105 protein-coding genes, 2 tRNA genes and 2 pseudogenes (2 of these 109 running past the window's edge) are annotated in these 113896 nt (G+C 65.4%); 53 read left to right on the top strand and 56 right to left on the bottom strand.

Going from position 1 to position 113896, the window contains the following annotated elements; genetic code table 11:
- From C7402_RS01010 to mnmC, 4 genes are all read right to left on the bottom strand, one after another.
- Positions 1-502, bottom strand: the 5' portion of a protein-coding gene (locus tag C7402_RS01010; protein WP_112169983.1) for a MarR family winged helix-turn-helix transcriptional regulator. 137 nt of this gene lie to the left of the window's left edge; only the first 502 of its 639 coding nucleotides appear in the window; its start codon is at positions 500-502; the stop codon falls past the left edge of the window.
- A 730-nt stretch (positions 503-1232) separates the two neighbouring features.
- The gene (locus C7402_RS01015; protein ID WP_116609362.1) at positions 1233-2348 is read right to left on the bottom strand and encodes a YbdK family carboxylate-amine ligase; all 1116 of its coding nucleotides are present in this window, start codon (positions 2346-2348) and stop codon (positions 1233-1235) included.
- A gap of 49 nt (positions 2349-2397) precedes the next feature.
- Positions 2398-3603, bottom strand: a complete 1206-nt coding sequence (locus C7402_RS01020; protein ID WP_112170282.1) for a cation:proton antiporter — start codon at positions 3601-3603, stop codon at positions 2398-2400.
- Between the two features lie 906 nt (positions 3604-4509).
- The gene (mnmC, locus tag C7402_RS01025; RefSeq protein WP_116609363.1) at positions 4510-6534 is read right to left on the bottom strand and encodes a bifunctional tRNA (5-methylaminomethyl-2-thiouridine)(34)-methyltransferase MnmC2/FAD-dependent 5-carboxymethylaminomethyl-2-thiouridine(34) oxidoreductase MnmC1; all 2025 of its coding nucleotides are present in this window, start codon (positions 6532-6534) and stop codon (positions 4510-4512) included.
- 484 nt (positions 6535-7018) lie between these two features.
- Here mnmC and C7402_RS01035 point away from each other — a divergent pair, with 484 nt between their 5' ends.
- Positions 7019-7297: an HU family DNA-binding protein gene (locus C7402_RS01035; protein WP_027815965.1), complete on the top strand. Its 279-nt coding sequence runs from the start codon at positions 7019-7021 to the stop codon at positions 7295-7297.
- A gap of 147 nt (positions 7298-7444) precedes the next feature.
- Here C7402_RS01035 and C7402_RS01040 read toward each other — a convergent pair whose 3' ends face one another.
- Together C7402_RS01040 and C7402_RS01045 are read right to left on the bottom strand one after the other, a co-directional pair.
- Positions 7445-8767 carry a GTP-binding protein gene (locus C7402_RS01040; protein ID WP_116609655.1) on the bottom strand — a complete coding sequence of 441 codons (1323 nt, stop codon included), beginning with the start codon at positions 8765-8767 and terminating at the stop codon, positions 7445-7447.
- A 147-nt stretch (positions 8768-8914) separates the two neighbouring features.
- Positions 8915-9361, bottom strand: coding sequence for a lytic transglycosylase domain-containing protein (locus C7402_RS01045; protein ID WP_112169987.1), 447 nt, complete (start codon positions 9359-9361; stop codon positions 8915-8917).
- Between the two features lie 568 nt (positions 9362-9929).
- On the opposite strand from C7402_RS01045, the gene gspD reads away from it, so the two are divergent.
- Genes gspD through gspF form a run of 3 tightly spaced genes read left to right on the top strand, consistent with a single transcriptional unit; the run spans position 9930 to position 15021 of the window.
- Positions 9930-12248 (top strand): type II secretion system secretin GspD, encoded by a 2319-nt coding sequence (gspD, locus tag C7402_RS01050; protein ID WP_116609365.1) that lies wholly within the window; start codon positions 9930-9932, stop codon positions 12246-12248.
- Complete coding sequence (gspE, locus tag C7402_RS01055) at positions 12245-13759, top strand: type II secretion system ATPase GspE (RefSeq protein WP_112169989.1); 1515 nt, start codon at positions 12245-12247, stop codon at positions 13757-13759. Before gspD ends, gspE begins: the two co-directional genes overlap by 4 nt.
- Positions 13760-13803: 44 nt before the next feature.
- Positions 13804-15021, top strand: a complete 1218-nt coding sequence (gene gspF / locus C7402_RS01060; protein ID WP_112169990.1) for a type II secretion system inner membrane protein GspF — start codon at positions 13804-13806, stop codon at positions 15019-15021.
- Between the two features lie 32 nt (positions 15022-15053).
- Here the strand turns inward: gspF and C7402_RS01065 are convergent, their stop codons facing one another.
- A complete protein-coding gene (locus tag C7402_RS01065) occupies positions 15054-15467 on the bottom strand; it encodes a type II secretion system protein N (RefSeq protein ID WP_116609366.1) in 414 nt (137 codons plus the stop codon).
- A gap of 213 nt (positions 15468-15680) precedes the next feature.
- Between C7402_RS01065 and gspG the strand changes: the two genes are divergently transcribed.
- From gspG to C7402_RS01105, 8 genes are read left to right on the top strand one after another with little or no spacing between them, the layout of a single operon-like run.
- Positions 15681-16145, top strand: coding sequence for a type II secretion system major pseudopilin GspG (gspG, locus tag C7402_RS01070; protein ID WP_112169992.1), 465 nt, complete (start codon positions 15681-15683; stop codon positions 16143-16145).
- 30 nt (positions 16146-16175) lie between these two features.
- Positions 16176-16694, top strand: a complete 519-nt coding sequence (locus C7402_RS01075; protein ID WP_116609367.1) for a GspH/FimT family pseudopilin — start codon at positions 16176-16178, stop codon at positions 16692-16694.
- 1 nt (position 16695) lies between these two features.
- On the top strand, positions 16696-17121 hold the full coding sequence (gene gspI / locus C7402_RS01080; protein ID WP_116609368.1) for a type II secretion system minor pseudopilin GspI: 426 nt from the start codon (positions 16696-16698) through the stop codon (positions 17119-17121).
- Positions 17099-17782, top strand: a complete 684-nt coding sequence (locus C7402_RS01085) for a PulJ/GspJ family protein (RefSeq protein ID WP_112169995.1) — start codon at positions 17099-17101, stop codon at positions 17780-17782. Before gspI ends, C7402_RS01085 begins: the two co-directional genes overlap by 23 nt.
- Before the next feature lie 2 nt (positions 17783-17784).
- The gene (gene gspK, locus C7402_RS01090; RefSeq protein WP_165841757.1) at positions 17785-18885 is read left to right on the top strand and encodes a type II secretion system minor pseudopilin GspK; all 1101 of its coding nucleotides are present in this window, start codon (positions 17785-17787) and stop codon (positions 18883-18885) included.
- 34 nt (positions 18886-18919) lie between these two features.
- The gene (gene gspL, locus C7402_RS01095; protein WP_116609369.1) at positions 18920-20305 is read left to right on the top strand and encodes a type II secretion system protein GspL; all 1386 of its coding nucleotides are present in this window, start codon (positions 18920-18922) and stop codon (positions 20303-20305) included.
- Complete coding sequence (locus C7402_RS01100; protein WP_116609370.1) at positions 20281-20820, top strand: type II secretion system protein M; 540 nt, start codon at positions 20281-20283, stop codon at positions 20818-20820. The genes gspL and C7402_RS01100 overlap by 25 nt, the downstream gene beginning before the upstream one ends.
- A 32-nt stretch (positions 20821-20852) precedes the next feature.
- Positions 20853-21632 carry a type II secretion system protein N gene (locus C7402_RS01105; RefSeq protein WP_112169998.1) on the top strand — a complete coding sequence of 260 codons (780 nt, stop codon included), beginning with the start codon at positions 20853-20855 and terminating at the stop codon, positions 21630-21632.
- A 27-nt stretch (positions 21633-21659) separates the two neighbouring features.
- Here the strand turns inward: C7402_RS01105 and C7402_RS01110 are convergent, their stop codons facing one another.
- Together C7402_RS01110 and C7402_RS01115 are read right to left on the bottom strand one after the other, a co-directional pair.
- Positions 21660-23186, bottom strand: a complete 1527-nt coding sequence (locus tag C7402_RS01110) for an efflux transporter outer membrane subunit (RefSeq protein WP_116609657.1) — start codon at positions 23184-23186, stop codon at positions 21660-21662.
- A 262-nt stretch (positions 23187-23448) separates the two neighbouring features.
- The gene (locus tag C7402_RS01115) at positions 23449-23763 is read right to left on the bottom strand and encodes a hypothetical protein (protein WP_133254401.1); all 315 of its coding nucleotides are present in this window, start codon (positions 23761-23763) and stop codon (positions 23449-23451) included.
- Positions 23764-23997: 234 nt separating this feature from the next.
- On the opposite strand from C7402_RS01115, the gene C7402_RS01120 reads away from it, so the two are divergent.
- The gene (locus C7402_RS01120; RefSeq protein ID WP_116609372.1) at positions 23998-24486 is read left to right on the top strand and encodes a MarR family winged helix-turn-helix transcriptional regulator; all 489 of its coding nucleotides are present in this window, start codon (positions 23998-24000) and stop codon (positions 24484-24486) included.
- 150 nt (positions 24487-24636) lie between these two features.
- Positions 24637-26193, top strand: coding sequence for a DHA2 family efflux MFS transporter permease subunit (locus tag C7402_RS01125; protein WP_112170001.1), 1557 nt, complete (start codon positions 24637-24639; stop codon positions 26191-26193).
- Between the two features lie 52 nt (positions 26194-26245).
- Here the strand turns inward: C7402_RS01125 and C7402_RS01130 are convergent, their stop codons facing one another.
- The 5 genes from C7402_RS01130 to ada form a co-directional block, all read right to left on the bottom strand.
- A complete protein-coding gene (locus C7402_RS01130) occupies positions 26246-26962 on the bottom strand; it encodes an OmpA family protein (protein WP_116609373.1) in 717 nt (238 codons plus the stop codon).
- Positions 26963-27154: 192 nt separating this feature from the next.
- Positions 27155-27637, bottom strand: a complete 483-nt coding sequence (locus C7402_RS01135; protein ID WP_116609374.1) for a hypothetical protein — start codon at positions 27635-27637, stop codon at positions 27155-27157.
- Between the two features lie 256 nt (positions 27638-27893).
- Positions 27894-29516 carry a glutamate--cysteine ligase gene (gene gshA / locus C7402_RS01140; protein ID WP_116609375.1) on the bottom strand — a complete coding sequence of 541 codons (1623 nt, stop codon included), beginning with the start codon at positions 29514-29516 and terminating at the stop codon, positions 27894-27896.
- 170 nt (positions 29517-29686) lie between these two features.
- Positions 29687-30703: a DNA-3-methyladenine glycosylase family protein gene (locus tag C7402_RS01145; protein ID WP_116609658.1), complete on the bottom strand. Its 1017-nt coding sequence runs from the start codon at positions 30701-30703 to the stop codon at positions 29687-29689.
- 5 nt (positions 30704-30708) lie between these two features.
- A complete protein-coding gene (gene ada, locus C7402_RS01150) occupies positions 30709-31896 on the bottom strand; it encodes a bifunctional DNA-binding transcriptional regulator/O6-methylguanine-DNA methyltransferase Ada (RefSeq protein WP_116609659.1) in 1188 nt (395 codons plus the stop codon).
- Positions 31897-32432: 536 nt separating this feature from the next.
- Between ada and C7402_RS01155 the strand changes: the two genes are divergently transcribed.
- Positions 32433-32843 (top strand): VOC family protein, encoded by a 411-nt coding sequence (locus C7402_RS01155; RefSeq protein ID WP_112170005.1) that lies wholly within the window; start codon positions 32433-32435, stop codon positions 32841-32843.
- A 32-nt stretch (positions 32844-32875) separates the two neighbouring features.
- On the opposite strand, the gene C7402_RS01160 is transcribed toward C7402_RS01155, so the two are convergent.
- Both C7402_RS01160 and sap1 read right to left on the bottom strand, forming a co-directional pair.
- Positions 32876-33430, bottom strand: coding sequence for a YaeQ family protein (locus C7402_RS01160; protein ID WP_112170006.1), 555 nt, complete (start codon positions 33428-33430; stop codon positions 32876-32878).
- Between the two features lie 319 nt (positions 33431-33749).
- Positions 33750-34091 carry a surface attachment protein Sap1 gene (sap1, locus tag C7402_RS01165; protein WP_112170007.1) on the bottom strand — a complete coding sequence of 114 codons (342 nt, stop codon included), beginning with the start codon at positions 34089-34091 and terminating at the stop codon, positions 33750-33752.
- 493 nt (positions 34092-34584) lie between these two features.
- On the opposite strand from sap1, the gene C7402_RS01170 reads away from it, so the two are divergent.
- The 3 genes from C7402_RS01170 to C7402_RS01180 all read left to right on the top strand — a co-directional run bounded on the left by C7402_RS01170 (position 34585) and on the right by C7402_RS01180 (position 36443).
- On the top strand, positions 34585-35211 hold the full coding sequence (locus tag C7402_RS01170) for a LysE family translocator (RefSeq protein ID WP_116609376.1): 627 nt from the start codon (positions 34585-34587) through the stop codon (positions 35209-35211).
- Between the two features lie 349 nt (positions 35212-35560).
- Entirely contained in the window at positions 35561-35725 is a 165-nt protein-coding gene (locus C7402_RS46700; RefSeq protein WP_165841758.1) for a hypothetical protein, read from the top strand.
- Positions 35726-36062: 337 nt separating this feature from the next.
- Positions 36063-36443 carry an ecotin precursor gene (locus C7402_RS01180; RefSeq protein ID WP_116609378.1) on the top strand — a complete coding sequence of 127 codons (381 nt, stop codon included), beginning with the start codon at positions 36063-36065 and terminating at the stop codon, positions 36441-36443.
- A 120-nt stretch (positions 36444-36563) separates the two neighbouring features.
- Here the strand turns inward: C7402_RS01180 and C7402_RS01185 are convergent, their stop codons facing one another.
- The 4 genes from C7402_RS01185 to C7402_RS01200 all read right to left on the bottom strand — a co-directional run bounded on the left by C7402_RS01185 (position 36564) and on the right by C7402_RS01200 (position 39275).
- Positions 36564-37589, bottom strand: coding sequence for a S1C family serine protease (locus C7402_RS01185; protein ID WP_165841759.1), 1026 nt, complete (start codon positions 37587-37589; stop codon positions 36564-36566).
- Between the two features lie 381 nt (positions 37590-37970).
- A complete protein-coding gene (locus tag C7402_RS01190; RefSeq protein ID WP_112170011.1) occupies positions 37971-38207 on the bottom strand; it encodes a hypothetical protein in 237 nt (78 codons plus the stop codon).
- A 143-nt stretch (positions 38208-38350) separates the two neighbouring features.
- Positions 38351-38539, bottom strand: coding sequence for a hypothetical protein (locus tag C7402_RS01195; RefSeq protein WP_112170289.1), 189 nt, complete (start codon positions 38537-38539; stop codon positions 38351-38353).
- Between the two features lie 424 nt (positions 38540-38963).
- The gene (locus tag C7402_RS01200; protein WP_116609380.1) at positions 38964-39275 is read right to left on the bottom strand and encodes a DUF4148 domain-containing protein; all 312 of its coding nucleotides are present in this window, start codon (positions 39273-39275) and stop codon (positions 38964-38966) included.
- Positions 39276-39618: 343 nt separating this feature from the next.
- Here C7402_RS01200 and C7402_RS01205 point away from each other — a divergent pair, with 343 nt between their 5' ends.
- Complete coding sequence (locus C7402_RS01205; protein WP_224044993.1) at positions 39619-40104, top strand: hypothetical protein; 486 nt, start codon at positions 39619-39621, stop codon at positions 40102-40104.
- Complete coding sequence (locus C7402_RS01210; RefSeq protein WP_244314713.1) at positions 40095-40847, top strand: hypothetical protein; 753 nt, start codon at positions 40095-40097, stop codon at positions 40845-40847. Before C7402_RS01205 ends, C7402_RS01210 begins: the two co-directional genes overlap by 10 nt.
- A 137-nt stretch (positions 40848-40984) precedes the next feature.
- On the opposite strand, the gene C7402_RS01215 is transcribed toward C7402_RS01210, so the two are convergent.
- Positions 40985-41302, bottom strand: a complete 318-nt coding sequence (locus tag C7402_RS01215) for a DUF4148 domain-containing protein (RefSeq protein WP_116609381.1) — start codon at positions 41300-41302, stop codon at positions 40985-40987.
- Positions 41303-41465: 163 nt separating this feature from the next.
- Here C7402_RS01215 and C7402_RS46140 point away from each other — a divergent pair, with 163 nt between their 5' ends.
- A complete protein-coding gene (locus C7402_RS46140; protein WP_133254402.1) occupies positions 41466-41801 on the top strand; it encodes a hypothetical protein in 336 nt (111 codons plus the stop codon).
- Between the two features lie 106 nt (positions 41802-41907).
- On the opposite strand, the gene C7402_RS01220 is transcribed toward C7402_RS46140, so the two are convergent.
- A complete protein-coding gene (locus C7402_RS01220) occupies positions 41908-42219 on the bottom strand; it encodes a DUF4148 domain-containing protein (RefSeq protein ID WP_116609382.1) in 312 nt (103 codons plus the stop codon).
- A gap of 207 nt (positions 42220-42426) precedes the next feature.
- Positions 42427-43827, bottom strand: a complete 1401-nt coding sequence (mnmE, locus tag C7402_RS01225; protein ID WP_116609383.1) for a tRNA uridine-5-carboxymethylaminomethyl(34) synthesis GTPase MnmE — start codon at positions 43825-43827, stop codon at positions 42427-42429.
- A 351-nt stretch (positions 43828-44178) separates the two neighbouring features.
- On the opposite strand from mnmE, the gene C7402_RS01230 reads away from it, so the two are divergent.
- Complete coding sequence (locus C7402_RS01230; protein WP_112170017.1) at positions 44179-44598, top strand: transcriptional regulator; 420 nt, start codon at positions 44179-44181, stop codon at positions 44596-44598.
- A 139-nt stretch (positions 44599-44737) separates the two neighbouring features.
- On the opposite strand, the gene yidC is transcribed toward C7402_RS01230, so the two are convergent.
- From yidC to rpmH, 4 genes and pseudogenes are all read right to left on the bottom strand, one after another.
- Positions 44738-46414 carry a membrane protein insertase YidC gene (gene yidC / locus C7402_RS01235; protein ID WP_112170018.1) on the bottom strand — a complete coding sequence of 559 codons (1677 nt, stop codon included), beginning with the start codon at positions 46412-46414 and terminating at the stop codon, positions 44738-44740.
- A 30-nt stretch (positions 46415-46444) separates the two neighbouring features.
- Positions 46445-46675 (bottom strand): membrane protein insertion efficiency factor YidD, encoded by a 231-nt coding sequence (yidD, locus tag C7402_RS01240; RefSeq protein WP_028211944.1) that lies wholly within the window; start codon positions 46673-46675, stop codon positions 46445-46447.
- 218 nt (positions 46676-46893) lie between these two features.
- Positions 46894-47313, bottom strand: a pseudogene (gene rnpA, locus C7402_RS01245) (ribonuclease P protein component); the annotation flags it as partial.
- A 91-nt stretch (positions 47314-47404) separates the two neighbouring features.
- Positions 47405-47539 (bottom strand): 50S ribosomal protein L34, encoded by a 135-nt coding sequence (gene rpmH / locus C7402_RS01250; RefSeq protein ID WP_026120950.1) that lies wholly within the window; start codon positions 47537-47539, stop codon positions 47405-47407.
- Between the two features lie 433 nt (positions 47540-47972).
- Between rpmH and dnaA the strand changes: the two genes are divergently transcribed.
- From dnaA to gyrB, 3 genes are all read left to right on the top strand, one after another.
- A complete protein-coding gene (gene dnaA / locus C7402_RS01255) occupies positions 47973-49556 on the top strand; it encodes a chromosomal replication initiator protein DnaA (RefSeq protein WP_224044988.1) in 1584 nt (527 codons plus the stop codon).
- Positions 49557-49842: 286 nt separating this feature from the next.
- Positions 49843-50946, top strand: coding sequence for a DNA polymerase III subunit beta (gene dnaN / locus C7402_RS01260; RefSeq protein ID WP_112170020.1), 1104 nt, complete (start codon positions 49843-49845; stop codon positions 50944-50946).
- Positions 50947-51059: 113 nt separating this feature from the next.
- Positions 51060-53531, top strand: a complete 2472-nt coding sequence (gyrB, locus tag C7402_RS01270; RefSeq protein ID WP_112170021.1) for a DNA topoisomerase (ATP-hydrolyzing) subunit B — start codon at positions 51060-51062, stop codon at positions 53529-53531.
- Positions 53532-53953: 422 nt separating this feature from the next.
- Here gyrB and C7402_RS01275 read toward each other — a convergent pair whose 3' ends face one another.
- From C7402_RS01275 to adh, 3 genes are all read right to left on the bottom strand, one after another.
- Positions 53954-54433 (bottom strand): AraC family transcriptional regulator, encoded by a 480-nt coding sequence (locus tag C7402_RS01275; protein WP_112170022.1) that lies wholly within the window; start codon positions 54431-54433, stop codon positions 53954-53956.
- Between the two features lie 106 nt (positions 54434-54539).
- On the bottom strand, positions 54540-54920 hold the full coding sequence (locus tag C7402_RS01280) for a DUF779 domain-containing protein (RefSeq protein ID WP_112170023.1): 381 nt from the start codon (positions 54918-54920) through the stop codon (positions 54540-54542).
- Between the two features lie 98 nt (positions 54921-55018).
- Positions 55019-56539, bottom strand: a complete 1521-nt coding sequence (adh, locus tag C7402_RS01285) for an aldehyde dehydrogenase (RefSeq protein ID WP_116609385.1) — start codon at positions 56537-56539, stop codon at positions 55019-55021.
- Between the two features lie 338 nt (positions 56540-56877).
- Here adh and C7402_RS01290 point away from each other — a divergent pair, with 338 nt between their 5' ends.
- Positions 56878-57072, top strand: a complete 195-nt coding sequence (locus C7402_RS01290; RefSeq protein ID WP_112170025.1) for a hypothetical protein — start codon at positions 56878-56880, stop codon at positions 57070-57072.
- Between the two features lie 34 nt (positions 57073-57106).
- Here C7402_RS01290 and C7402_RS01295 read toward each other — a convergent pair whose 3' ends face one another.
- Positions 57107-57427: a hypothetical protein gene (locus C7402_RS01295; protein ID WP_244314714.1), complete on the bottom strand. Its 321-nt coding sequence runs from the start codon at positions 57425-57427 to the stop codon at positions 57107-57109.
- Between the two features lie 371 nt (positions 57428-57798).
- On the opposite strand from C7402_RS01295, the gene C7402_RS01300 reads away from it, so the two are divergent.
- Entirely contained in the window at positions 57799-58056 is a 258-nt protein-coding gene (locus tag C7402_RS01300) for a hypothetical protein (protein ID WP_112170026.1), read from the top strand.
- A gap of 79 nt (positions 58057-58135) precedes the next feature.
- Here C7402_RS01300 and C7402_RS01305 read toward each other — a convergent pair.
- Positions 58136-58211, bottom strand: a tRNA-Lys gene (locus C7402_RS01305).
- Between the two features lie 264 nt (positions 58212-58475).
- Here C7402_RS01305 and C7402_RS01310 point away from each other — a divergent pair.
- On the top strand, positions 58476-58880 hold the full coding sequence (locus C7402_RS01310) for a PaaI family thioesterase (protein ID WP_112170078.1): 405 nt from the start codon (positions 58476-58478) through the stop codon (positions 58878-58880).
- A gap of 48 nt (positions 58881-58928) precedes the next feature.
- A complete protein-coding gene (locus tag C7402_RS01315; RefSeq protein WP_112170079.1) occupies positions 58929-59807 on the top strand; it encodes a patatin-like phospholipase family protein in 879 nt (292 codons plus the stop codon).
- Between the two features lie 63 nt (positions 59808-59870).
- Here the strand turns inward: C7402_RS01315 and C7402_RS01320 are convergent, their stop codons facing one another.
- Positions 59871-60884, bottom strand: coding sequence for a D-2-hydroxyacid dehydrogenase family protein (locus C7402_RS01320; RefSeq protein WP_112170080.1), 1014 nt, complete (start codon positions 60882-60884; stop codon positions 59871-59873).
- A 426-nt stretch (positions 60885-61310) separates the two neighbouring features.
- Between C7402_RS01320 and C7402_RS01325 the strand changes: the two genes are divergently transcribed.
- Together C7402_RS01325 and C7402_RS01330 are read left to right on the top strand one after the other, a co-directional pair.
- Positions 61311-63161 (top strand): phosphoenolpyruvate carboxykinase (GTP), encoded by a 1851-nt coding sequence (locus C7402_RS01325; RefSeq protein ID WP_116609386.1) that lies wholly within the window; start codon positions 61311-61313, stop codon positions 63159-63161.
- 314 nt (positions 63162-63475) lie between these two features.
- Positions 63476-64582 (top strand): LysR family transcriptional regulator, encoded by a 1107-nt coding sequence (locus C7402_RS01330; RefSeq protein WP_112170082.1) that lies wholly within the window; start codon positions 63476-63478, stop codon positions 64580-64582.
- A 122-nt stretch (positions 64583-64704) separates the two neighbouring features.
- On the opposite strand, the gene C7402_RS01335 is transcribed toward C7402_RS01330, so the two are convergent.
- From C7402_RS01335 to dprA, 3 genes and pseudogenes are all read right to left on the bottom strand, one after another.
- Positions 64705-67356, bottom strand: a complete 2652-nt coding sequence (locus tag C7402_RS01335; protein ID WP_116609387.1) for a DNA topoisomerase III — start codon at positions 67354-67356, stop codon at positions 64705-64707.
- A gap of 267 nt (positions 67357-67623) precedes the next feature.
- Positions 67624-68001 carry a thioredoxin family protein gene (locus tag C7402_RS01340; protein WP_112170084.1) on the bottom strand — a complete coding sequence of 126 codons (378 nt, stop codon included), beginning with the start codon at positions 67999-68001 and terminating at the stop codon, positions 67624-67626.
- Between the two features lie 96 nt (positions 68002-68097).
- Positions 68098-69326, bottom strand: a pseudogene (dprA, locus tag C7402_RS01345) (DNA-processing protein DprA).
- Between the two features lie 270 nt (positions 69327-69596).
- On the opposite strand from dprA, the gene def reads away from it, so the two are divergent.
- From def to htpX, 4 genes are all read left to right on the top strand, one after another.
- A complete protein-coding gene (def, locus tag C7402_RS01350) occupies positions 69597-70100 on the top strand; it encodes a peptide deformylase (protein WP_116609388.1) in 504 nt (167 codons plus the stop codon).
- Between the two features lie 106 nt (positions 70101-70206).
- Positions 70207-71199 carry a methionyl-tRNA formyltransferase gene (fmt, locus tag C7402_RS01355; protein ID WP_116609389.1) on the top strand — a complete coding sequence of 331 codons (993 nt, stop codon included), beginning with the start codon at positions 70207-70209 and terminating at the stop codon, positions 71197-71199.
- Between the two features lie 100 nt (positions 71200-71299).
- Positions 71300-71941 (top strand): LysE family translocator, encoded by a 642-nt coding sequence (locus C7402_RS01360; RefSeq protein WP_116609390.1) that lies wholly within the window; start codon positions 71300-71302, stop codon positions 71939-71941.
- A 130-nt stretch (positions 71942-72071) separates the two neighbouring features.
- Positions 72072-72923, top strand: coding sequence for a zinc metalloprotease HtpX (gene htpX / locus C7402_RS01365; protein WP_112170089.1), 852 nt, complete (start codon positions 72072-72074; stop codon positions 72921-72923).
- A 69-nt stretch (positions 72924-72992) separates the two neighbouring features.
- Here htpX and C7402_RS01370 read toward each other — a convergent pair whose 3' ends face one another.
- Positions 72993-74207: a hypothetical protein gene (locus C7402_RS01370; protein WP_116609391.1), complete on the bottom strand. Its 1215-nt coding sequence runs from the start codon at positions 74205-74207 to the stop codon at positions 72993-72995.
- Positions 74208-74388: 181 nt separating this feature from the next.
- On the opposite strand from C7402_RS01370, the gene rsmB reads away from it, so the two are divergent.
- From rsmB to C7402_RS01420, 10 genes are all read left to right on the top strand, one after another.
- Positions 74389-75924: a 16S rRNA (cytosine(967)-C(5))-methyltransferase RsmB gene (gene rsmB, locus C7402_RS01375; RefSeq protein WP_116609392.1), complete on the top strand. Its 1536-nt coding sequence runs from the start codon at positions 74389-74391 to the stop codon at positions 75922-75924.
- A complete protein-coding gene (locus C7402_RS01380; protein ID WP_112170092.1) occupies positions 75921-76514 on the top strand; it encodes a DUF4390 domain-containing protein in 594 nt (197 codons plus the stop codon). The genes rsmB and C7402_RS01380 overlap by 4 nt, the downstream gene beginning before the upstream one ends.
- Entirely contained in the window at positions 76504-78936 is a 2433-nt protein-coding gene (locus C7402_RS01385; protein ID WP_112170093.1) for a sensor histidine kinase, read from the top strand. The genes C7402_RS01380 and C7402_RS01385 overlap by 11 nt, the downstream gene beginning before the upstream one ends.
- Positions 78937-79641, top strand: coding sequence for a response regulator transcription factor EsaR (gene esaR, locus C7402_RS01390; protein ID WP_116609393.1), 705 nt, complete (start codon positions 78937-78939; stop codon positions 79639-79641).
- Positions 79642-79746: 105 nt separating this feature from the next.
- Positions 79747-79822, top strand: a tRNA-Phe gene (locus C7402_RS01395).
- 322 nt (positions 79823-80144) lie between these two features.
- Positions 80145-80876: a 7-cyano-7-deazaguanine synthase QueC gene (queC, locus tag C7402_RS01400; protein ID WP_112170095.1), complete on the top strand. Its 732-nt coding sequence runs from the start codon at positions 80145-80147 to the stop codon at positions 80874-80876.
- 78 nt (positions 80877-80954) lie between these two features.
- Positions 80955-81587 carry a 7-carboxy-7-deazaguanine synthase gene (queE, locus tag C7402_RS01405; RefSeq protein WP_116609394.1) on the top strand — a complete coding sequence of 211 codons (633 nt, stop codon included), beginning with the start codon at positions 80955-80957 and terminating at the stop codon, positions 81585-81587.
- A 31-nt stretch (positions 81588-81618) separates the two neighbouring features.
- A complete protein-coding gene (queD, locus tag C7402_RS01410) occupies positions 81619-82062 on the top strand; it encodes a 6-carboxytetrahydropterin synthase QueD (RefSeq protein WP_112170294.1) in 444 nt (147 codons plus the stop codon).
- Positions 82063-82281: 219 nt separating this feature from the next.
- Positions 82282-83064 (top strand): HpcH/HpaI aldolase family protein, encoded by a 783-nt coding sequence (locus C7402_RS01415; RefSeq protein WP_116609395.1) that lies wholly within the window; start codon positions 82282-82284, stop codon positions 83062-83064.
- A complete protein-coding gene (locus C7402_RS01420) occupies positions 83061-83810 on the top strand; it encodes a tetratricopeptide repeat protein (protein ID WP_116609396.1) in 750 nt (249 codons plus the stop codon). Before C7402_RS01415 ends, C7402_RS01420 begins: the two co-directional genes overlap by 4 nt.
- Positions 83811-83924: 114 nt before the next feature.
- Here the strand turns inward: C7402_RS01420 and rodA are convergent, their stop codons facing one another.
- The 5 genes from rodA to C7402_RS01445 all read right to left on the bottom strand — a co-directional run bounded on the left by rodA (position 83925) and on the right by C7402_RS01445 (position 90509).
- Positions 83925-85091, bottom strand: coding sequence for a rod shape-determining protein RodA (gene rodA / locus C7402_RS01425; protein ID WP_112170099.1), 1167 nt, complete (start codon positions 85089-85091; stop codon positions 83925-83927).
- Positions 85092-85100: 9 nt separating this feature from the next.
- A complete protein-coding gene (gene mrdA, locus C7402_RS01430; RefSeq protein ID WP_116609397.1) occupies positions 85101-87545 on the bottom strand; it encodes a penicillin-binding protein 2 in 2445 nt (814 codons plus the stop codon).
- Between the two features lie 101 nt (positions 87546-87646).
- On the bottom strand, positions 87647-88159 hold the full coding sequence (gene mreD, locus C7402_RS01435) for a rod shape-determining protein MreD (protein WP_112170101.1): 513 nt from the start codon (positions 88157-88159) through the stop codon (positions 87647-87649).
- The gene (mreC, locus tag C7402_RS01440) at positions 88159-89298 is read right to left on the bottom strand and encodes a rod shape-determining protein MreC (protein ID WP_116609398.1); all 1140 of its coding nucleotides are present in this window, start codon (positions 89296-89298) and stop codon (positions 88159-88161) included. The genes mreD and mreC overlap by 1 nt, the downstream gene beginning before the upstream one ends.
- A gap of 167 nt (positions 89299-89465) precedes the next feature.
- Positions 89466-90509 carry a rod shape-determining protein gene (locus C7402_RS01445; RefSeq protein ID WP_004189550.1) on the bottom strand — a complete coding sequence of 348 codons (1044 nt, stop codon included), beginning with the start codon at positions 90507-90509 and terminating at the stop codon, positions 89466-89468.
- 435 nt (positions 90510-90944) lie between these two features.
- Between C7402_RS01445 and gatC the strand changes: the two genes are divergently transcribed.
- The 5 genes from gatC (at position 90945) to C7402_RS01470 (ending at position 96252) form a co-directional block, all read left to right on the top strand.
- Complete coding sequence (gatC, locus tag C7402_RS01450; RefSeq protein ID WP_112170103.1) at positions 90945-91244, top strand: Asp-tRNA(Asn)/Glu-tRNA(Gln) amidotransferase subunit GatC; 300 nt, start codon at positions 90945-90947, stop codon at positions 91242-91244.
- 185 nt (positions 91245-91429) lie between these two features.
- Positions 91430-92926 carry an Asp-tRNA(Asn)/Glu-tRNA(Gln) amidotransferase subunit GatA gene (gene gatA, locus C7402_RS01455; RefSeq protein ID WP_116609399.1) on the top strand — a complete coding sequence of 499 codons (1497 nt, stop codon included), beginning with the start codon at positions 91430-91432 and terminating at the stop codon, positions 92924-92926.
- A 3-nt stretch (positions 92927-92929) separates the two neighbouring features.
- Positions 92930-94405, top strand: coding sequence for an Asp-tRNA(Asn)/Glu-tRNA(Gln) amidotransferase subunit GatB (gatB, locus tag C7402_RS01460; RefSeq protein ID WP_112170105.1), 1476 nt, complete (start codon positions 92930-92932; stop codon positions 94403-94405).
- A 151-nt stretch (positions 94406-94556) separates the two neighbouring features.
- On the top strand, positions 94557-95393 hold the full coding sequence (locus tag C7402_RS01465) for a PPK2 family polyphosphate kinase (protein WP_112170106.1): 837 nt from the start codon (positions 94557-94559) through the stop codon (positions 95391-95393).
- A gap of 79 nt (positions 95394-95472) precedes the next feature.
- Entirely contained in the window at positions 95473-96252 is a 780-nt protein-coding gene (locus C7402_RS01470) for an exodeoxyribonuclease III (protein ID WP_112170107.1), read from the top strand.
- A gap of 30 nt (positions 96253-96282) precedes the next feature.
- Here C7402_RS01470 and C7402_RS01475 read toward each other — a convergent pair whose 3' ends face one another.
- From C7402_RS01475 to argB, 8 genes are all read right to left on the bottom strand, one after another.
- Positions 96283-97395, bottom strand: a complete 1113-nt coding sequence (locus C7402_RS01475; protein WP_224045258.1) for a M48 family metallopeptidase — start codon at positions 97393-97395, stop codon at positions 96283-96285.
- Positions 97396-97412: 17 nt separating this feature from the next.
- Complete coding sequence (locus tag C7402_RS01480) at positions 97413-98819, bottom strand: AmpG family muropeptide MFS transporter (protein WP_116609400.1); 1407 nt, start codon at positions 98817-98819, stop codon at positions 97413-97415.
- Positions 98820-98900: 81 nt separating this feature from the next.
- Positions 98901-99509, bottom strand: a complete 609-nt coding sequence (gene metW / locus C7402_RS01485; RefSeq protein WP_112170109.1) for a methionine biosynthesis protein MetW — start codon at positions 99507-99509, stop codon at positions 98901-98903.
- Positions 99506-100651: a homoserine O-succinyltransferase MetX gene (metX, locus tag C7402_RS01490; protein WP_116609401.1), complete on the bottom strand. Its 1146-nt coding sequence runs from the start codon at positions 100649-100651 to the stop codon at positions 99506-99508. The genes metW and metX overlap by 4 nt, the downstream gene beginning before the upstream one ends.
- A gap of 311 nt (positions 100652-100962) precedes the next feature.
- Positions 100963-101544 (bottom strand): HdeD family acid-resistance protein, encoded by a 582-nt coding sequence (locus C7402_RS01495; protein WP_116609402.1) that lies wholly within the window; start codon positions 101542-101544, stop codon positions 100963-100965.
- A gap of 118 nt (positions 101545-101662) precedes the next feature.
- Complete coding sequence (gene slmA / locus C7402_RS01500; RefSeq protein WP_116609403.1) at positions 101663-102349, bottom strand: nucleoid occlusion factor SlmA; 687 nt, start codon at positions 102347-102349, stop codon at positions 101663-101665.
- A gap of 60 nt (positions 102350-102409) precedes the next feature.
- Positions 102410-103135 carry a pyrimidine 5'-nucleotidase gene (locus C7402_RS01505; RefSeq protein WP_116609404.1) on the bottom strand — a complete coding sequence of 242 codons (726 nt, stop codon included), beginning with the start codon at positions 103133-103135 and terminating at the stop codon, positions 102410-102412.
- 52 nt (positions 103136-103187) lie between these two features.
- Positions 103188-104087 (bottom strand): acetylglutamate kinase, encoded by a 900-nt coding sequence (gene argB, locus C7402_RS01510; protein ID WP_112170114.1) that lies wholly within the window; start codon positions 104085-104087, stop codon positions 103188-103190.
- Between the two features lie 332 nt (positions 104088-104419).
- Between argB and C7402_RS01515 the strand changes: the two genes are divergently transcribed.
- Complete coding sequence (locus tag C7402_RS01515) at positions 104420-104656, top strand: cysteine-rich CWC family protein (protein WP_112170115.1); 237 nt, start codon at positions 104420-104422, stop codon at positions 104654-104656.
- On the opposite strand, the gene C7402_RS01520 is transcribed toward C7402_RS01515, so the two are convergent.
- Positions 104646-106217, bottom strand: a complete 1572-nt coding sequence (locus C7402_RS01520) for a tetratricopeptide repeat protein (protein ID WP_308012645.1) — start codon at positions 106215-106217, stop codon at positions 104646-104648. The genes C7402_RS01515 and C7402_RS01520 overlap by 11 nt on opposite strands.
- A 210-nt stretch (positions 106218-106427) precedes the next feature.
- Between C7402_RS01520 and C7402_RS01525 the strand changes: the two genes are divergently transcribed.
- Together C7402_RS01525 and C7402_RS01530 are read left to right on the top strand one after the other, a co-directional pair.
- Positions 106428-107843, top strand: coding sequence for an ATP-binding protein (locus C7402_RS01525; protein WP_116609406.1), 1416 nt, complete (start codon positions 106428-106430; stop codon positions 107841-107843).
- A gap of 18 nt (positions 107844-107861) precedes the next feature.
- Positions 107862-108404 carry a response regulator transcription factor gene (locus C7402_RS01530; protein WP_112170118.1) on the top strand — a complete coding sequence of 181 codons (543 nt, stop codon included), beginning with the start codon at positions 107862-107864 and terminating at the stop codon, positions 108402-108404.
- 73 nt (positions 108405-108477) lie between these two features.
- Here C7402_RS01530 and hslU read toward each other — a convergent pair whose 3' ends face one another.
- The 5 genes from hslU to C7402_RS01555 all read right to left on the bottom strand — a co-directional run.
- Positions 108478-109827: an ATP-dependent protease ATPase subunit HslU gene (hslU, locus tag C7402_RS01535; RefSeq protein WP_112170119.1), complete on the bottom strand. Its 1350-nt coding sequence runs from the start codon at positions 109825-109827 to the stop codon at positions 108478-108480.
- 28 nt (positions 109828-109855) lie between these two features.
- On the bottom strand, positions 109856-110392 hold the full coding sequence (gene hslV, locus C7402_RS01540) for an ATP-dependent protease subunit HslV (RefSeq protein WP_112170120.1): 537 nt from the start codon (positions 110390-110392) through the stop codon (positions 109856-109858).
- A 386-nt stretch (positions 110393-110778) separates the two neighbouring features.
- The gene (dksA, locus tag C7402_RS01545) at positions 110779-111198 is read right to left on the bottom strand and encodes an RNA polymerase-binding protein DksA (RefSeq protein ID WP_112170121.1); all 420 of its coding nucleotides are present in this window, start codon (positions 111196-111198) and stop codon (positions 110779-110781) included.
- A 553-nt stretch (positions 111199-111751) separates the two neighbouring features.
- Positions 111752-112849 (bottom strand): CobW family GTP-binding protein, encoded by a 1098-nt coding sequence (locus C7402_RS01550; protein ID WP_208948883.1) that lies wholly within the window; start codon positions 112847-112849, stop codon positions 111752-111754.
- A 265-nt stretch (positions 112850-113114) separates the two neighbouring features.
- Positions 113115-113896, bottom strand: the 3' portion of a protein-coding gene (locus C7402_RS01555) for a class I SAM-dependent rRNA methyltransferase (protein WP_116609407.1). The gene runs 433 nt beyond the window's last position; only the last 782 of its 1215 coding nucleotides appear in the window; its start codon lies beyond the right edge, outside the window; its stop codon occupies positions 113115-113117.

A 113896-nucleotide genomic window follows, 5' to 3' on the forward strand; every position in this document is an offset into this window, starting at 1 on the left:
TCTTGCTCGGCTCGAAATGCGAGCAGGTCAGGCACATGCGGTGTTGCGGGCTGGTTTCCTGCGCTTCGAGCAGATAAACCGTCTTGAGCAACGTGCGATAGAGCGTGGACTGCTCTTCGGCCTTGAGCGTGCCGACCGCCTTCGAGAGGAAGTCCGGCCACTGCGACGCCTTCTTCGCCGCCGTGCGGCCGCGCGAGGTGAGACGCACCGCGAGTGCGCGGCCGTCGTCGAGCGCGCGACGCTTTTCGACGAGCCCCTTGGTTTCGAGCGTGCTCACCGCATCGCTGGTGGTCGCGGCCGTGAGGGCCGTTTCACGTGCGATCTCGCCGAGGCGCATCGGCCCCTTGCGCTGCATCAGCAGCACGAGAATTTCGCCCTGGGTAGGCGTGAGTCCTGCCCCTTCGGCCCAGTCCCACGCCTGGCTCCGCATTGCCGTGCTCAGTCGCAGCAGGCTATGGGTCACCCGCCCGGCTGCCTGCTCTCCGTATACGCCTTCGCTCATAGTCTTTCGCTGGTTATTGGCAGCTTGCGCTGCATCGTCAGCCGCCGTTCTGGCCGACGGCCTGTGGGAACGCTGGCGCCCGGTTTTCCCGAACGCCGCACCATCTCAAAAAATTCCTGCTTCGCGTACGCCATGGTACGCGTTGCACGGTCATGCTTCTTGCCGCGGGCGGCGAAAACATCCTTCAAGTCCCGACGCCCGAGCAGCAAACCGCCATTCTATGCGAGAGTAGCCAATCGCACAGCTAACTTATCCAACGTGAATTGTGGATAACCCGTTGATAAGCGCGCTACGATCATGTGCACAGGTTCTTGACAACGCGCAATCTTCACCCGGGATGTTTGCAGGTTATCGCGGATTTCTGTCGCAAACGCAACTGAAATCTGCCCGATTGCCGCGCGTCTTTCATTACGCAGTCCATTGAGTTTGCAGGGAATTCGAAGGTTACCCACAGGCGTGTGGCCTTTTCCGTCGTGAATATGGCGTATGTCGCGATCCAGGTCAAAATATAAGGATCCCCTGGTACCTCGAAACAAGCAAAAAAATATTTCTGCGCGCCTCGAAAAAAGTGCGCTCCGGGCCCCGCAAGGCCCGGTTTCAGCGCTTTTTTGGCGGCTGGAAGCAAGAAGGGCGGCCCGAGAGCCGCCCTTCTTTACGTGCCTGCACCACTCAGGGCCCTTGCGGCGCACCTTGCAAATTCGGTCAGTGGTCCTTTACGAGTGCCCCGCGCTTATGCGCGCCAGCGCAGGCACTGCTGCCGCACCGCCTCGTGCAGCGACTTCTCCTCGGCCACCACGCTGCGCAGCCAGGTGGCGTCGTTGGTCTGCGCGCGGGCGATCGTGCCGATTTCCGTGAGCGCGCGCGTCGAGCCGAGCGCCTCGCCGTGCGGCGCGATCCGCTCCAGCGTGTCGAGAATGTCTTCCGAAATCGTGCGGCGCTCGCCTGTCTGCGGATTCACGCAGGTGCCGGCGAGGCCGAAGCGGCACGCCTGGAAACGATTGAACGTGTAGACGAGATAGTCGTCTTCACGCGGCACGATCGGGCGATCGGTGAGCAGATGGCGCGCGAGCGTCTGGATGTAGCAGGCGATCGCGGCCGCACGCTCCACCGAAAGCGGCGTGTCCATCACGCGCACCTCGATCGTGCCGAAACCGGGCTTCGGGCGGATGTCCCAGTAGAAGTCTTTCATGCTGTTGACAACGCCCGTGTGCACCATCTTCGAGAAGTACTCCTTGAACTCCTCCCAGCTCAGCACGAAGGGCGCACGGCCCGAAAGCGGAAACGCGAACACCGAATTCAGGCGCGCCGAGTGAAAGCCGGTGTCCACGCCCTGCACATAGGGCGACGACGCCGAGAGCGCGATGAAATGCGGGATGAAGCGCGAAAGCGAGTGCAGCAGAAAGAGCGCGCTGTCGGGATCGGGACAGCCGATGTGCACGTGCTGGCCGAACACCGTGAACTGCTTGGCGAGGTAGCCGTAGAGCTCGGAAAGGTACTGAAAGCGCGGGGTATCCACGATACGCCGGTCGCTCCACTGCTGGAACGCGTGCGTGCCGCCCCCGCACAGGCCGACGTTGAGGCGATCGGCCGCGGCGACGAGCACGTCGCGAATCTTGCGCAGATCGGCCACGGCCTGCTCGTGCGTCGTGCAGATACCCGTGGAAAGCTCGATCATGCTTTCGGTGATTTCGGGCGTGATGTTACCCGGAATCTCCTGATCTTTGACGAGGCGCATGAGGTCGCTCCCCGCCTTGGTCAGATCGTAGTCATGCGTGTTGACGATCTGCATTTCGAGTTCGACGCCGAAGGTGAACGGCTTCGAATCGACAAACGCTTCCAGTGACATGGCATCCCCTTACAGGGCGGCGCGCGGCGATGCTCGCGCGCCGCGTAATTCATTGTTCGCCGCGCTCGCCGACGAGCGCCAGCGCGCGGTAGACGAGCCACGGCCCGAGGAGCTGAAGCACGACGATCGCGCAGAGCATGATCGCGCGCAGCCGCGGATCGAAGGTCGGATAAAGCTCGTAGGTGTCCTCGACAAGCAGCAGCGCCAGCGCCGACATTGGCGCGAGCGCAACCCCGAGCGCGACGCCCTGCTTCCAGTCGAGACCGCTCGGCTTCGCGAAGATCAGCACACCGACGAGTTTCGCCACGAGCCGTGCGACGATCAGCCCCGCCGCGGCCACGCCGCCCACGAGAATGTCGTGCCACTCGAAGGTCGTGAGCGTGAGCACGAAAAGGATCACGGTGAGCAGCCACCCCGCCGTGCCGAAGTGCTGCGGCCACAACTGCGGCCGCGCTTCGAGATTCTTCACGATGATGCCGGCGGCCAGCAGGCTCAGGATCGTCGAAAGCTTGAGCAGATGCGCAATGGCGATCGCGAGCAGCACGAGGCCGAAGAGCGCGACGAACGAGTGCTCGTCCTGCGGGCTCAGGCGCCGGTAAAAAAGCGTGCACGCGCGCGCCAGCACGAACGCGAGAATCAGCGAGCCGATCAGCAGGTAAAGCGGCTGAAGAATGGTCGCGAACACGTTTCCATAGATTTCCTGGTGCAGCCAGCTGGAAGCGAGCTTTTCCACAATCACGGCATACATGCTGTTGAGCGCCGTGAGCGTGAGCAGACGCTGCGTGACCTGCCCTTCCGCGCGCAACTCGGTCTTGAGCTGGATCACCATGGCGGGCGACGTGGCCATGGAAATCGCGGCCACGACGAGCGCGATCATCGCCGGCACCGAAAGGAACAGCAGCACCACGAGCACGAGCACGAAGGTGAGCGACGCCTCGGCAAGACTCGAGAGGATCAGCCAGGGATTGCGGCGGATCCAGCGCAGGTCGAGCCGGCTGCCGAGTTCGAACAGCAGCAGGCCGAGCGCGACATCGAGCAGCGGCCGCGCAGAGGTGCCGACATTGGCGTCGATCACGCCAAACCCGGCCGATCCGGCAATGAGGCCGATCACCCCATAGCCCGAAATCCGCGGCAAGCGCCACGCCCGATAGCAGAGCTCGCCGCACAAACCGGCGGCGAGGAGTGCGAGCCCGGCCCAGAAGATTCCGTCGAGCGGCAACGGCCAGGCGGGGAAAAACGAAAACGCCGACTTCATCGTGGTGGCTTCTCCCATTTTTCAGAGACAGTCCGGCTGTCCGACGTTGGATCGACAAACGACTGACACGCAGGCAAGCCGCGTGCCGCGCAAGGCGAGCGGCACCTCTAACCTCGGTTGGCGCAGCGTTCGCGCTCGCGCCGCGCTGGCGCGGTTCGATGTGGCCGGCCGGCGCGCCCGTGTGGCGAGCCGACGTGAACCTGCGCTAGCTGCTGCGACTGCGGGAAACCATTGCGCCGGCACATCGCGGTGCGGCGAACAGCCGGTACGGGCGCGTTCCGTTTGGTATGGCGGCGCCCGCGTTGGATGAACGAACGTTGCCGTCTTCCCTGAGCACTCAGATTCGGGATGAGGGGCAACCGTTCCTTGGACGCGTCGGCCATCTGATGTGGCATGTGACGCGGAAAGAACGGCGATTGTGCCATAGCTTTTTTGCAATTGTCCGCGCGGGTTCGAAAGCCGTCACGAAGACGGTAATTGCGTCCTCATTGTGCGCTTTTCGCGATGCGAGCGGAAAAAATGACCGCTTCGGCCGGAGCGCTTGCCTCGGGGTTTTCAAGCTTTAGCCTGGTGATGCTGGCCGACGGCGATAGCGTTAGCTTTGGGTTTACGGTTTACCGTATGTATACGTAGTAGAAGTTAACAAAGGAGACCTTTTTCTGTGGATAACTCCGGTTAACCGAAAAAGATCAGCCAGTTGGCGTCCGCACAACCGCATGCAAAGCATGTGCGGACCGCAGGCGCTTCGAAGAGTAACTTTTGGGCCTGGTTCGCGCCCCACTGAGTTACCCCGTTTACGTCCACACCGCGTCCACACTCGATTCGCTGTCAATTCGCGCGGTTATCCACAGATTCGCGGGGATAACCGGTTTCCGGCTTCTGTCTGACCTGATTCCCGCCCCACGCTCAAACATTGCGCTGGCGCAAAGCCCGTTGGAGGAAGCGAGCCGGATCGAGTTGATCGGCGAGTTCGCGCTCCATCGGCCACGGCTCGCCTTCGAGTTGCGACGCGATCAGCTCGGCACCGAGCCCTGCCCACACGAGCCCGCGCGAGCCGAACGCGTAGGCGCCGTAAAGCCCCGGCGCGCGCGGCAGGTCCTGCGGCCACGCCCCGGCGAGGCGCTGGGCGTCGCGGCGGGCGGCTTCCTCGTCGGCGAGCGGGCCGAGCATGGGCATGCGGTCGCTCGTCACGCAGCGAAACGCCACCCGGCCGGCGAAGTTGCCGGGTGCACCGCTTGTGCCGCTTGTGCCGCTTGTGCCGATTGCCCCGGCGAGCTCCGGCAGCATGTGCGCCACGCGTTCGAGATTCTCGATGTGGCCTGCGGCGCGCAGTTCGCCGCCCGCGTCGTCGACTTCGTAGGTGGCGCCAGCGAGCGTGACTCCGCCGTCGAGCGGCACCGCGTAGCCTTCACCGATCACGGGTACGCGCAGGTTCGCGAGCGGACTGGGATCGACGAGCGTGAGCTGGCCGCGCACGATGCGCGTGGGCGCATGGGCGAGCGCGGCGGCGCGCGAAGCGTCCTGGGCGTTCGCGAAGATCACGACGCCCGCCTGCGCCACGAGCCGCCCGGCTTCGTCGAATACCTGCCAATCGGAGTAATCGGCGTCATCGGCTTGGTTGCCCTGACCTGCGCGCGCGATGTGACCGATACGCACACCGAAACGTGATTCGACCTGCGCGCTGGGCAGCGCCGCGGCGAACGCGCATTGCGCACGGCACAACGAAGCCGGGTCGATCGCGCCGCCGTGCGGATAGAACCAGCCGCCCTGCGCGAGGGCGGCGCCGGCAAGCGCCTGAGCCTCCTCGCGAGTGACAGCAGTCACGAATTCGTTGGGATAGCCGAATGATTCGAGCGCGGCGGCGACGGCGCGCGATTCGTCGTCAGTGGCGAGATGGAGCAGCCCCGCGTGCGAGCGGGTGGGCGCATGGCCCGCGGCTTCGAGCGCTGCCCAGCGTCGCAGCGCATAAAGGAAGCCCGCGCGCGTGATGCGCGAGGCGCTGCTGTCGTCGCGCGAAATCAGCGGATGAAACACGCCGGCCGGATTGCCCGAGGCCTCGAGCGCGGGCGCGGCGTTGCGCTCGATGAGCGTCACGCGCCAGCCGCGCGCCGCGAGCCGCTCGACGAGCGCACAGCCCGCGAGCCCGGCTCCCACGACGATCGCGTGCCGTTCGCGCAGCGCGAGCGGCAGCGGCGGCTCGTAGCGGCGCACGCGCCAGCGCGGCGCGAAGCGTCCGACCAGCATCGCCCACTTGCCGCCGAAGCCCTCCACCTTCTGATATTCGAAGCCGCTTTGCTGCAATGCGCGCTTCACGTCGCCCGAGCTGCTCCACGTCGCGAAGGTGGCGCCCTCGCCCGCAATGCGCGCGAGCGCCTTGAAGATGGCGGGCGACCAGAGATCCGGGTTCTTCGCGGGCGCGAAGCCGTCGAGGTAGATCGCGTCGGCGCGCATCCACATTTTGGGAAATACCTCGAGCGCGTCGCCGAAAACGAGGGTGAGCGTCACTCGTCCGCCTTCGAATTCGAGCCGGTGCGTGCCCGGCACGAGCATGGGCCACGCGTCGATGAGTTCGCGGGCGAGCGGCGCTTCGGGTGTGTGCGCAACGACCGCGTCGAGCACGGTACGCAGATCGTTGGGCGCGAACGGGTGTTTTTCGACCGAGACGAAATGCAGGCGCTCGCAGCGCGCCGGGTCGTCGCGCCACGCGAGCCACGTGGCGAGAAAGTTCACGCCCATGCCGAAGCCGGTCTCGACCACGGTGAAGATCCGCCGGTCTTGCCAGCGCTGCGGCAGGCCGTTGCCGTGCAGGAAAACGGCTTGCGCCTGGGCGAGTGCGCCGGACGTGCTGTGATAAACGTCGCCATACATGGGCGAATACGGTGTGCCGTCTTCCCGGAAAGCGAGCGTGGCGGGTGTCAGGGTGGCGGTCATGAGGAACGCGAAGCCAGAGGTGAGGTGAAAGCGAGGAAGGAACGAAGCTGCAAGTCGCTGGAAAGCGGCTGAAAAAAGCACGCGACGCGGCCAGGCGAGATCGCCGCAAACGCTTGCCTGACCGGCGTTTGCGCTTATGCTGCGTTGGCGCGGCGCAACGCGCGGCTGTCGGAAATCGTCCTGGGCGGGGGGATTTGCAGGGGCGAACACCCCAAAAACATCTGCATGCCCAAAAAAACCCGCAAAACCGGCGCGAAATCTTCGAAACCCTTGTCGTTATTGGGTTTGCGCTGCGCTATCATAGCAAGCGCCGCCCAGGGAAGCGGCAGCACGGCCGTTGTGGCGAAGCACATATGCTTGCCGCCGCAACGCGAAATCGCCGGGGTGCTCCGGGTCCGTTGCTGCTCGACGGCGCGGCACGCGTCCGTATAATCGGCGCGTTCGCGCTGTTCGTGTCAACCTAAACACAGAAAGGAACTTCTCAATGAATAAACAGGAACTGATCGACGCCGTCGCAGCACAGACGGGCGCTAGCAAGGCACAAACCGGCGAGACGCTGGACACGCTCCTCGAAGTGGTCAAGAAGGCTGTGTCGAAGGGTGACGCAGTGCAACTGATCGGCTTCGGCAGCTTCGGTTCGGGCAAGCGCGCAGCCCGTACGGGCCGTAACCCGAAGACCGGCGAAACCATCAAGATTCCCGCAGCCAAGACCGTCAAGTTCACGGCTGGCAAGGCGTTCAAGGACGCCGTCAACAAGCGCTAAGGTATTACCGCTTTAAGTTGACACCCGCCCCTGGCGGGTTTTTTTTCGCCTGCACGGTTCAAACATCCGTGCCGCACACAAGCAAACGGCGCCGCATTGTGCGGCGCCGTTGTTCGTTGAGTGCGTCGTTCCGGCTATCTGGAACTATCACGGACGGTGGATGATTTCACCATGATCGTCGTGGTCATGATCGTGATCGTCGTCATCGAGCTCCCAGGACGGGAACGGGTCCGCGTAGCCCTGCCAGGCGTCGGGGCCCGCCGCGTATTCGGCGTCGGTGAGCAGGCATGCGTCGAACTTCGCTTGCCAAGCGTCTCGATCGAGTTCCACGCCGATCATCACCAGCTCCTGGCGCCGGTCGCCGACGCTGGCGTCGTCGAGCTCGCCCAGCCAGTCGGCGGCAATCTCCTTTTCAAGCTCGGCGTCTTGCGGCCACTCTTCGCGAGGCAGCGCGGCCCACCACGTACCCGCGGGGCCGTGACGGCACACGCCGCCCGCCTGCGAGAGCGTACCCGTGATGTCGTTGCGCGTGGCGAGCCAGAAAAAGCCCTTCGAGCGCAGCACGCCCTTCCATTCCTGATTCAGCAGCGCCCAGAAGCGCTCGGGATGAAACGGGCGGCGCGCGCGATACACAAAGTTGCCGATGCCGAACGCGTCGGCTTCGTGGCGATGCGTGTGGTTATGCGTCGGGTCGTCGCAATGCTCGTGATCGTGCTCGTGTTCGTGAAGCGAGGCGAGCCAGCCCGGCGCGCTCGACGCCGCGTCGAAATCGAAGCGGCCCGTGTTGATCACCTCGTCGAGCGCCACCGCGCCGAAGCGGCTCACCACCTGCACCGCGCGCGGATTGATGCGCGCGAGAATATGTTGCAGGTGCGCGAGTTCGTCCTCGCTCACGAGGTCCGCCTTGTTGAGCACGAGCACGTCGCAGAACTCCACCTGATCGACGAGCAACTCGACGATCGCGCGGTCGTCGTCCTCGCTCGCGGCCACGCCGCGCTGCGCGAGTTGATCGGCGCTCGCGTAGTCGCGCAGGAAGTTGAAGGCGTCGACCACGGTGACCATCGTGTCGAGGCGCGCGAACGCGTCGAGCGCGACGCCCTCGTCGCCGGCGAACGTGAAGGTCTCGGCGATCGGCATGGGCTCGGCAATACCCGTCGATTCGATCACGATGGCGTCGAAGCGCTGCCCGGCGCGCGCCGGGTCGGCGAGACGCTGGATTTCGGTGAGCAGGTCGTCGCGCAGTGTGCAGCAAATGCAGCCGTTCGACATCTCCACGAGGCGCTCCTCGACGTGCGAGAGCACCGAGGCGTCGCGCACGAGCGCGGCGTCGACGTTCACTGAGGCGAGGTCGTTGACGATCACGGCCACGCGCAGGCCCGCGCGGTTCGTGAGGATATGGTTGAGCAGCGTGGTCTTGCCCGCGCCCAGAAAGCCGGAGAGCACGGTGACGGGCAGTGGCGGCTGGTTCATCGCAGTGGGGTGCAGAAAGTGAAAACGGGTGGGATCGGCGCGCGCGAAGGCGCGGCGTAAGCCAGCATTTTGCACCATGCAGGCGTGCGGCGCAGGACAGGCCCGCGCGGCTTTCGGGGCGCGAGCGCGTCTTGCGCGCTCAGCGCGCTACTGCATGAGATGCCACTTGCGCAGGATGTCGGCGATCTGCTGTGCGTACTGGTCGCGCAGCGACGGCGTTTCGGAGTGGTACGCGCCCACGGCCGCCCACGTGTTGCCGTACTTGTTCATCTTCTGGCGCAGATGCCACGCGGCGATATAAACGTTTTTGCACGGCTCCATGAGCGTGCTCGACGAGATGCCGTACTGCGAGAGCACGGGCAGATGCACGGAGTTGATCTGCATGACGCCGTAGTCGGTCGAACCGTTCGCATTCCTGTGTACCGCGTCGGGGCGGTTGTGCGATTCCTGCCAGGCGATCGCGCGCAGGATGAGCGGGTTGACCTTCTGGTAGCGCGCGGCTTCGTCGAAACAATCCGCGCGGGCGAGCGTGCTGGCGCTTGCGAGCGCGAGCGTGACAGCGGCGGTAAGCGTTGCGGACCAGACGTTTTTCATCACAGCTCGCGCGAGGCGGACAATCGGTTAATCGAGGTCAGGCACCGGCGGTGACCGGGCGGCGTGCGGCTGCGAGCCAGCTCGCACTGCCTGAAGGATGGCGCAATCTCGCGCAAGCGGGCGGGAATTCCGGCGAACAATGCGGCAATTCCCACATATAGATAGGGGAAAAGTGCGTTGGCCATCGTTCGGGCCGCTCGTATGATACCGGTCGCGTATGACGCGTCAAGCTGGCCATCCGGACAAGACGATGCTCGCAGGCAACGCAAAATCGGCGTCGCGCTGCACGCATCCGGCACGAATGCTTACAAATAGCTTGTGAGCGAAGCGAGCCGCGGCTCAGGGATTAGAAGAATTCCCCGGTGGTTCCTTTTTTGTGACAATTTCGACACGAAAAGCTGCTACTGTTCCATCTTTTGTTGACCAACGGACGTCCGGGTAGAGGAGAACCGGCGCCGGAACCGGTCGAAAAAGCACAGGCGAAGCGGCCTTCTGGCCGTACGTCGAGTACGAATGGCCGCGCGCGTCTGCCGCCGGCTTCGATATGACATCCATGAGAAGAAATCGTATGGCTTTGCGCCGCGTCGCCACGGCGCTGCTCGTGAGCGGACTCATTACGGCGCAGCTCGCGCACGCAGCGGTCACGCTCAATTTCGTCAACGCCGACATCGACCAGGTGGCGAAGGCGATTGGCGCCGCTACCGGCAAAACGATCATCGTCGATCCGCGCGTGAAGGGGCAGCTCAATCTCGTCTCCGAAAACCCCGTACCCGAAGACCAGGCGCTCAAGACGCTGCAATCGGCGCTGCGCATGCAGGGTTTCGCGCTCGTGCAGGACCATGGCGTACTGAAAGTCGTGCCCGAGGCCGACGCCAAGCTCCAGGGCGTGCCCACCTACGTCGGCAACGCGCCCACCGCGCGCGGCGACCAGGTGGTGACCCAGGTGTTTACGCTCAAGCACGAATCGGCCAACAACCTGCTGCCGGTGCTGCGCCCGCTCATCTCGCCGAACAACACGATTGCCGCCTATCCGGGCAATAACACGCTCATCGTCACCGATTACGCGGACAACGTGCGCCGCATCGCCTCGATTATCGCGGGCGTGGACTCGGCCGTCGGTCAGCAGGTGCAGGTGGTGCCGCTGCGCAACGCCAACGCGCTCGACATCGCGCCGCAAATCTCGAAGATGCTCGATCCGGGCGCGATTGGCGCCTCGGACCCGTCGCTCAAGGTTTCGGTGGTCGCCGATCCGCGCACCAATTCGCTGATGCTGCGCGCCTCGAACTCGCAGCGCCTCGCGGCCGCGGCGCAGCTCGCGAAGCAGCTCGACGGCCCGACCAGCATGCCCGGCAACATGCACGTCGTGCGCCTGCGCAACGCCGACGCCACGCAGCTCGCCAAGACGCTGCGCGGGATGCTGGGCAAAGGCAGCAACGATTCGTCGTCCTCGTCGTCCGGCAACGCGAACGGTTTCAATCAGAGCGGCAACAGCAGCGGCAGCGGCACGTCGACGGGCACGTCCGGCACGCCGCCGTTGCCCAACTCGCTTGGCGGCAGCTCGTCGTCGGGCAGTTCGCTGTCGGGCGGTTCGTCGTCGGGCAGCAACAACGACGCGCCGTTCCTGGGCGGCGACAAGGACAAGGGCGACGACACCAGCGCGGGCGGCATGATCCAGGCCGACGCGCCCACCAACTCGCTCATCATCACGGCGCCCGATGCGGTGTACCGCAACCTGCGCGCCGTGATCGACCAGCTCGACGCGCGACGCGCGCAGGTCTATATCGAAGCGCTGATCGTCGAACTGAATTCGAATACGAACGCCAATCTCGGCATTCAGTGGCAGGTCGCGAACGGCAATGTGTACGCGGGCACCAATCTGTACACCGGCGGCGGCAACAGCATCATCAACGTGACGGCGGCAGCGGCGGCGGCGGCCAGTACCGGCGGCCTCGCAAGCGCGCTCTCGTCGCAGACCCTCCAGCAAGGCCTGAATGTCGGCTGGCTCCACAACATCTTCGGTGTGCAAGGGCTCGGCGCGCTGCTCCAGGCGCTCTCGCAAACGGCCGACGCCAACGTGCTCTCCACGCCGAACCTGATCACGCTCGACAATCAGGAAGCGAAGATCGTCGTGGGTACGAACGTGCCGATCCAGACGGGCTCGTATTCGAATCTCACGAGCAGCACGGCGAGCTCGGCGTTCAACACCTACGATCGCGTGGACGTCGGCTTGACGCTGCACATCAAGCCGCAGATCACCGACGGCGGCATCCTGAAGCTCCAGCTTTACACGGAAGATTCGGCCATCGTGAACGGCACGACCAACGTGTCGACCAATCCGGCCGGCCCCGACTTCACCAAGCGTTCGATCCAGTCGACCGTGCTGGCCGACAACGGCGAGATCATCGTGCTGGGCGGCCTGATGCAGGACAACTATCAGGTCAGCAACAGCAAGGTGCCGCTGCTGGGTGACATCCCGTGGCTCGGGCAGTTGTTCCGCTCGGAAAACAAGACCCGCCAGAAAACCAACCTGATGGTGTTCCTGCGGCCGGTGATCATCAACGACCGCGATACGGCGCAAGCGGTGACGTCGAACCGCTACGACTATATCCAGGGCGTGACGGGCGCTTACCGTTCCGACAACAACCTGATCAAGGACAAGGACGACCCGGTCGTGCCGCCGATGCCGCTCGGCCCGAGCCAGGGCGGTTCGCCGCTCAACCTGTTCGACCTCGACCAGATGCGGCGTCAGCAGGCGTTGGGCGTGGCGCCCGCCGCACCCGTTTCACCCACGAGCCCCGCGAACGCCACGCAGATGCAACCGGCCGATCCGGCGCAAACAACGCCGGTGCAGCAGCCGGCCACGAGCACGCAGAGGGTGCAGCCGTGAGCACGCCTCACGCGCCGGGCGTGCCTTCGCCCCCGGCGGCCGCGGACGACGCGCAGCGCGAGCCGCCCTCGCCGCTCGCCGCTCGCCTCGTGCCGTACGGCTTCGCGAAGAGCGGCCAGATTCTCGTCGCTCAGCAGCGCGCCGACGGCCTCGAAGTGTGGATCAGCGAGCGCACGTCGCAGGCCGCCATCGCCGAGGTCGCGCGCAACTTCGGCGCGTTCGCGCTCGTGCGCGTGCCCGCCGACGAACTCGCGCAGGCCATCAACCAGGCGTATGCGCGCCAGGACGGCAGCGCGGCGCAGGTGGTGGGCGAAGTGGAAGGCGAAGTCGATCTCTCGCGCCTCATGCAGGACATTCCCGAGGTGGAAGACCTGCTGGAGTCCGAAGACGACGCGCCGATCATCCGGATGATCAACGCGCTCCTCACGCAGGCCGCGCGCGAGCAGGCATCGGACATTCACATCGAGCCGTTCGAGAATGCCTCGGTGGTGCGCTTTCGCGTGGACGGCACGCTGCGCGACGTCGTGCGCCCGAAGAAGGCGCTGCACGGCGCGCTCATCTCGCGTATCAAGATCATGGCGCAGCTCGACATCGCCGAGAAACGCCTGCCGCAGGACGGCCGCATCACGCTGCGCGTGGGCGGGCGGCCAGTGGACGTGCGCGTTTCCACGCTGCCCACGGGCCACGGCGAGCGCGCGGTGCTGCGTCTGCTGGAAAAAGACGCGCAGCGCCTGAACCTCGAAGCGCTCGGCATGGCCGGCGACACGCTCGGCAAGTTCGACCAGTTGATCGCGAAGCCGCACGGCATCGTGCTCGTGACGGGCCCGACGGGCTCGGGCAAGACGACCACGCTCTATGCGTCGATGTCGCGGCTCGAAACGGCCACGACCAACATCATGACCGTGGAAGACCCGATCGAGTACGACCTCTCGGGCATCGGCCAGACCCAGGTGAACGAGCGCATCGGCATGACGTTCGCGCGCGCGCTGCGCTCGATCCTGCGTCAGGACCCGGACATCATCATGATCGGTGAAATCCGCGACCTCGAAACCGCGCAGATCGCCGTGCAGGCCTCGCTCACGGGCCACCTCGTGCTCGCGACGCTGCACACCAACGACGCCGCCTCGGCCGTGACGCGTCTGACCGACATGGGCGTCGAGCCGTATCTGCTCGCTTCGTCGCTGCTTGGCGTCCTCGCGCAGCGCCTCGTGCGCCAGCTCTGCCCCGTGTGCAAGGAAGAGCGCGTGGAAGACGACGGCAGGAAGCGCTGGCATCCGGTGGGGTGCGATCGTTGCGGGCATTCGGGCTACTCGGGGCGGCGCGGCGTGTACGAGCTGCTGCTCATCGACGAGCCGATTCGCGCGCTCATCCATCGCAACGCGGCCGACGCGGAAATCTTCGAAGCCGGTCGCGCGCAAGGCATGCGCACGCTGCGCGAAGACGGCGATCGATGGGTCGACGCGGGCCGGACATCGCTCGAAGAAGTGCTGCGCGTGACGGGTGGCGCATGATGCCTCACCCGACGGACTGCCAATAAGCGAGGGCGATCAGCAAGATGCCGGCATTTCGCTTCGAAGCCATCGACGCCACAGGCAAGGCGCAAAAAGGCGTGCTCGACGCCGACAGCGCACGCGGCGCGCGCGCGCAGTTGCGCGGCCAGGGTCTTACGCCGCTCGTGGTCGAACCGGCCGCGAGCCGCACGCGCGGCGCGCGAGCGCAGCGGCTCGCGCTCGGGCGCAAGCTCTCGCAGCGCGAGCAGGCCATTCTCACGCGCCAGCTCGCGAGCCTGCTGGTGGCGGGCCTGCCGCTCGGCGAAGCGCTCGCCGTGCTCACCGAGCAGGCCGAGCGCGACTACATCCGGGAACTGATGGCCGCGATTCGCGCCGAGGTGCTGGGCGGCCATTCGCTCGCGAGCGCGCTTGAGCAGCATCCGCGCGACTTCCCCGATATCTATCGCGCGCTCGTGGCGGCGGGCGAGCATACCGGCAAGCTCGGCATCGTGCTCTCGCGTCTGGCCGACTACATCGAGCAACGCAACGCGCTCAAGCAGAAGATCGTGCTCGCCTTCACGTACCCGACGATCGTCACGATCATCGCGTTCGGCATCGTCACGTTCCTGCTGAGCTATGTGGTGCCGCAGGTCGTGAACGTGTTCGCGAGCACCAAGCAGCAACTGCCGTTTCTCACCATCATGATGATGGCGCTCTCGGCGTTCGTGCGGCAATGGTGGTGGGCGGTGCTGATCGTCGTGGCCGTGCTCGTGTGGATCGTGCGCGCGACCTTGCGCCGGCCCGGGCCCCGTCTCGCGTTCGACCGCTGGATGCTGGGCGCCCCGCTCGCGGGCAAGCTCGTGCGCGGCTACAACACGGTGCGTTTCGCGAGCACGCTCGGCATTCTGAGCGCGGCGGGCGTGCCGATCCTGCGCGCGTTGCAGGCGGCGGGCGAAACGCTCTCGAACAAGGCAATGCGCACGAACATCGACGAAGCCATTGTGCGCGTGCGCGAAGGCACGTCGCTCTCTCGCGCGCTCGGCAATACGAAGACGTTTCCGCCCGTGCTCGTGCACCTGATCCGCTCGGGCGAGGCGACCGGCGACGTGACGACCATGCTCGACCGCGCGGCCGAAGGCGAAGCGCGCGAGCTCGAGCGCCGCACGATGTTCCTCACGAGCCTGCTGGAGCCGCTCCTGATCCTGGCGATGGGGGGCGTGGTGCTCGTGATCGTGCTAGCGGTGATGCTGCCGATCATCGAGTTGAACAACCTCGTGCAGTAAGGGATCCGAACGGCACGAGGCGATGCGCGAGTTCAGCGCATGTAGATGGTGGGACCGGCTGCGTTGGGCGGCAGGAAAATTTCGGAGTGCACGCCGTGGCGGTCGATGACGATCGAGCGGGGACGCACTTCCGCGAGCGTGGCGTTCTGGTCGACCGGGCCGCCCAGCGAAACGGCCTTGGGCGGCTCGCCGCCCACGCTCAGGATAGCCGCGGCGCCCCGCGAAAGCGCGAGGATGCCGAACAGGTGAATGTCCTGCACGGGGTTGCGTTCGAGCTTGCCGCCAAAGAGCGTGGCGGCCTGGTCGAGCGACACCGGCGCGTGGGCGGCGGCGGCCTGCACGGGTGCCCCGCGGCTCGTGGCGAGCGTGATCGCCCACCACGTGGCCGTGGCGCAGAACACCGCAAACGCGGCGAGGGAAAGAAGGCGGATTTGCAGTGGGTTCATGCGCTCATTGTACGAAGGTTTATGAAATTTTTGATGTGCGCGTTTGCGATGCCCGCAAGGCGTCGGAAAGGCGTCATCGTGTGACATTACAATGACCCGTCACGCGCGCGACGACCGGGCCGGAAGCATCGGGCAGGCCGCAACGCGGGCGCAACGAAAGCGCGGCGCACAGGCGTGCGCCGCAACCCAATCTAGCGAGGGAGGAAGTCACTCATGTCCATGTGGGCCAAACGCCGTGCCGAAATCGAAGGGATGCGCGCGCGCCGCCAACGCGGTTTCACGCTCATCGAAATCATGGTCGTGATCGCGATCCTCGGCATTCTCGCCGCGCTGATCGTGCCGAAGATCATGAGTCGTCCCGACGAAGCGCGTCGCGTCGCCGCGCGCCAGGACATCGGCACGATCATGCAGGCGATGAAGCTCTACCGCCTCGACAACGGCCGCTATCCGACCCAGGATCAGGGATTGCAGGCGCTTGTACAAAAGCCGACCACCGACCCCGTGCCGAACAACTGGAAAGACGGCGGCTATCTCGAACGCCTGCCGAACGACCCGTGGGGCAGTGCGTACCAGTACCTGAACCCCGGCGTACACGGCGAGATCGATGTGTTCAGCTACGGCGCCGACGGCAAACCGGGCGGCGAAGGCAACGACGCCGACGTGGGATCCTGGCAGTAATTCCTGGCCGTCATTCATCCGTCAGCATCCATGCCACCGCGCCGCCCTTCCCCTTGCCGGGACCGCCGATATGCACGCGTGAGCGCCCGCTCGCGCACGGCGGGCTTTACGCTGCTCGAAATGCTCGTGGTGTTGCTGATCGCGGGGATCCTCATTTCGCTGGCTTCGCTCACGCTCTCGCGCAATCCGCGCACCGATCTGAACGAGGAAGCGCAGCGTCTCGCGCTGCTGTTCGAGTCGGCGGGCGACGAGGCGCAGGTGCGTGCGCGACCCATTGCGTGGCAGCCGCTCGCGGGCGGGTATCGCTTCGATGTGCGAACCGAGGACGGCTGGCGCCCGCTGCGCGACGATCTGCTCGGCGCGCGTCATTGGGAAGGCGGTGTGACCGGCGTTGCGATCTCCTACCCCGGCGCCGATGACGACATGCATGCGAACCGGCTCGTGTTCGGCACCGAAGCGGTGGATGTGCCGGTGCAGGTGACGCTTTTCTCGGCGGCGGGCCGCGCGACGATTGTCGGCACCGGCACCGGCCGCTTCGAGGTGCGCTGAGATGCTCGCTTCGAAGCGCAGGGAAAAGCGCTCCGTGCGCACCATGGGCGCGCGCCGCGCGCGCGGCTTCACGATGATCGAAGTGCTCGTTGCGCTCGCAATCATCGCGATCGCGCTTGCCGCTTCGCTGCGCGCCGTGGGCAGTCTCGCCGCGAGCGAAGCGGATCTGCATGACCGCCTGCTTGCGGGATGGAGCGCCGACAACGCGCTTGCCCAGTTGCGTCTCGCGCATGCGTGGCCCGATGTCGGCGAGCAGCGGTTCGACTGCTCGCAGGGCAATCTGCATCTCACGTGCACGCAGCACGTCACGGCCACGCCCAATCCGGTTTTTCGCCGCGTGGAGGTGTCGGTCGCGACGCCAGGCCGCGCGGGCAATCTCGCGCAACTCGTCACGGTGCTCGCCAATGAGACGAACCGCTCGTTGTGACCGCGTGCGCGGCGCCTCATCGGCGGGTGGTTTCACGCTGATCGAGCTGCTCGTCGCGATCGCCATCATGGCCGTCGTGGCGTTGCTCTCGTGGCGCGGGCTCGACGCGATCGTGCGCGGGCGCGAGACCATCACGCGGTCGATGGCCGAAGAGCGCGTGTTCGCGCAGATGTTCGACCAGATGCGCTTCGACGCGCGCGCGGCCGCCTCCGACGACGAAGCGGGCGGGCTCGCCATTTCGCTCGACGGCGGCGCGCTCCAGATCGTGCGCGCATTCGCGGTGCCGCCTGGCGCGGCGCCGCGGCTCCAGGTGGTGCGTTATCGCGTGACGGGCGGCCAGGTGGTGCGCTATGCGTCGCCCCCACTCGCCAATCTCGGCGAACTGCGGCGCGCGCTGCGCGGCGGCGAAAGCGGCAACTGGAGCGCGCTGCCGATGATGGGCGGCGTGGACGTCATCAACGCGCGCCTCTACGTGCCGAAGACCGGCTGGACCTCGAACATGGGCGACGTGCGCTCGCAGGTGAACGGCAACAACGAAGGCCTCAAGGTGCCGCAGCTCGGCAACGCGCCGTTGCCGCGTGCGGTGACGGGCGTGCAGGTGAGCGTCGGCTCGCATTCGTTCGAGCGGCCCGTGACCCGCGTGTTCATGGTGGGGGAATAAGGGTGCGCGCGCAACGATCCTCCGGCAAGCGCTCGTCACGCACGCGGCGCGGCGCGGCCATCATCAGCGCGCTGCTCGTGGTGGCGCTTTCGGCGATTCTCGTCTCCGGCATGTTGTGGCGTCAGCAGGTGCAACTGCGCCGCATCGAGAACCAGCGTCTGCTGGCCCAGGCGCAATGGATCGCGCGCGCTTCGCTCGACTGGACGCGCCTCGTGCTGCGCTCCGAGGCGGATACGGCGGCGGGCATCACCTATCTCGGCGGCGCGTGGGGCGTGCCGCTCGCGAAAACGCGTCTGTCCGACTTTCTCGGCCAGATTGGCGAGGTGCGTGCCGAAGAAGGCGCGGACACCTGGCTCTCGGGCTCGATCGAAGACGCCCAGGCGCGTTTCAATCTGCGCGATCTCGTCGCGACGAGCGCGCCTGGCGCGTTGCAACTGAACCTCACGGAAATCGAGGCGTTCGCGCGCCTCTTGCAGATACTCGGCATCGATCAGCAGCTCGCGAAGAACACCGCCGTGTACCTGCGCTCGGGCCTCGCCTACTCGGCCACGCGCTTCCAGACGCAAACCACCACGACGAGCAGCAGCACGCAGCAGCTCGCGGGCGGCGGTTCGACCGGCGGCAGCAACTTCACCAACAACCCAGGCCTTGCCGACGCGGACAATAACAGCGCGGTCGCGCCGCTCATGATGACGAGCGTGGACGCGCTGCTCGACGTGCCCGGCTTCACGCCCGAAGCCGTCGCGCGGCTGCGCCCGTTCGTAACCGTGCTGCCGACCGTCACACCCGTGAACATGAACACGGCGAGCGCCGAGGTGATCGCCTCCGTCGTGACGGGCATGAGTCTTTCGAGCGCGCAGGCGCTCGTCGCCCACCGCCAGAACGTGTTTTTCCGCAATGTGGGCGACGTGCAGCTCGCGCTCGAAGCGGTGGGCGTGAAGCAGGTTTCCATCGATACGACGCAGCTGGACGTCAACACGAGCTATTTTCTGGTGCATGGGCGCGTGCAGCACGAGCGCGCCGAGGTGGACCGCACGACGCTCGTCTGGCGCGACCCGCTTACCCATACGACGCGCATCGTGCGCGTTCGCGACGAACCATGAACCCGTCCCCGATCCACATCAAAAAGAGGTGCGTTTGAGCACGCTGATCGTTCTCATGCCGCCCCGCGACCCGGCGGTTCACTCGCAGGAATGGCAGCTACCAGAATTGCCGTTCGTGCTGTTCGACAAGGCGGGCAACACGCAGCGCGCGGGCCGCGCGGCCCTCGGGCTGCTGCCGAAGGCTTCGGCCACGATCCTGCTGATCGCCGCGCGCGACCTGCTCACGCTCGCCGCCGTGGTGCCGCCGCTCAAGGGGCCGCGCCTGCGCCAGGCGCTGCCGAACGTGGTCGAGGATCATCTGATCCAGGACCCGCAGACCTGCCATCTGGCGCTCGATCCCCAGCGCCTGCCCGACGGACGCCAGGTCGTCGCGGCCATCGATCGCGGCTGGTTCCGCTTTCTCGTGGAAGGCTTCGCCGGCGCGGGGCATCGCAACCTGCGCGCGGTGCCGGTGGCGCGCTGTCTGCCTGTGGCGCAAGCACCGGAGCCCGCGGCGGCGGCCGAGCCGACCGAAACCGCCGGCGATGCCAACGCCACGCGCACTGCCGACGCCGCGGCGACGGACACGCCCGCGCTCGCGCCGGTGACGGCGTGCGTGCTCGGCCACGTCATCGCCACCGCGCCGGCTCTCCTGCCGGGCGGCGCACCGGAGCCGGCTGCCGCCACCTCCGAAAGCGCGCTCGAACTCGCGATCGTGCGCGGCGCGCTGGCCGACGGCTTCGCGGTGCCGGCCGCGAGCGTCGCCGCGACCGTCTCGGCGCTCGCCGGCGCGGCGGCGGTCTCGGGCTACGTGTTGACCAACCTGCCGGGCGAGCCGACCAGCGCAGCCGCGCGTGCGTCGCTGGCCGCCGTGCTGCCGGGCGCGCAAACGCTCACCTTCGAGGCGCTCGCGCGCCGCGCGCTGGCGTGCCGCTTCGATCTTTGCCAGTTCGAGTTCGCCTCGCAGCCGTGGCGGCTCGATCGCGCCACGCTGCGCCGCCTGCGGGTGCCGATCGCGCTCGTGTCGGCGTCGCTCGTGGTGGCCGTGGTGGGCGCGAACGTGCAGTGGCTCATGATGGCGCGCCAGCGCGACGCCATGAGCGCGCAGATGACCGAGCTGCTTCTCAACGCGTTCCCCAAGACCACCGTGGTGCTCGACCCCGCGGGCCAGATGTCGCGCCAGCTCCAGCAGTTGCGCCTGGCGGCGGGCGAGCCTTCGCCCGACGACTTCCTCGCGCTTTCCGACGGCCTTGCGCGCTCGCTCGGCCCGGTGCCCGCCAACGGCATCGCGGCGCTCGACTATCACGACCGCCGTCTGGAAGTCACCTTCAAACCCGGCGTCAATGTCGACCCCGATCTCGCCAAACGCCTCGCGGGCAACGGCCTCGCGGGCACGGCGGACGCCAGCACGGGCAAATGGACCATCAGGAGCGCATCGTGAAGACAACGACAACGAGCGGCGCATTGGCCGAGGCCTGGACGACCTTCTGGGAAGCGCGCACGCCGCGCGAAAAGACACTCCTCACCTGGGGCGGCGCGGTGCTGGCCGTGGCGATCGGCTGGTCGGTGCTTTGGCAGCCGGCCGCCGACGGCCGTGCGCATCTGCGTGAAAGCTTGCCCGGCATGCAGCGCGAGCTTGCGCAGATGACGGCACAGGCCGACGAGGCGCGCGCGCTTGCGGGGGCGGCGGCGAGCGTGGCGCCGGGCGGCCAGGCGCTCAAGGATGCGCTCACGGCGTCGCTTGCCGATCACGCGCTCGGGGGCGCGCAGGTGCAGCTGATCGGCACGACGGTGCAGGTGCAGATGAAGAACGCGTCGTTTCCGGCGTGGACCGCATGGCTCGACGACGTGCGCAAGCAATTCAAGGTGCAGGTGGTCGAGGCGCACTTCACCGCGCTGAAGGCCGATGGCCAGGTCGACCTGACGGCCTCGCTGCAACCGGCGAACGCGCACTGAGATGCGCTGAAACACGCCGCGAGGAATAACGCATGACTTACTGGATGCGGCGCGTGCGCGCCGCGTTGCCCTGGCTGCTGGTGGGCCTGCTATCGAGCGGCTTCGTGCTGCTCGCCCGCCTGCCCGCGGCCTGGATTGCGCCGCAGTTCGCGCGCGCGACCCAAGGCCACGTGAATCTCGTCGATCCGGAGGGTTCGCTCTGGCATGGCTCCGCCACGCTGATGCTTTCCGCCGGGCGCGACGCCAGCGGCGCGACGCTGCTGCCGGGGCGCATTGTCTGGCGCACGGCGTTCTGGCCGCTTTTCATCGCGCGCGTGCGCATGGAACTGCTCCAGACCGAAGCGATGCCCGACGCGGTGACGCTCGACGCGACACTGCGCGGCGCGAACGTGAGCGCGGGCGCCATCGCGGTGCCGGCTTCGCTGCTCGCGGGCCTGGGCGCGCCTTTCAACACGCTCGATCTGGACGGCAAGGTCAAGCTCGCGTGGAGCCCGTGGCGCACCTTCGGCGCCGACGCGTTCGGCCGCCTGAGCGTCTCGCTCACGGACATGAGTTCGCGCGTGTCGCTCGTGAAGCCGCTCGGTTCGTATCAGGTGGTGCTTCAGGCGCAGGGCGCCTCGTCGACGCTCGATCTCTCGACGCTCAAGGGACCGCTGCTGCTCGACGGTCACGGCACGTTCTCGCGCGCGTCGGCGTCGTTTCAGGGCACGGCGAGCGCGACGCCCGAGCAGCGTGACAACCTGGCCGGCCTCCTCAACCTGCTGGGCCGGCCGGTTTCGCCGGGAACCGTCGCGCTGACGTTCATGCACTAGGCGCGCGCGCCCTTTTGCGTTTTTGCGTCACTGCGGCTGTGGTTTGGCCTGTGAATCAGCCTGTGAGTCGGCCACGGTCGGCGCGGAACCGGCAAGCGTCGCCGACGCGGGTTCGGGGGCGGCCACGTCGCCGGTTTCGCGGTCCATCTGCGTGGCGTCCCAGCCGCCGCCCAGCGCCTTCACGAGTCCCACCGACGACACCATCCGCTGCCCGCCGATGCTCACGAGCTTTTGCTGCGCCGTAAACGCCGTGGCCTGCGCGGAGAGCACGTTCTGGAAATCGGTTGTGCCAGCCTTGTACTCGTTCGTCACGATCGCGAGCGCATGCTGCGCCGAGTCCACCGCCTGCTGCTGCACGACGACTTCCTGGCCGAGGATGCGCTGCGAAGCGAGGTTGTCCTCGACGTCCTGGAACGCGGCCAGCACGGTTTGCCGGTAAGTGGCCACCTGCTGGTCGTAGGCGGCGCGCGCGGCCTCGGTCTGCGCCTTGCGCAGTCCGGCGTCGAAGATCGTGCCGGCAAGCGAGGGCCCGAGCGTCCAGAAGCGCGAAGGCATTTGCAGAAGCTGCGACATCACCGAACTTTCGAAGCCGCCGCTCGCGGAAAGCGTGAGCGTCGGGAAGAACGCCGCGATGGCGACGCCGATCTGCTCGTTGGCGGCCGCGGCCTTGCGCTCCGCCGAGGCGATGTCGGGCCGTCGCTCGAGCAGCGCCGAAGGCATCGCGAGCGGCACCGTGGGCGGCGTGGCGGTGAGCGGCGTTGGCGGAATCGAGAACGTGGAGGCGGGCTGGCCGACCAGCACGGCGATCGCGTGCTCGTCCTGGGCGCGCGCCACGCCGTTGTCGATGGCCGAGGCCTGGGCCGATTGCAGTTGCGTTTGCGCCTGGATCACGTCGGCGCGGCCCGCCACGCCCTGCGCGTACTGGTTCTGTGTGAGCTGAAGCGACTTCTGGTAGGCGAGCACCGTGTCGTCGAGCAGCTTCTGTTGTGCGTCGAGCGAGCGCAGCGTGAAGTAGGTCTGCGCGAGTGTGGCCTGGGCCGACAGACGCGCGTTCGCGAGATCGGCTGCGGCGCCCTGCTGCCCCGCTTCCTGCGAGCTCACCGTGCGGCTCACCTTGCCCCACAGGTCGGGTTCCCAGGTCGCGTCGAGACCCAGGTTGACGTTGTTCGTGATCCCGCCGCTCGAGAGTCCGCCGCTCGAGTTGGACACGCGCGTGGGCGTGTGCGAGCGCGTGCCCGAGAACGACCCGCTGATCACGGGGAAATACGCCGCGCGGGCCTCGCCCACGAGCGCGCGCGCCTGCCGGTAGGCGGCGGCGTACTGGGCGACGGTCTGGTTGTTCGCGTTGAGCTGGTCCATCAACGCGTTGAGCGGCGCATCGTCGTAAATGCGCCACCACTCGCCCCGGTCGGCGGTATCGGCAGGTTGCGCGACCTTCCAGCCCTCGGGCGCTTCCTTGTAGGAAGCCGGCACAGCGGCGGCGGGACGGTGATAGTCAGGGCCGACGGCGCAGCCGGCCAGCTGGAACGTGAGCGCGGTGGCGGTGCACAGCATGGCGAGCGAGGGCGCGCGGCGCGCCACGGGCCCGGCGGCGACGCCGGGGCTGACGAAACGGCAAGGCATGCAAGGATTCCTGTCGATGCGACCGGCGCCGGGTTCGGCGGCCGGCCGGGCGGCGCGCTGCCGCGCCGTCAGGCCCGGCGCGCACGGGTTTGTCGCGTTGCGGCAATGGTAGCGCACGCGTTACGCACTGCGCGGAATCCGCAAGCTTACGCGTTGGAAGGCTGGGTGAGTGTTACGGCGCGGGACGCGCAGGTTACGCGTCGTTACGACGGCGCTTTTGCGCGCGGCATGCGAGCTGGCCGCCGCCGCACGCAGGCGCCAACGTTGCGGCCGCCGCCGCGGCGGGTGCGACGGCACCCGTGGCCGACGCCGATGCCTGGCGCGCGCGGCGCCGCCGCACCAACTCCATGGCGACCACGGCGAGCGAGCCGCCCGGCAACGCAAACATGGCCGCATACAACGCGAGCTTGCGCCAGCGCGACGACGCGCCGGCCTTCGCGAAGGCGAGACGGGCGGTGCCGGTGACGGAGCGGCCAAGGCCGCCAAGCGCGTTGATGAAGTAAAGCATGGTGCGAGCGTGAAATGAGAGTGAAAGCTGAAGCATATAAGTGCTTGCCAGTCATAATATTGACTATGCAATCAAATCACAACATACTTTGCACCGCATCAACCGATCTGTTGTTTTTTCGCGCCGATCGTCGCAGTCTCCGTGTTCGCCGACCGTCGATTGATTTATCTGCCTGAGCAGCGAAACAAGCCGCTATAATTCGCCCGTTTTCGAGATGCAAGATAGCGAACTGTCATGAGCGACGACCTTTTCGTACCGGCCAAGGTTGGCGTCGAGCCGAGTCTCGGCTATTTCCTTTCGACCGCGCGCAACGTGCTGGCCGGCCGGATGGACCGCGCGGTCGCGCCGCTCGGGCTCACATCGTCGCAAATCGGCGTGATCCTGCTGCTGTGGTACGAGCGCGCCCGCACGCCCAATGAGATGTCGCGGGTGCTGTCGTACGACACGGGTTCCATGACGCGCATGCTCGATCGCCTGGAGAAGAAAGGCTTTCTCGTGCGTCAGCGCAGCCAGTCGGACCGACGTGTGGTGGAACTCGCGCTCACCGACCAGGGCCGCGACGCAGCGCAGCAATTGCCCGATCTGATCGCGGCGGTGATGACCGAGCAGTTGCGCGGTTTCGCGCCCGAGGAAGTCACGACGCTCGTGCATTTGTTGCAGCGCTTCATCGCAAACGATGGCTTGAACACGCCTCTTTGCGGGCCGGTGGAAGACGGCGGCTAAAAAACATCGCGCAACGCGGCGGCGCAGCACGGGCCGCACTTCGGATAAATCACTGTCTGGGCAGAAAATGCACGGACACGAAATGGCAGGCCGGTGCACGCAGGCGCTTTCTTGCAGCGGCAACGGACTGCCCGAACAAGGAAACGGAATATGAACGCTTCCACCACGGTGCCCGCGCGGGCCGAACCCGCGCCGTTTTCCGGCGCGACACTGGCGCTCCTCACCGTCGGGCTCGCCCTCGGCACCTTCATGGAGGTGCTCGATACCTCGATCGCGAACGTGGCCGTGCCGACCATCTCGGGCAACCTGGGCGTGGCCAACAGCGAAGGCACGTGGGTCATCTCGTCATACTCGGTCGCCTCCGCGATTGCCGTGCCGCTCACCGGCTGGCTGGCGCGCCGGGTGGGCGAAGTGCGCCTCTTCACCCTGTCGGTGCTGCTCTTCACGGTGGCTTCGGCCTTGTGCGGGTTCGCCACGAACTTCGAGACGCTCATCGCGTTCCGCCTCGTGCAGGGCCTCGTGTCCGGGCCGATGGTGCCGCTCTCGCAGACCATCCTCATGCGCTCCTATCCCCCTGCCAAACGCGGCCTCGCGCTCGGGCTGTGGGCGATGACCGTGATCGTCGCGCCGATTTTCGGGCCGGTCATGGGCGGCTGGATCACCGACAACTACACATGGCCGTGGATCTTCTACATCAACGTGCCGATCGGTCTCTTCTCGGGCGTCTGCGCATATCTGCTTTTGCGCGGGCGCGAAACGAAAACGACGAAGCAGCGCATCGACGCCGTGGGCCTCGCGCTGCTCGTGATCGGGGTGTCGTGCCTGCAAATGGTGCTCGACCTCGGCAAGGACCGTGACTGGTTCAATTCGAAGTTCATCGTCACGCTCGCCATCGTCGCGGTGGTGGCGCTCGCGTTCATGCTCGCGTGGGAGGCCACGGAGAAAGACCCTGTAGTCGACCTTTCGCTCTTTCGCGATCGCAATTTCGCACTCGGCGCGATGATCATCTCGTTCGGCTTCATGGCCTTCTTCGGCTCGGTGGTGATTTTCCCGCTCTGGCTGCAAACGGTGATGGGCTACACGGCCGGGCTCGCGGGTCTCGCCACCGCGCCCGTGGGTTTGCTTGCGCTCGTGCTCTCGCCGCTCATCGGCCGCAACATGCACAGGCTCGATTTGCGCATGGTCGCGAGCTTCGCTTTCGTGGTGTTCGCGCTCGTCTCGCTCTGGAACTCCACGTTCACGCTCGACGTGCCGTTCGACCACGTGATCCTGCCGCGACTCGTGCAGGGCATAGGCGTGGCCTGCTTCTTCGTGCCGATGACCACCATTACGCTGTCGAGCATTTCCGACGAGCGTCTTGCGAGCGCCTCGGGCCTTTCGAACTTTTTGCGCACGCTGTCAGGCGCAATTGGCACCGCCGCGAGCACGACGTTCTGGGAAGACGCGGCGATCTATCACCATGCCGTGCTTTCGGAGTCGGTCAGCCCGTATTCGCAGAACACGATTGCCTACCAGGACGCGCTCAAGAACCTGGGGTATGCGGGCCAGAGCCTGACCGCGAAGCTCAACGATGTCGTGACGACACAGGGCTACATGATGGCCACCAACGACTTCTTCCGCATTTCCTGCGCGATGTTCGTGGTGCTGGCCGTGCTGGTGTGGGTGACCAAGCCGAAAAAAGGCGCGGGACCGGCAATGGGTCATTGACGGTCCCGCGAAAGACCTTGCGCGCGGGGGGCGCGCAAGGTCGGGTGCAGCGTTACTGGCGTTGCGTGATGCCGCTCGTTTCGATCTCGACGCGGCGGTTTTTCGCGCGGCCTTCAGGCGTGGTGTTCGGCGCGACCGGATTCGAGAAGCCGTAGCCGTTCACTTCGTACTGGCCGGCGTGCAGGCCGTGCGACTGGAGGTAGCTGCGCACGGTCTGGGCGCGGCGCAGCGAGAGGCGGTCGTTGTACGCCTTCGAACCGACCGAGTCGGTGTAGCCGCTGATCGCGACCGTGCCGATGTTCACGCCGTCGCTTTCCTGAATGAACTTGTCGAGCGTCTGCTTGCCGCCCGGCAGGAGATCGGCCTTGTCGAACGCGAAGTTGGCGTCCGCGTTCAGCGTGATCGTGCGCGGCTGAACGGCGGCCGGCGGCGGAGGCGGCGGCTGGACGACAGGCGCGGGGGCCGGTGCCTGCGGCGTCTGGCAGATGAACGTGATTTCACGCGGGTCGTCTTTGGGCGTGAACCCGGAAGCGGCGCGATCCACCGACGAGACGCGCAGCGGCGTCTTGTCGCCGCAAACCTCGTTGACCTTGGCCATACAGGTCTTGGAGCTTTCGAATACGCCGAGACACTGCACGCGGTACGCCTGTGTGCCATTCGCGAGCGTGACGACGTCGAGGTTGTAGGTGGGGCCCGAGGCGGTGGTGCAGCCGGCGGCCACGACGATTGCAGCGGCCATGGCACTGGCGGACAGGAGTCGCAGTTTCATTGTCGATTCGAGTTGTTGGTGACGGGGTGACGGCCCGCAACACGCCGGCCGTAGCGAGGCCACAATACGGGCACCCCGTTCCCTCCCTCAATCAGACAATGCCTAAATCGGCAATCGACATGATTCGAAATCCGTAATGTCAGCCGCTGGCGTTGGCCGCGAACCACGCACGGCCAACGTGTCCGGCACCGATCAATGCGCGCTGGAAGCGGGCTCGGCGACGGCCGCGCCGCTCACCCCGGCCGTGTCGCCACCCGAGCCGGTGGTGGTGTCGTCGGGCAGCGGCGCGTCGACGCCGGTGCGCACGAACTGCTTGAACGCCGCGCCCGCCGACCACGGGTTGGGCTTGCAGCCGAGCGAGCTGTCGCAGTGCGCCGCGAAGCCGATGGTGGCCGTGCCGTCGCTGTTGGCGGCCTTCGTGATTTCATAGGCGAGCAGGCGTCTGCCGCCGCCCGGGCCCGACGTCTGGATCAGCGTGTCGGTCACGGTCTGCACTTCGTACTTCGAATGACTGCGCACCCAGTCCTCGGCACGTTTCCACCAGAGATCGCATTCGGTCTTGTTCGAGCAGGTGAGCGGCGCGGTCGCGATCTGCATGACGTCGGGGTTGACCTGGCCGTGCGAGGCGCAGGCCGCAGCCGTCGCGCACAGCAGGATCGCAAGAATTCGTTTCATCGCGTGGGTTCCTCCCAGAGTGAGCCGCCTCACGCGGCCCGTGCGTTTTTTTTGATGTTCACAGCGTCGTTCGCCCGGTGAGGTTGGCGCTGGCCCACGGCTGCGAGCCCGTTGCTGCCAGCCCATTCGCGCGCCCGGCAACGTGGCGCCTGCTACCCTGTTGGACCGCATTTGCGCACGGGTGTTGCGAGCAAATGCGGTGCCTGGGGCAAACGAGGTGGAGAAGGACGCGCGCGCCGCCGCGGCGGCGCCTCGCTCAAACGCTGAAGCGATTGAGCGTGTAGGCGCGGTAGGCGGCGACGAAAGCGTCGAACGAGCCGACTTCGTTGCGTTCGAGTTGCGCCTGTTCGTCGAGCGAGTCGCGAGCGAGCGCTTCGAATTGCGCCGTGGTCGCGGCGTCGAGCGGGTGCGCGAGGAATTGCGCCGCGTGACGCTCGCTTTGCGCGAGTGCGAATTGAAGGAAGGACTGCTTCGCATCGCGCATCGTTTGCAGCACGCGCGCCGAAGGCGTGAGCGAGGGGTCGTCAAGCTTCGCGCGCTGCGCCGCGAACGAGCGCATGTGCTCGTCGCCGCCGCGCGCCGCGTCGAGCGTGGCTGCCGCGCGTCCGATCTTTTCGAACAACTCTTCGGCCCAGTCGCGCAGCGGCACGTCCTGGCCGTCGCGCGCGAGCGTGAGGCCGGGACGGCGCCCTTCTTTGGTCACCAGGCCGAAGTTCGCATTCGATTCGGCGTAGGCGTCTTCGGGTAGGAAGGGGCTTTCGTCGAGCGCGCAGGCCAGCAGGTAGGCGTCGAGAAAACGTGCGGTTTCGAGCGAGATGCCGATGGGCTCGAACGGGTCGATGTCCATGCAGCGCACTTCGACGTACTGCACGCCGCGTGCCGCGAGCGCATGCAAGGGCCGCTCGCCCGGATGCGTCACGCGCTTGGGGCGGATCGTCGAATAGAACTCGTTTTCGATCTGCAACACGTTCGTGTTGATCTGCACCCACTCGCCGTCGCGATGCGTGCCGATTGCCTCGTAGGGCGGATAGGGCTGGCTCACGGCCTGCGCGAGCGCGTCGAGATAGCCGGCCAGCGTGTCGTAGTCGGCGCGCAACGCGGACTGCCCCGTCGTGTTCGAGTAGCCGAGGTCGCTCATGCGCAGGCTCGTGGCATACGGCAGATATAGCGTGTCGGCGTCGAAGGCTTCGAGCTTGTGTTCGTGGCCGCGCAGGAAGCGCGCATCGAGCGCGGGCGACGCACCGAACAGGTACATCAGCAGCCAGTTCGTGCGGCGGAAATTGCGGATCAGCGCGAGGTAGCGCTCCGACTGGTAGTCGGTGAGCGTGGCCGTGGACTGATGATGCGCGTGCAGCACGCGCCACACGTCTTCGCTAAGCGAATAGTTGTAGTGGATGCCCGCGATGCACTGCATCGTGCGCCCGTAACGCAGCGCGAGGCCCATGCGGTACACGTACTTCAGCCGCCCGATGTTCGAGCTGCCGTAGCGTGCGATGGGAATATCGTCGTCGGCCGCCGGAAGCAGGCCCGGCATCGACTCGTTCCAGAGCAGTTCGCCGTCGCGTGCGAGCACGGCATAGACGTAGCGATGCAGTTCGTCGAGCTTTTCGAGCGTGATGGACGCGTCCTGCTCGGCGGGCGTGATGATCTCGATCAACGCTTCCGAATAGTCGGTCGTGAGCGACGGATGCGTGAGCGCCGAGCCGAGCGCCGGCGCATGCGGCGTCATGGCGAGACGGCCGTCGCGCGTCACGCGCAGGCTTTCTTTTTCGATGCCGCGCAGACCGCGCGTGAGCGCGTCGCGATGTGGCCCGTCGCCCAGCACGGAAAGGCGCTGTGCGAGAACGTCGTTCGTGCGTGTAGAGGTCGTGTCTGACATTGAGGCAAGTCGGGCTCGGGCCGGCGGTGCGGTGCTGCGCGCGCTCGCCGGCCGGGATTCTTTTCGGTAGCGGGCACTTTAACATCTCGCCGGAAGACCTGCTTGGGGCTACCTCGGGCGGGGTTTCGCCCTGCTCGCGCGCGGCTTTGCCGGGTTCGCCGCGCCCGGCCTCAGCCGCCGCGCGCCGCGCCCGCGCGGTCGGCGATTTCGTTCCACAAGTGCATGGCCGCGTACGCGCGCCAGGGGCGCCAGGCGTCGGTGCGCGTGCGCTGTTGCGTCGCGCGTACGAGTGCGGGATCGCGCGACGCGATGGCCTGCATGAGCACGAGATCGGTGGCGGGCCACGCGTTCGCGTCGCGCCACGCACGCATCGCGACGTATTCGACGGTCCACGGGCCGATGCCCGGCAACGCGAGCAGCGCGGCGCGCATGGCGTCGAGGTCTTCGATGTTCCCGGCCGCCGGCTCGACGGCCTCGATTCGTCTGCTTTGACGTGTGGCGGGCGGGCGCGTCGCGTCGTAGCCGCGTTCGATCACCACCGCGCCGCTCGCCACGGCTTGCGCGAAGCCCTGCAATGCCGCCACGCGCTTGCCAGGCATGCCGATGCCCGCGAGATCGGCGGCGGCGAGCGCGGCGGGCTTCGGAAAGCGCCACGCGGTACGCGCGTGCGGATGCCCTTCGATCGGTTCGCCCACGCGCTCGACGAGCCGCCCGACGATCGTGGTCGCCGCTTTCACGCTGACCTGCTGGCCGACGATCGCACGCACCACCAGCTCGAACCCCGACCATGCGCCAGGCACGCGTAGCCCCGGCGCCGCGGCGACGAGCGGCGCCAGCCACGGATCGGTGCGCAGATGCGCGGCGATCGTGGCGGGATCGGCGTGCAGGTCGAACATGCGCGAGAGCGGCGCGGCGAGTGCGGCGGCGTGCGCGCTGACGGCGCCGTCGATCTGCACGACGAGACAATGCTTGCGGGCGTGGCGGCGCACGGCGAGCGTGCCGCTCGCGCCGTTGAAGTCGATGGCGCGCAGCCATGCGCCGTCTTCCACGGCCTCGACGCCCGGCGTCGCGCGGCCGCCGAAGAAGCGCAGCACGCGCGGCCAGTCGTAGGGCGCGCGGAACGGCAGTTCGAGCGTGGCGCTCTGTGTTGGCGGTTGTTCGGGTTGCTGTCGGGTTTGCGGGGCGATGGCGCTCAAGCGGCGGTCTCCGGCGTGTTGGCGCGGTTCGGCGTGGTTCGGGCGGGCTTGCCTGGCTGCGTGACGCTGACGCTGGCGTTGGCGTTGGGCGCGGCGTCCGCGCGGATCTCGCCCGCGCGCGACTCGGCGTCGATCAACGCCGCCTTGCGCTCCAGCCCCCAGCGATAACCGGCGAGTGAGCCGCCCTTTTGCACGACGCGATGGCACGGAATCGCCAGCGCCACAGGGTTCGACGCGCAGGCGCTCGCGACGGCGCGCACCGCGCGCGGCGCACCGAGCGTCTCGGCAATCTGCGAATAACTACGCGTTTCGCCGTAGGGAATGCGCTGGAGCGCGTCCCAGACGCGCTGCTGGAACGCCGTGGGGGCGATGTCTAGCGGCAGGTCGAAACGCTCGCGGCGGCCGTGCAGATAGGCGTCGATCTGCGCGACGAACGGCGCGACGGCGGCCTGATCCTCGACGCAGTTCGCGTTTGCGAAATCCGTGGCGAGCGCGGCGGTAAGCGCTTGGGCGTCGTCGCCGAACGCGATCCGGCAGATGCCCTTGCCCGTGGCCGCGATCAGCACGAAGCCGAGCGGCGTGGGCGCGGCGGCATAGCGGATCGTCAGGCCCGCGCCCTTGCGGCGATACGTGGAAGGCGCCATGCCGAGTTCGCCCGGCACGCTGTGATAGAGCCGCGACGACGAGCCGAAGCCCGCGTCGGCGCTGGCGCGGGTGACGTCGGCGCCCTCGCCCAGCGCGTCGCGCAGCACGGCGCCGCGCCGCGCCGCCTGGTACTGGCGCGGCGAGACGCCCAGCATGCGTTTGAAGAGGCGTTGCAGGTGAAACGGGCTCAGATGCACCGCGTCGCCCAGTTGCGCGAGCGTGAGGTGCTGCTGCGGGTCGGCGTCGAGGGCCGCGCAGGCGCGGCGCACGATCTCCAGTTCGCGCGGCAAGCCGCCGGGGCGGCAGCGCTTGCAATCGCGGTAGCCCGCGGCGCGCGCGGCGTCCGGGTCGGCGAAAAATTCGACGTTCTCGCGGCGCGGCAGCCTCGACGCGCAGGACGGACGGCAGAACACGCCGGTCGTGCGCACGGCGTAGAAAAACGCGCCGTCGGCACGGGCGTCGCGTGCGGTGACGGCCTGCCAGCGCGCGGCATCGGTCGACCATTCGCTCCGCGGCGCGGCGGGCTGGGTGGATTGCATCGCGGGTTTCATCGGATCTTTCACCTGGGCTTTCAGATTCTGGACGGCGCTCATCTCACGACTCCTTGAGGTGCCTCTCTGCATGCCCTCACTGTACCGTCGCGCATCGACTGCGGCGCGCCGGATCTTGCGCTGTCATTGCCGCCGATTCCGCTGCCATCTGACGCTTTATCCAGCCCTTTTAGGGCCTGCGGTGAATCCCTGGTGGCGCGTTGCGCATTCCCGTGCGACAAAATAACGAAATTGCGGGTTTTCCCTTAAAAAGTTGTTGCGTCGCGTCAGGCGGCTGTGTATAGTGGTTCCTGTCTCCTCCATGTCTCCTCCTGATATGGATTAAGCCCGCTCACAGCAGCGGGCTTTTTTTCGTCCAGCGTTTGCGCTGCGCCCGACCTCTCCCGGTTTATCCGGCTATTCTCCGCCGGTTCCCTCCGTTTTGCCGTCCAAGCCCGCCCGAATGCCGTGCGTATGCGCGCGCGCCGCGCAGGCGCACGTCCATAGGTTCATCATGGAATGCCTTGCATGTCCTGGAGGACGCCATGCGGATCCAGATTCGCGAGATCGATCACGTCGTGATCCGGGCGGCCGATCCGGCCGCGATGAGGCGCTTTTATTGCGAGGTGCTCGGCTGTGAGCCCGAGCGCGAGCAAGGCGACCTCGGGCTCGTGCAGTTGCGCGCCGGGCGCTCGCTCATCGACCTGGTCACGATTGGCGGCCCGCTGGATCGCGGCGCGGGCGCACCGCCCGCCGGCGCCGACGGCAACATGGACCACCTTTGCCTGCGCGTCGAACCATTCGACGCCGAGGCGCTCACCGCGCATCTCACGCAACATGGCGCGCGGCCCGGCAATGCCGTCGAGCGTTATGGAGCCGAGGGTTTGGGGCCGTCGCTGTATCTGTTCGACCCGGAGGGCAACATGCTGGAGCTCAAGGGGCCGCCGCGCGCGTGAAGGTCCGCGCGCACGGCGCGTCCAGACGACGCCTAGACGTTTTCAGGCGCCTTGAACACGCTCCACTCGACCGCGACGGGCTCGGCGCTCGTATTGCCGATCCATGCTGCGCCGTCCTGCACCGTGCATTGCAGGCGCATGGTGCGTTCGGCCAGCGCGCCGAGCGATGCGGCGACGCCCTCGCCCAGCGACCACACGGTGACGTTGCGCAGGCGCTCGACCTTGCTGCGCACCCCTTGCCACCAGATATCGGACGTGCGGCCGCCGTAAGCGATCACGATGACTTCGTTGGCGCGGCCACTTGCCTTGGCGATGCGGCGTTCGTCGGGCTGGCCGACCTCGATCCACGTTTCGATCGCGCCCGTGTAGTCCTTGCACCAGAGGTCCGGTTCATCCGTATCGGACAGGCCCTTGCAGAATTCGAGCCGCTCGCTCGCGAACAGCGCGAAGGCGGCGATGCGGACCATCATGCGGTCGTCGGTTTCGGACGGATGGCGCGCGATCGTGAGCGCATGGTCGGCGTAATAGTGCCGGTCCATGTCCGCGATTTGCAGTTCTACTTTATAGATGGTCGATTTGAGTGCCATGCCGAATTCCGGGCGCGCGAAAGCCGCACATGATAGCGAAGTTTGGAGCAAACCACGTGCCGTACAACGCACGGGCCGCGCGCACGGCGAACCTGCGCGTGCGGCGCAATGCGGATAGTCTGACGCGAAAATGACGGTGGTTTGACAGCGGCGCGCGGCGCTTTACTTCACGTCGCGGCTGTGCGGGCAGCCATGCGAAGGGCCCGGCGCTCGCGCGTCGGGCCATTTTGCGAGGGGCGTATCGGGGGCGATGAGGGCGTTCCGGGCAGGCTCGCACGCGTGCATGCGCGCGTAATCCTTTGGCACACCCGCCGTGGCGTTATTGCTTGATAAAGCGGTCGTTGGTCCAGAGACCCTGCTGGTCGGTGTTGGCCGCGTTGACGAATTCGACGTCATGGCCGACCACCTGAACGACGCGGAACGACTGGTTATCCGGTGTGGAAAGGCACTGGAATCCCGTGAAGTACTCCTGCATCTGCTGGTGCTCGCCAGCCTGCTCGTGCTGCGCGACCGCGTCGAGCTTGTCCTTCGAGAGGCAGCCATAGGAGCCGGGCTTGAACTGCACGGTTTGCTGCGGCTTGACGCTCGCATCCTGAGCTTGCGCGGCAACGGCGCAAGCCAGGCTTGCCGCCACGAGGACCATACCGGACAGCATTTTCATTTTTGCCTCCTGCGGGTTTTGACTCAGGTTAGCTATGTATTTAACTCTCACGTTTCACCCGCGTTTTTAAACATAGAAAACGGCGCAAAGACTGCAAGCCCGACTTGTGTGCGATCGCAACAGCAAGGAATTCACGTCGCGTAGCCGGGGACGCCGCAATGCCGCGAGAAGCGGCGCCATTGCAAGTTTTGGAGCAGTCCGAAACGTCGATTAAAAGACCTGACGCCTTGTACTACAAGGCGCTCACGGTTATAGCCGGAATAGGGCCGTTCGGCTTGCGATAATGGAATCGATTTAATGGACGCCAAATGGGCAAATGACGCACCGCACCTAAAGTCGCTGACGGCGCGATCCAAACCCGGCGCATTAATGTGCTGAACGCAGAATAAAAACAATGCCAGGCGCGTTGGCGCGTGCCATAGCCGGCGCCGCCCGACGCGCTTGCACACCGTCTGAGTTCGTGGATAAATCGGGCTTCCCAAAGGAGACCTCCATGACTCTCGCTCACTGGCTGCCGTTCGCGATCGCGTCGGCGATTCTCGTTGCCATTCCCGGACCCACCGTGCTGCTCGTCGTTTCGTACGCGCTGGGTCACGGCCGCCGCTATGCGCTGGCCACCACGGCCGGTGTCGCGCTCGGCGATTTCACGGCCATGACGGCTTCCATGCTCGGCCTGGGCGTGATCCTCGCAGCCTCCGCCACGTTGTTCTCGGTGCTCAAATGGGTGGGCGCGGCGTATCTGATCTACCTCGGTCTGAAACTCTGGCGCGCCCCCATTAGCGAAGGCAATGAACCCGACACGTCCGAAACGCGCACCGGCCGCATCTTCGCGCATGCCTTCGCGGTGACGGCCCTCAACCCGAAGAGCATCATTTTCTTCGTCGCCTTCGTGCCGCAGTTCATCGATCCGCACATGGCCATCGCGCCGCAGATTGTCGTATTCGAAGCCACCTTCCTCGTGCTCGCGTCGCTCAATGCGTTCGGCTATGCGCTGCTCGCGGCCGCGGCGCGCAAAGCCGTGCGCAGCCCGCGCGTGCAGCGCGCGGTCAATCGCACCGGCGGCACGCTGCTGATCGGCGCCGGCCTCTTCGCCGCCGCGTGGCGAAAGTCGGCGACATGAGCCGCGCATCACCCGGTTGTCGGTCGCTTTGGCGCGGGCAACCGTCCCGTCCGCGCGTTTCTCCACAAGCCCCGAAGTTTTCCCGCGGTTTTCCAGGCCTTATCCAGACCATCACCCCTACTTATTCAGGGGTTATTCACATCGATCGCCGGTGGTCCGTGCCGCGGCCTCCCGGCGCCCGCCGTTCGCCTCTACAAGCAGGGTTGCGCGAGCGGGCACATGTATTGCGTCATCCCGGTTGTGATGGTTGGCGAACATTGTTTTGGCGCTTCTGAGCACGCCCAATGTGCAAACTGTCGCGTCGCGGCTACAATGCAACTGCAAGCCGCTTGACAACCAGGAGGTTATCGTGATCGAACACGTAATACTGGGCGCGTTTCTGGTCATCCCCCTCGTCATTGTCGTATTCCTGTTTTCCGACGAGATTCTCGAGGAACACCGACAGCGCGTACAAGCGGGGGACGGACATCACATGGACTGGCGGCATCCGCTGCGCAGCATCCTGCATCACTGAGCCGGACCGCACCTCGCGCGACTAAACGCACCGAAATGGCAGGGAGGCACTCGCGATGTCGAGTTCTCCTGGAAGCCGTACTTCGTGCCGCTGCTCGTGCTGATGGTGCTAGCCATCGCGCTCACGCCTCTTTGTCCGTCTGCCGGGCGGCGCAACAGCACGCCGCGCACACCGGAGGACGACACTCAGAACGGCACGCACGCACACTGACGGGACTCCCGGCAGAGCGTGCGCACCCGCACCGCGCGTAATTCGTCGTTACCACTTGCAGCACCTGTATCCGCCGATCAGGCTGACAATCCGTCGCATGTTTTCAAAGGTTCTCAGGGAGAACGAAATGCGAAAGATGGCAGCCGTTTTAGTGCTGGCGGGCTGTGCAGTTGCGGCCGGCCCCGCGAGCGCGCACGACCACGGCGGCGACGTGGTGGGTGCGCTGGTTGGCGGCGCGCTGATCGGCGCAGCCGTAGGCGCCGTGCTGAACAGTGGCCCGGCAGTGGCGTACCCGGCATACCCGGCGCAACCGGCCTATGTGGAGCAGCCGGCGCCGGTCTACGCCGCAGCCCCGCCGGGAGCGTGCTACGACCAGTATTCGGGCCGCTATGTGGCTTGCGCGCCGGCTCAACCCGCGCCGCCTCCGCCGCCACAATACGATGACGGTTACGCGCAGCCCGGCTACGGGCAAGCGCCCGTCTATGCCCAGCCCGGCAGCGGCTGGTAAATCATGCAAAGGCACCATGCAAATGCGCGCCGTATCCGACACGGTGCGAATCGGTGCGAATCGGTGCAACACGGTGCGACACGGCCGGCGCGCCCGCAGCGCCGACCGCGCTTCGTTCGCCTAGCTCGTCTGCTCGACGGGCGTCACGTGCAGGTTAAGGCGTTGCGTCAAGCGGACCACGCCGATCTCCACTTCCCGATCAATGCGCGAAGCGTCGAGCAGGCGTTGTAGCGCGTCGATGCCGTCCACCGGCGCGCCGTCGATCGTGACGACCGTGTCGTCCACGCGCAGCCCGCCGAGCGCCGCGGGGCTGCCCTTGACGATCTCCATCACCCGCACGCCGGTCGGCGCACTCAGGTCGAAATAGCGCTGCACCTTGCGCGCGATCGGCACCGTGGTGCCGGCAATGCCGATGTAGGCGCGCCGCACGCGCCCATGCGCGAAAAGCTGCGTGATGACCCATTTCGCGGTGTCGATGGCCGTGGCGAAGCAGATAGCCTGGGCGCCCGGAATGATCGCCGTGTTCACGCCGATCACCTGACCGGCGGAATTGACGAGCGGCCCGCCCGAATTGCCGGGGTTGAGCGCCGCGTCGGTCTGGATCACGTCGTAGATCAGGCGCCCCGACTCCGAGCGCAACGAACGGCCGAGCGCCGACACCACGCCTGTCGTCACCGTTTGCGCGAGCCCGAGCGGGCTGCCCACCGCAATCGCGACCTGCCCGACACGCAGCCCTGCCGAGTCGCCGAGTTGCGCGTGCGGCAATGCTTCGGAAGCGCCGATACGCAGCACGGCGAGGTCCGTGCTCGGGTCGTCGCCGACGAGGTCGGCCGCGTAGGTCGCGCCGTCAGCGAGCGTTACGCGTAGCTTGCTCGCGCCATGCACCACGTGGCTGTTCGTCAGCAAATAGCCGTCGGGCGTGAACAGGAAGCCCGAGCCGCTGCCGCCGCGCGCAGCGGCCTGGCCCGATGCGCGGCGCTCGACCGCGATGTAAGCCACGGCTGGCTGGACGCGCTCGAGCGCGCCGATCACGGTGCGTGAATAGGCGTCGAGGAGCGCGTCGTCGTCGATGCCGGGACGCTGGCCCGCGCCGTCGGATGGGACGCCGCGAGCCAGATCGTCAATGAAGGAAGGTCTTCTGCCCACGATCTGAATCTCCGAGAAAAGTGGGCTGTACATGCAGGGGCCGCAAGACGTTTTCAAGAGCGCGAGCCGGCGTGCCTCAAACGTTAACGATAGTCAAATCAGGGCACTAGTCGTTGCCGCGTGCGAGGCGTGCCGCGAGAATGATGTGGCGGCGACATCCCCTCGCGCCGCGCTGGAAGACGCAGTACAAGCTCTTGACCGCGGCCCCTGTCGCGGTCTTTTTTTGTCAGGTGGGCTGGGCCGCCCTGGCCGGCGCATCGAACATCCAGAAAGAAAGAAGCCCGCATGCGCGGGCGAATCCATGCTCGGGTGACATGGCGAGGTTAGCGGGTGAGATTCACGGTGCGAGGCGCCGGTGAATCGAATTCGTGAATCCGCAGGTCAGGCGGCGAGCGGCTCGGGCGTGTTCACGTCGACAGTGCGCTTGATCGCTTCGAGTTCGACCATGAGCGCGTCGATCGTCCTGAACTGGGCCGGCGTGATCTGGCCAAGATCGAGCAGCGCGGCAAGCCGCTTGTACCAGTAGTCGAATGAGAAAACGGCGGGTCTCGTGCCAGCCGATAATGAGGGCGCCATGGCGCGCGTAATGTGCGCGATTTCGTCGTCGATGAATTTCATGGTTGCCCCGTGCGATGGTCCAGCGTCTTTGCGAACCGTTTGCCGCCACTTTAGTGCGACGGCAGCGCCTGCGCAGCTATCACATCGGATAGGTCTTCAGACGAGTCTCGCGCAAGCCTTTCAATCAGCTTGTTACGGTCCCCTTAATGTCGCCAGCCGTGACCGTAATAGCCACCCACGCCAACCCCGATATCCACCGCAGGGGCGGCATAGTAGCCCGGCGCGTAGCCGTAGGCTGGCGCCGGTGCGTAGGCATAGGGCGGGGCCACGATGCAACCCGTGAGGCCCGCCGACAAGGCAACCATGGCAATCGCGCAGAACAGTGTTTTCATCGTCATTCTCCTGATGCGCTCGATTGTCGATGAGCGATGCGATGGAGAGGGTTTGGAATCGCAACGATGTGTGTCCGCAAATTACAGCGGCGACTGGCGGCCGTGGGGCAGCCGTGGATGTAGCGCCGGGTCGGCAATGAGCGGCGAGGGCGAAGCCGCGTTGGATATGTCGCGCGATCGAGAGCTGAAAATTGAATCGCACTACGAACTAAATGGCGATGCAGTTAGCTCGTAGTGCGAGGATGGACGCGTGGATAAGCATTGTTTTCGTGGGCGGCGCCACACGCGCTGGCGATCGCCGGAAAAAGCGCCCGGGCCGGGAGGCCCGGGCGAAGCCATCGGATTAACGACGGCGGAGGTATTCGATCAGGTGTGCAAAGCGCTTGTGTACGTTCGAGGCAAGCGCTTTTGCCGTGCTGCTGTGTTACGGATGGTTATACATCGCGTTCCAGTCGGCCTTGGCGACAGCGGGGCGGCCGGCATCCGAGCTGCCTGCGGCCACGCCGCCGTAGCCGCTCGTGGCACCGTTGGCGGCTGCCACCTTTGCTTCGGCAGCGAGGAGGTCGTCGGGGTAGTGCGGGTCAGCCCCTGCGCCCGGACGCCAGCCCGCCTTTTCGAGCTGCACGAGCTCGGCGCGCACCTGGGCGCGGGTCACGGGCGCATTCGATTGCGCGAACGATGCCATCGGTACGACGAGTGCAACGGCAACGGCTACGGTTTGGATCAGGGACTTCATGGCAACTACCTCCTTTGGTTTTTGATTCGGTGCGACAACTTGTCTGCATCCGATGAGTGAAAGTCTAGGAGGACCGTCGTCGCGGGTTAACCCCTATGCTTCGGAAGCATTGTTCCAGGCGGTGGAAGAATGGGGTGGGGTGAGGTGGGGGTGATGTGCGGCATGGAGAGGCTTCGCGCAGACCAACACGCCACATCTCCGGGCAAATTGCGCGCATTTGTCCGCCATCGCATATGCCATTAATCAAAGGACTACCAGATACACGCAGTCGTAATCAGGGAGGGCGCTTTTGTTGGATGGGGTGCGTGCTAGCGTATCGCACTCCATCGCCCGAGGACTGACAGTGAAAAGTCGCGACCTTGCCGGCCACAAGACCGCCTTGAAGCGCTTGCCGCATATGCCCTCGTTCAAGCAACTGAAGCGAGGGAAGCTGCCGAGGCCGTTCCACAAAATCGGTGGTCCACGCTATTTCGCGACGGGCCTGATTCCTGTTTCGCATTCCCATTCGGTCCTATTCATTTGGGGCGACGGCGAAATTCTCACAGACACGAAGTTTTACGGGTATCTGCTGTGCGGACTGCCTAACGGTTCCTGGTCCCCACTACTTGAGTTCCATTGGCATCCAAGCCACAAAGGTATCCACATCAAAGTGCCCTGCAATACCAATCTGGATTACACCAATCGGTTACTCCCCGGTGCTCCTGAGTTGGCATTAAAATCCACTCGCACGTTCGATCCGCGGATTCCCAGTGACCGAAGTCACTTGATCACGGTATTCTGCAAGGCGACCGGCATCACGCTCGGGCGAGCTGACGACTTATGGAACTGACATCCACCCTGAAACGGGCCATCTGTGGTCTATTTGAGGTGCACGCCGACGAGAAGGGCGTGCAGCGGGTAATCACGCCTCTCGAATACCCTGGCAGCGGGGATCGCATTGTCATCCGGGTTCGGCCCACCCAGGCAGGCTACAAGATTGACGACAACGGCGAGGCCGCGCTCTACGCGAGTATGGCTGGCGGTGATGTCGAATCGGACGTCGTGGCACGCTGGGTAGAGGAGACGCTCGCCTATTCGCCCACTACGTTCTCGGATGACGAGGTTATCTCTGCCACCACTCCTGACGAACGACTAACGGCACCCTATATTTTCCGCGTCGCCGAGGCGGCGCAGCATCTATTTTCCGTCGCAACGGCTCGAGGTCCCAAAAAGACCAGTGATTTCCGTGAGCGCCTGGCAGCCGTGATCGAGAAAACCGCCACGACTTTGGGTGTTGCATTCCGGTCGGACGTGGAGTTACCGATCGCGGGAGGTATGAAGGCTGACTACATCCTCGATCACCAGGTGCCTCTGTTGGTCATCGCGGCGACGAATGCAACCCGCCTGCTCGAGGCAGAAGTCATTCACGTCCAATATCGCCTGGAAAAGAAGCCGGGATTTGTTCTGGCCATCGCGGAGAGTCAAACGTCGGTCGGCAAGGCCCAGTTCGAGCGCGCGAATTACTACACGGGCAAAACGGTCACCTTCAGCGAATCCAATCTACCGAAACTCATCGAGCACCAACTGCACTAACCATCGCCTGGCCGACGGCGAAGGTACGCGCGTTATCACAGCGCAAAACGCAGCGCGCCCCTTTCGGAGCGCGCCTGGTCACCGCAATTCAAACCGGTCTCGCAGCGGCTTAAGCGCTGCGCTCGACGACGGCCTGCTTAATGGTGGTTGTACACGGGAGCCGAGTACGACGAAACCCGACTGTCGCGCGCTTGCCCGGCATCCGACGAGCCGCTCACAACACCACCGTAACCGCTCGTTGCCACTTGCTGTGCAGCGACCTTCGCTTCGGCGGCCTGGATCGCATCCGGGTAGTGCGCCTGGTCACCATCGCCAACGTGATAACCGGCCTTCTCGAGCTGAACGAGTTCCGCGCGGACCTGGGCGCGGGTTACCGGGCCGTTCGACTGTGCGAACGAAGCAACCGGCACAACAAGGGCGACAGCAACGGCAACGGCCTGGATCAGGGACTTCATGATTACTACCTCCATCGACTTTTGTTAGCGGTGCGACAACTTGTCTGCATCCGATGAATGAAAGTCTAGGAGTGTTGCGCTGAAGGGTTAACCCCTATGAATCGAAGGCATTGTTCCAGCCCGCAGCAGAATGCAGGCATCGGCAAAGCAGGGGAAAGCCGGCTTGGTACTGACATTGGTGCTGGCCTGCAAAGCCGGGAGAAACCGGTGCGATACAAAACTCGGGGACGCACCGAAAGCCACGCCGCAAGCAGAATGGACTGTCGTGAATGGCGCCACAGAAGCGCGCCCACCACTTGATGCGCGACACCAGAGCGGCGCAGCGGCGATAGACAGCGTGTTTAACGAGATGGGTGCGATAGACGATCAAGGGCAAAAGCCTTGGATCGATCTCATCGAAAAAGCGCCCAGGCCGTCAGGCCCGAGCGAAGCCATCGGATGGCCGACGGCGGAGGTATTCGGAATGGAACTGGCCCGCTCGCGGATATTGCCGCGCTAGCGAGCCGGTTCTTTAAATGGGAGCGCGCTACGGTACTGCGCGCTCAGACTGCGATGCTCAGATCAGGTACTTCGGGCATCCTGCCCATGTATCCGAAATCAGTGCATCAGGGATGGCTGTACATCGCGTTCCAGTCGGCCTTCGACACTGCCGGGCGACCCGCTTCCGACGAACCGCTCACAACACCACCGTAACCGTTCGTTGCCACTTGCTGTGCAGCGACCTTCGCTTCGGCGGCCTGGATCGCATCCGGGTAGTGCGCCTGGTCGCCGTCGCCAACGTGATAACCAGCCTTTTCGAGCTGAACGAGTTCCGCGCGGACCTGGGCGCGGGTCACCGGGCCGTTCGACTGTGCGAACGAAGCAACCGGCACAACAAGGGCAACAGCAACGGCAACGGCCTGGATCAGGGACTTCATGATTACTACCTCCATCGACTTTTGTTAGCGGTGCGACAACTTGTCTGCATCCGATGAGTGAAAGTCTAGGAGTGTTGCGCTCAAGGGTTAACCCCTATGAATCGAAGGCATTGTTCCAGCCCGCAGCAGAATGCAGGGATCGACTCGGCGCGTGGAGGCCTGCTTGATACGGCATTCGCGGTGGCCAGCGAAGCTGGGAGAAACCGGTTACTTCCCAATACAAAACCGGCTAAAAATCACGCCCAGGAGATCATCGGACGTGAATTCGCCCGTAATCGCGTTGAGCGATTCCTGTGCGAGCCGCAGTTCCTCGGCGAACAAATCGAGCAGTTGGGAGTTTTGGTCCGCATGCGCCGCCGCCTGCTCGAGATGCTCACGCGCCGCCCGCAACGCAATCAGATGCCGCTCGCGCGCGAGATACACGCTCTGCGCGTCCGCCTGCCAGCCCGCAATGCGCAACAGCTCCGCGCGCAGCAGCCCGATGCCTTCGCCTCTTTTCGCGGAAAGGCGCACCTCGCAAACTTCGCTGCCGTCCACAGCGGCGCGCCGGGTCACGTCGGACGCCACGCCGGTAAGGTCCGTTTTGTTGAGCACGCGCACGACCGGCACGCCCGCGGGGAATCGAGCGGCGATCGTCTCGTCTTCGGCGTTCATGCCCGTGCGCGCATCGAGCAGATGCAGCACCACGTCGGCTCGGCCGATTTCGCTCCACGTGCGCTCGATGCCGATCTTCTCGACTTCGTCCTCGGTGTCGCGCAGGCCTGCGGTGTCGATCACATGCAGCGGAATGCCTTCGACCTGGATCGTCTGGGAGATCTTGTCGCGCGTCGTGCCGGCCACGGGCGTGACGATCGCGAGCTCGGCGCCCGCAAGCGCGTTCAGCAGCGACGACTTGCCCACGTTCGGCTGCCCGGCGAGCACCACCGCAAGCCCTTCGCGCAGCAACGCGCCCTGGCGCGCCTCGGAGAGCACGTGGTCGAGCTGCGCGCGGATGCGCGCGAGCTTGCCGCGCGCGTCGGCGGCTTCGAGAAAGTCGATCTCCTCTTCGGGGAAGTCGAGCGTCGCCTCCACAAGCATGCGCAGCGTGACGACGTCGTCCACGAGCGCGTGGATGTCGCGCGAGAACGCCCCGTCGAGCGAGCGTCCGGCCGAGCGCGCGGCGGCCTCGGTGCTCGCTTCGATCAGGTCCGCCACGGCCTCGGCCTGGGCGAGGTCGAGCTTGTCGTTGAGGAACGCGCGCCGCGTGAACTCGCCCGGTTCTGCAAGTCGCAGCCCAAACTCGCGGCCCGCCTCGATGCAGCGCTGCAAGACGAGCTGGAGCACGATCGGGCCGCCGTGGCCCTGTAGTTCGAGCACGTGCTCGCCGGTGTAGGAATGCGGAGCCGGGAAGGATAGCGCGATGCCACGGTCGAGCACCGTGCCGGCGCCGTCCAGGAAGGGCACGTAGCTCGCGTGGCGCGCGGCCAGCTTCTGTCCGGTGAGGGCCTGCATCAGGGCTTCGGTCGCCGCGGCGCCCGCGCGGCCCGCCGAGACGCGCACAACGCCAATTCCGCCGCGTCCGGGCGCAGTGGCAATGGCGACGATGGGATCGGAATCGGTGGCGAGCATGGCAGGAGTGGACCGTAGAGCAGGGCTGGAATCGGCGCGGACGGCGACAGGCAGAGCGGTCGCGGAACGCGAGGCATTGTAACGCGGCGTGCAGATCGTTCCCCGGTGGCAAGTCGCTTTGAGAGCTGTCGCGTTTTATCTTGATTTAGATAAGATTGATCTTATTTATTTCTGCCAAATCAAGGAAAAAGCCGGTGTGCAATTCGGCCAATCGTCGGCTGCGCAAGGAATCAATGGAGACACGATCGAAATCATAAGACGATTACTGGCGAGCAATTTATCGCTTTTGCGCGCTAAATATAGCCTAACTGGTTGTCTTCTTCGTCGATTTCGGGCTGCACAATCTGGCCCATGCCCACACCCGAAGAAAAAGCCGCCTTTGCCGAACGTCTTAAGTTCGCGATGAAGCGCGCACCCGAAAAATTGCGTGGCAGCACCGACCTGGCCAACCGGTTCAACCTGCGGCATCACGGCGAGCATCCGGTGTCGCCGCAAACCGCGCACAAATGGCTGAGCGGCCGCACCATCCCCACGCACGACAAACTGGAGACACTGGCGAAATGGTTCGACGTCGATCTGCACTGGCTGCATTACGGGCCGCCGGGTAACGCCGTTTCAGCAGTGCCGAGACCGCGCAAGCCGGACGAAAAATATCCGCTCTCCGAAGAAGCGCTGGAACTGGCCTCGAAAATCGAATCGCTCAGCGCTCACCACCGTTACCTCGTGCAGGAACTGATCGCCCAATTCTACGGTGACGCCGACAAGAACTGACCCGCGAGCGCGACCACCGCGCTTTGCGCCGTCAAGAAAATAGCGGCCCAGTAAAACAAAAAGCCGTCCGGCGTGAACCGGACGGCTTTTTTTCGAGCCTCGAGCAAGCGGCGAGAGTTACTCCGCGCCGCTTCTACACTCAAGCTTCCTTCTTCTTGCCTTTGCCCATCATGCGCGTGATGTAGTACTGCTGCGCGATGGAGAGCACGTTGTTCACGACGTAGTACAGCACGAGACCCGCCGGGAAGAAGAAGAACATGACCGAGAACGCGATCGGCATGAACATCATCATCTTGGCCTGGACGGGGTCCGGCGGCGTCGGGTTCAGCTTGGTCTGCACGAACATCGACACGGCCATCAGCACCGGCAGGATGAAGAACGGATCCTGCTGCGAAAGGTCGTGAATCCAGAGAATCCACGGCGCGCCGCGCATTTCCACCGACGAGAGCAACACCCAGTACAGCGAGATGAACACCGGAATCTGGATCACCACCGGCAGACAGCCGCCGAACGGATTCACCTTCTCGGTCTTGTAGAGCTCCATGAGCGCCGCGTTCATCTTCTGCGGGTCGCTCTTGAAGCGCTCGCGCAGCGCCTGCATGCGCGGCGTGATTTCCTTCATGCGCGCCATCGACTTGTAGCTGGCGGCGGAGAGCGGGAAGAACACGGCCTTGATGAGCAGCGTGAGCAGCACGATCGCCCAGCCCCAGTTGCCCACATAACCGTGGATCTTCTCGAGCAGCCAGAAGAGCGGCTTGGCGATGATCGTCACCCAGCCATAGTCCTTCACGAGCTCCAGACCCGGCGCGACGCCTTCGAGCATGCGCTCCTCTTCCGGACCGGCGAAGAGGCGTGCCTGCACGTTGTCCGTCGCACCCGGAGCGATCGTGCCGAGCGGCTGCTTCACGCCCACGCGGTAGAGCGAGTTGTCGAACTTCTCGACATAGATGCTGCGCTTGGCGCCCTGCTGCGGAATCCACGCGGTCGCGAAGTAGTGCTGCACCATCGCGATCCAGCCGTTGTCGGCCTGGCTCACGAAGTCGGCCTTGTTCTTGTCGATGTCGCTGAACGTGATCTTCTGGAAGTGATGCTCGTTCGAGTACACCGCCGGGCCGATGAAGGTGTGCGAGAAGCGCGGCGTTTCGACCGGCTCGCTGTCACGCACGATTTCCATGTAGAGCGTGGGCGAGACGGGCGCGCCGCTCACGTTCTGCACCTTCCAGTCCACGCCGATCACGTAGCTGCCGCGCGTGAACGTGTAGGTCTTGGTGACCTTCACGCCGCCCTTCTCGGGCGACTGGAGCGCGACCTGGAACGAGTTGGCGTCGCCGGTCAGCTCGCGCGGACCGTCGACGGCCGTGAACACGTCGTTGTGATTCGGGAAGTCGCCGCCGAGCAGGCCCGTGCGCGCGAGATACGTGTGGTCGTTCGTGTGGTCGAACAGCGTGATGTACTGCTCGGGGCCCTTGCCGTCGGCGCTTTCCTTCACGAGCGAGAGCTTCACGAGCGTGCCGCCGCGCGTGTCGATCACGCCGTCGTAGACGTCGGTGCGGAAATGCACGAGCTGTGCCGCGACGGCGGCGGGCTGGGCCGTGTTCGTCGGCGCCTGACCGGCGGCGGCGTTAGCCGTCGGCAAGTCGGACGCGCCATTGGCGGCGCTGGCGGGCGCGGCGCCGCCCGCGGCGGTTTGCGTCTGCGTTTGCGTCGCGCTCGGGAAGAACATCGACTGACGTCCGTGGTCGCGCTGCCAGTTGTCGTACAGCATGACCGCTGACATGAAGAAGATGACCCATAGGACGGTGCGTTTGATATCCATGCGTTGTCTCAGTGTCGATGGAATGGCGCGTCAGCGCTTTTTCGGAGATGCAGGCGGGACGAGATCGACGCCGCCCGCCGAAAACGGATGGCAGCGGCACAGCCGCCGCGCGGCGAGGTAAGTCCCACGCGCGGCGCCATGATACTGGATTGCCTCGCGTGCGTAATCCGAACAGGAAGGATAAAAACGGCACCGGTTGCCGAGGAGGGGACTCACGGCAAGCTTGTAGAAACGCAGCAGTGCGATCAGTACCGTTTGCATGGCGTTGCGGCCCGACTGCGCCGCGCTCGATGACGAAGCACGCGCCGCTCGCGCGGCGCGCACATCGGAAATACCGGACTCGCGCGCCCCGCTCATGACGTGCGGGGTGTGCCTGTATCGGACATGCCCTGGTCCGGCGGCAAATCCTTACCGGCCTGGTCACGCGCCGGATCTGCATCTGGTGCCGCGGTTTGCGTCGCGCAAGGGGTGCGCGCGGATGTCGCAGGCGCCGCAGGCGAAGCGCCTGCGCGCCGCGTGACTTCGCGCGCGGCCTTTTCGAGCAACGTCTCGATCTCGCCGCGGCACAAGGCCTTGAGCCCCGGCGACGACGCGGCCGGCCGCGCCTTGCGGTCGAATTTCGTGTGCAGGCGCAGCAGCAGGTCGAAACCTTCGAACTGCGCGCGACGCACGCGAAACGCCTCGCGGGCGATCCGGCGCACGAGATTGCGCGTGACTGCGCGCGGCGCGAACTTCTTGCCGATCACGAGCCCGAGCCGCGCCTCGTTACCCGTGGGCCGGCCGTACACAACGAAGTGCTCGGTGCGGCGCCAAGGGCGCAAACGAAAAACGGATGAGAACTCATCCGTTTTCAGTAGCCTTGCGGCTTTCGGAAAAGCGGCTTGCGTTCGCGACGGCATGACGCCCCGATCAGTTACCGGGGTCGTCCTGTTCGCCGTGCTCGCGAGCGGGCCGCTACCCGTGATTTCGCTGATAGCGATGCTGCCCGACTTAGACGGCGAGGCGCTTGCGACCCTTCGCACGGCGTGCGTTGATCACTTTGCGGCCACCGGCGGTCTTCATGCGCACGCGGAAACCATGGGTACGCTTGCGACGGGTAACGGAAGGTTGGAAAGTACGTTTCATGTTGCTCTCACTGTTGAGTTTTGACCGCGGCGAGCATCGCGGAAAAAGGCAATGGCCGGTGGTACTAGGGATTGGTTTTCGAGGAACCCGCTATTTAAGCCGCTTTTTCGTTGGCCGTCAATAGGTTAGGGCATCGAACCGCACGCGACGGCTATGCGGCGGCCATATTGACGGGGCTGCGGGGCCGGCGGCGACCGAACGTCCGTGCGTTGATCCGTCCCTGTGGATAACTTCCTGGTCAGGGGATTTCGGCGTTAGAATCTCGGCTATCCCAAGAATCCTGCATGCCGCTCCGGCCCGCCTGCTTGCCGCAAAACCCTTGCCGCGCGGGCTTCCGGAGCATTTGCCGTCGCTCCGCCAGGGCCTCGTTGCATTGGTGCGACAAGAGCGGAGCGACCGCAATGTATGCAAACAAAACGACCACAGCAACTCGATGAACGAATTCTGGCAACACTGTTCCGCACTACTGGAGCGTGAGCTAACGCCCCAGCAGTACGTGACGTGGATTAAACCGTTGGCCCCGGTTGCCTTCGATGCTGCGGCGAACACGCTGCAGATAGCCGCTCCCAACCGCTTCAAGCTCGACTGGGTCAAAAGCCAGTTTTCGGGCCGGATCACCGACATGGCGCGCGACTTCTGGCAGACGCCTGTCGACGTGCAGTTCGTCCTCGACCCGAAGGCGGGCATGCGCGCGCCTCACGTCGCGGCACCCGCTGCGCCGCGCGCGCCGCTTTCGCCCGCGCGTGTCGACGCCGCGCAGGTTAGCGCGGCCATGAGCGCCAGCGCGCCCCAATCGGCCGCGATGGGCGGCACGGGCCTCGCGGGCATGGTGCAGGCCGCTTCGGCCGCCGCCGCGCACGCGGGCGCCGATGACGCCGCAGATCTCGACCTGCCGAGCCTCGACGCCAACGAAGCCGCCGCCGGCCGCCGCACGTGGCGCCCCGGTCAGGGCGCGGCTGCGGCCGCCTCGAGCGCCGAGCCGGATCCGACCTACGAGCGCTCGAAGCTCAACCCAGTGCTCACGTTCGACAACTTCGTGACCGGCAAGGCGAACCAGCTCGCGCGCGCGGCTGCCATCCAGGTGGCGGACAACCCCGGCATTTCATACAACCCGCTGTTCCTGTACGGCGGCGTGGGCCTCGGCAAGACCCACTTGATCCACGCGATCGGCAACCAGCTTCTGCTCGACAAGCCGGGCGCGCGCATTCGCTACATCCACGCGGAGCAGTACGTGTCCGACGTGGTGAAGGCGTACCAGCGCAAGGCGTTCGACGACTTCAAGCGCTACTACCACTCGCTCGACCTGCTGTTGATCGACGATATTCAGTTCTTCTCGGGCAAGTCGCGCACGCAGGAAGAGTTCTTCTACGCGTTCGAGGCGCTGGTCGCCAACAAGGCGCAGGTGATCATCACGAGCGATACGTATCCGAAGGAAATCTCGGGTATCGACGACCGCCTGATCTCGCGCTTCGACTCGGGCCTGACGGTCGCGATCGAGCCGCCCGAGCTGGAAATGCGCGTGGCGATTCTGATGCGCAAGGCGCAATCGGAAGGCGTGAGCCTGAACGAGGACGTGGCGTTCTTCGTCGCGAAGCACCTGCGCTCGAACGTGCGCGAACTCGAAGGCGCGCTGCGCAAGATCCTCGCGTACTCGAAGTTCCACGGCCGCGAGATCTCGATCGAGCTGACCAAGGAAGCGCTCAAGGACCTGCTGACGGTGCAGAACCGCCAGATTTCGGTCGAAAACATCCAGAAAACGGTGGCCGACTTCTACAGCATCAAGGTCGCCGACATGTATTCGAAGAAGCGTCCGGCCAACATCGCGCGCCCGCGCCAGATCGCCATGTATCTGGCCAAGGAGCTCACGCAGAAGAGCCTGCCGGAAATCGGCGAGCTGTTCGGCGGCCGCGACCACACCACGGTGCTGCACGCCGTGCGCAAGATCGCCGACGAACGCACCAAGGACGCCCAGCTCAACCACGAGCTGCACGTGCTGGAGCAGACGCTGAAGGGTTAATCGCAGGTCCGTAGCACCCACGCAGCAGGCAAAAGGCGGGGCCGGAGGTCGCAGCCGGGCAGGTACCCCCTGTTTATTTCGCGGATCGCCCCCAATTTAGGGAAGTGGTCCGTTTTCAGGCACAATATGGGTTTAACCGCCCGGCGGTCCGGGGCGGTCACCACGCCGCGGCCTGTGCTGCATCAACCGCCTGAGCGGCGCCAGGGCCGCGTGACTTACGTGGAGTCACGTCGGCAGTATCGGCGCCGGGCGGGCGCGCAGACCGTCACATCAACGAAGGAACTCTATGCAACTGGTCAAGACCGAACGCGATAACCTGCTGAGGCCGCTGCAAACGGTGAGCGGCATTGTCGAACGCCGCCACACGTTGCCGATCCTCGCCAATCTGCTGATCACCAAAACCGGTTCCGACGTCTCGTTCCTGTCGACCGACCTCGAGTTGCAGATCACCACGACCGCCGATTTCGGCGTTGGCAACGACCAGGTCGCCACGACGGTCGCGGCGCGCAAGCTGCTCGACATCCTGCGCGCGATGCCCGACGGCCAGGTCACGCTCACGCTCGCCGACAAGCGCCTCACGGTGCAGTCGGGCAAAAGCCGTTTTGCCTTGCAAACGCTCGCCGCGGACGAGTTCCCCACGGTGGCGCAGGCCAAGGACTTCGGTGCGAACCTCGCGGTGCCGCAAAAGACGTTCCGCCAGTTGCTCGGCATGGTGTATTTCGCCATGGCGCAGCAGGACATCCGCTACTACCTGAACGGCATGCTGCTCGTCGTGGACGGCGACCAGCTCATGGCGGTCGCGACCGACGGCCACCGCCTCGCGTTCTCGTCGATGAAGATCGAAGGCTCGTTCGCGCGCCAGGAAGTCATCATCCCGCGCAAGACCATTCTCGAACTCCAGCGCCTGCTCGAAGACATCGACGACACGCTGAAGATCGACATCGGCTCGACCCAGGTGAAGTTCACGTTCGGCCAGGTCGAACTGGTTTCGAAGCTCGTGGAAGGCAAGTTCCCCGACTTCCAGCGCGTGATTCCGAAGGCGCACAAGAACACCTTCCAGATCGGCCGCGAAGAACTGCAACGGTCGCTGCAACGCGCGGCGATTCTCACGTCCGACAAGTTCAAGGGCGTGCGCTGCATCATCGAGCCGGGCCAGCTCAAGATCATGTCGACCAACGCCGACCAGGAAGAGGCGCAGGAAGAGCTGGAAATCGCCTACCAGGGCGACACCATCGACATCGGGTTCAACGTCACGTATCTGCTCGACGTACTCGCGAACCTGAAGGTCGACACGCTGGAAGTGAGCCTCGGCGACGCCAGCTCCAGCGCGCTCATCACGATTCCCGAGAACGAGGAATTCAAGTACGTGGTGATGCCAATGCGCATCTAAAAAGCGCGACAGAAGAAGAACACCAGGGGGCGCTGCGCCCCTTTGGCGTTTTTATGGCTTTTCGAAAAAGTCTCGAGCAGTAACACAGGCAGTACGCAGAACCGGAAAAATCCATGACTGATACGAACAACTCGCAACCCGACAACAGCTACGGCGCCTCGTCGATCCAGATCCTCGAAGGTCTGGAGGCGGTGCGCAAGCGCCCCGGGATGTACATCGGCGACACGTCGGACGGCACCGGTCTGCACCATCTCGTCTTCGAAGTGCTGGACAACTCGATCGACGAAGCCCTCGCCGGCTACTGTAACGACATCCACGTGGTGATCCACGCGGACAACTCCATCTCGATCACCGACAACGGCCGCGGCATTCCCACGGACGTGAAGATGGACGACAAGCACGATCCGAAGCGCAGCGCCGCTGAAATCGTGATGACCGAGCTGCATGCGGGCGGCAAGTTCGACCAGAACAGCTACAAGGTCTCGGGCGGCCTGCACGGCGTGGGCGTCTCGTGCGTGAACGCACTGTCGAGCTTCCTGCGCCTGACCGTGCGCCGCAACGGCAAGAAGCACTTCATGGAATTCCACCGTGGCGTGCCGCAGAACCGCATTCTCGAAGAGCGCGACGGCCACGCCGTCTCGCCGATGCAAGTGCTCGGCGACACCGAAAATCGCGGCACCGAAGTGCACTTCATGGCCGACGAAACGATCTTCGGCAGCGTGGAGTATCACTACGACATCCTCGCCAAGCGGATTCGGGAGCTCTCGTTCCTGAACAACGGCGTGCGCATTCGCCTGACCGACCAGCGCACGGGCAAGGAAGACGATTTCGCGTTCGCGGGCGGTGTGAAGGGCTTTGTCGAGTACATCAACAAGGCCAAGACCGTCCTGCACCCGAACATCTTCTACATCCAGGGCGAGAAGGACGGCGTGGGCGTGGAAGTGGCGATGCAGTGGAACGACAGCTACAACGAAAGCGTGCTGTGCTTCACAAACAACATCCCGCAGCGCGACGGCGGCTCGCACTTGACGGGTCTGCGCGCGGCCATGACGCGCGTGATCAACAAGTACATCGCCGATAACGAAATCGCCAAGAAAGCCAAGGTCGAGACCTCGGGCGACGACATGCGCGAAGGCCTGTCGTGCGTGCTGTCGGTGAAGGTGCCGGAGCCGAAGTTCAGCTCGCAGACGAAGGACAAGCTGGTTTCTTCGGAAGTGCGTGCGCCCGTCGAAGACGTCGTGGCGAAGGCGCTCGAAGAATTCCTGCTGGAAACGCCGAACGACGCGAAGACCATTTGCGGCAAGATCGTCGACGCTGCGCGTGCGCGCGACGCCGCGCGCAAGGCACGCGAAATGACGCGCCGCAAGGGCGTGCTCGACGGCGTGGGCCTGCCGGGCAAGCTCGCGGACTGCCAGGAAAAGGATCCGGCGAAGTCGGAAGTCTATATCGTCGAGGGCGACTCGGCAGGCGGCTCGGCCAAGCAAGGCCGCGACCGTAAGTTCCAGGCCATCCTGCCGCTGCGCGGCAAGGTGCTGAACGTCGAAAAGGCGCGCTACGACAAGCTGCTGTCTTCCGAGCAGATCGTCACGCTGATCACCGCACTGGGCTGCGGCATCGGCAAGGACGACTACAACCTGGAAAAGCTGCGCTATCACCGCATCATCATCATGACCGACGCGGACGTGGACGGCGCGCACATCCGCACGCTGCTGCTCACGTTCTTCTATCGCCAGATGCCGGAGCTGATCGAGCGCGGCTACGTGTATATCGCGCAGCCGCCGCTCTACAAGCTCAAGGCGGGCAAAGACGAGCGCTACCTGAAGGACGACGCCGATCTGAACGCACACATGCTGCGTCTCGCGCTGAACGGCTCGGAACTGGTGCCGACCGAAGGCGCGACACCGATCTCGGGCGACGCGCTCGGCGAACTCGCGCGTTCGTACCAGCTCGCGCGCGGCGTGGTGGACCGTTTGAGCCGCCTGTACGATGTGCGTGCGCTCGAAGCGATCATGGACGGCGTGGCACTCGATCTGTCGAGCGAGGAGTCGACCGAAGCTTCGGCGCGTGCGCTCGAAGCGCAACTGCGCGACGATCCGCTGAAGCCTGAAGTGACCGTGGTGCCGATGTACGACGCGGTGCGCGAACAGCGTTCGCTGCGCGTGGAACGCCGCCATCACGGCAACGTGAAGGTGTCGGTCATCGACGAGGAGTTCCAGCTCACCGCCGACTATCAGCAGCTCGTGAACACGGCCAATACGTTCAAGGGCTTGATCGGCAAGAACGCGATCATCAAGCGTGGCGAGCGCAGCATGGCCGTGAACGACTTCAAGAGCGCGATGAAGTGGCTGATTGCGGACGCCGAGCGCAACGTGTCGAAACAGCGCTACAAGGGCCTCGGCGAGATGAACCCTGGGCAGCTCTGGGAAACGACGATGGATCCGGCTGTGCGCCGTTTGCTGCGCGTGCAGATCGAAGATGCGATCGCCGCCGATGGCATCTTCACGACGCTCATGGGTGACGATGTCGAGCCGCGTCGCGCGTTTATCGAGAGCAATGCGTTGCGCGCGGGGAATATTGACGTTTGATCGCAACGCGCGAGCCTACTCGCCAGCAAAAAAGCGCCCTTCGGGGCGCTTTTTTTTCGCCCTGAACGCAGCGCAGCCGCGCGCCACACACTATCCACAGCCCCCAGCGGATAACCCTCGGAAAACCCGTGGAAATCACTGTGCACGAATCGGGGATAACTTGCGTCACCCGGAAAATGTGGAAAAGTTGCCAGCAGCTGCCTGGCGTTGTCCCGTTAACGCCCGCAAGGTTATGAATTTTCCACAGCTTTGTTTACTCAACGGTTTTCCCCGGTTATCCACAGATTACCCAGGGGCTTGTTAACTATTACTACGTTTACGTATACATAAATTAAAGAAACCTAAGAAACCGCTCACCGGAAACAGCGACACCGCCGGAAAACCTCTCAGGCGGCATCGTGCAAACCGGCGAATCGCGCAAATCAAGCCAGCGGGATATAGAGCTCGGTCTTCAAATCCTCCGGCGCCGCTTCATCCGGCGTATTCAGATACACCTCGAACGAGGGCGCCGAAAAGTCCGGCTTGCGCCCGAGCTTCTGCAATCCCTCGTTGTAGAACCACATCCACGCCTGTTGCAGCCCCTGGTACGGCCCTACGTGCAGGACCATCGCGTGCTCGCCGCCGCGTAGCTGAAACTTCTCCACGGGTGAAACGATCTCCACGTCGGTCTCGTGCGCAAGACGCAGCGCCGCCTTCGACCTGAGCTTCGATTCTTCGACCGTATTGGGATCGTCGTAATAGATGCCGACCATCTTCGCGCCCGAGGTGCGCACGTTGCGCTCGCTGAGCCACTGCGCGAGCGTATAGAACGCGTCGCCGATCTTCATGTATGGGCCCACGTGGCTAACAGCGAGCAGGTCCATTGGCTCGAGGGTGAGGAGCTTCGCTTCGCGGTTCGGCATGATGATCTCTCCAGGTGCGCTGGCCGCGCGAATGCGCGGCTACATGCGGTCCAAGATAGCACCGCGCCTTGAGAGACGTACTTCGTGTGTGTCAGCGTGCCGGGCGCTACGAACTCACCCGCGTCACGGGATGCGCCTCGAGCCACGCGTTTTCCGCATCGTCGTACAGCCGCGAACGCGTGAGAAAGCGCAGTCCCGTGGGCCTTTCCAGCGAAAACATGCCACCGTTGCCCGGCACGGCGTCGATGATGAGCTGGGTATGCTGCCAGTACTCAAATTGCGCCCCCGTCATATAGAACGGCACGCCGCCAATCTCGCCCAACTGGACGTCGGCGTTGCCGACCATGAACTCGCCGGCGGGAAAGCACATCGGTGCGCTGCCGTCGCAGCAGCCGCCCGACTGGTGAAAGAGCAGGGAGCCGTGCTCGCGTGCGAGTTGCTCGATCAGCGCGAGCGCGGCCGGTGTGGCGGTTACGCGGTCGACCATGTCAGATCGCTCCTCTGAAGATGCCAAAAAGGGTGGCGTCGCACGCCATGGCGGCCGTCTCGCCGCCGCATCGCGCGACGCCAAAGCACCAGGAGCGGTCAGAAGAACCCGAGCGGCTGCTCGCTATAGCTCACGAGCAGGTTTTTCGTTTGCTGGTAGTGGTCGAGCATCATCTTGTGGTTCTCGCGCCCGATGCCCGACTGCTTGTAGCCGCCGAACGCCGCGTGCGCCGGATAGGCGTGATAGCAGTTGGTCCACACGCGGCCCGCCTGGATCGCGCGGCCGAAACGGTAGGCACGCGTGCCGTCGCGCGTCCAGACGCCCGCACCGAGGCCGTAGAGCGTGTCGTTGGCGATCTCCAGCGCTTCCTCTTCGGTCTTGAAGGTCGTGACCGAAACCACGGGCCCGAAAATCTCTTCCTGGAAGATACGCATCTTGTTGTGGCCGCGGAAAACCGTGGGCTTCACGTAGTAACCGTCACCCAGCTCGCCACCCAGCGTGTTGCGCTCGCCGCCAATCAGGCATTGCGCGCCTTCCTGCTTGCCGAGGTCGATGTACGAGAGGATCTTTTCCAGTTGTTCCTGCGAGGCCTGCGCGCCGATCATCGTTTTCGTGTCGAGCGGGTGCCCTTGATGGATCGCCGCGACGCGCTTGAGCGCGCGCTCCATGAAACGGTCGTAGATCTTCTCGTCGATGAGCACGCGCGAGGGGCACGTGCACACTTCGCCCTGGTTGAGCGCGAACATCGCGAAGCCTTCGAGCGCTTTGTCGAAGTAGCTGTCGTCGTGGTCGAGCACGTCGGCGAAGAAGATGTTCGGGCTTTTGCCGCCCAGTTCCAGCGTCACCGGAATGATGTTCTGGCTCGCGTACTGCATGATGAGGCGGCCCGTCGTGGTCTCACCCGTGAAGGCGATCTTGGCGATGCGCTTGTTCGAGGCGAGCGGCTTGCCCGCTTCGAGGCCGAAGCCGTTCACCACGTTGAGCACGCCCGGCGGCAGCAGGTCCTGGATCACCTCGGCGAGCACGAGGAACGAGGCGGGTGTTTGCTCGGCGGGCTTGAGCACCACGCAGTTGCCGGCGGCGAGCGCGGGCGCGAGCTTCCAGGCGGCCATGAGAATCGGGAAGTTCCACGGAATGATCTGGCCGACCACGCCGAGCGGCTCATGGAAGTGATAGGCGACCGTGTCGTGATCGATCTCGGAGATGCCGCCTTCCTGCGCGCGCACGCAGCCGGCGAAGTAGCGGAAGTGATCGGCGGCGAGCGGAATGTCGGCGGCGAGCGTTTCGCGCAGCGGCTTGCCGTTGTCGATGGTTTCGGCCACCGCGAGCTTGTGCAGGTTCTGCTCGATCCGGTCGGCAATGCGGTTCAGGATGTTGGCCCGCTCGGTGGGCGAGGTCTTGCCCCATGCGGCCTTGGCCTTGTGCGCGGCGTCGAGCGCGAGTTCGATGTCGGCTTCGCGCGAGCGCGGAATGGACGTGAACGCATGGCCCGTGATGGGCGAGATATCGTCGAAATACTCGCCGCCCAGCGGCGCCACCCACTCGCCGCCGATGAAGTTGCCATACTGCTTCTTGTACGGGAATTCAGTGGTCAGAAATTGCATGTCCGCGTGATTCATCTCCGTGCTCCTCTGTGTTCTCGATCTCGATATGGATGGGCGCGCCGTGTGGCGTGGCCGCGCTACCGGGGCACGCTAACGCGAGAAACATGCCAGCGCGGCGGCGTGACGGCGTGTGGACCCGTGGCGGCGCGTTGGCGAGCGATCACCCCGCGTATGCCCGCCATGAGCGCAGTGGGTGGAGCGCGACGACTGCGTCAGGCCGGAGCAAAGGAAGCGGTTCGACTGCTCAAGAAGTGAACAGCTTGTGAGGGCGATTCGCGCTATGAACGGAGATTTGCGGCGCGCAGGCCGCACATGAGGTAGGCTTTGCACCCGTAACAGTCAGGAGAGTCTGCATGTCGAGTACATTTGTTTGCCGCAACCAGTCGTGCGGCACCCCGTGGGAACAGAGCGAAGTGGTCATCAAGAACGAAGGGCAGGGGCCCTTGTTCCGATGCCCGCTTTGCGGCGCCCGCAATTATCTGGAGCAGTTCCAGGACGACGATGGCAACGTCGTCTATGAGCAGGTGGACGGCAAGCCGTTCCTTTGAGCGCCGGCGGATAGACGATCAAAGGATTAACGGATCAGAGGAGCTGGGTCGCGAGCGTGACGCCGAAGAAAAAGCCGCCGACCACGCCGAGCGCGCGGCCCACGAGCAATTGGTTCAGATCCTCCTCCAGCATCAGGGGATCGCGACGCTCGCGCAGCACGGTCTTGAACAACAAGGGGCGGATCAGCAGCGCGCACGCCGCAATCAGCACCGGCACCGCGAGCCGGACCGCCAGGCCCACTTGCTTCTCGGGCGGGATATCCAGCCAGACCAGCAGCAGGACCAGAATCGCCGTAACGAGCGCACCGACGATCGCGCCCGCCACCAGCCGGTCGACGGGATGACCGTGCATCATGATTCACCTCTTCAGGGCAGTAGTTGACCTGACTATGATCAACATCCAGTCGGAAAAACCCTATAGGAAGAGTCTGAAAAGCGCGCCAGGCGATTCGGAGTCAAATCATTCGGATGCCGTAATGTCGGGCGGCGTCCAGCAGGTGCAGTCGTGAAAGAGGCGAGCAGGTAGCGCAAACCCACAACCGGCCGACGCACGGCGTGGGCGAGCACCGCGGCGCGAGCGGCGCTTGCGGTTGCGCGACCATCGGCTCGGTCCCCGACTAGTCCGACTATTGGTTACCTATCCATACGGGTAGGCTGGCGTTCCCCACGCGGCGTTCTACAGTACTTCATACGATAAGAAACACGGCGGGACCAACGGGGTAAGCCATGACATTCGTCGAACAGGAAATCGCGCATATCGCGCGCGTGATGCCGCCTTCGCTGGCCGGCGATTTCGAGGTGCCGGTGATGGGCGTCGCGTACTGGCGCAAGCGCCTGCATACGCTCCTCAAGCAAAACCACCTGACTCACGTTCAGCTTTCGACTGTCGACACGCTGCTGCGCCAGCTCGACGGTTTCGAGGCGCTCGGCCGCTGGCTGCCGCGCCCGAAGCAGGCTTCGCGTCACACGCGGCGTACGAAATAACGTCGGCGGGCCGCTCAGGAAAGCGGCGAGAAATGCAAAAAGCCCGATCGCAAGGATCGGGCTTTTTGACTGAATTGGCTGGTGGGGCGTGAGTGACTCGAACACTCGACCTACGGATTAAGAGTCCGCTGCTCTACCAACTGAGCTAACGCCCCCAACAGAAGAAAGATTATGCAGGACTTTTTGGGACTTGGCAAGCCCTTTCTGCAAATTTCCTGAAAAAGGTTGGACAGCGCCCGCGAAGCCGTTCTGCACGGGCGTTCGCGTATTCACCGCGGGGCCTTACTGTCCCGGTATCATGTCGCCACTCCTGGCGTCACACCAGGTCTCAAGTCAGGCTTCAAGCCAGTTACTGCGCGCCGCCCTCCCGCCGAAGTCGGCCGGAATCGTCGCACAGCACGGACTCTCAAAGGCAAACGATGGACGACAAGGCAATCGACGCGCTGCTCGAGCGCGTGCTGGCCCCGTGGGTGCGTGCACTCGCGATGAAACCGGTCGAGGTGACGGACGACAGCGCCACCTTGCGCCTGCCGTTTTCCGGCGAGTTGCGCCATTCGGGCGGCGTGATCTGCGGCCAGGTCTTCATGGCGGCGGCCGACACGGCCATGATCGTCGCGATTTCCGCGGCGCTCGGCGGCTTCAAGCCCATGACGACCGTTGCGCTCAACACCAACTTCATGCGCGCGGTGCGCAAGGGCGACGTGCTTGTCACGGCGCGCGTGCTGCGCATGGGCCGCAATCTGGTGTTCGGTGAAATAGAACTCTACGACGAAGACGGCCGGATGGCGGTTCACGCGACCTCGACTTACGCGCTGCTCGATTAAGCTTGGCGCTTCCGGCCGTTTCCGGTCGCATCGAAGGACGCACAAGGCATGTTCGATCAGGTGGTTTTCGCGGGCGGCGGCAATCGCTGCTGGTGGCAGGCGGGGTTCTGGGACATCGTCCAGCCCGAGCTGCGCATTCGCCCGCGCGTCATTACCGGCATCTCGGCGGGCGCAGCCACGGCGTGCATGCTCTACACGCGCGACGCCGACTGGGTCATGCGCTACTACGAGCAAGCGCTGCGCCACAACAAGCGCAACGCCTACTGGGGCAACCTGCTGCGCGGCGAGTCGGTGTTTCCGCACTACCGCATCTACCGGCAGGCGCTGCTCGACATCTACGGCGAGCCGTTCACGCGCCTCCAGGACGCGCCTGAGATCCGCATCGGCGTGTCGCATGTGCCGCGTTGGCTCGGCGCGCGCAGCGCCGTGGCAGCGGGTCTCATCGCGTACAACATCGAAAAACATATCCGCAAGACGCTGCACCCCACACTCGGGCGCAAGCTCGGGTTTCATCCGGAGTTCGTGACGGCGCAGGAATGCGCGAGCGTGGAGGATCTGGCCGACCTGATCCTGCAATCGTCATGCACGCCGCCGTTTACGCCCGTGTTGCGCCGCGACGGCCGCCCCGTACTCGACGGCGGGATGGTGGACAACGTGCCGGTCGGCGCGCTCGACGAGACGCCCGGCCGCGTGCTGGTGATGGTGACGCGGCTCTATCCGCGCCCGCAGATGTTCGTGGTGCGCCATCAGGCGGCCGGGGGCGTGCAGCAGCGCCTCTACGTGCAGCCTTCGGCCAAGGTGCCGATCTCGAGCTGGGATTACACGAGCCCGCAGCAGATGCAGCACGCCTACAACCTCGGCCGCGTGGACGGCGAGCGTTTTCTCGCGCGTTTGCCCGAGGTCATGGAAGCGGCCGCGCACGCTTGAGCGCGCGGCCGGATTGGGCATGAGAAACAGGAAAGGGCGGCGAGCGCCCTGTGCCTCCGGCGCTTAGCGGCGGCGGCCGCCCTGGAGGGCTTCGGGGTTCGCGACGCTCGCGTGGTCGCCCGCATCGAAGGCGAGGATGTTGCGGAACGCCGCGCCGAAATAAAGCTCGTAGCTCTCGCGCTCCACATAACCGATGTGCGGCGTGCAGATCACGTTTTCCATGCGCAGCAGGCTATAGCCTTGCAGGATCGGCTCGCTCTCGTAGACGTCGATCGCCACCATGCCCGGCCGGTTGTGCGCGAGCGCGCCGAGCAGCGCGTTCTCTTCCAGCAGTTCCGCGCGGCTCGTGTTCACGAGCAGCGACGTGGGCTTCATGCGCAGCAGGTCTTCCTGCTTCACGATCCCTCGCGTGTCGTCGTGCAGGCGCAGATGCAGCGAAAGCACATCGCTTTCCTCGAACAGCGCCTCGCGGCTCGCGGCGGCTTCGTAGCCGTCGGCGCGCGCTGCTTCGAGCGAATGCTCGCGGCCCCACACCAGCACGCGCATGCCGAACGCCTTGCCGTAGCCGGCCACGAGGCGGCCGATCTTCCCATAGCCCCAGATGCCGAGCGTCTGCCCGCGCATCACCTGACCCAGACCGAAGTTGGGCGGCATTGCCGAAGTCTTGAGACCCGACTGCTGCCACGCGCCCTGCTTGAGGTTGGCGACGTACTGCGGAATGCGGCGCTGGGCGGCCATGATGAGCGCCCACGTGAGTTCGGCCGGTGCGACCGGCGAGCCCGTGCCTTCGAGCACGGCAATGCCGCGCTCCGTGCAGGCGGGAATGTCGATATGCGGACCGGCCTTGCCGGTCTGGCTGATCATGCGCAGATGCGGGAGCTTGTCGAGCAGTTGCGAGTTGATGCGCGTGCGTTCGCGGATCAGCACGAGCGCGTCGACTTCGGCGAGGCGGCTGGCGAGCTGGCCCAAACCTCGCACGGTGTTGTTGAAAACCTTGACCTCGTGGTCGGCGAGCAGTTGAAAGCAGTCGAGCTTGCGGACGGCGTCCTGGTAGTCGTCAAGGATGGCAATTTTCATGGCAGCGGGTTGTTTTGCGTGTTTTGCGTCGCGCCCTGTGTAGCGCGACTTCGATGTTCATCTGGTGGTTATCCCACTATGCAGCGCCGGGAAGACTGGTATGAATAAGGGGAGCCTTCACGTGGCGCGCCGTGTGCAGCAGCAGGCATTGCATTTGCGCATGAGCACGGTTACGCACGCAGGTTATACGACGCGGCCGTCGGCCGCGAATTTGCAACTTTTAACAGCTTGTCGGGTTGCGATGCAAGCCGCTTTACAGACGGTTTCGAACCCCAGCTCAAAGGGCCTTGACGACCTGCCAACTGCGCGGACCGATTTTCAGGTTGATCTGCCATCAACTTTTGGTTCGCAGGAGTTGCGCCTCTCGCGTGCAGCGTCTAAAAGGGCCGCTTCCCTTTTTACAGCCCTAAAATCGGAGACAGCTCGATGAACCATCCCGACTACCAAGCCCAGGCCGCCGCTCAGGTGCCCGCCTGGGTCCGGAACCGGAAACTGATCGCCTGGGTGCAAAAGATCGCAGCGCACACGCAGCCCGATCGCATTGTCTGGTGCGACGGCTCCCAGGAAGAATACGACCGACTGTGTGCGCAAATGGTCGAAGCCGGCACGATGCGCCGCCTCAATCCGCAAAAACGCCCCAATTCGTATCTCGCGTGCTCCGACCCTTCGGACGTCGCACGCGTGGAAGACCGCACCTTCATTTGCTCGCCGCGCAAGGAAGACGTTGGCCCGACCAACAACTGGATCGCGCCCGCAGAAATGCGCGCGACGCTGGACGGTCTCTTTGCCGGCTCGATGCGCGGCCGCACGATGTACGTCGTGCCGTTCTCGATGGGGCCGCTCGGCTCACCCATCGCGCATATCGGCGTGGAACTGTCGGACAGCCCGTACGTGGTCGTGAACATGCGCATCATGACGCGCATGGGCCGCGCCGTGTACGACGTGCTGGGCGAGGACGGTCCCTTCGTGCCTTGCGTGCACACCGTCGGCGCGCCGCTGGCGGCGGGCGAGAAAGACGTGCCGTGGCCCTGCAACAAGACGAAGTACATCGTCCACTTCCCGGAAACGCGCGAGATCTGGAGCTATGGCTCGGGCTACGGCGGCAATGCGCTGCTCGGCAAGAAGTGCTTCGCGCTGCGCATCGCTTCGACCATGGGGCGCGACGAAGGCTGGCTCGCCGAGCACATGCTGATTCTCGGCGTGCGCTCGCCCGAAGGCCGCAAGTACCACGTCGCGGCGGCGTTCCCGTCGGCATGCGGCAAGACCAACTTCGCCATGCTGATTCCGCCCAAGGCGATGAACGGCTGGGAAATCACCACGATCGGCGACGATATTGCGTGGATCAAGCCAGGCGCGGACGGCCGCCTCTACGCGATCAACCCCGAGGCGGGCTATTTCGGCGTGGCGCCGGGCACGGGTGAAAAGACCAACTTCAACGCCATGGCGACGCTCAAGGAGAACGTGATCTTCACGAACGTCGCGCTCACCGATGACGGCGACGTCTGGTGGGAAGGCATGACCGACGAGGCGCCCGCGCACCTGATCGACTGGATGGGCGACGACTGGACGCCCGCCATCGGCAAGGAGACGGGCCGCAAGGCCGCGCATCCGAACGCGCGTTTCACGGCCCCGGCTTCGCAATGCCCGTCGATCGATCCCGAATGGGAGAACCCGAAGGGCGTGGCCATCGACGCCTTCATTTTCGGCGGCCGCCGCTCGACCACGGTGCCGCTCGTGACCGAGGCGCGCGACTGGACCGAAGGCGTCTACATGGCCGCCACCATGGGCTCGGAAACCACGGCCGCGGCGGCGGGGCAGCAGGGCGTGGTGCGCCGCGACCCGTTCGCCATGCTGCCGTTCTGCGGCTACAACATGGCCGCCTATTTCGGCCACTGGCTGGCAACGGGCGAGCGCCTCGCAAAACTCGGCTCGACGCTGCCGCGCATTTTCTGTGTGAACTGGTTCCGCAAGGGGCCGGATGGCAAGTTCGTGTGGCCGGGCTTCGGCGAGAACATGCGCGTGCTCGAATGGATGGTGCGCCGCATCGAGGGCCAGGCCACAGGCGAGGAGCATGCGTTCGGCGTGTCGCCGCGCTACGGCGACCTCGACTGGAGCGGCCTGAACTTCACGCAGGCGCAGTTCGAGCAGGTGATTTCCGTGGACGCCGACGACTGGCGCGCCGAACTCGCGCTGCACGCCGAACTGTTCGACAAGCTCGCGCACGGTTTGCCGCAGGTGCTCAAGGACGCGCGCGAGAGGCTGGAAGCGCGTCTGTGATTGCATGATGTGAGCGCTTGCTAACTGGATGGCCGCCTTCTGGCGGCCATTTTTATTCCCGGGGTCGAATGAATTGATGCGGTGCGGAGCGCCGTCTGTTCGACGTTTGTCGGGAAATTTCGCTGCAATGCGCAAAATTGTTTCGATCGAGGAAACAATTGACCATCCGTTAGTGCATTTTGGGGCGCAGTCGAAGAATTCGTAAAGAAATTAGGGGCTTCGGAGGCAACTTCTGCACGATTTCTGCTGTCGTAGGAGAATTCGCGGTTTCCACCGCTGATTTTCAGCGGGTAGTAACAGGCAGGAGTTGTCTCATGGATCATTTGCAGTCGATGCGAGTTTTCGTCAAAGTCGCCGACCTCGGCAGTTTCGCCCGGGCCGCTTCCGCGATGGATATCTCGAATGCGGTTGCGACGCGGCATGTCGCCGACCTCGAAGGTCGGCTCGGTACGCGTTTGCTCAATCGCACGACCCGCAGTCTCTCCCTGACCGAATCGGGTCAGGTCTATCTCGAGCGCGCCCGCCAGATTCTCGATGAGCTCGAAGATGTCGAGCAGATGGTCGTCGCGCGCAACCACGAACCGGTAGGCACGCTGCGCATCGTCGCGCCGGTGGTGTTCGGCCTCCACAATCTTGCTCCGGTGCTGCAAACGTACACGCAGCGCTATCCCCAGGTGATCCCCGATGTCACGCTGGTCGACCGCCAGGTCGATCTCGTGGAAGAGGGCTTCGATCTGGGCGTCGTGACCGCGCGCCAGATGCGCAGCGCGAGCATCGTCACGCGCCGCCTGACCACCGGTTGCATGACCGTGTGCGCGACGCCGGCGTACCTCGAAAAGCACGGCACACCCACGCGCCCCGAGCAGTTGATGGAGCACCCGAGCCTCTCGCTGCCCTCCGAGTACTGGGGCGACGAGCGCGTCTTCACGGGGCCGGACGGTGAAGTTCGCGTGCGTCCGACCAATGTGATCGTGGCGAACAACACCGAGATGCTGCGCCAGTTCGCGCTGCTCGGCATGGGCATCGCGATCCTGCCGAGCTATCTGATCGGGCGCGACATGACGCGCGGGCGCCTCGTGCGCCTGCTTGGCGACTATCGTCTGCCGCAGGTGGAGATCAACGTCGCGTACCCGAGCCGCCGCCACTTGCCGGCCAAGGTGCGTACGTTCATCGATCACCTCGTCGAGCACTTCAGCCAGACACCCAACAGCCAGCTCGGCGAGCAGTGGGTCAAGGACGGCCTCGCGCTGCCGGCGGCCGCGCCGGGTCGCAACGGTGCGGCGAACGAGGGCTACGACGGCGCGCAGGCTTCTGCGAGCCTGCATGACGGCGAGCGCAACGGCATGGACGCCGAGCGTGCGCCCAAAGCCGCGCGCGCTTCGGCGGCGCGGACGCGAACTTCGGCGATCTCACCGCTTTAAGTCGGGAAACGCGCCCGAATTAGCCAATAATTAGCCAATAAAAAAGGCGCAGCTTCGTGAGGAGCTGCGCCTTTTTGCTTGCCAGCGTCAGCCCAGCCGATGACGGCTGGCGCAGGACTGCCTTATGAGCCCGTCTTGCGTGCCGCCGTCTTGCGTGCAGCGGTTTTGCGCGCCGGTGCGGCCTTCGCCGCCGCCGTCTTGCGGGCGGGCTTCGTGGTTTCTTCCGATTCGGCCGAGTCGTTCGCCGCTTCACCCGAGGCTTCGGCCGTCGCAGCCGCCTTTTTCCCTGCCGTCTTGGCCGCCGTCTTCGCGCTCGGCTCCTTCTTCTCGAACTCGAAGCCGATCTTGCCGTCCGGCTGCTTGACGAGGAATGCCTTGAAGTTGCGACCCGTACGCGACGACTTGAAGTTGGTCAGCAGATCGGTGCGGCCTTCGGCCAGCAGCTTCGCCATTTGGTCACGCGTGATCTCCTGCTGGAGGATCACCTTGCCCGAGCGGAAGTCGCAGGTCTTCGGATTCGCAACCGAGTGCTCGCACACATAGCTCATGCCGTGCTCGAACACGCGGCCCTTGCACTTCGGACACGCGCCCACGGCCTCTTGCTGCGAGAAGTCGGGCGCTTCGCCATCTTCGGCGCCCTGGTCCTGGCCGAAATCGAACTCGAGCTTGTAGTTCTTGATTTCGTCGTCGAACGAGAGCTTGAGGATGGCCGAGAACGGCCGGCCCATCTTGCTGCGGAAGCCCGAGAGCGGGCCGATCGTCTTGTTCTGAAGCAGTTCTTCGACTTCGGGAATTTCGAACTGGCGACCACCCGGAATCTTCGAGATCGAGAACTCGCACTTCGTGCACGCGAAGCGGCGGTAGTTTTCCTTCACCTGGCCGCCGCAATTCGGACACGGCGTGGTCAGCGTCGCGTAGTCGCCGGGGATGGTGTCCGAATCGTATTCCTTCGCGCGCTTCACGATGGTCTGCGTCATGCGGGCGATTTCCTGCATGAACGCGTCGCGCGGTAGCTTGCCTCGCTCCATCTGCGAAAGCTTGTACTCCCACTCGCCGGTAAGCTCCGGCGCGGTGAGTTCTTCCACGCCGAGGCCCCGCAACAGCGTCATGAGCTGGAACGCCTTGGCCGTGGGAATCAGCTCGCGGCCTTCGCGCACGAGATACTTTTCGCCGAGCAGACCTTCGATGATCGCCGCGCGCGTGGCCGGCGTGCCGAGGCCCTTGGCGGCCATGGCCTCGCGCAGCTCCTCGTCGTCCACCAGCTTGCCCGCGCCTTCCATGGCCGAGAGCAGCGTGGCTTCGTTGTAGCGCGCAGGCGGCTTGGTCACGAGTTGATGCGCTGCGATCTTGTCGGTCTTGACCTTCTCGTCCTTTTGCACCGGCACGAGGTTGGCGTCGTCGCCGCCCGTCTCGCGGCCGTAGACCTGGAGCCAGCCCGGCTCGATCAGCACCTTGCCTTCGGTCTTGAAGTGATGGCCCGCGACTTCGGTGATCCGCGTGGTGACGCGATATTCCGCCGCCGGGAAGAACACGGCGAGGAAGCGCTTCACGACGAGGTCGTAGAGCTTCTGCTCAGGCTCGGAAAGCGACTTCGGCGCCTGCAACGTGGGGATGATGGCGAAGTGGTCGCTGATCTTCGAGTTGTCGAAAATGCGCTTGTTGGGCTTCACCCAGCCCTTGTCGAGCACCTGCTTGGCGTGCGGCAGGTAGTTGTTGCTCTCCTTGAGCATCTCGAGCGTCTCTTTCACGGTGCCCATGTAATCCTCGGGCAGCGCGCGCGAATCGGTACGCGGGTAGGTGAGCACCTTGTGCTTTTCGTACAGCGCCTGGGCCAGGCCCAGCGTGTTCTTGGCCGAAAAGCCGAAGCGGCCGTTGGCTTCGCGTTGCAGGCTCGTCAGGTCGAAGAGCGCGGGCGAGAGCTGCGTGGACGGCTTCGATTCCTCGGTGACCGTGCCTTCGCGGCCATGGCACGCGGCCACGATCGTTTCGGCGGCCGGCAGGCTCCAGAGGCGCGAGTCGCGCTTTTCCGGATCGAACTCGTCCTTCTTGAATTTCGGGTCGTACCAGCGGCCTTCGTAGAAGCCCTTCGCGCAGACGAACTCCGCGCGCACTTCCCAGTAGTCGCGCGGGATGAAACGGCGAATTTTCTCTTCACGTTCGACGACGATCGAGAGCGTTGGCGTCTGAACACGGCCGACGGTCGTGAGGAAGAAGCCGCCACCCTTGCTGTTGAACGCGGTCATCGCACGCGTGCCGTTGATGCCCACGAGCCAGTCGGCTTCGGAGCGGCAGCGGGCGGCGTCGGCGAGCGGGAGCATGTCGTCGTCGCTGCGCAGGTTCGCGAAGCCGTCGCGGATCGCCTGCGGTGTCATCGACTGGAGCCACAGGCGCTGGACCGGCTGCTTCGCCTTCGCGTGCTGCGCGATCAGGCGGAAGATCAGCTCGCCCTCGCGCCCCGCGTCGCAGGCGTTGATGAGTCGCGTGACGTCCTTGCGCTTGAGCAGCTTCGTGAGCACCTTGAGCCGCGACTCGCTCTTGGCGATCGGGTTCAGGTCGAAGTGCGGCGGGATCACGGGCAGATGGGCGAAGCTCCATTTGCCTCGCTTGACCTCGTATTCCTCGGGCGCGGCGATTTCCAGCAGATGGCCGACCGCCGACGAGAGCACGTAGTCGTCGCTCTCGTAGTATTCGTCATGCTTGGTAAAACCGCCCAGAGCGCGCGCGATGTCGTTCGCGACGGATGGCTTCTCGGCGATGATCAGAGCTTTGGACATGACTGGTTGCTAGTGGGTGAATCCGGTTGGCGCCCCGGGCCGATGCCTACTGAATGGGCGCTTGGGCTCGATGCCCGGCTTGGCCGCCCCGCTTTGGGGGCCTTTCTCGACCGCTTTATAGCACATGGCGCGCCGGCGTCGATTTTTGTGTTCGCTTACGGCGGCATTCGCGCAACGCCCAAGGCGCCCAATCATAAGGGTGCGCCAGACGGTGCGGCAAGCGGTGCGTCTGATCGGGGTCAGATGTTGATTGACCCCGGACGGGCCTCAGGCCGCGGTCAGCGCGGGTCGCAGCTTCGGCGCATCGGCCACGCCTGGCAGCGCCGTGAGGTCCGAGAGCATCCGTTCGACCACGGCGCCGTGCGGCAGGACCGTGCCGAAGAAGCGCGTGGCGTGCCCGTCCTCGATCAGGATGGTCGGGAAGTTTTCCACGTCGAGGTCGTCGAAGCGGTCGGCGTGCGTTTCGATGTCGATATAAGCGAAGCAGATCTCGGGGTGTGCTTCGGCAATACGGTCGAAGGTGGCCCGATAGTCGCGACAGGTGCCGCACCACTGCGCGCACAGGCACGCCACGAACAGCGTGTCGTGGTCGCTGACGCGCTCTGCGATCAGGTCGGCGTCGGTGTCGAGGTCAAGCGCGGGCATGGTCGTTCCTTGCGTTCTCTTCTATATAGTGCGGGGCGTTTGGCGCGAATGTATCACGGCGGCGCACCGGCGGTGGCCCTCGCACCGGGCGCCGCGCTAAGCGCGCGTGGCCCGGACGAACCAGCCGCCGGGCAGCACGTCGAGACGGCCAGCCAGTTCGAGTTGCAGCAGCGTGCCTTGCAGCACCGCTTCGGCCATGTCGGTGCGCTGCGCGGGATTTCAAGCGTGGCCGGTGCGTGGCCGAGCGCTTCGAGCAGGCGCCGTGCGTCCTCGCCGAGGCTGGCGGGCAGTGCGGGTTCGAACGTCAGCGGTTGCGTCGTCAGCGGTTGCGTCGTATCCGTTGGCCGCTGCACGCCATCGAACGGCACCGAGACTTTCGGGCCGCGTGTGCCTCGCCGCGTAGCGCGCGCCTGGCCGCCAGGCGCTTGCCCGACGTTCAGCGCTTCGAGCACCTCTTCTGGCGATTCGACCAATTGCGCGCCCTGCTTGATGAGCCCATGGCAGCCGCGCGTGAGCGGCGCGTGGATCGAGCCGGGCAGCGCAAAAACGTCGCGCCCCATTTCGTTGGCGAGGCGCGCCGTGATGAGCGAGCCGGAGCGTTGCGCGGCCTCCACGACGACCACGCCCTCCACGAGCGCGGCGATCACGCGGTTGCGCTGCGGAAAGTTGGCAGACCGCGCGGGCGTGCCGAGCGGCCATTCGGAGACGAGCGTGCCAAGCGCGGCGATCTGCGTGGCGAGCGCGTGGTGCGCGGGCGGATAGACGAGGTCCGCGCCCGTGCCGATGACCGCGACGGTGCCGCCGCGTTCGTCGAGCGCGCCGCGATGCGCGGCGCCGTCCACGCCGAGCGCCAGTCCCGAGACGACCGTGAGACCCGACGCGGCGAGCGTGCGTGCGAAGCGGGCGGCGTCTTCGAGGGCCTGCGGCGTGGCGTTGCGGCTGCCCACCACGGCCACCGCCCGCGCATGGAGCAGATCGAGCCGGCCCTTCACGTAGAGCAGCGGCGGCGGGTCGGGCATGGCGAGCAGGCGCGGCGGATAGGCCGGGTCGGCCAATGTGACTAGCGCGTTGCCGCTCGCCGCGCACCATGCCTGCAAAGCTTCGAGCCGCTGTGCGAAGTCCGCGCCCGGCTCGGCCAGCGCGGCGTGGGCGGCTTGCGCGCCCGCCACGGCGGCGAGCGAGGCGAAGGGCTGCGCCAGCACGTTTTGCGGCAGGCCGAACGCGCCTAGCAGGGCGCGCAGCGCGGCGGGCTTGAGACCACGCGCGAGCGCGAGCCGCAGCCAGGCGGCCTGCTCCTCGGGCGTGAGCGGTAAGGTCGTGTGCATCGCGTTCTCCGGCGGCGGGCGTATTGCCGCACGTCGTGATAAAATTTTCACCATCCGAAATACACCGTCGCGCCTTCACATGGCGTTGCGCACGCCCGATGCTCAGCGTGCTCGCGCGGACACCCGCGCGTCCAACGTTGAATTGCGGCCCGTTCGTCCGTATCTGTCCGCATATCCTCCGTGTCCGGCACGGGGCTCGCAAGCTGGCCGAACGGCCAGTGAGCGCATCGCCGCGAAGCACCCGGCGCCTAACGAGAAACCCGTCAAATCATGGCTCTACTGAATATTCTTCATTACCCGGACAAGCGCCTGCACAAGGTCGCGAAGCCGGTCGAGGTGCTCAACGACCGTATCCGCAGGCTCGTCGCCGACATGGCCGAAACCATGTACGCCGCGCCCGGCGTCGGCCTCGCCGCGACCCAGGTCGACGTGCACGAGCGCGTGGTGGTGATCGACGTTTCCGACGCGCACGACGAACTGCGCGTGTTCATCAACCCGGAAATCATCTGGTCGAGCGCCGAGCGCGAAGTGCACGAAGAAGGCTGCCTCTCCGTGCCCGGCATCTACGACGAAGTCGAGCGCGCGGAAAAGGTGCGCGTGCGCGCGCTCAACGAGAAGGGCGAGACCTACGAAGTGGACTGTGAAGGGCTGCTCGCGGTGTGCATCCAGCACGAAATGGATCACCTGATGGGCAAGGTGTTCGTCGAGTACCTGTCGTCGCTCAAGCAAACGCGTATCCGCAGCAAGATGAAGAAGCTCGAACGCGCGATGTAAGCGCGATACAGGCACGATTTGCGCGCGTTCTTTCTCGCTGTTTCGCCTTCGTTTTGTTGCGCCGCGCCGTTTTTCCCTTCGTCAACCCGCCACGCACCGAGCGCTCATGAGCCATAGTCTTCGCGTCATCTTCGCCGGCACGCCGGAATTCGCTGCTGCGGCGCTTGCCGCGATTCACGAGGCGGGCTTTACCGTGCCGCTCGTGCTGACCCAGCCTGACCGTCCGGCGGGCCGCGGCATGAAACTTCAGGCGAGCCCGGTCAAACGCTATGCGCAGGAGCACGGCATGGCCGTGGCCCAGCCGCCCTCGCTGCGCCGCACCGGCAAGTATCCGGAAGAAGCGGCCGCCGCGCTGGACCTGTTGCGCGCCACGCCGCACGACGTGATGGTGGTCGCCGCATACGGCCTCCTTCTGCCGCAGGAAGTGCTCGACATTCCGCCGCGCGGCTGCATCAACATTCACGCTTCGATCCTGCCGCGCTGGCGCGGCGCCGCGCCCATTCACCGCGCGATCGAAGCGGGCGACGCCGAAACCGGCATCACGCTCATGCAGATGGACGTGGGCCTCGACACCGGGCCGATGATCTCCGAAGTGCGCACCGCCATTGCGCCGGGCGACACCACGGCGACGCTGCATGACCGCCTCGCGCAACTCGGCGCGAAGCTGATCGTGGACGGGCTCGTCGCGCTCGAACGCGACGGCGCGCTGCCCGCCACCCCGCAGCCCTCGGAGGGCACGACCTACGCCGAAAAAATCGGCAAGCACGAGGCCGCGCTCGACTGGCGGCGCCCGGCTGTGGCGCTCGCGCGCCAGATTCGCGCGTTCGACCCGTTCCCGGGCGGCGCGGCCACGCTGGACGGCGCGCAGCTCAAGCTGTGGGCGGCCGAGCCGGTCGAGCGTTCAACGGTGGCGGCGCAGCCCGGTGAGATTCTCGAAGTGAGCGCGGCGGGCGTGGTAGTGGCCTGTGGCGAGGGGGCGCTGCGCCTCACGCAACTGCAAAAGCCGGGCGGCAAGCGCCTGCCCGCGCGTGAATTCCTGGCGGGCATGCCGCTGGCGGCGGGCCAGCGCTTCCAGTTGCCCGAGGCCTCCGCAGCCTGACCCCGCGCGCCGCGACGGGCGGCACGCCGTGCCGCGACCGGCGCGTTAGAATCAAAGGCGCGTCAGCGCCGTTCGCAATTTGAGCAATCTTGAGGTTGGCATGCTCGGCATCACCCATTTCGGTTTCTTCCTCGTGGCTGTCTTTCTCCTGAACGTGACGCCGGGCCCCGATACCGCCTACATCGTCGGGCGCAGCGTCGCGCAGGGCCGCGGCGCGGGCCTCGTTTCCGCGCTCGGCATCTCGGCGGGCTGCTGCGTGCACTCGCTCGCCTGCGCGTTCGGCCTGACGGCGCTGCTCGCGGCGTCCGCCACGGCGTTCACGGTCATCAAGATCGTCGGCGCGATCTATCTCGTGTATCTCGGCGTGCGCCTCGTCCTCACGAAGCAGGAAGCCAGCCTGGCCACGGGCGAAGCGCCGGCCGCCGGTGCGGCGCGCCCGCTGCGTCAGCTCTTCCTCTCGGGTTTCTGGACCAACGTGCTCAACCCGAAGGTCGTGCTGTTCTTCGTTTCGTTCTTTCCGCAGTTCGTGAGCACCGAAAGCGCGCACAAGGCGCTCGCGTTCCTCACGCTCGGCGCCGTGTTCGTGGTGATGAGCATGATGTGGAACAGTCTTGTCGCATGGGTGGCGGGCAGCGTCACGCGCCGCTTCGCAGGCAAACCGGGCGTGAAGAAGTGGCTCGACCGGACGGTCGGCTCGGCGTTCGTCGGCCTCGGGCTGAGGCTGGCCGCCGCCTCGCGCTGAGATTGAATTTTTCGCACCCGCCCATATCTAACAGATCGCTTACAATGCGCTCGCCCGCGTGTGGCTGACCGGCTGGCGGCGGGCGTTCAACGATCGATTTGATCCCCTCGTGGGTGAAGGAGCAGAGCACATGTTCAACTGGGTCAAGACCGCGATGTTGATGGCCGCGATTACGGCCCTTTTCATCGCGATTGGCGGGCTGATCGGCGGGCATCGCGGCATGATGCTGGCGCTGTTCTTCGCGCTCGCCATGAACTTCTTCTCGTACTGGTATTCGGACAAGATGGTCCTGCGCATGTACAACGCGCAGGAAGTCGACGAAACGACGGCGCCGCAGTTCTACCGCATGGTGCGCGATCTGGCCACGCGCGCGGGCCTGCCCATGCCGCGCGTCTACCTCATCAACGAGGACGCGCCCAACGCCTTCGCCACGGGCCGCAACCCCGAGCACGCGGCGGTCGCGGCGACCACGGGCATCCTGCGGGTGCTGTCCGAGCGCGAGATGCGCGGGGTGATGGCGCACGAACTCGCGCACGTGAAGCACCGTGACATCCTCATCTCGACGATTTCGGCGACCATGGCCGGCGCGATCTCGGCGCTCGCCAATTTCGCGATGATCTTCGGCGGCCGCGACGAGAACGGCCGTCCGGCCAACCCGATCGCGAGCATTGCCGTGGCGCTGCTCGCTCCGATCGCGGGCGCGCTGATCCAGATGGCGATTTCGCGTGCGCGCGAGTTCGAGGCCGACCGCGGCGGCGCGGAGATTTCGGGCGACCCGCAGGCACTCGCTTCGGCGCTCGACAAGATCCATCGCTACGCACAGGGCATTCCGTTCCAGACCGCGGAGGCGCATCCGGCCACGGCGCAGATGATGATCATGAATCCGCTCTCGGGCGGCGGTATCGCGAACCTGTTCAGCACGCACCCGGCCACGGAAGAGCGCATCCGCCGCTTGATGGAAATGGCCGCCGGCCGCCGCTAGGGCTGCGCACGGCATTGCACGAAAAACGCCTCTTCGGAGGCGTTTTTTTATGCGCGACCGTCCGCCCGGTTAGCCGGTGGCGTGGGCATCGCGGTCCGCATGCCGCGCGTGTGCGTGCCCGGCAAGCCGCAGCGCCCGCTGCCGCAGGGACACCACGACGAACACGAAATAGACGCCGATGAACCAGGCCACGTCGAGCGCGTAGTACACGTGCCCGAACTTGACGATGACCCACGCGGCGACGAACGCCAGCGGCACGGCATAGAAGAACGCGCGATCGAGCCGGTTATCGCGGGTGCTGCTCTGGAACAGCGAGACATAGCAGCACGCAAAAAACGGCGCGATGTCGTATTCCTTCATGCGCGGATTGAGCGCGAGGGCGAACGCGAGGAGATAGAACAGTCTGCCGGGCACCTTTTCGGCGGCGATGAGGCGCGGCGCGCGAAACGGATTGACCGCGCCGATGAATAGCGCGACGACGACGAGCTCGTAGATCAGCACGTCCTCGATGGCGCTCAGGGCGCGAACGTGCTGCTCGAGCATGCCGAACAGCACGAGCCCGGAATCGTTCTGGGTGAGCATCTGCCAGCGCAGCAGGGTTTCGAAGTCGGTCCACAGGCGCGGTTCGAGCACGAGTTGCGCGATGGTTGCGAGCGCAACGCACACGGGCACGGCCAGCAGATAGCGCATGCCCTTGGGAACGAAAAAGAACACGAGGGCGTAGGTCAGGAAGTAGATCTTGATGGCGGCGAAAAGAGCGATGAAAAAAGCCAGCAGCCAGTGCTTCGCCGTCGCGCTGCTTTTTCCTGTCGATGCCGCATAGAACAGCGCAATGATGAGCAGGTGCGCGAAGATGGCGAAGTTTCCCGTGAGGATGCCGCCCACGCCCGCGCCGCCAGTGAAAAAACCGAGCGCGCCAGCCACCACGAAGTCCGCATGCCTGAGGCTGTACGCGAGGCACGCGAGCGACGCGCACACGAAGGCGAGATAGAACCCATGAAACGGAACATGGGAGAACAGATTCAGGAAGGCCGGCGGATAGACGAACGGAAAGCCGTGCGGGTTGTACGGATTCGCGCCGCGCCTGAACTGGTCCAGCGCATAGGCGTAGACCTTGTAGTCCCAGAAGGGCGAGAACACCTTCCCCCGTCCCTGCTGGTAGACGGAAAAGAGCGCAAGGAAGGCGAGGAACGCGATGTCGTGTCTTTTCCCGAGTGGTTTCATGATGGCCGTGACGGGGCGGCGCGCAAATGCGCCTTCGCTGATCATGATGCGGCGAGCCATCCGTCGATATCCGCCAATATGTATCCCGCTCGTCTGCCACGGCTTCGCCGTCGGCCTGCCGGCGACCGCGCCATGGTCAACGGGGATCGCGCGACTGAACAGTGTTGCGCGCTCGCCACGCTACAATGGCTCGCTTGTGCTTCATTGATGCCGCCTCGTTGCGGCCCGCATCCGGTTTCTCATGACATCCAGCTCATCCCGGCGACCAGCCGCACCGAACCGCGGCAAAAAGGGTTCCGCAACGCCAGCACGCCGGCCAGGCGCGGCACCGGCCCATCAGCCCGTGCATCTGGCCCCGGAGTCGCTCGGTTTCGCCCTCGATCTGGCCGCTCATGCCGTTGGCAGCGTGCGCGCCGGGGCGGCGCTGCCCGCCGCGCTCGCGAGCACCTTCGCCGCCTTGCCGGGCGAGTTCGCGCCGGTCGCGCGCGGCGCGGTGCAGGACATCGCCTATCGCACCATGCGGCGGCTCGGCACCGCGGACTGGCTGATCCGGCAACGCGTGAGCAAGGCGCCGCCGCCGCACGTCCAGAACCTGCTTGCCTGCGCGTTCGCGCTGCTCGTGGAAGACGAGGCGAGCGCCGCCTACACGCCATTTACGGTCGTCGATCAGGCCGTGCGCGCCGTGGGGGCGCGCCGCGAGATCGCCTTCGCCAAGGGACTCGTCAACGCGGTGCTGCGCGGATTCCTGCGCGAGCGCGACACGGCGCTCGCCGCCGCCCAGGCCGACGAGACCGCGCACTGGAACTACCCGCGCTGGTGGATCGACGCGGTGCGCGCCGCGTGGCCCGCGCAGTGGCAGGCGATACTCGCCGCCGGCAACACACAGGGTCCGCTCACGCTGCGCGTGAACGCGCGCCGCTCGAGCGCCGCCGACTACGTACAGCGGCTCGCCGCCGAAAACATCGCCGCAAGCCAGATCGGCGAGCACGCCGTGCGCCTTGCCGCCGCGTTGCCCGTCGATCGCATTCCGGGCTTCACGGCCGGTGACGTGTCCGTGCAGGACGCCGGTGCGCAAGTGGCCGCGCAAATCCTCGGCGTGCGCGACGGCATGCGCGTGCTCGACGCGTGCGCGGCGCCAGGCGGCAAGAGCGGGCATCTGCTTGAGCTGGCCGACATCGACCTGGTCGCGCTGGAGAGCGATGCCGCGCGCGCGGCGCGCATCGGCGAGAACTTCGCGCGTCTCGGTTTTGCCGAGGACGATTCCGTGCACCCGCTGCGCCGCGCGAAGATCGTGGTGGGCGACGCGGGCAATCCCGCCGCGTGGCACGACGGCGAGCAGTTCGACCGCATCCTCGCCGACGTGCCGTGCTCGGCCTCGGGCATCGTGCGCCGCCATCCGGACATCCGCTGGCTGCGCCGCGAGAGCGACATCGCGGCGCTTGCCGCCGAGCAGCGCCGCATCGCCGACGCGCTGTGGCCGCTCGTCAAGCCGGGCGGCGAACTGCTCTACGTGACCTGCTCGATCTTCCCCGAGGAAGGCGAGGCGCAGGCGCGCTGGTTTGAAAGCACCCACGCGGATGCGGTACGATTGGACGCGCCGGGGCAACTGCTGCCCACGGCGGACGGCGCGCCGGCCGGGGGGCCAGCATGCGGCGCAGCCCACGAGGCTCGGCATGATGCCGATGTTCAGGCCGCAGTCGCGGCAAACGCCGGCCCTGTTCCCGATCGCACCGCAGATCACGACGGATTCTTCTACGCGCGCTTTCAGAAACGGTGACCATCAAACGCATCTTCCCGCTGCGGCTCGCGGCCCTGATCTGGCTGGTGCTGGCCGTCGTCGGCCTCGTGGCCGCGGCGCCGGCGCGCGCCGATTCGATCTCGGTGCAGCGCGCGTCGCTACAGGCCGACGGCAACGGCTGGAGCCTCGACGCCCGCTTCGATTTCGACCTCAACAGCAGCCTGGAAGACGCGGTCAACAAGGGCATTCCGCTCTACTTCACCACCGACTTCGAACTGACGCGGGCGCGCTGGTACTGGTTCGACGAACAACCGGTGAGCGTTTCGCAAAGCATTCGCCTGTCGTTCCAGCCGCTCACGCGCGAGTACCGCGTATCGAGCGGCGGCCTGCAACTCGGCTTCGCGACGCTTGCCGACGCGCTCGCGGTCATCAAGCACGTCACGTCGTGGCACGTGATCGAGCGCAACGACGTGCATCCGGGGGAGACGTATACCGCTTCGGTACGCATGCAGCTCGACGTCGCGCTGATGCCCAAGCCCTTCCAGATCGACGCCGTGAACAACCGCGACTGGAACCTGGCTTCCGACTGGAAGCGCTTTAACTTCACGGTGACCGAACGTGCTAAATAAAGTACGCCGCGCCACCAGCTTCAGCAGCGTCGTCGTCAAGCTGCTTGTTTCCACCGTCGCGTTCACCGCGACGCTGCTGCTCGTCCTGCTCGCCGCCGCGAGCGCGAACACCGAGTTCTTCGACCGCTACTATGGCTGGCTCTACGCGGCCAACATCGTCGTCGCGCTGATCTTCATGTCGGTGGTCACGGCGCTCGTGATCGTGATCGTCGTGCGCCTGAGGCGCGGCAAGTTCGGCACGCGGCTGCTGGCCAAGCTCGCGTTCTTCTTCGCGCTCGTGGGTGTGGTGCCGGGCGGCATCATCTATATCGTCTCGTACCAGTTCGTCTCGCGCTCGATCGAGTCGTGGTTCGACGTGAACGTGGAAACCGCGCTCACGGCGGGCCTGAACCTCGGGCGCGGCATGCTCGACGCCTCGCTCTCCGACCTGCAAACCAAGGCGCGCCTGATGGCCGATCAGATCGCGAGCGGCGAAGCGGCGGGCACCACGCTCACGCTCCTGCGCGCGCGCGACCAGTTCGGCGTGCAGGACGCCACCATCTTCGAGCCGGTGCGCAGCATGTCGGGCGCGGCGCCGGACATGCACGTGGTGGCGCAGGCGTCGAGCAACTTCTCGTCGCTGATGCCGAGCGATCTGCCCACGCCGCTCATGCTCGACCAGGCGCGCGGGCGCGGTTATGCGGCGATCGAAGGCGAGGTGGACGGCGACCCGCATCTGCATGGGCCGAAGGGCGCGTTGCGCCTGCGCGTGGTCACGCGCATTCCCGATGCGAACACAACGGATCTGCAACCGGCGGAGCGCTTCCTGCAACTGGAGCAGCCGGTGCCCGCCGCGCTCGCGCGCAACGCCGACGCCGTGCAGCGCGCCTATCGCGAGTATCAGGAAAAGGCGCTCGGCCGCACGGGCTTGCGCAAGATGTATATCGGCACGCTCACGCTCGCGCTCTTTCTCGCGACCTTCGTGGCGATGATGCTGGCGCTCGCGCTCGGCAACCAGCTTGCGCGGCCGCTTTTTCTGCTCGCGCAGGGTACGAAGGAAGTGACCGAGGGCGACTACACGCCGAAGCGCGAAATCAAGTCGCGCGACGAACTGGGCTTCCTCACGCAGTCGTTCAACGCGATGACGCGCCAGCTTTCCGAAGCACGCCAGGCCGTGGAGAAGAACCGCGTCGCGCTCGAGCATTCGAAGGCGTATCTGGAGAGCATTCTCGCGAACCTCACGGCGGGCGTGTTCGTGTTCGACCGGCAGTTTCGCCTGACGACTGCGAACCCCGGCGCGGAGCGCATCTTCCGTCAGCCGTTCGAGACGCAGCTTGGCGTCGCGCTCGATCACATCGGCGCGCTCACGGAATTCGGCGCAATGGTGCGCAAGGCCTTCGCCGACCAGGAAGCTTCGCGCGGCGACGGCGACAGCACGCGTGGCCATTGGCAGCAGCAGTTCTCGGTGCCCATTCCCGGCGAGACCGATCCGCTCACGCTGCTCGTGCGCGGCGCGCGCCTCGTGTCCGACACGGGTCGCGACGCGGGCGACATGCAAACCTCGGGCTATGTGGTGGTGTTCGACGACATCTCCGACGTGATCTCGGCGCAACGTTCGGTGGCGTGGGGCGAAGTCGCGCGGCGTCTTGCGCACGAGATCAAGAATCCGCTCACGCCGATTCAGCTCTCGGCCGAGCGCCTGCAAATGAAGCTCTCCGACAAGCTCGCGCCGTCGGACGCCGAAGTGCTCAAGCGCGGGGCGACGACGATCGTCAACCAGGTCGCCGCGATGAAGCAGATGGTCGACAACTTCCGCGACTATGCGCGCACGCCGCCCGCGGTGCTCGCGCATCTCCAGTTGAACGACCTCGTGAGCGAAGTGCTCACGCTGTATGGCGCCGAAGAAGGCAAGAGCGCGATCAAGGTCGAACTCTCGGACTTGCCGGTGATCCGCGGCGACGCCACGCAATTGCGCCAGGTGATCCACAACCTGCTGCAAAACGCGCAGGACGCCGTGGCCGATACCGCGAATCCTCGCGTGACGCTCGAGACACGCGCCGTAGAATACGGAGACCCCGACGCGCAGGGCCGCACGCGCGTTGCGGTGCGCCTCACGGTGTCGGACAACGGTCCGGGTTTTCCTGCACGCATCCTCACGCGGGCGTTCGAACCATATGTGACGACCAAAGCCAAAGGAACAGGCCTCGGGCTTGCGATGGTGAAGAAGATCGTTGACGAGCACGGCGCTCGCATCGACATCCGCAATCGACTCAAGGCAGGCGATGTGATAGAAGGCGCGCAGATCTCGATTCTCTTTCTCCAGCTGGCCGATGACATCCCACCGGATGCCGCGACGCCCGGACCCGGCCGATCCGGGGTGGCGCATGGGCGCGCCGAAGCGGAGCAGGGATCAAAAGCAACAGTGCAGACAAGGGCAGCGTAAATGGCAACCATCCTGGTGGTAGATGATGAAATGGGCATCCGGGAATTGCTCTCGGAGATCCTCAGCGACGAAGGACACGTCGTGGAGCTGGCTGAAGATGCGCAGCAGGCGCGCGACTTCCGGCAGCGCGCGGTGCCGGACCTCGTGCTGCTCGATATCTGGATGCCGGACACCGACGGCGTGACGCTGCTCAAGGAGTGGGCTGCACAAGGCCAGCTCACGATGCCGGTCATCATGATGTCGGGCCACGCGACCATCGACACCGCCGTCGAGGCAACCAAGATCGGCGCGCTCAACTTTCTCGAAAAGCCCATCGCGCTGCAAAAGCTGCTGAAGGCGGTCGAGCAGGGCCTCGCGCGCGGCACGGCCGCGCCAGTCACGTCGGCGAGCGCGGGGGCGGCCGGAAAGTCGGCGGCCGGCGGTCCCGCGGTCGTCGCTTCGGCGGCGGCCTTGCCGGTGCTCGGCGTTGACGGTGTGCACGGCGTGCAGGCGGGCGCCACGGCCACGCAAACGGCTTCGATCTCGTTCGACATTCCGTTGCGTGACGCGCGCGACGCGTTCGAGCGCGCGTACTTCGAGTACCACCTCGCGCGCGAAAACGGCAGCATGACGCGTGTGGCTGAAAAAACGGGGCTTGAGCGCACCCACCTGTATCGCAAGCTCAAGCAACTCGGCGTGGACCTCGGCAAGAGCAAGGGCGAATGACGCGGATTGATGCGCAGTGGCGCGAAGACGAAGCGCTGACAGAATTAATTTGGCGAAGGCACTTGCGCAACGCGGTTTAGGTAGCTATACTCTTCTTTCTTCGTTGGCCCGGTAGCTCAGTTGGTAGAGCAGCGGATTGAAAATCCGCGTGTCGATGGTTCGATTCCGTCCCAGGCCACCAGAATGCAGCCCCAGGAGATCATTCGATTCCTGGGGCTTTTTCGTTGTGCTCGATCTCCGGAGCTTCGAAGAAGTTCGAAGACCGGCATCGACGGTATCCAGGGTATAAGGGTGCGCCGATGCCCGTGCGAGGGCCCCGGCCTATACTGCTTGAGCCGGCGCGCCTTGTCCGCGGCGGTCCGCCCGGGTGCCTCAGGTGGCAAGATCTGGTGGCAAAGTCTGGTAGCAAGAGCCTGGTAGCAAGAGCCTGGTAGCACAAGCCAGCCAGCAAAAACCAGGCAACGAACGCATTCGCGCGGAAACCTCATACACGGAGTTTCACGGTGACTCGAACAGAAGCCAAGGGCGCGCTCGTCCTGTTTTCCGGCGGCCAGGACTCGGCCACGTGCCTCGCATGGGCGCTCGAGCGCTACGAGACCGTCGAGACGCTCGGCTTCGATTATGGCCAGCGTCATCGCGTCGAACTGGAGTGCCGCGAGGGCTTTCGCGCCGCGATTGCGAGCACGTTCCCCGCATGGGGCGAGCGCCTCGGCGAAGATCACATGATCGATCTCTCGGTGCTCGGCTCGATCAGCGACACGGCCATGACGCGCGAGATCGAGATCGAAACGGCCGCGAGCGGCCTGCCGAACACCTTCGTGCCGGGCCGCAACCTGATGTTCATGCAGATCGCCGCAGCGATCGCTTATCGTCGCGGGCTCAAGGTGCTCGTGGGCGGCATGTGCGAGACCGACTTCTCGGGCTACCCGGACTGCCGCGACGACACCATGAAGGCGCTGCAAGTCGCGCTCAATCTCGGCATGGACACGCGCTTCGTGCTGGAAACGCCGCTCATGTGGCTCGACAAGGCCGACACGTGGCGCCTGGCCGAACAGCTCGGCGGCGAGGCGCTGGTGGACATGGTGCGCGTCGAGACGCACACCTGCTACGTGGGCGAGCGCGCCGAGCTTCACGCGTGGGGCTTCGGCTGCGGCGAGTGCCCGGCCTGCAAGTTGCGCAAGCGTGGCTACGAAGCGTATCTCGCGGGCGAGAACGTCACGGAAGCGCCGGTCTGAGCGAGGGCGCCCGACACCAACCGGTTTTCATGAGCATGGCCGTCGAGGCCGCCCCATGAGCCAGAACCAGGCAGCAGCATGACTTACGCGGTAAAGGAAATTTTCTACACGTTGCAGGGCGAGGGCGCGAACGCCGGGCGTCCGGCCGTGTTCTGCCGGTTCGCCGGCTGCAATCTCTGGTCGGGCCGCGAGGAAGACCGCGCCGAAGCCGTATGCCGCTTCTGCGACACCGACTTCGTGGGCACCGATGGCGAGAATGGCGGAAAATTCCGCACGCCTGAAGAACTCGTCGCGAAGATCGCTTCGCTGTGGCCCGCAGGCGAGGGCAACCGCTTCGTGGTCTGCACGGGCGGCGAGCCGATGTTGCAGATCGACGCGCCGTTCGTCGACGCGCTGCACGCGGCCGGCTTCGAGATCGCAATCGAAACGAACGGTTCGCTGCCGGTGCTGGAAACCATCGACTGGATCTGCGTGAGCCCGAAGGCCGACGCGCCGCTCGTGGTCACGAAGGGCAACGAGCTGAAGGTGGTGGTGCCGCAGGACAACCAGCGCCTTGCCGACTACGCGAAGCTCGATTTCGAGTATTTTCTCGTACAGCCCATGGACGGCCCGTCGCGCGACCTGAACACGAAGCTCGCGATCGACTGGTGCAAGCGCCATCCGCAGTGGCGCCTGTCGATGCAGACCCACAAGTACCTGAATATTCCCTGATTTCCGCGAATTTATCTGAACAAGTGCCGTGCTGACGATCACCCGAAAACTCGAATTCGACGCGGGCCACCGCATCCCCGACCACCGCAGCCAGTGCCGTAACCTGCACGGCCATCGCTATGTGCTCGAAATCACGCTGCAAGGCGACCTCGTCGAAACCGAGGGCGCGCCCGATCGCGGCATGGTGATGGACTTCGCCGACGTGAAGTCGCTCGCGAACCAGCATCTCGTCGATCTGTGGGACCACGCGTTCCTCGTGTTCGAGGGCGATACGCAGGTGCGCGGCTTTCTCGAAACGCTGCCGGGCCACAAGACGGTCGTGATCGACCGCATCCCGACCGTGGAAAATCTCGCGGCCATCGCGTTCGACATCCTCGCGAACGTGTACGACGCGCACTACGGCGTGAATCTGCGCCTGCACAAGCTGCGTCTGTACGAAACGCCGAATTGCTGGGCCGAAGTCACGCGCGACTGACGCGCCTGCGCTCACCGCTTTCCCGCTGCGGGCAAGGCCGGGTTTTCCGCGCCGTCCAGCAAATTTTTGTCGCGGTATGATCGTTCCGGCAAGGCCTGCGCATCCCCGCGCGCGGCCCGATAACACATAACGGAGCGAGACCTGCCGGCTGCCGCGTCGCCGGGCGCAAGCGCCCGCGCGCCCCGTGCGCGCCCCCGCAGCCTCGCCGGGAGCACGGCGATGAGCACCTTCACCAATCCCCTCAAGGAACGCCTCAAGGAGGCGGAGCCGCTGTTCGGCCTGTGGCTTTCCATGGGCAGCGAGACCGCCGCCGAGGCGCTCGCGCACGCCGGCTTCGACTGGCTGCTGATCGACATGGAGCACACGCCCAACGACAGCGCCGACACCGTCGCGCAGCTACGCGCAATCGCCGCCGCGCATCTGCCCACCGAGCCCGTGGTGCGCCTGCCCGACTGCGAGCCCTGGCTCGTCAAACGCGTGCTCGACGCGGGCGCGCGCACCGTGATGTTTCCCAACGTGTCCTCGGCCCAGGAAGCCGCGCGCGCCGTGAGCCTCACGCAATATCCCGATGCGAACACGCCGGGCGGCCAGCGCGGCGTGGCGGGCGTGGTGCGCGCGGCGGCCTACGGCATGCGGCGCGACTATCTGCACGGCGCGAACGCGCAGATCGCGACGATCGTGCAGATCGAATCGGCGGCGGCGCTGGCCGAAGTCGAAAAAATCGCGGCGGTGCCGGGGGTGGATTGCCTGTTCGTCGGGCCGGCCGACCTCGCGGCGAGCCTCGGCCATCTCGGCGACTCGAAGCATCCGGACGTGTTCGCCGCCATGCAGCGCATCGTTGCGGCCGCGCGCGACGCGGGCGTGGCGTCGGGCATCTTCGCCATGGATGCGGCCGGCGCGAAGCAGTATCGGGAGATGGGCTTCAGCTTCATCGCGCTCGCCGCCGACGTGATCTGGCTCGTGCGCGCGACACGCCAGGCGCTCCAGGAGGCGAGATCATGAGGCGCCCGAAAGCGCTTTTCGAGCGTCTTTTTGCACGGACGACACGTGCGGTTGTCATCGGTTGCCTCGCGGGCGCGGTGCTCGGCGCGAGCGCAATCGCCGATCAGGCCGCCGCGGCCGACGCGGCCAGCGCCGCGACGGGCGCCGAGTCCGATCCGCAAACGGCCAACGCCGTTGCCGACTACAACGCCGGCAATTTTTCCGCCGCGCGCACGGAATTCCAGGCGGCGGCCGAGCGCGGCAACCGGCTGGCGGAGTTCAACTACGCGATGATGCTCGTGAACGGCGAAGGCGGCGCCGCCGACGTGGGCGAGGGCCGCAAGTGGCTGCGCAAGGCCGCCGACGCCAACATGTCGCATGCGCAATACGTGTACGGCAAGATGTACGACGACGGCGATTTCGTCGAGCGCGATCCGGTGCAGGCGCACCAGTGGTTCCTCAAGGCGGCGAAGCAGGGGCACGTGCAGGCGGAGCTTGCGCTCGCGAACCAGTACCTCGACGGGCGCGGCACCACGCGCGACAACAAGCAGGCGTTCTACTGGTACAAGAAGGCCGCCGAGGGCGGCGACATGACCGCGCAATACGTGACCGGCTCGTTCTACGAGCGCGGCGGCGACGGCGTGCCGAAGAACCTGAACGTCGCGCGCGCGTACTACGCGGCGGCGGCGGCGCAGGGCGATCCCGTGGCGCGCCTGAAGTATCAGCAGTTGAGCGCGCAGTTGATGAAATCGGCGCCCACGCAGTAAGTGCCGGTAACTGCCAGCGAGCACCCGCTGAAACGACAACGCGCCGGACAATGCCGGCGCGTTTTTTTGCTGCATCGAGCGAGCGGGCGGGCGTTGCCGTTGCCCGCCGCGCCTTCAACTCTGCATCAACCGCTTCTGGCGTCCCACGCTCATGATGAGCCCGATCGCCACGCCGAGCGTGGTGAGCGCCGTGCCGCCATAGCTCATGAACGGCAGCGGCACGCCCACCACGGGCAGAATGCCGCTCACCATGCCGATATTGACGAACGCGTAGGTGAAGAACGCCATCGTGAGCGAGCCCGCCAATAATCGCCCGAAGAGTGTCGCGCCGTTCGCGGCGATATAAAGCCCGCGCGCGATCAGACACATGTAGAGCGTGAGCAGCACGAGGCCGCCCGCCATGCCGAACTCCTCGGAGAACACGGCGAAAATGAAGTCGGTGTGCTTCTCGGGGATGAACTCCAGGTGCGACTGCGTGCCCTTCAGCCAGCCCTTGCCGAGCGGGCCGCCCGAGCCGATCGCGATCACCGCCTGAATGGTGTGGAAGCCCTTGCCGAGCGGGTCGGAGGTGGGGTCGAGCAGCGTGCAGATGCGGTGCTTCTGGTAGTCGTGCATGAGCGGCCAGTTCACCTGTGGCTGGCAGATCTTGTCCTGGAACGCCGCGATCGAGGCCACCGCGATCACGCCAGCGATCAGCACCGGCACGATCAGCTTGAACGACAGGCCCGCGAAGTAGATGACGAACAGACCCGAGGCGAACACGAGCACGGCGGTGCCGAGGTCGGGCTGCTTGGCGATCAGGCCGACCGGCAGGAACAGGATGATGAAGCCCACGACGAAGTCGTACCAGCGCGTCACGCCTTCGCGGCGCTGGTAATACCACGCGAGCATGAGCGGCGTGGCGATCTTGAGAATCTCCGAAGGCTGGATCACGACGCCCACATTGATCCAGCGCTTCGCGCCCTTGCGCGTGAGGCCGAATAGCGCCACAGCAATCAGCAAGGCGATCCCGAAGGTGTAGACCGGCACGGCGAACCGCATGAGCGTGTTGGGCGGCACATTGGCGAGCGCCCACATCAGCACGAAGGTGAGCATGATGTTGCGCAACTGGTCTTCCACGCGGCCGGGGACGTCGAGGCTCGCGCTGTACAGCGTGACGATGCCCACGCACAGCAGCAGGAACACCGTGAGCGCGAGCGGGCGGTCGAAGCCGAGGAACATCTTGCGCAACGTGTCGAGCACCGCGCGCTTGTCGATCTTGTCGAACTGGAAGAAAGGCATGGTGATTCCTTACTCGTCGATGCCGCCGGTCGCAGGCTTGGGCGGCGGCGGCGCGAGCGTGGTCGCATCGGGCGCGCTGGCGGGCCGGCGCGGACGATGCGGGCCCGGCCCGAAGTGGCGGGGCATGGAGGCGGGCGCGGGGCGCGCGACAGCGGTGTCGGGTGCGCCGTTGGCGCTCGCGGTGCCGCCGTTCACGGCGTCGGTGCCGCTGGGCGCGTCCGGTGCGATCGGCTTGCTGCTCTTGCTGCTTTCGCCGGCCTTGGCGTGCGCGACGCGCGCGTCGGCGCCGGAAGCCGGCCTCAAGGGTGCTGTGGGTGCCGCGGCGGAAGCCGCCGCCGGTGCGGCCGCATCCGACGCGCCCGAAGCCGCGGCAGCCGCCGAAGCGGCCGAAGCGGCCGAAGCCGCACCGGGAACCGGCAGCGGCGTGAAGCCCGCGGCGATCCGCACCGGTTGTGCGACGACCGGGCCGGAGGCCGGCGTGGGTGTGCCGATCACGGGCGCGGAGGCGTCTTCAGTGGCCGAAGCCGCGGCGCTCACGGCCGCCTGCTCGACGCCCGGCTTCAGACGGTCGACGAGATAGTAGTCGAGCACGCGGCGCGCGATCGGGCCGGCGGACTGCGCACCCCAGCCGCCGTTTTCGACGATCAGCGCAACGGCGATCTGCGGCTTCTCGGCCGGCGCGAACGCGATGAACAGCGCGTGGTCGCGCAGATGCTCGGCGAGCGCGTGCGCCTGGTACTTGCCGCCTTGCAGCGAGAACACCTGCGCCGTGCCGGTCTTGCCCGCCGACGTGTAGGGCGCGTTGCGGAACACCTGGTACGCCGTGCCCGACGGATTCATCGTCACGTTTTCCATGCCGCGCTTCACGACGTCGATATCGGCCTGGGTCACGTTCAGGCGGCCGCTTTGGCTCGGCACCGTGAGGCGCTCCTGCTTCGTGATGGGATTTTCGATCTCCTTCACGAGGTGGGGCTTCATGAGCACGCCGTTGTCGGCGAGCGTGGCCGTGGCGTGCGCAAGCTGAAGGATCGTGAACGAGTTGTAGCCCTGGCCAATGCCCAGGCTGACCGTTTCGCCCTCGTACCACTTCTGCTGCTCGGGCTTGCGGTACGCCTTGCGCTTCCATTCGGTCGAAGGCAGGATGCCGCGCGCCTCGCCCGAGATGTCGATGCCGGTGATCTGTCCGAAGCCGAGCGGCTTCATGAAGTTCGCGATGTTATCCACGCCCAGGTCGTGCGCGAGCATGAAGAAGTAGGTGTCGTTCGACACCATGATCGCGCGGTTCATGTCGACCCAGCCCTGGCCGGAGCGCACGTCGTTGTTGAAGCGGTGGCCGCCGAACATGTAGTAGCCGGGGTCCGAGAAACCCCATTGCGGCGTGCGCTTGTGCAGCGTGAGCGCGGCGAGCGCCATGAACGGCTTGTAGGTCGAGCCCGGCGGATAGGTGCCGTGCAGCGGACGGTTCAGGAGCGGGTGATCGGGCGAGTTGTTGAGCTCGTCCCACGTTTGCTGGTCGATGCCGTCCACGAACGAGTTCGGGTCGAAGCTCGGCGCGGAGACGAACGCGAGAATGTCGCCCGTTGCAGGCTCGATTGCGACGAGCGCGCCGCGTTTGCCCGCGAACGCCTGCTCGGCCACCTGTTGCAGGCCGATATCGATCGACAGCACGAGGTTGTTGCCGGGCGTGGCCTGGCTGCGCGAGAGCGTGCGCACGGGACGCCCGCCCGCCGTCACTTCCACTTCCTCGAAGCCCGTCAGGCCATGCAGTTCGGTTTCGTAGCTCTGCTCGACGCCGATCTTGCCGATGTAGTCGGTGCCGTTGTAGTTGTTCGCGTCGAGACGCGGATCGTAGTGCTCGGGATCGCTGTCGTTCTTGTCGGAGAGATCGTCGATACGCTCCTGGTCGCGCTGCGAAATGCGGCCGATATAGCCGATCACGTGCGCGGCCGTGGGGCCGAGCGGGTACTGGCGGAACAGGCGCGCGCGCACTTCCACGCCGGGGAAGCGGAAGCGCTGGGCGGTGAAGCGCGCGACTTCGTCGTCGGTCAGGCGCGTGCGGATCGGCAGGCTCTCGAAGTTCTTCGAGTCTTCGAGCAGCTTCTTGAAGCGGCGGCGGTCGCGTGCGTCGATCGGGATCACGGTCGACAGCTCGTCGATCGTGTTGTCGAGCGTGTCGGTGAGCTTCGAGGGCGTGATTTCGAGCGTGTACGCCGAGTAGTTCTTCGCGAGCACGACGCCGTTGCGGTCGGTGATGATGCCGCGGTTCGGCACGATCGGCGCGACGGAAATGCGGTTTTCGTCCGCTTGCAGCGAGTACTTGCTGTGGTTCCAGACTTGCAAGTAGAGGAAGCGGAACGCGATCAGCCCGAAGCAGACGAACACGAACAGCCCCGCCGCCGCAACGCGCAGGCGGAACTTCGAGAGCTGCTGCTGGGTGTCCTTGAATTCGGTCATGCTGTCAGACCCAGGCCCCGCTGTTCCAGTCGCAAGGAACGGCGGGCCGGGGTGCGTAAGAGGTAGTCAAGCGAGTCTTCCAGCGGCGAGCGGCGCGCCGCTCAAATGGGCCGGGTATCGTCGGGATCGACGGGACGCCGCTGCGGCAGGAGCAACAGCACGCTCGCGATCGGCCAGAGGATGGCCTCGACGAAGCCGCTGATGAGATAACCCCAGCCGGGAAACGAAGCGCCCATCAGCAGGCGGATCACGAACGGCACGACCTGCGCGCCGACCAGCATGGGCGTGACGGCGAACATTTGCAGTCCGATCGACATCCACAGCACGCGGCGGTGAATGGTGATCGCGCCGTACGAAAGCAGCGTGTACGCGAGCGCGTGTTCGCCGAGCAGGTTCGCGTTGTGGACGTCCATGAGGAGCCCGAGGAAAAACGCGACGCCCATGCCGACCTTGCGCGGCTGGTGGATGTTCCAGAACAGCAGCACGAGCGCGACGAAATCGGGCACGCCCGGCAACTTGCCCCAGGGCAGCAGGTTCAGCAGGAACGCCGCCGCGAGGCTGAAGACGATGAAGTACGGGTTGACCGGCTGGAGGATGTATTGCGGACGCGTCATCAGTGGCCCCCTTGCTCGACGGCTTTCGCCGCCTCTTCGCGCAGGCTCTCCTTGGGCTTTCTCGCGGGCTGCTTTTGCTCCGCCGGCTTTTTGTCGGCGGCCGCGTTCGCGGCAGTGCCGGTGCCCGGTTTTGCCTGAGCGGGAGCGGGGGCCGGCGTGGCGCCGGACGCGGCGGCGGCGGGTTTCGCCTTCGCATCGTCGGCTTTCTTCTCGCCCTTCTTGTCCGCGCCCTTGGCGGGCTTCTTCTTCGCGTCCTTGGCCTCGGCGGCGGCGGCCTCTTCGGCGGCGATCGGGTTGGGCGGCACCTGTGCGACATAGTGCAGCACGAGCACCTGGCGCGCGCCGCGCACGGCCGCGAGCGGCAAGCAGACCACGCGCGCGAAGGCCGTGTCGGCCTGCTTGTCCACGCGCAGCACCTTCGCGACCGGCAGCCCTTGCGGATACACGCCGTCGAGTCCGCTCGTCACGAGTTCGTCGCCGGCCTGCACGTCGGCGCTGATCGGCACGAAGCGCAGATCGAGCAGGTCGCCCTTCGCGGTGCCGTAGATCACGCTGCGCAGGCCCGTGCGCACGACTTCGACCGGCACGGCCTGGTCCTTGTCGGTGACGAGCGTGACTTCGGACTGCATGGGGAAGACGCGCGTGATCTGGCCGATCACGCCGTCTTCGCTCAGCACCGGCGAGCCGTTCTGAATGCCCTGCTGCGAGCCGCCGCCAATCACGACCTTCTGCGTGAACGGGTCGCGTGTGTCGTACTGGATCTCTGCGGGCGTGGTTTGCGCGCCGATGCGCTGCGACAGTTGCAAGAGCGCGCGCAGATGCGCGTTCTCGGCCGCGAGCGAAGCGGCGTCGTTGGCCTGCTGCGAAAGCTGGAGATTGCGCGTGTGCAGTTGCGTGTTTTCGGTGCGCAGCGCGGAGCTCGTCACCGCCAGGTCGGCAGCGCCCATAAAGAAGTCGCGCGGCACGAGGGCCGCGCGTTGCAGCGGGTAGAGGCCCGCGCCGAGTACGCCGCGCACGACCTCGAGCGTCTTGAAGCGCGCGTCGGAGATCAGGAGCGCGAGCGACAGCACGACGAAGAACATCAGCCGTGCGAGTGCCGAGGGGCCCTGCTTAAAGAGGGGCGGCGGACTGTATTCCATGGTCGGCGCCGGGGGCGTGTGCGGTTCGGTGAAACGGAGGGTGAAACTGCGGCGCCCCGAAGGACGCCCCGATGCGGGCGGTGCAGCGGCGCGCGCGCCGCGTGGCCATCAACGGCACGCTGGCGCCGAAACCGCGCCGCGTGCGAGCGCAGCGGTGCGCTGTGCGCTTACTCGTACGAGAAGATGCTGCCAAGCTTGTCCATGCGCTCGAGCGCCATGCCCGAGCCGCGCACCACGCAGGTGAGCGGATCTTCGGCCACGAGCACCGGCAGACCGGTTTCTTCGGCGAGCAGGCGGTCCAGGTCGCGCAGCAGCGCGCCGCCGCCCGTGAGCATCATGCCGCGTTCGGCGATGTCGGCGCCCAGTTCCGGCGGCGTTTGTTCGAGGGCGATCTTCACCGACGAGACGATCTGGTTCAGCGGGTCGGTGAGCGCTTCGAGAATTTCGTTGCTCGAAATGGTGAAGCTGCGCGGAATGCCTTCCGACAGGTTGCGGCCCTTCACTTCCATTTCCTTGACCTCGGAACCCGGGAACGCCGAGCCGATTTCCTTCTTGATGGCTTCGGCGGTTTGCTCGCCGATCAGCATGCCGTAGTTGCGGCGGATATAGTTGACGATCGCTTCGTCGAACTTGTCGCCGCCCACGCGCACCGAGCCCTTGTAGACGATGCCGCCCAGCGAGATCACGCCCACTTCGGTCGTGCCGCCGCCGATGTCGACGACCATCGAACCCGTGGCTTCCGAAACCGGCAGGCCTGCGCCGATTGCGGCGGCCATCGGTTCTTCGATGAGGTAGACCTGCGAGGCGCCCGCGCCGTGTGCCGCTTCCTTGATCGCGCGGCGTTCGACCTGGGTCGAGCCGCACGGCACGCAGATGATGATGCGCGGCGACGGTGAGAACATGCGCGACTCGTGCGCCGTCTTGATGAACTGCTTGATCATCTGCTCGGTGACGGTAAAGTCGGCGATCACGCCGTCCTTCATCGGGCGGATGGCTTCGATGTTGCCCGGAACCTTGCCGAGCATCTGCTTGGCTTCCTTGCCGACGGCCTGAATCGTCTTCTTGCCGTTCGGGCCGCCTTCCTGGCGAATGGACACCACAGACGGTTCGTCGAGGACGATGCCCTTGCCGCGCATGTAAATCAGGGTGTTGGCGGTGCCGAGGTCGATCGCCAGGTCGTTGGAGAAGTAGCTACGAAGAAAACCGAACATTCAAAAATCCTGTCTCGCTTGTGGCCGTCCTTCCAGCTTGATGGGCGAGGGCGGCAGCGGAAAAATAAACAGCCTCAGGATGGGCACCGGGCGCCGGCCGCGAGAGCGCCCCGAAAGCACTGCGGAGGCGTCGCAAGGGGGCGCCACGAGGGGCCTGAGACTGCGGGGATGGTTACCGGAGGCAGCCTCGCTGCGCTGCCCGTTTCGTTACATCTGGCCGCATCGTGCAGCGGACAGAACTGAAAGGCGGGCGCAAGGCGGTCCGGGTTTGGGTCGAACGCGTAATGATACCTTATAATTTTGCCTGTTTTGCAGGATCCAGAAGGCAGTTTTTGACCTCGTCGAAGCTTTCCTCCACAACCGGATCCGGCGCGATAAACCGCTGTTGCAGCACCGCATTTCCGCACTGCCACAGCCTCTTTTTCCGGTGACCGCATGGCCCTGACCCTGAACGATGTGAAGCGCATCGCGCATCTTGCGCGCCTCGAACTGGCCGACGCCGAAGCCGGCAACACGCTCGAACGCCTGAACGACTTCTTTGGCCTCGTCGAGCAGATGCAGGCCGTGGACACGACTGGCATCGCGCCGCTCGCGCACCCGATCGAGCAGATCGAGGACGTCGCGCTGCGCCTGCGCGAGGACGCCGTAACCGAAATCGTCGACCGCGAGGCGTTCCAGCGTCCCGCACCCGCGGTGCAGGACGGACTTTACCTCGTGCCGCGCGTGATTGAGTAAACACGCAGCATTTTTTCGCCATTTTCGAAGTCCTTCGAGTCGTCGGAACAGTTCGAAAAGGCACGGACTCCCGAGTTTTCGCGGGTTTTCCGGACACGGCCCGCACGTTTGCGAACGACGGGCCACATGCTCCGGACGGCGAATCGATTTTGACCACGCCGTGACGTTCTTCCAGGAATCACGCAATGCATGACAAAAGCTTGACCGAACTGCGCGCCGCGCTGGCTGCGAAGGAGTGCTCCGCAGTCGAGCTGGCCCAGCATTTTTTGGGTCGGATTGAGGCACATCAAGATCTGAACGCGTTCGTCGACGTCAATCCCGAATTGACGCTCGCCCAGGCGAAGGCCGCCGACGCGCTCCTGCACTCGGGTCACGCGGGCCCGCTCGCGGGTATTCCGCTTGCGCACAAGGACGTGTTCGTCACGCGCGGCTGGCGCTCGACCGCAGGCTCGAAGATGCTCGCCAACTACGTAAGCCCGTTCGACGCCACCGTTGTCGAGCGCCTCGAGCGCGCGGGCATGGTCTGCCTCGGCAAGACCAACATGGACGAATTCGCGATGGGCTCGTCCAACGAGAACTCGCATTTCGGCGCGGTGAAAAACCCGTGGGACAAGAAGGCCGTGCCGGGCGGCTCGTCGGGCGGTTCCGCCGCGGCCGTTGCCGCGCGCCTCGCGCCCGCCGCCACCGGCACCGACACGGGTGGCTCGATCCGTCAGCCGGCGTCGTTTACCGGCGTGACGGGCATCAAGCCCACGTACGGCCGGGTGTCACGCTACGGCATGATCGCGTTCGCCTCGTCGCTCGACCAGGGCGGCCCGTTCGCGCAGAGCGCCGCCGACTGCGCGCTGCTCCTGAACGCCATGGGCGGCTTCGACGAGCGCGACTCGACGAGCCTCACGCACGAGCACGAGGATTACACGCGTCACCTCGGCCAGCAGTGGAGCAGTAGCGGCGACGCCGGCGCGGACAAGCCCCTCGCGGGCCTGCGCATCGGCCTGCCGAAGGAATACTTCGGCGCGGGTCTCGCCGACGACGTGCGCGCTTCCATCGACGCCGCCCTGAAGGTGTACGAGTCGCTGGGCGCGACACTCGTGGAAGTCACGCTGCCGAAAACGGAGCTTTCGATCCCCGTTTATTACGTGATCGCACCGGCGGAAGCCTCGTCGAACCTCTCGCGTTTCGACGGCGTGCGCTTTGGCCATCGCGCGGCCGAATACCGCGACCTGCTCGACATGTACAAGAAGTCGCGCGCCGAGGGCTTCGGCCCCGAAGTGAAGCGCCGCATTCTGGTGGGTACCTACGTGCTTTCGCACGGCTACTACGACGCGTACTACCTGCAAGCGCAGAAGATCCGACGCATCATCGCGCAGGACTTCCAGGAAGCGTTCAAGCAGTGCGACGTCATCATGGGGCCGGTGGCGCCGAGCGTGGCGTGGGATCTGGGCGCGAAGGGCGACGATCCGCTACAAATGTATCTCGCCGACATCTACACGCTGTCCACCAGCCTCGCGGGCTTGCCCGGCATGAGCGTGCCGTGCGGCTTCGGCGCGGGTGCGAACGCGCAACGTCCGGTCGGTCTCCAGATCGTCGGCAACTATTTCAACGAGGCCCGCATGCTCCAGGTCGCCGACGCGTTCCAGCGCGCGACCGAGTGGCATCGCAAGGCGCCGGCAGGGGTGTAAAGCATGACTACGCAATGGGAAGTCGTCATCGGTCTCGAGACGCACGCGCAGCTTTCGACGGTCTCCAAGATCTTCTCGGGCGCATCGACGCAGTTCGGCGCGGCGCCCAACACGCAGGCCTGTCCCGTCGATCTCGCGCTGCCCGGCGTGCTGCCGGTGATGAACCGCGGCGCCGTGGAGCGCGCGATCCAGTTCGGTCTCGCGATCGGCTCGACGATCGCGCCGCGCAGCATCTTCGCGCGCAAGAACTACTTCTACCCGGACCTGCCGAAGGGCTATCAGATCAGCCAGTACGAGATTCCGGTCGTGCAGGGCGGTCAGATCACCATTCAGGTTCCGGCCAACGAAAAGACCGGCAAGGAAGCGTACGAGAAAACCGTGAATCTCACGCGCGCGCACCTGGAAGAAGATGCGGGCAAGTCGCTGCACGAAGACTTCGCGGGCATGACGGGCATCGACCTGAACCGCGCGGGCACGCCGCTGCTCGAAATTGTCACGGAACCTGAAATGCGCAGCGCGGCGGAAGCCGTGGCTTACGCGAAGTCGCTGCACACGCTGGTCGTGTGGCTCGGCATTTGCGACGGCAACATGCAGGAGGGCTCGTTCCGCTGCGACGCGAACGTCTCCGTGCGTCCGGTCGGCCAGAAGGAATTCGGCACGCGCGCCGAGATCAAGAACCTGAACTCGTTCCGCTTCCTCGAAGAAGCCATCCAGTACGAAGTGCGCCGCCAGATCGAGCTGATCGAGGACGGCGGCACGGTGGTGCAGGAAACGCGTCTCTACGATCCGGACAAGCGCGAAACGCGCTCGATGCGCAGCAAGGAAGACGCGCACGATTACCGCTATTTCCCCGATCCCGACCTCATGCCGCTCGTGATCGACGCCGCGTGGGTCGAGCGCGTGAAGGGCGAGATGCCCGAACTGCCCGCGACGATGCAAGCGCGCTTCGTCGAGCAGTACGGCGTGACGGCGTACGACGCGAACGGGCTCACGTCGGGCAAGGCGATGGCGGCGTACTTCGAAGCCGTCGTCGCGAAGGCCGGCGCCGCGCAGGCGAAGGCCGTCGCGAACTGGCTGATGGGCGAAGTCTCCTCGCAGCTCAATCGCGAAGGCCTCGACATCGACGCCTCGCCGGTCTCGGCCGCGCAGCTCGCCGTGCTGCTGCAACGCATTGCCGACGGCACGATCTCGAACAAGATCGCCAAGGAAGTGTTCCAGGCGATGTGGGACGAGAAGGCCGCCGATGAAGCCGCAGCGGACCGCATCATCGAAGCGAAGGGCCTCAAGCAGATTTCGGACACCGGCGCGCTCGAAGCGATCATCGACGAGGTGCTCGCCGCGAACCAGAAGTCGGTCGAGGAATTCCGCGCGGGCAAGGAGAAGGCGTTCAACGCGCTGATCGGCCAGGCGATGAAGGCCACGAAGGGCAAGGCGAACCCGCAGCAGGTCAATGAGCTGTTGAAGAAGAAGTTGGGCTGATCCCGCGCTGTTCGGGCATGCTTGCAGGGCGGCGTCGTGCGTGGGAGTGCGGCGCCGCCTTGTCGCTTCAGGCGCCGCGAACGCCGCCGGGCGTTTGCCGCACCACGGTTTGCCCATTGCAGCCGTCGTATCCATGAGAGGAGAGCAACGCATGACCAAGTCCCCGAGTCTCGACGACTACCGCGTGCCGTATTTCAGCGAGAAGAAGGCCGATAAGTTCTTGCTCGAAGCGCTCGATCCGGCCGCGAAGCCATTCTCGACCGGCAGCAAGGACGGCGACCGCGACCGCCTCGCGCAGATCGGCAACCAGCTCGACGTGCTCCAGGAGCGCCTGCACGCGCAGCGCCACCAGCGCGTGCTGCTCGTGCTCCAGGGCATGGACACGAGCGGCAAGGACGGCACGATTCGCGGCGTGTTTCACGAGGTCGATCCGCTCGGCCTGCGCATCGTGGCGTTTCGCGCGCCCACGCCCATCGAGGCCGCGCGCGACTTTCTCTGGCGCGTGCACATGCAGGTGCCGGCGGCGGGCGAGCTTGCCATCTTCAATCGCAGCCATTACGAAGACGTGCTCGTGCCGCGCGTGATCGGCCAGATCGACTCGGCCGAATGCGAGCGGCGCTACCGGCAGATTCGCGAATTCGAGGCGATGCTCGCCGAGAACGGCACGTCGATCATCAAGTGCATGCTGCACATCTCGAAGGACGAGCAAAAAAGCCGCATCCAGGCGCGCATCGACGATCCCACCAAGCACTGGAAGTTCGATGTCTCCGACCTGGAGGCGCGCAAGCAGTGGGACGCCTATCAGGCTTCATACCATGACGCGCTCGCGGCCACCTCCACGGAATACGCGCCGTGGTACGTGATTCCCGCCAATTCGAAGACGCACCGCAACGTGATGGTGGCCGAGTTGCTGCTGCGCCTGATGGAAAGCCTGAAGCTCGAATTTCCGCCAGCGAAGCCCGAGCTCAAGGGTCTCAAGATCGAATAAGACCGAATGTATCTATCGTCTCGTGCCGTACGGCCCGGCCCGGCGGCGCGAGGCAACGCAAACGAAGAGGAAAGAAGACATGTTGCGTGTGATCACCGCGAATCTCAACGGCATCCGCTCGGCGGCAAAGAAGGGCTTTTTCGAATGGTTCGGCGAACAGAAGGCCGACGTGCTCTGCGTGCAGGAAATCAAGTGCTCGCAGGACGACATGACGCCCGAGTTCCTTGCGCCGCACAACTTCACGGGCTACTTCCAGCATGCGGTGAAGAAGGGCTATAGCGGCGCGGGCGTCTACTCGCGCCACGAGCCGGACGAGGTCATCATCGGCTTTGGCAGCGAGGAATTCGATCCGGAAGGCCGCTATGTGGAAACGCGCTACGGCAATCTTTCGGTGATTTCGGTGTACGTGCCTTCGGGTTCGAGCGGCGACGAGCGCCAGGCGGCGAAGTACCGCTTCATGGACGAATTCATGCCGCACCTCGAGGCGCTCAAGCGCGAGCGCGAGGTGATCGTGTGCGGCGACGTGAACATCGTCCACAAGGAAATCGACATCAAGAACTGGAAGGGCAACCAGAAGAATTCCGGCTGCCTGCCAGAAGAGCGCGCGTGGCTCACGAAGCTCTTCGACGACGTGGGTTACGTGGACGTGTTCCGCACGCTCGACCCGCGTCCCGAGCAGTACACCTGGTGGAGCAATCGCGGCCAGGCGTATGCGAAGAACGTGGGGTGGCGCATCGACTATCAGATCGCTACGCCCGGCGTTGCGCACAAGGCGAAGAAAACGTCGATCTTCAGGGACATCAAGTTCAGCGACCACGCGCCGCTGACGATCGACTACGACTACAAGGTCAAGAGCTGACGCTCACCTCGGCGCGCTGAGAAACCGCCTTCAGGGCGCCGACACCACCTTGCGCTTCTGCACGGCCGGGATGCCTTCGTAGTCGGGCAGCTCGGCAAGCGGCTTGCCGATGGCCTTGGCGTAGAGCGGCATCATGTCGGCGAGGCGCTTGGCGATATCGGCGCGGCGCGCCGGCGTGTACGGATGCACGTAGATGAAGCCCTGATCGCGGTCGGCGCGCGTGGCTTGCGCGAGCTTGTCCCACAGCGTGAGCGCCGCGCGCGGATCGAAGCCCGCGCGCGAGGCGATATCGCTGCCGATCACGTCGGCTTCGGTTTCGTCGGCGCGGCCGTAGTGCATCTCCACGAGCTGCGAGCCGATACCGAGCGGAAACACGCCGAGATCCGCGAGCCCGAACAGTTGCGGCACGCTGCCCGATTCGATCTGCGCGGCCTGCTGCTCGCCCAGGCGCTCTCGCACGTGCTCGCGCACCGCATGCGCGATCTCGTGGCCGAGCAGCATGCCGAACTCATTGTCATTGAGCTTCACGCGGTCGAGCAGGCCGCCGTACACGACGATCTTGCCGCCCGGCAGCGCGTACATGCGGATGTCGTTCGAGCGGATGACCGCGATTTCCCACTTCCAGTTCTTGACGCGATCGCTCCACTTCAGCGAGTAAGGCGCGAGCCGGTCGACGAACGCGCGCACGCGCTGCACGTGCGGATCGCTTTCGGCGTAGAGGCGGTTCGAGTGGGCCGCGCCGCGCACGATCTCGTTGAACTCGGCCGTGGCCTGCGCTTCGAGCATCGGCGAGGGAATCAGGTTGCGGTAGACGGCGGCGTTGCCGAAACGCACCACGCGGCCCGTGTTTGGGGTGCCAGTGGTGCCGTTCGCGCCGCTTGCGCCAGACAGGTTGGCGGGCGCGACGGTCGCGGGCGCGCCGTTGCTGCCGGCACCCGTTGCCGCGTTGTTCGCAGCGCCGGCCGCCGCCGCAGCGGCGTTGCCCGGCGCGCCCGCAGGCGCGCTCGTGGCGGCCGGGTTGTCGGCGCCCCAGGCGTTCCAGGAAGAAAGGGCAGGCAGACAGGCGGCAATCGCCAGCACGAGCGTGCGCGAGCGCATGCCGCAGCGGCGCGCAAGGCGCTCGCTCGATCGCGGGCTTTGCACGGCGTTCTCATGCGGGCTCACAACCGGACTCTCCACGGGGCAATACGAATGAGCAGGAGCATACCCGGTACCGCGAGCACCGTGCAGACGATGAAATAGTCGAACCAACCGATCTGCGCGACGACATAACCGCTCGCGGCCGAGGCCAGCGTGCGCGGCACCGAGGCGAGGCTCGTGAAGAGCGCGAACTGCGTGGCGGTGTAGCGCGGGTCGGTCGTGCTTGCAATATAGGCGGTGAATGCGGCGAGCGTGAGGCCCGTCGCGAAGGTCTCGAAGCCGTAGACGAGCGCGAGCGCCACGGCGCGCGGATCGAGCGTGAGCTGCACGTGCGCGCCGAACAGCCCGGCCACGGACGACACCCCGTGGCTCACGGCGAGCACCGTGTCGTAGATCGCGGCGAGCGAGGGCGAATCCGCGCCGAGCTGCGCGAGCCACGCGAAGCCGAGCGTCGAGACCATCTGGAGGAAACCGAAAATCCACAGCCCGCGCCCGATGCCGATCTTCACGAGCGCCACGCCGCCGACGATGCCGCCCGCGAGGCTCGCGCCAAAGGCCGTCATCTTGGCGATCACGCCGATCTCGGTGCGCGAGTAGCCGATGTCGAGAAAGAACGACGTCGAAAGCGTGGTCGCCATCGTGTCGCCGAGTTTGTAGAGGAAGATGAACGCGAGCACGAACAGGGCGGCGGCGAGGCCGTCGCGGTGCACGAACTCGGCGAACGGCTGCACGATCGCCTCGCGCAGGTTCTTCGGCGGTGCGCCATGCACTTCGGGCTCGCTCACCACGAGCGACATGATCATGCCGGGGATCATGAACACCGCCGTCACGACGAACACGGTGCTCCACGGCAGATGGTCGGAGAGGATCAGCGCGAGCGAGCCGGGCACGAGCGCCGCGATCTTGTACGCATTGACGTGCACGGCGTTGCCGAGGCCCTGCTGCGTGTCGGTGAGGAGTTCGCGCCGGTAGGCGTCGATGGCGATGTCCTGGCTTGCGCCGAAAAACGCCACGAGCGCGGTGAGCGCGGCCACGGTCCAGATCGAATCCTTCGGCGAAACGTAGCCGAGCGTGCCGATGGCGAGCGCCACCAGGATTTGCGTGACGAGCATCCAGCCGCGCCGCCGCCCGGGCTTCCAGCCCGGCAGGCGCGGCACGTAGCGGTCCATGAGCGGTGCCCAGACGAACTTCCACGTATAGGGAAACTGGATCAGCGCGAAGAGGCCGATTTCCTTGAGATTGACGCCCTCGGAGCGCAGCCACGCCTGCACAAGATAGACGAGCGTAAAGAGCGGCAGCCCCGAGGTAAAGCCGAGGAACACGCAGATCAGCATGTGCGTATTCAGGTACGCACGCCAGCCGGGGTGGGATTCGTGAGCGGCGAGGTGATCGTTGCGGGCGGGTGCCTCGTGGGGCGGATTCGGCATGTCGTCGTTAGCGGCGGCGGTGTTGGGCACGGTTCCTTGCGAACCGGTCGGGCGAAAAAACACGCGACGCCGCGCACGGCGTCATTTTTTTCTCACGCGATAGACCGCAAGACTACCACGCCAGTTCACACCCCATCGAACGGTCTGACCCCCATGGAGCACGGCGCGGTCGAGAATTTCGATGCCGACCTCGGGCGCGAGCGCCTCGAAATCCTTCACCGTGAGCACACGCACGTTCGGCGTGTTGTGCCACTGGTAGGGCAGCGACTTCGACACCGGCATGCGCCCGCGCAGCACCGAAAGCCGGTGCGGCCAGTAACCGAAGTTCGGAAACGAGACGATGCACTCCTTGCCCACGCGCGCCGTCTCGCGCAGGATCGCGGCGGTCTGGTGAATCGTCTGCAAGGTCTGCGAGAGGATCGCGAAGTCGAAGCTCGCGTCTTCGAAGAGGCGCAGGCCGTCTTCGAGATTCTGCTGGATCACGTTGATGCCGTTCTTCACCGACGCGAGCACGCCCGCGTCGTTGATCTCGATGCCGTAGCCCGTGCATTCCAGCTCCTCGGTCAGGAGCGAGAGCAGCGAGCCGTCGCCGCAGCCGAGGTCGAGCACCTTGGCGCGCGGTTCGATCCAGCGCGCGATGGTGCGGAAGTCGGGACGGGCGGAAAGACTGTCGAAAGCGCTCTGGTTCATGCGCCCACCTCAGCAGCAATACGTTCGTAGTAAGCGCGCACGACATTGTGATAGCGCGCATCGTCGAGCAGGAAGGCGTCGTGGCCGTGCGGCGCATCGATCTCCGCGTAGCTCACCTGGCGTTTGTGATCAAGCAGCGCCTTCACGAGTTCGCGCGAGCGTGCGGGCGCGAAGCGCCAGTCGGTCGCGAAGCTCGCCACGAGGTACTTCGCCTTCGTGTGCGCGAGCGCGCGCGTGAGGTCGCCGTCGAACGCCTTGGCGGGGTCGAAGTAGTCGAGCGCGCGCGTGATCAGCAAGTACGTGTTGGCGTCGAAATAGTCGGCGAACTTGTCGCCCTGATAGCGCAGGTACGACTCCACTTCGAATTCCACGTCGAAGTTGAAGTTGTATTCGTCGACGGCGCCTTCCGCGCGGCGCAGCGCCCGGCCGAACTTCTCGGCCATGTCGTCATCGGACAGATAGGTGATGTGGCCGATCATGCGCGCCACGCGCAGGCCGCGGCGCGGCTTCACGTTGTGCGCGTAGTAGTCGCCGCCGTGGAAGTCGGGGTCCGAGAGGATGGCCGAGCGCGCCACCTCGTTGAACGCGATGTTCTGCGCCGAGAGCTTGGGTGTGGAGGCGACCACGATGCAGTGGCCGAGCCGGTCGGGGTAGCGCAGGCTCCATGCGAGCGCCTGCATGCCGCCCAGGCTGCCGCCCATCACGGCGGCGAACTTCTCGATGCCGAAGCGATCGGCCACGCGCGCCTGGGCGTCCACCCAGTCTTCCACGGTCACGACCGGAAACTTCGCGCCGTAGGGCTGGCCCGTGGCCGGGTCGATGCACATCGGCCCGGTCGAGCCGAAGCACGAGCCGAGATTGTTCACGCCGATCACGAAGAAGCGGTTGGTGTCGAGCGGCTTGCCCGGCCCGACCATGTTGTCCCACCAGCCGACGTCTTTCGGGTTGTCCGCGTACACGCCCGCCACGTGGTGCGAGGCGTTGAGCGCGTGACAGACGAGCACTGCATTGCTGCGCGCGGCGTTGAGCGTGCCGTAGGTTTCGACCACGAGGTCGTACCCGGCCAGCGCCGTGCCGTTTTGCAGTTGCAGGGGCTCGTCGAAATGCAGTGTTTGAGGAGCGACGATGCCGATCGATTCCATTCGTTCCGCCTTGATTTTTCGGGCGGCTAAACGGTGTCGGCTGGCGCGGAGTGCGAAAGGATTGGCGCGGCTGACGACCTCTTTAGCCGCATTTATATCGAACTCCCGACGGGTTGCCAAAGCAGTCCGGGGAGTTCACGCGCCCGCAATCGAGTCAGCAAATCGGCGCGTGGGTATTGCAAAAGGAATGCAGAGTATATCGGAAAACCTGCAAAGCAATGCGGCGCGCGGGAAAAGCGCGGCGGGCGGCGCGGCGGCGTCGCCCGTCTGTCTTGCATGCGCCCGCGCACCGCGCGAGGCCGCGAAGCCTATCACTTGACCGGATGTTCGTTGCGCCAGCGCCGCAACTGGAAGGCCGCGATGATCATCAAGATGCCATAAAGCACCGCATAGGCGGCGATCACCCAGATCAGCGAGAGCGCGCCCGCGCCCGGGAACATCGCGAAGAAGAAGCCCACCGTGGCCGAGAGCAGCCCCGAAATCCCTACGGCCCACGGATGCGCGATGGCATGCCGGTACTGGATCGCGTAGACGATCTCGAAGATGCCCGTGAAGAACGCCCACACGCCGATGATCATCACGAGGACGATGGCCGTCTCGCCCGGCCAGAAGAACGCCACGAGTCCGGCGATCACGCCGATCAGACCGATGATCACGTAGGTCCAGCGTCGCGTGCCGCCGCCGCGCGCGCCGTAGATCAGCGCGAACGCGCCGTCGACGATGGCGTAGGCGCCCCAGATGATGGCGAGCGTGAGCACCGTGAGGCCGGGCATCATCACGGCGAGGATGGCGAACAGAATGGCGGCGACGCCGCGCGCGATGAGCCAGCCCCAATGGGCGGAGAGGCTCGCGAGAATGGGAGGCAGGCCGATGGGAGGAACGGGACGGTTCATGCGACGGTTCTCCTTTGTCGAACCGGAGCCGGGGTTTCAGCCCTTGCTCCGGCGCCATGCAGGACGATGTCGTAGCGACGCCGGCTCGCCGCCCGCAGAAGAACGCCGCGCGGCCGCGCTACTGGAGGATGATGCGGATCTGCTCGTCGGCGTGCTCGCCCGGCGAGCGCGTGAAGCCGCTTTGCGCATAACGATGCCAGCAGCCAATCACGTAGCGCACGACCAGATTCGCACGGACGGTTGGATCGTACCCCTTGGACGCGGCCTTCGCGTCGACGCGGTCTGACCCTGAAAACGCTTTGCGCTCGGCTTCCTGAGCGAGGTCAACGCGCAGGCATTGGCGCAGCGACGCCTCGACGCGATCGAGCATCTGGTTCACGCGCTCGGCGAGCCGCTCGTGCTCGCCCACAAGGGCTTCGCAGGTCAAAACGCGGGTCATGCCCGCGTTGCGTGCGGAAAAGTTGACGAGCATCAGCGCGATGGCGCGCGCCTGGAGGACGCCGCTCGGCTCTTTCTCGACGATCTGGTTGATGAGCCCGAACAGCGTCTGCTCGATGAAGTCGATCAGGCCCTCGTACATCTGGGCCTTGCTCGCGAAATGACGGTAGAGCGCCGCCTCGGAAACGCCCAGGCGGGCGGCCAGCGCGGCGGTGGTGATTTTCTCGCCGCGCGGCGCCTCGAGCATGGAGGCGAGCGTCTGGAGAATGTGGATACGGCGTTCGCCCGGCTTCGGGCGGGGGGCGCGGCGGGCCGCGCCCGGCGATTCTGCTGCTTCGACTGCTTCACGCGTTTGTGTCGGCTGCATGGATATCGTCCCTGGCTTAGGCCCTGAGAGGCTCCCCCGTTGCGACTTCGAGCGTCCCGACTACAGGCCTGGTTTCAGGGATTTTAGCGAACGAATGCGACGATCGACATAGTGAGGCCGCCCGGTGCCCGGCAAGTGCGCCGGCAAATGCCCGGTGATCCACACGGTGCGGATGCCGAGGCGCCGGTAGCGCTTGAGGTGGCCGCGCGTGTCTTCGATGAGGATCGAGTCGGCGAGCGCCACGCCCGCCCGGCGCAGCGTGCCGCGCAGCATCGCGCGGTCGGGCTTGGCGCGCCAGTGGGTGCGCGAGCGCATGTTTTCGATCGCGATCACGCGCTCGAACAGCCGCTCGATGCCGAGCGCCGCGAGGACGGCGCGCGCGTAGGTCTCGGGCGCGTTCGTCAGCACGATCTTGCGGCCCGGCAGCGCGGCAAGCAGGCGGGCGAGCCCGCGCTCGGCGTGCAGCATGGCGTGCAGGTCGTCGAAGGTGTGCACGACCTTGAGGAAGTCGTGCGGATCGACCGGATGATGGCGCGCGAGGCCGAGCAGCGTCGCGCCGTAACGATGCGTGTAGCTCGTGCGCAGGTGATTGGCTTCGTCGCGGCTCACGCCGAGCGCGTCGATGATGTACTGCGTCATGCCGGCGTTGATGGCCGGGAAGATCGCGCGCGACGCGTTGTGCAGCGTGTTGTCGAGGTCGAACAGCCAGACCGGCGTGCCCGGTGCGTGGGCGACGCGTCGCGGCCGGCGCCGGGCGTGCCTGGCGTGGGTGCTGGAGTCGGTCATCGGGGATGTGAGGCGCGGCGGCGGCGCACGGCCGCCGCCGGTGGGCGGCCGCTCAGTGCGAGCGGATCATCGTGCCGAACGGCTGTTCGGTCAGGATTTCGAGCAGCACCGAGTGCTCGATGCGGCCGTCGATGATGTGCACCGAACGCACGCCGCTCTTGGCGGCGTCGAGCGCCGACGAGATCTTCGGCAGCATGCCGCCCGAAATCGTGCCGTCTTCGAAAAGCGCGTCGATCTCGCGGGCCGAGAGGTCGGTGAGCAGGTTGCCCGCCTTGTCCATCACGCCGGGGATGTTCGTCATCATGACGAGCTTCTCGGCGTTGAGCACCACGGCGAGCTTGCCCGCCACGAGGTCGGCGTTGATGTTGTACGAGAGACCGTCTTCACCGAAGCCGATCGGCGAGATCACGGGAATGAACGCGTCGTCCTGGAGCGCCTTCACGACCGCCGGGTTGATCGCATCGACCTCGCCCACCTGGCCGATGTCGACGTACTGACCGGGGTTGTCGCGGTCCGGCATCATCAGCTTGCGCGCGTGGATCAGGCCGCCGTCCTTGCCGGTCAGGCCGACCGCATGGCCGCCGAAGTGGTTGATGAGCGTGACGATGTCCTGCTGCACCTCGCCGCCGAGCACCCACTCGACGACTTCCATGGTTTCCTCGTCGGTCACGCGCATGCCCTGGATGAAGGTGCCTTGCTTGCCGATCTTCTTGAGCGCCGTGTCGATCTGCGGGCCGCCGCCGTGCACGATGACCGGGTTGATGCCCACGAGCTTGAGCAGGATGACGTCGCGCGCGAAGCCCTGCTTCAGGCGCTCTTCGGTCATGGCGTTGCCGCCGTACTTGATGACGACGGTCTTGCCGTGGTACTGGCGGATATAAGGCAGCGCCTCGGCCAGAATTTCGGCTTTCAGGGTGGGTGCGATCTGCGAAAGGTCGATGGGCTCGGACATGGCGGCGGAGACAGGACGAAAAACAGACGAAACGCGCGGACGAAGATCCGCGGACGAAAAGCGCGGCCGCAAAACGGTCGAAACAGGCCGGATTGTACAGGACTGGCGCGGTGCAACAGGGAAAACGACGAGTACCGGCGCGCATGTGCAACACGCAGGCGGGACGGGGCAGGAAGGGGGCGGGCGCGCTCCGGGGACGGGCCGGCGACGACGCTACAACGAGGCCACTGCTGGGCTGCAACCAGGGCCGAAACCAGGGCCGAAACCGGGCCGCGGCCGGGATGTGGCATCATTTCGCTGTCGCCGGTTCCCGGCTTCGAGAGGAGCGCGCCATGACCGCCTCCGCCATGCCCGGCACCGGCATGAAAAGCGCCCGTTGCCCGCGTTGCGGCAACAGCTTCGACTGCGGCCGCAACACCGAACCCTTCGACTGCTGGTGCAAGTCGCTGCCTGCCTTGCCCGCGAACGCGCTCGACCCGCGCGGGCGATGCCTGTGCCCCGAATGCCTCGCCGCGGCGGCGGCCCCGGCAGCGGGCGGGGCGCCGACCGGCGGGGGACTCAAGCGCTGAATGGTGTGCCGGACCGCGCACCGGACTGTATACCCAGCGCGAGCGCCGCGAGATCGGCGCTCACCTCGTCGAGCACCGGCTCCCACTGCCTGAACGCCTTCTGCCGATACAGCGTCGTATTGGGATACCACGGGCTGTCACGCCGCTCCAGTTGCCAGACCCAATGCGGATTCACGTCCAGCAGCGCCCACGTGCGCTTGCCTAGCGCGCCGGCAAGATGCGCGCTCGACGTGCACACCGAAATCACGAGATCGAGTGAGTCGATGAACGCTGCCGTGTCGTCGAAGGTCTGCCACTGGGCGGTGAAGTCGCTCACCTCGAAGCCCGCGGCGCGCGCGGCCGCCACGTCGGCCTCGGCGCCAGGCTGCAACGAGTAGAACGCCACGCCCTCGATGCCGCCGAAATGCTCGCGGTAGCGCTCGAGTTCGACGCGGCGAAACGGATTGCGCTTGTGCGTGAGACTGCCGGTCCAGGCAAGCCCGACCTTCAGGCGCTTCTCGCCCGCGAGGCGCTCGCGCCAGTGCGCGGCCGCTGCGGGATCGGGCTTCAGATAGCCCACCGGGCCCGGGATCGTCGCTTCATCGGTGCCGAAGAGGAGCGGCAGGCTCAGGAGCGAGACTTCGCAGTCGTAGGGCGGCAAGGATTCGACCGGCCCGCCCGCGCAATAGAGATCGCACTGGGCGCCGAGACTGCGCACGAGCAGCTTGCCCATCTGCGGGAACGAATTCCAGACGAGCCGTCCGCCCTCGCGATGCACGCGCTCGGCGAGCATCGGCACGTATCGGCAGAACTGGAGCAGGTCGCCCATGCCCTGTTCGCCCCACACCAGCAACGTGCGGCCCGCGAGCGGCTCGCCGCGCCATTCGGGTTTCGGGAACACCGGGCGGCCCGAGGCCAGCTCGCTCGCCCCTTGCCAGCGCAGCTCGTGTCCGGGCCAGCCTTCGGCATAGTTGCCGCGCAGCAGCTGGATCATCGACAGGTTCAGGCGTGCCGAAGCGTCGTTGGGCGCATACTGGCAGGCGCCGCGCGCGGCACGCTCGGCCTCGTCCCACTGTTGCGCTTCCTTGCATGCCATCGCGTAGTTGTTCAGGGCGAGCGGACTGTGCGGCACGAGCGCCAGCGCGCGGCGGCTTGCCGTGAGCGGGCGCGCCACGTCGGTATCGGTTGGGAACAGGTGAGCGAGGTTGATCCAGGCGTTCGCATTGCCGGGTTCGGCCGCGACGGTTTCGTTGAGTAGCGCGATGATTTGATCGTGATCAGATTTGATTTGGATCAAAGCTGATGCGAGATTGTTGCGCAGATTTGGAAACGTTCGCGCGATGGCGAGCGCGCGGCGGTAAGGTTCCACCGCGTCGGCGTGCCGGTTTGCGAACTGAAGCGCAAGCCCGGCGGCGAACCAGGCGGCGGCCCGCTCCGGCGCGAGTCTTGCCATCGCGGCGCACAGGCGCACGGCCTCGTTGGCCAGCGCCGGGTTCTGGGCGCGCGCCGCCGTGATCATGAGCGTGTCGTCGTCGACGTCGCGCAGCGTGGCGCGAGCCCTGGCCAGCAACGCTTGCGCCACTGAGGTTTCGTTTTGGCCGTCGCTGGCGGCATCGACGAAATCAAGAAAAAGATCGTGGACGGGCTTCAGCGAACCAGGAAGAGAGGTGTGCATCTGTCTTGCTGTTTTGTCGGAGGGCGCCGTAATGAATGTAGTCGGCGGATGACCTAGATTGAAGCAGACCTTTTCAAGATGATGAATCAGACAACTCCTAACAGGTAAACTGACGCCATGCATCGCATAACCGTCAGTGCTCGTGTCAACCTCAGCCATCTGTTCTGGCTGCGCAGCCTCGCCATCATCGGCCAGCTCTGCACGATTGCGTTCGTGCAGCTCTTCATCGGCGTGCAATTGCCGCTGCCTGCCATGCTGTTCGTGATCGCCATGGAAGTGGCGTTCAACGGCGTCACCTGGCTGCGCGTCACGCAGGATCGTCCCGAGTCCGATCTCGAACTGTTCGGCCAGCTCTGGGTCGATCTCGGCGCGCTTTCCGCACTGCTCTTTCTGTCGGGCGGCACGACCAATCCGTTCGTCTCGCTCTACCTGCCGTCGCTCGCCATCGCGGCCGCCGTGCTGCCGTGGTATCTCACCGCGTGGCTCGCGACCTTCGCCGTGGCCTGTTACGTACTGCTTGGCTTCGACAACGTGCCGCTCAACCTCGACAATCCCGCCAACCTGTTCGATTACTATCGCGCGGGCATGTGGGTGAACTTCATGGTGAGCGTGTGCCTGATCGTGTGGTTCGTCGCGCGCATGTCGCGCGCGCTGCGCCAGCGCGACACCGCGCTCGGCGACGCGCAGCAGCGCCTCCTGCGCGACGAGCGCGCCGTCGCGCTCGGCGTGCAGGCCGCCACCGTCGCGCACGAGATCGGCACGCCGCTCTCGACCATCGCCATGCTCACGGAGGAACTGCGCGACGTGGCGCACACGGACAAGGGGCTCGCGCCTTACTCGGCCGACCTCGAACTGCTCGACAAGCAGATCTCGCTGTGCACCTCGGCGCTCGCCCGGCTGAGGAGCCGCGCGTCCGCCACGGGCAGCCCCCAGGTCGTGAGCGAATGGCTCGGGCCGTTCGTCGAGCAGTGGCGCCTGCGTCATCCGCATGTGAAGTTCGAACTCATCGACAACGGCCCGAGCGACCTGAGCCTCGACGACACCGTGGCGGTCGGCCAGATTCTCACCATCCTGCTCGACAACGCGGCGCGCGCGAGCCGGGATTTCGTGACCTTGCGGGCCTCGTCCACTGCGCGCGCCGGTTACATCGATTTCGAAGTCTGCGACGCCGGGCCCGGCATTCCGGCATCGTTGCGCACCTCGCTCGGCGCCGCGCCGGTGGACAGCACCCAGGGCGGCCACGGCGTCGGGCTGTATCTGGCGTTTTCGTCGGCGGCCCGGCTCGGCGGCTCGATCGTGCTCGACGACGTCACGCCGCCCGGCAGCCAGTCGGCCGAGGCGGGCGGCAGTGCAACGGCAGGGCACGCCGGCGGCGCTCGCGCGCGCAAGCCGCGCGGCACCCGTGCGGTGTTGCGCTTGCCGGCGAAGCAGGTCAAGGCGGGCGAGGCGAATGCGGCGGCGCGCGAAGGCGCAGCGTCCACGGCCTCGAAGATTGGATCAGGCGAGGGGCCGGCCCGGCCCGACGCCGCCTAACAACACGGAGAAATAGGCATGAGCGATATGAGTTTTCTGGTCATCGACGACGACGAAGTGTTCTCCGACATTCTCGCGCGCGGTCTCACGCGGCGCGGTTTCGAGGTGAAGCAGGCACACAACGCGGAAGAGGCGATTCGCTTCGCCAACCAGCAGAAGTTCGCGCAGATCACCGTGGACCTGCATCTCGGCAACGATTCGGGCTTGTCGCTCATCGCGCCGCTGCGCGAGTTGCAGCCCGACGCACGCATGCTCGTGCTGACCGGCTACGCCAGCATCGCAACGGCCGTGCAGGCCGTGAAAGACGGCGCGGACAACTATCTGGCCAAGCCCGCGAACGTCGAGATGATTCTCTCTGCACTGCAAAGCGACGCGAGCGCGATGCAAGCCGAGGAGGCCATCGAGCACCCGGCGCCGCTGTCGGTCGCGCGCCTCGAATGGGAGCACATCCAGCGCGTGCTGGCCGAGCACAACGGCAATATTTCGGCCACGGCGCGCGCGCTCAACATGCACCGGCGCACGCTACAGCGCAAGCTCGCGAAGCGCCCCGTGCGCCAGTGAAGCGCGCCAACGAAAAAGGGACCCCGCGGGGTCCCTTTTTCATGGCCTATGGTCAATGGCTGATACGGCGCGCTTAGAGCACGTAACGCGACAGGTCTTCGTCCTGGGCCACTTCGCCGAGTGCCTTGTCCACATAGGCCGCGTCGATCGTCACGCTCTGGCCCGCGTGATTGCCGGCCGCGAACGACACGTCTTCCAGCAGCTTCTCGATAACCGTATAGAGACGCCGCGCGCCGATGTTCTCGGTCTTCTCGTTGACCGAGAAGGCGATTTCCGCGAGGCGGCGAATGCCGTCTTCGGCAAAATCGAGCTGCACGTCTTCGGTGGCGAGCAGCGCCTGATACTGCTTCACGAGGCTCGCGTCGGTGGCGACGAGAATCGCTTCGAAGTCCTTCACGGAGAGCGAATCGAGTTCCACGCGAATCGGGAAGCGGCCTTGCAGTTCGGGAATCAGGTCGCTCGGCTTCGCGAGATGGAACGCGCCGCTCGCGATGAACAGGATGTGGTCGGTCTTGACCATCCCGTACTTCGTATTGATGGTTGTGCCTTCCACGAGCGGCAGCAGATCGCGCTGCACGCCCTGGCGCGAAACTTCGCCGCCGCTGCCTTCGTTGTTGCGCGAGGCGATCTTGTCGATTTCGTCGAGGAACACGATGCCGTTCTGCTCGACGTTCTGCACGGCCTTTTGCTTGACCTCTTCGTCGTTGAGCATCTTGCCGGCTTCTTCATCGGTCAGCAGCTTCAGGGCTTCCTTGACCTTCACCTTGCGGCGCGTTTTCTTGCCGCCGCCGAGGTTCGCGAACATCGAGCGGATCTGCTCGGTCATGTCTTCCATGCCCGGCGGCCCCATGATGTCCATGCCCACCTGCGGCTGCTCGACGTCGAGCTCGATTTCCTTGTCGTCGAGCGCGCCTTCGCGCAGGCGCTTGCGGAAGGTCTGGCGCGTGGCGTTGTCACTGCCTTCGGCGTGGCTCGTGGCGTCCGACGAACCGAAGCCCACGGGGCGCGCGCTGGGCAGCAAGACGTCGAGGATGCGGTCCTCGGCCTGGTCGGTGGCCTTGCTGCGCACCTTGCGCATTTCCGTTTCGCGCGTCTGCTTCACCGAAATCTCGATGAGGTCGCGCACGATGCTGTCCACGTCGCGGCCCACGTAGCCTACTTCGGTGAACTTGGTCGCTTCGATCTTGATGAACGGCGCATCGGCGAGTTTGGCGAGACGCCGCGCGATTTCGGTCTTGCCGACGCCCGTCGGCCCGATCATGAGGATGTTTTTCGGCGTGATTTCCTGGCGCAGCGGGTCGGCGACCTGCTGGCGGCGCCAGCGGTTGCGCAGCGCGACGGCCACGGCCTTCTTTGCGTTCGCCTGGCCGATGATGTGCTTGTCGAGTTCCGAGACGATCTCGGCGGGGGTCATGGTGCTCATCCTGATTCCTTCTCGTCTGTCCGGCGGGTTACTCGATGGTTTCGATCACGCGGTTGTGATTCGTGTAGATGCACATGTCGCCCGCGATTTCGAGCGACTTTTCGACGATCTCGCGCGGCGAGAGGTCGGTGTTGTCGACGAGCGCCTTTGCTGCGGCTTGCGCATACGCGCCGCCCGAGCCGATCGCGCAGATCCCGCCTTCGGGATCGAGCACGTCGCCGTTGCCGGTGATGACGAGCGTGGTGCTGGCGTCGGCGGCGATCAGCATGGCTTCGAGGCGGCGCAGCATGCGGTCGGTGCGCCAGTCTTTCGCGAGCTCGACGGCCGCGCGCGTGAGGTTGCCCTGATGCTTTTCGAGCTTGGCTTCGAAGCGGTCGAGCAGCGAGAACGCGTCGGCGGTGCCGCCGGCGAAGCCGACCATGACCTTGCCGCCGTAAATGCGCCGGACCTTCTTCGCGCCACCCTTCATGACGATGTTGCCGAGCGTGACCTGGCCGTCGCCGCCGAGCGCGACCTTGTCGCCGCGCCGCACGGAAACGATCGTCGTGCCGTGAAATTGCTCCATGTGCGTTCCTTTTTACCGTTGATGCCGGGTTGGATGCGAAGGTGGAATGCCTGCCGCTTTCGGGTGGGCGCGGCGCCCGTGGTTTCCGGTCGCCGCCGCCCTGAATCCGGGTGCGTTGCGCGCGCCTGCACGGCGCGCAGCGAGCGCGTGTCGGTATGAGTTTAGGGCGGCGTGAGGCATATCAAGGCCCGCACGAGCAGAAAAGCTCGCGGCGGCCTGACCGCAAGCGCTCAGGAAAGCGTGCAGGAATGGGCGTTCGCGCCCGGCGAGGAAGGCGCGTCGGCGGGGCGGCGCGCAAAAGAAAAAAGCGCACGGGGCTCCGTGCGCTTCGACAGGGAAGGCAAGTCGCTAGCCGCGAAAGCAGGCTTTCGCGGCCGGGAAAAAGCTCAATCGCCGAACAGCTTCTGGCGCAGCTCGCGGCGCTCCTGCGCTTCGAGCGAGAGCGTGGCGGTCGGGCGCGCGAGCAGACGCGGAATGCCGATCGGCTCGCCCGTTTCCTCGCACCAGCCGTAGTCGCCGGAGTCGATGCGCGCGAGCGATTGCTGCACCTTCTTGAGCAGCTTGCGCTCGCGGTCGCGCGTGCGCAGTTCGAGCGCGTGCTCTTCTTCGATCGTCGCGCGGTCGGCCGGATCGGGAACGATCACGGTTTCGCGCAGATTCTCAGTGGTCTGGCCCGCATTGCGGAGAATTTCCGCTTGCAGCTGTTCGAGCCGGTTCTTGAAGAAGGCGAGCTGATCCTCGTTCATGTAATCCTTGTCGCTCATCTTCAGGATTTCGGCTTCGGTCAAGAGTCGTGTCGTCGTCATCTGGCTTGCTTCTTCAATGAGTGAGGCAAAACAGGCACATCTTGCCTGCACTTTTGTGTTGCCCGCAGTGGCCTTTACCACCTTGCCAGGCGCACTTACCGCGCCGATGTGCGCGCTGACGGGCACGGACGATGATCTGTCGTGACGCCGAAGCGCCGCTGCGGGGCCGAACTCCTCTGGAAACCGGTCTTCAGATGCTCCTGAGGCATATTTCGTACCGACTGCGCGCTGCGACCGTTGCGCTGCCGGCGGGGCGAACCCTCGGCGAATTCCGGGGCGCCTCTCTTCCAGTGGGGCCGTATTGTAACCGAACCGCAAACTTAGACCGCAAGCGGGAAATCCCTGCGGCGGCGTCGCCATTGACTGACCCGTTTGCGTACCCGGCGATATCCAGAAAATATAACGCGCCAATCGTGAAAAAGCGATGGTCGGGTACGTTATTTGACGCGCACACCCGAAAGAGGCCGTTGCGCTGTGCGCAAAGACGGCATGGGCGCCCAAACGAAAACGCCCGGCGGCGGGCCGGGCGTATCAGAATAATCTCGGAATCTGGTCAGGCGAGACAGGCGTCGAGGCCGTCGGTGATGAGATCCTGCGGCAACTCGATGCCGATGAACACCATCTTGCTGTTCTTCTTCTCGATCGGCAGCCACTTGGCGGCCAGGTCGCTGCCCATCATCTGGTGCACGCCCTGGAACACCACCTTGCGGTCCACGCCCTTCATGTAGAGCACGCCCTTGTAGCGCAACAGGCGCTCGCCGTAGATCTGAAGAATGCCGCCGAGGAAGTCTTCCAGGCGATTCGGATCGAACGGGCGGTCGCTGCGGTACACGAACGACTTGATCTTGTCGTCGTGGTGCGCGTGATGGTGGTGGCCGTGGTCGTGGCCTTCATGGGTGCACTTGCCGTGATCGTGGTCGCAGTCGGCGTGATCGTGATCATGATCGTGATCATGCGCGTGGTCATGATCATGGTCGTGATCGTGATGCGCGTGATCGTCTTCGGCGAGGAAGTCCGGGTCGATCTCGAGCTTGGCATTCAGGTTGAAGCCGCGCAGGTCGAACACTTCCTTGATGTCGGCCTCGCCGAAATTCACCTGGCGGATCTGAGCCTTCGGGTTCATGTGCAGCACGCGGTGGCGCAGGTCGGCGAGTTCCTTTTCGTCGACGAGGTCGGCCTTCGTGATGAAGATGCGGTCGGCGAAACCCACCTGGCGCTGCACCACTTCGTGTTCGTCGAGCTGATGGTTGCCGTGCTTGGCGTCCACGAGCGTGATGATCGCGTCGAGCAGGAATTCGTCGGCGATCTCGTTATCCATGAAGAAGGTCTGCGCGACCGGGCCCGGATTGGCGAGGCCCGTGGTTTCGATCACCACGCGGTCGAAGTCCAGCTTGCCGTCGCGCTTTTGCTGCGCGAGGTCGCCGAGCACGCGCGCGAGGTCGCCGCGAATCGTGCAGCAGATGCAGCCGTTGCTCATCTGGATGATCTGCTCGGTGCTGTCCTGCACGAGGATTTCGTTGTCGATGTTCTCTTCGCCGAACTCGTTCTCGATCACGGCGATCTTCATGCCGTGCTTTTCGTTCAGGATGCGCTTGAGCAGCGTGGTTTTGCCACTGCCGAGAAAGCCGGTCAGGATGGTGACGGGAATCATGCTGGTTGCCATGCTGTCTGCCTGGTAGGTGTTCGAGGTGTCCATTCCGGCGTGCCGCGTTGCACGCTGGCGCGCCGAGGTATTCGGGCCGGGCGGCTGCCGGGCGCCCCGCCCGCAGCCATCGAGTGTTACAACATAACTTCCTATTGAAACATATCTGCGCGGCGCACGCATGAGATGGCCGGGCGCGCCCGGATTCGGGGACCGACCATGCGGCCCGAAATGCGCGGCTGTGCGCCGCCGAAACCGGCTAGATAAGGCCGGCTCAGGCGATTTGCAACAGCAAGCCCTTCAGGTACTCGCCTTCGGGGAACGCCGTGAGCAGCGGGTGATCGACGCCCGCGCCAAGGCGCTTGAGGATGCGCGCGTCCACCCTGGCGTCGGAAGCGGCGCCCGCTACGATCTTCTGGAACAGCGCCGAATCGATCGCCCCCGAGCACGAGTACGTGAAGAGGAGGCCGCCCGGGCGCAGCAGTTTGAAACCGGTGAGGTTGATGTCCTTGTAGGCGCGTGCGGCGCGATCCACGTGCTCGCGCGAGGCCGCGAACTTGGGCGGATCGAGCACCACCAGGTCGAAGCGCTCGCCTTCGTCGTGGAGGCGTCGCAGCGTCTTGAAGGCGTCGGCGTCGAGCCAGGTGGCGCGCGCGGCGTCGAAGCCGTTCGCCTCGACGTTCTTCTGCGCCGTGGCGAGCGCCTCGCCCGACGAGTCGATCGACACCACGCGTTTCGCGCCGCCCTTCATGGCCGCGAGCGAGAAGCCGCCCGTGTAGCAGAAGCAGTTGAGCACGTCGCGCTCGCGCGCATACGTCTGCACGAGCGCGCGGTTGTCGCGCTGGTCGACGTAGAAGCCGGTCTTGTGGCCGTTGCGCACGTCCACGTGATAGCGCACGCCGTTTTCGTTCGTGATGATCGTTGCGGGCGGCTCGTCGCCGGCGAGCAGGCCGGTGGTCTGTTCGAGCCCTTCCTTCTCGCGGATCGACACGTCCGAGCGCTCGTACACGTTCGGGCAGCCCGTTGCCTGCGTGAGCGCGGCGACGATCGCTGCTT

It is taken from the genome of Paraburkholderia unamae, from assembly GCF_003096875.1.
Lineage (GTDB): Bacteria > Pseudomonadota > Gammaproteobacteria > Burkholderiales > Burkholderiaceae > Paraburkholderia > Paraburkholderia unamae.

Excerpts from the sequence above, each read along its gene's own strand:
- C7402_RS01015 (WP_116609362.1), bottom strand. The coding sequence starts at position 2,348 with ATGTCACTGGAAGCGTTTGTCGATTCGAAGCCGTTCACCTTCGGCGTC.
- C7402_RS01020 (WP_112170282.1), bottom strand. The coding sequence starts at position 3,603 with ATGAAGTCGGCGTTTTCGTTTTTCCCCGCCTGGCCGTTGCCGCTCGAC.
- mnmC (WP_116609363.1), bottom strand. The coding sequence starts at position 6,534 with ATGACCGCCACCCTGACACCCGCCACGCTCGCTTTCCGGGAAGACGGC.
- C7402_RS01035 (WP_027815965.1), top strand. The coding sequence starts at position 7,019 with ATGAATAAACAGGAACTGATCGACGCCGTCGCAGCACAGACGGGCGCT.
- C7402_RS01040 (WP_116609655.1), bottom strand. The coding sequence starts at position 8,767 with ATGAACCAGCCGCCACTGCCCGTCACCGTGCTCTCCGGCTTTCTGGGC.
- C7402_RS01045 (WP_112169987.1), bottom strand. The coding sequence starts at position 9,361 with ATGAAAAACGTCTGGTCCGCAACGCTTACCGCCGCTGTCACGCTCGCG.
- gspD (WP_116609365.1), top strand. The coding sequence starts at position 9,930 with ATGGCTTTGCGCCGCGTCGCCACGGCGCTGCTCGTGAGCGGACTCATT.
- gspF (WP_112169990.1), top strand. The coding sequence starts at position 13,804 with ATGCCGGCATTTCGCTTCGAAGCCATCGACGCCACAGGCAAGGCGCAA.
- C7402_RS01065 (WP_116609366.1), bottom strand. The coding sequence starts at position 15,467 with ATGAACCCACTGCAAATCCGCCTTCTTTCCCTCGCCGCGTTTGCGGTG.
- gspG (WP_112169992.1), top strand. The coding sequence starts at position 15,681 with ATGTCCATGTGGGCCAAACGCCGTGCCGAAATCGAAGGGATGCGCGCG.
- C7402_RS01075 (WP_116609367.1), top strand. The coding sequence starts at position 16,176 with ATGCCACCGCGCCGCCCTTCCCCTTGCCGGGACCGCCGATATGCACGC.
- gspI (WP_116609368.1), top strand. The coding sequence starts at position 16,696 with ATGCTCGCTTCGAAGCGCAGGGAAAAGCGCTCCGTGCGCACCATGGGC.
- C7402_RS01085 (WP_112169995.1), top strand. The coding sequence starts at position 17,099 with ATGAGACGAACCGCTCGTTGTGACCGCGTGCGCGGCGCCTCATCGGCG.
- C7402_RS01100 (WP_116609370.1), top strand. The coding sequence starts at position 20,281 with ATGGACCATCAGGAGCGCATCGTGAAGACAACGACAACGAGCGGCGCA.
- C7402_RS01105 (WP_112169998.1), top strand. The coding sequence starts at position 20,853 with ATGACTTACTGGATGCGGCGCGTGCGCGCCGCGTTGCCCTGGCTGCTG.
- C7402_RS01110 (WP_116609657.1), bottom strand. The coding sequence starts at position 23,186 with ATGCTGTGCACCGCCACCGCGCTCACGTTCCAGCTGGCCGGCTGCGCC.
- C7402_RS01115 (WP_133254401.1), bottom strand. The coding sequence starts at position 23,763 with ATGCTTTACTTCATCAACGCGCTTGGCGGCCTTGGCCGCTCCGTCACC.
- C7402_RS01120 (WP_116609372.1), top strand. The coding sequence starts at position 23,998 with ATGAGCGACGACCTTTTCGTACCGGCCAAGGTTGGCGTCGAGCCGAGT.
- C7402_RS01125 (WP_112170001.1), top strand. The coding sequence starts at position 24,637 with ATGAACGCTTCCACCACGGTGCCCGCGCGGGCCGAACCCGCGCCGTTT.
- C7402_RS01130 (WP_116609373.1), bottom strand. The coding sequence starts at position 26,962 with ATGAAACTGCGACTCCTGTCCGCCAGTGCCATGGCCGCTGCAATCGTC.
- C7402_RS01135 (WP_116609374.1), bottom strand. The coding sequence starts at position 27,637 with ATGAAACGAATTCTTGCGATCCTGCTGTGCGCGACGGCTGCGGCCTGC.
- gshA (WP_116609375.1), bottom strand. The coding sequence starts at position 29,516 with ATGTCAGACACGACCTCTACACGCACGAACGACGTTCTCGCACAGCGC.
- ada (WP_116609659.1), bottom strand. The coding sequence starts at position 31,896 with ATGCAATCCACCCAGCCCGCCGCGCCGCGGAGCGAATGGTCGACCGAT.
- C7402_RS01155 (WP_112170005.1), top strand. The coding sequence starts at position 32,433 with ATGCGGATCCAGATTCGCGAGATCGATCACGTCGTGATCCGGGCGGCC.
- C7402_RS01160 (WP_112170006.1), bottom strand. The coding sequence starts at position 33,430 with ATGGCACTCAAATCGACCATCTATAAAGTAGAACTGCAAATCGCGGAC.
- sap1 (WP_112170007.1), bottom strand. The coding sequence starts at position 34,091 with ATGAAAATGCTGTCCGGTATGGTCCTCGTGGCGGCAAGCCTGGCTTGC.
- C7402_RS01170 (WP_116609376.1), top strand. The coding sequence starts at position 34,585 with ATGACTCTCGCTCACTGGCTGCCGTTCGCGATCGCGTCGGCGATTCTC.
- C7402_RS01180 (WP_116609378.1), top strand. The coding sequence starts at position 36,063 with ATGCGAAAGATGGCAGCCGTTTTAGTGCTGGCGGGCTGTGCAGTTGCG.
- C7402_RS01190 (WP_112170011.1), bottom strand. The coding sequence starts at position 38,207 with ATGAAATTCATCGACGACGAAATCGCGCACATTACGCGCGCCATGGCG.
- C7402_RS01195 (WP_112170289.1), bottom strand. The coding sequence starts at position 38,539 with ATGAAAACACTGTTCTGCGCGATTGCCATGGTTGCCTTGTCGGCGGGC.
- C7402_RS01200 (WP_116609380.1), bottom strand. The coding sequence starts at position 39,275 with ATGAAGTCCCTGATCCAAACCGTAGCCGTTGCCGTTGCACTCGTCGTA.
- C7402_RS01210 (WP_244314713.1), top strand. The coding sequence starts at position 40,095 with ATGGAACTGACATCCACCCTGAAACGGGCCATCTGTGGTCTATTTGAG.
- C7402_RS01215 (WP_116609381.1), bottom strand. The coding sequence starts at position 41,302 with ATGAAGTCCCTGATCCAGGCCGTTGCCGTTGCTGTCGCCCTTGTTGTG.
- C7402_RS01220 (WP_116609382.1), bottom strand. The coding sequence starts at position 42,219 with ATGAAGTCCCTGATCCAGGCCGTTGCCGTTGCTGTTGCCCTTGTTGTG.
- mnmE (WP_116609383.1), bottom strand. The coding sequence starts at position 43,827 with ATGCTCGCCACCGATTCCGATCCCATCGTCGCCATTGCCACTGCGCCC.
- C7402_RS01230 (WP_112170017.1), top strand. The coding sequence starts at position 44,179 with ATGCCCACACCCGAAGAAAAAGCCGCCTTTGCCGAACGTCTTAAGTTC.
- yidC (WP_112170018.1), bottom strand. The coding sequence starts at position 46,414 with ATGGATATCAAACGCACCGTCCTATGGGTCATCTTCTTCATGTCAGCG.
- yidD (WP_028211944.1), bottom strand. The coding sequence starts at position 46,675 with ATGCAAACGGTACTGATCGCACTGCTGCGTTTCTACAAGCTTGCCGTG.
- rpmH (WP_026120950.1), bottom strand. The coding sequence starts at position 47,539 with ATGAAACGTACTTTCCAACCTTCCGTTACCCGTCGCAAGCGTACCCAT.
- dnaA (WP_224044988.1), top strand. The coding sequence starts at position 47,973 with ATGAACGAATTCTGGCAACACTGTTCCGCACTACTGGAGCGTGAGCTA.
- dnaN (WP_112170020.1), top strand. The coding sequence starts at position 49,843 with ATGCAACTGGTCAAGACCGAACGCGATAACCTGCTGAGGCCGCTGCAA.
- gyrB (WP_112170021.1), top strand. The coding sequence starts at position 51,060 with ATGACTGATACGAACAACTCGCAACCCGACAACAGCTACGGCGCCTCG.
- C7402_RS01275 (WP_112170022.1), bottom strand. The coding sequence starts at position 54,433 with ATGCCGAACCGCGAAGCGAAGCTCCTCACCCTCGAGCCAATGGACCTG.
- C7402_RS01280 (WP_112170023.1), bottom strand. The coding sequence starts at position 54,920 with ATGGTCGACCGCGTAACCGCCACACCGGCCGCGCTCGCGCTGATCGAG.
- adh (WP_116609385.1), bottom strand. The coding sequence starts at position 56,539 with ATGAATCACGCGGACATGCAATTTCTGACCACTGAATTCCCGTACAAG.
- C7402_RS01290 (WP_112170025.1), top strand. The coding sequence starts at position 56,878 with ATGTCGAGTACATTTGTTTGCCGCAACCAGTCGTGCGGCACCCCGTGG.
- C7402_RS01295 (WP_244314714.1), bottom strand. The coding sequence starts at position 57,427 with ATGATGCACGGTCATCCCGTCGACCGGCTGGTGGCGGGCGCGATCGTC.
- C7402_RS01300 (WP_112170026.1), top strand. The coding sequence starts at position 57,799 with ATGACATTCGTCGAACAGGAAATCGCGCATATCGCGCGCGTGATGCCG.
- C7402_RS01310 (WP_112170078.1), top strand. The coding sequence starts at position 58,476 with ATGGACGACAAGGCAATCGACGCGCTGCTCGAGCGCGTGCTGGCCCCG.
- C7402_RS01315 (WP_112170079.1), top strand. The coding sequence starts at position 58,929 with ATGTTCGATCAGGTGGTTTTCGCGGGCGGCGGCAATCGCTGCTGGTGG.
- C7402_RS01320 (WP_112170080.1), bottom strand. The coding sequence starts at position 60,884 with ATGAAAATTGCCATCCTTGACGACTACCAGGACGCCGTCCGCAAGCTC.
- C7402_RS01325 (WP_116609386.1), top strand. The coding sequence starts at position 61,311 with ATGAACCATCCCGACTACCAAGCCCAGGCCGCCGCTCAGGTGCCCGCC.
- C7402_RS01330 (WP_112170082.1), top strand. The coding sequence starts at position 63,476 with ATGGATCATTTGCAGTCGATGCGAGTTTTCGTCAAAGTCGCCGACCTC.
- C7402_RS01335 (WP_116609387.1), bottom strand. The coding sequence starts at position 67,356 with ATGTCCAAAGCTCTGATCATCGCCGAGAAGCCATCCGTCGCGAACGAC.
- C7402_RS01340 (WP_112170084.1), bottom strand. The coding sequence starts at position 68,001 with ATGCCCGCGCTTGACCTCGACACCGACGCCGACCTGATCGCAGAGCGC.
- def (WP_116609388.1), top strand. The coding sequence starts at position 69,597 with ATGGCTCTACTGAATATTCTTCATTACCCGGACAAGCGCCTGCACAAG.
- fmt (WP_116609389.1), top strand. The coding sequence starts at position 70,207 with ATGAGCCATAGTCTTCGCGTCATCTTCGCCGGCACGCCGGAATTCGCT.
- C7402_RS01360 (WP_116609390.1), top strand. The coding sequence starts at position 71,300 with ATGCTCGGCATCACCCATTTCGGTTTCTTCCTCGTGGCTGTCTTTCTC.
- htpX (WP_112170089.1), top strand. The coding sequence starts at position 72,072 with ATGTTCAACTGGGTCAAGACCGCGATGTTGATGGCCGCGATTACGGCC.
- C7402_RS01370 (WP_116609391.1), bottom strand. The coding sequence starts at position 74,207 with ATGGCTCGCCGCATCATGATCAGCGAAGGCGCATTTGCGCGCCGCCCC.
- rsmB (WP_116609392.1), top strand. The coding sequence starts at position 74,389 with ATGACATCCAGCTCATCCCGGCGACCAGCCGCACCGAACCGCGGCAAA.
- esaR (WP_116609393.1), top strand. The coding sequence starts at position 78,937 with ATGGCAACCATCCTGGTGGTAGATGATGAAATGGGCATCCGGGAATTG.
- queE (WP_116609394.1), top strand. The coding sequence starts at position 80,955 with ATGACTTACGCGGTAAAGGAAATTTTCTACACGTTGCAGGGCGAGGGC.
- C7402_RS01415 (WP_116609395.1), top strand. The coding sequence starts at position 82,282 with ATGAGCACCTTCACCAATCCCCTCAAGGAACGCCTCAAGGAGGCGGAG.
- C7402_RS01420 (WP_116609396.1), top strand. The coding sequence starts at position 83,061 with ATGAGGCGCCCGAAAGCGCTTTTCGAGCGTCTTTTTGCACGGACGACA.
- rodA (WP_112170099.1), bottom strand. The coding sequence starts at position 85,091 with ATGCCTTTCTTCCAGTTCGACAAGATCGACAAGCGCGCGGTGCTCGAC.
- mrdA (WP_116609397.1), bottom strand. The coding sequence starts at position 87,545 with ATGACCGAATTCAAGGACACCCAGCAGCAGCTCTCGAAGTTCCGCCTG.
- mreD (WP_112170101.1), bottom strand. The coding sequence starts at position 88,159 with ATGACGCGTCCGCAATACATCCTCCAGCCGGTCAACCCGTACTTCATC.
- mreC (WP_116609398.1), bottom strand. The coding sequence starts at position 89,298 with ATGGAATACAGTCCGCCGCCCCTCTTTAAGCAGGGCCCCTCGGCACTC.
- C7402_RS01445 (WP_004189550.1), bottom strand. The coding sequence starts at position 90,509 with ATGTTCGGTTTTCTTCGTAGCTACTTCTCCAACGACCTGGCGATCGAC.
- gatC (WP_112170103.1), top strand. The coding sequence starts at position 90,945 with ATGGCCCTGACCCTGAACGATGTGAAGCGCATCGCGCATCTTGCGCGC.
- gatA (WP_116609399.1), top strand. The coding sequence starts at position 91,430 with ATGCATGACAAAAGCTTGACCGAACTGCGCGCCGCGCTGGCTGCGAAG.
- gatB (WP_112170105.1), top strand. The coding sequence starts at position 92,930 with ATGACTACGCAATGGGAAGTCGTCATCGGTCTCGAGACGCACGCGCAG.
- C7402_RS01465 (WP_112170106.1), top strand. The coding sequence starts at position 94,557 with ATGACCAAGTCCCCGAGTCTCGACGACTACCGCGTGCCGTATTTCAGC.
- C7402_RS01470 (WP_112170107.1), top strand. The coding sequence starts at position 95,473 with ATGTTGCGTGTGATCACCGCGAATCTCAACGGCATCCGCTCGGCGGCA.
- C7402_RS01480 (WP_116609400.1), bottom strand. The coding sequence starts at position 98,819 with ATGCCGAATCCGCCCCACGAGGCACCCGCCCGCAACGATCACCTCGCC.
- metW (WP_112170109.1), bottom strand. The coding sequence starts at position 99,509 with ATGAACCAGAGCGCTTTCGACAGTCTTTCCGCCCGTCCCGACTTCCGC.
- metX (WP_116609401.1), bottom strand. The coding sequence starts at position 100,651 with ATGGAATCGATCGGCATCGTCGCTCCTCAAACACTGCATTTCGACGAG.
- C7402_RS01495 (WP_116609402.1), bottom strand. The coding sequence starts at position 101,544 with ATGAACCGTCCCGTTCCTCCCATCGGCCTGCCTCCCATTCTCGCGAGC.
- slmA (WP_116609403.1), bottom strand. The coding sequence starts at position 102,349 with ATGCAGCCGACACAAACGCGTGAAGCAGTCGAAGCAGCAGAATCGCCG.
- C7402_RS01505 (WP_116609404.1), bottom strand. The coding sequence starts at position 103,135 with ATGACCGACTCCAGCACCCACGCCAGGCACGCCCGGCGCCGGCCGCGA.
- argB (WP_112170114.1), bottom strand. The coding sequence starts at position 104,087 with ATGTCCGAGCCCATCGACCTTTCGCAGATCGCACCCACCCTGAAAGCC.
- C7402_RS01515 (WP_112170115.1), top strand. The coding sequence starts at position 104,420 with ATGACCGCCTCCGCCATGCCCGGCACCGGCATGAAAAGCGCCCGTTGC.
- C7402_RS01525 (WP_116609406.1), top strand. The coding sequence starts at position 106,428 with ATGCATCGCATAACCGTCAGTGCTCGTGTCAACCTCAGCCATCTGTTC.
- C7402_RS01530 (WP_112170118.1), top strand. The coding sequence starts at position 107,862 with ATGAGCGATATGAGTTTTCTGGTCATCGACGACGACGAAGTGTTCTCC.
- hslU (WP_112170119.1), bottom strand. The coding sequence starts at position 109,827 with ATGAGCACCATGACCCCCGCCGAGATCGTCTCGGAACTCGACAAGCAC.
- hslV (WP_112170120.1), bottom strand. The coding sequence starts at position 110,392 with ATGGAGCAATTTCACGGCACGACGATCGTTTCCGTGCGGCGCGGCGAC.
- dksA (WP_112170121.1), bottom strand. The coding sequence starts at position 111,198 with ATGACGACGACACGACTCTTGACCGAAGCCGAAATCCTGAAGATGAGC.
- C7402_RS01550 (WP_208948883.1), bottom strand. The coding sequence starts at position 112,849 with ATGATTCCCGTCACCATCCTGACCGGCTTTCTCGGCAGTGGCAAAACC.